Raw genomic sequence first — 90169 nt, forward strand, 5'->3', positions numbered from 1 at the left:
CGTGGCTGAGCCTTCTGATATCGTCGGCCCTCCCCTCTAAATCGGAGGCATCGTCCTATCGTCTCAAGCATCTGTTCTACGGATGCTGGACCCGTAAGGCGACGCATCCCGAACGCTCGCGCTGGCAGACCTCATTCTCGACGTGGTGCTTCGAACACGGTCGAATGCTCGGCGGCTTGACGTTCGATGCAGGCGACGGCTGGGACTACTGCGAACGCTGGCATCTGCACGGACAGCGGCTCGCGGTTTCTGGTACCCATGACGACGACAGGGCTTGCCTCTACGCCTTCTCGGAGGACCGACAGACGCTGATCCTGCGCGATTGTGCGGCGGCCGGGGATTGGCGGCGGGACGACCCGGCGACCGAGGCCCGTAGGGGCGATCGGACATGCCGGACGCAGGGGCGTCCTGAGCCCGAAAAACAACCGTAGAGCTTGATCGGTTTCGCGTCCGCTTCGGGCGACACCGGGCCGTCCGCGTCAAAGCGAGAGGTCGGGGCCCGCTTCCCTCCCACACCGGCCACGGGCCGAACGGGCGCACATCGTCGTCTGCCCGCCAGGCGCCATCGCTCGCGCCACCGGAGCGCCACCGGCCCGGCCTCGGCCGCGCTCGGGCACGGGCGTCGCGCCCCGAGGCCCCGCCCCGGAGGGCCGCCGCGGAGCCGGGCGGTCAGGCGGCGCGGACCGTCGCCAGGAAGCGGGCGACCTCCGCGGTCAGGTGCTCGGACTGGCGCGACAGCTCGGAGGCGGAGGCGAGCACCTGGCTGGCGGCCGCCCCGGTATCCTCGGACGCGCGGGCCACGCCCGCGATGTTGCTCGTCACCTCGTTCGTCCCGCTGGACGCCTGCCCGACGTTGCGCACGATCTCCTGCGTGGCCGCGCCCTGCTGCTCGACGGCGGCCGCGATCGTCGTCGCCACCAGGTCGATCTCGCGGATGCGCGCCGCGATCGAGCCGATCGCGTGCACGGCCTGCCCGGTGGCGCCCTGGATCTGGCCGATCTGGTCCGAGATCTCCTGCGTGGCCCGCGCGGTCTGCGCGGCGAGCTCCTTCACCTCGACGGCGACCACCGCGAAGCCGCGGCCGGCCTCCCCGGCCCGCGCCGCCTCGATCGTCGCGTTGAGCGCCAGCAGGTTGGTCTGGCTCGCGATGTTGGAGATCAGGCCGATCACGTCGCCGATCTTCCCGGCCGCGGCGCTGAGGTCCTGCACCAGGGCGGCGGTGTCGTCGGCCTCGGCGACGGCGCGCTGCGCCAGGTCGGCCGATCCCGAGACCTGCCGGCCGATCTCCTGGACCGAGGCGCCGAGCTCCTCGGCGGCGGCGGCCACGGTGTTGACGTTGACGGCCGCCTCCTCGGCGGCGGCGGCCACCGTCGTCGACTGGCTGGCGGTCCCGGCCGCCGTGGCCGTCATGGTCCGGGCGGTGGCCTGCAGCGCGCCGGCCGAGGACGACACCCGCCCGACGATGCCGCCGACCGCCTGCTCGAACCCGTCGGCCATCTGGCGCATGCCGGCCTTGCGCTGCTCCTCGGCCGAGGCGCGGGCGAGCGCCGTCTCGGCCTCCAGCGCCTGCGTGCGGATCAGGGTGTCCTTGAAGACCTGGACGGCGCCCGCGATCGCCCCGACCTCGTCGCGGCGGTCCCGGAACGGGATTTCGGTGCCGGTGTCGCCGCGCGCGAGGCGGCCCATCAGGTCGGTGATCGCCCGGATCGGGCGCGAGACCGCCCAGTTCACCAGGAGCGCGCCCATGGCGGCGGCGGCGAGCATGGCGAGGAGCCCGACGAGGACGGCCTGACGCGAGCCGGCGCCGGCGGCCTCGGCGATCCGCGCCCGGTCGTCCAGCAGGCTCCGCTCGATCGTCGCGATCTCGGCGGCCTTCAGGCGCAGCCGGTCCATCGCCGCCTTGCCGGCGCCGGAGATCGCGAGCTGCCGCGCCTGGCCGCGCGTCGGCTCGTCGCGCATCAGCGCGATCTCGCGCTCGGCGATTCCGTCGTGCCAGGCCTGGGCGTCCTGGTCGAGCGCGCCCAGGCGCTGCAGCTGCGCCGGGTTGTCGGAGACCAGCGCGCGGATCCGGGCGAGGGCATCGGCGTAGGCCTTGGTGCCGGCCCGGTAGGGCTCGAGGAAGCTCGGCTCGGCGCTCAGCAGGTACCCGCGCAGGCCGGTCTCCTGGTTGACCATGGCGGTGGTCAGCGCCTCGACCTGCTCCAGGACCCGGTAGGTGTGATCGCGCCACCGTTGCGCCTCCTCGACGGAGCCGAGGCCGCGCCAGCTCACCAGCGCGGCGAGGCCGGCTGCGCCGATGATGACGGCGAAGACCAGCAAGAGCTTGGTCATCAGGCGTAGATCGACGACGGCACGCATTCGAAAGCCCCGGGATGACGGCGCAAGACCGAGTTTTTCCTCTCGGGCGCGGTGTTCATCCTCTACGCGGCAAGCGGTTAAGCCCGCGCTACCGACGAAGTGTTGCGCGCACGCCGAAGCGGCCGCGCGAATACGGATGCCGTCACCTGCTACAACCTACCGGTTGCATCGGTGGAAGCGCATGCCGGCGACCCCGACCTGCCGTCCCGCGGCTCGTCGGCGGGCCCGTGCGAGGCCCGGCGTTCGGGCCCCCTCCCCCGGCATCGCACGCCGGAACGCCGAGAGAATTTTTCGGAGCCGGCCGGGAACCGGATCGCGGTGTTCGCATTTTCTGCGCGCGAGGCCGTTCGAAGGCTCGCCCACGGGCGCCGGAAGGCATCCGGCGACCCTTGTCATCACGTTGCTCCCAGGAGGATGTGGTCATGAGGACCCTTGATTTCGCACCGCTCTACCGATCCACCGTCGGCTTCGACCGCCTGTTCGCGATGCTGGACCGAGCCGCGCAGGCCGAGGCGTCGTCGACCTGGCCGCCCTACGACATCGAGCGGGTGGCCGACGACGCCTATCGCATCACCATGGCCGTCGCCGGCTTCGCGCCCGGCGAGATCGAGCTGACGCAGCACGGCGCCAGCCTTCTGGTCGCCGGCCGGCGGAAGGCGCCCGAGGACGAGCGCCGGATCCTGCATCGCGGCATCGCCACCCGCACGTTCCGCCAGACCTTCGAGCTGGCCGACCACGTGACGGTCGTCGGCGCGAGCCTCGAGCACGGCCTGCTCACCGTGACCCTCAAGCGCGAGGTGCCCGAGGCCCTCAAGCCGCGGCGCATCCCGATCGGCGGGACGGTGCCCGCCGTGAGCCGGGACGCGGTCAGCCAGGACGACGCGCCGAGCCGGATCGAGACCGGGCGCAAGGCGGCCTGAGCCCCTGGCGCGCGCCTCGATTTCGACGGCCGTGAACCTTGTGCCGCGCGGGCCTGCGGACCCGCGCGGGGGCTCCGGCCCGTGTGTCCATCCCATCGCGCAGCAGGAAGGAGGATCATCGATGAGGGAGACGCAGCTTTTCCGTTCCGGCGCCATGAACCCCGGTTCCGGCGCCATCAACCCCGATGGCGCGCATGATTCCGGCGGCGCCCATCCGGCCTCGTTCGAGGCCTGGCAGGCGCTCGTCGCCCCCGGCGACGTGTTCCGCCACCCGCGGGAGGTCCTGGCCCACCCCGCGCTCTCGCGGGCGGACAAGCGCGCGATCCTGGCGTCCTGGGCGTCGGATGCCTGCGTGCTCGCGGATTCGCCCGGCATGCGGTGCCTCGTCGGCAGCCGGGCCGAGCCGGTCTCGGTCGACGCCGTCCTCGCGGCGCTGGGCGAGCTCGACCGGGCGGTCCGCCGGGCAGGCCCGGCTCGGACGAGGCGCGCCGCGCCACGCCGCTTGCGCCGCCTCGCGGACCTGCACACGTATGTCCGCCCGAAGCGGCGCGACGACGACGACGATCCGCCGCCCTGCCCGGCGAGCGTCATGCCGCGCCCGAAGACGCCCCCGAGCACGGCGCTGGCCGCCGCCATCCCGGCCTGAGGGGCGGGCCGCGCGGAGGATGCGCCGGGGCGCGCCGGCCCGGGCCCTAGCCGTCCATCGCCCGCCGGAACGCCTCGGAATGATCCGGGTGCCAGCGCGAGAGCGCCGGGCGGTTCTCGATGATGTCGCCGGCCGCCCACGCGATCCGGCGCTCGTCCTGGGCGCGGGTGGTCTCGTTGTCGGGGCAGAGGATGTAGAAGTCGCCCTGCGCCATCCGCTCCAGCAGGAAGGCCACCGTCTCGTCGGGCGTCCAGGCGCCGGGCGGCTTCTCGGCGACGCCGCGGGCCCTGGCCAGCCCGGTATAGACGAAGCCCGGGATCAGCAGGTGCGCCGAGATGCGGCAGCCGTCGCGGCCGCGCAGGTCGTGCGCGAGCGCCTCGGTCGCCGCCTTCACGCCCGCCTTCGAGACGTTGTAGGGCGTGTTGCCCGGCGGCGTGGTGATGCCCTGCTTCGAGCCGGTGACGATCACGGCGCCGGGTTTCTGGCCCGCGATCATCGCCGGCGCGAAGGCGTGGATGCCGTTGATCACTCCCCACAGGTTGGTGTCGAGGATCCTGCGCCAGGTCGCCTCCTCGGAGAACAGCGTGCCGCCCGCCTCGATGCCGGCGTTGAGCATCACCAGGGCGGGCGGCCCCCCGGCGGCGACGGCCTGCGCGAACGCCTCCATCGCCGGGCGCGGCCCGACGTCGAGGGCGAAGGCGCGCACCTCCACGGCGGCGAGCCTCGCCACCGCGGCGCGGGCGGATTCGAGCGCCTCGCCCGGCAGGTCGGCGAGCCACACGTTCATGCCGGCCCGCGCGAAGGCCTGCGCCGCCGCGAGCCCGATGCCGCTGGCCGCCCCGGTGACGACGGCCGTCCGGCCGGGTTCGATCGCTGGGTGGGTCATCGGCGCCTCTCGCTGCTTTCGCGTCGCGGTGAGGGTGGGGCGGCGGCCGGGATTGTCGAGGGCGCGGCGCCCCGCCCTGGCCTTCGGCCGCCGCCTCTGCCACCGTCCGGCACGCTCACGCTTCCGGGAATCGCCCGCATGCCCGCCCGCGCCACAGGCCGACCGCGCGTCCCCCCGCTCCGCGACCGGGCTCCCGCCCCCGCGCGCGGGCCGGCCTCCGCCTGCGATCCGGCCCGCGGCGTAATCCTCGCCCTCGCCCTGACGCTGGCCGCCGCCTCCGCCGCCGCGCAGGCGCCGAAACCGCAGCCGCCGCGCCCGCCCGCCGCCGCGCCGGACCCGGCCTTCGAGGCGATGCGGGCCGGGTTCGAGGCCCTGCCGGAGGCCGAGCGCAAGGCGCTGCAGGACGCGCTGGTCTGGACCGGCGACTACAACAGCGTCGTCAACGGCGCCTTCGGCCGGCGGACCTTCGAGGCGCTGAGCGCCGCCCGCGCCCGCACCGACGCCGGCGACCCCCTCGATCCACGCAGCCGCGCCGCGATCCTGGCGGCGGGCGAGGCGGCGCGGAAGGCCGTGCGCTTCACCGTGCAGGCCGATCCCGCCAGCGGCGCGGTGCTCGGCGTGCCCGAGCGGATGCTGCCCAAGCGCAGCGCGGTCCCCGGCGGAACCCGCTGGCAGAGCGCCGACGGGCGCCTGACCCTGGAGAGCCGGTCGTTTCCCGCCGGCGGCACCGACCTCGACGCGCTGTTCACCCGCGCGACCGCGCCGCTCGCCGACCGCAAGGTGACGTACAAGCTCAAGCGGCCGGACTTCATCGTCGTCACCGGCGAGACCGCCTCGGGGCGCTCGTACGTGCGCTACGCCGCCGGGCCGGAGGGCATCCGCGGCTTCGCCATCGGCTACGAGGCGACGCAGGCGGGCGAGATCGACCGCCTCGTCATCGCCATCGCCAACAGCTTCGTGCCGTTTCCCGGGACGCGGGGCGAGGCGCCCCGGATCGCGACCGCGCCGGCCGCCGCGCCACCGGCGTCGGGCGCTCCGCAGAGCTCGGGTGGTCCGCAGGTCGCCTCGGCCCCGAACGTCGTCGGCACCGGCCTCGTCGTGGCGCCGGGGCGGGTGCTGACCGCGTCGGCGGTGCTGGAGGCATGCCCGGCCCCGCGGATCGGGAGCGCCCCGGCCAGGGTGTTGCGCAGCGAGCGCGGCCTGGCGCTGCTGGAGGCCGCCGGGCTGCCGGCGCCGCGCCTGCCGGGCATCGTCGGAGCGTCGGCGTCCGAGGATCGCGTCGTGGTCGCGGCGCAGGAGGCGCGCGAGGGAGCGGGCGGGGATGCGGGCGTGTCGGTCGCGCCGGGCGCGATGGTGGGCGCGGCGCGGGTGACGGCGCCGTTGCAGCCCGGGTCGGCCGGCGCGCCGGTGCTCGACCGGGCGGGCGGCCTCGCGGGGCTCGTGGCGTCCTATCCGGCGGCGCCGCGGCTGATCGCGGGCGTGATGCCGCCGGCGAGCTTCCCGGTGATCCCGGGGACGGTCGTGGCCGCCGTCCTGGGCGAGGCCGGCATCGCGACGCGGCCGTCGACCGCCGGTGCCGGCAGCGTCGGCGCCGCCGCCTCTGCGGTCGGCGGCGCCGTGATTGGGATCGTCTGCGCCCGCTAGAGCGGTTTCGAGCGCGGTGGATCCCGGCTCGCGTGAAGAAGATCAGACCTCACGGAAAACAGAGCCCCCTCCGCGATCCGCAGATCGCGAAGGGGGCGTCGGGAGCCGGTCCCCGATCGCGGATCGCGGAACCGCCCCCCCGCGTCCGGCGTCAGAGCCGGCCGGTGACCAGCAGCACGATCAGGACGATGATCAGGATGCCGCCGAGGCCGAAGCCCGGGCCGCGATAGGCGCCGCCGCCGAGGAAGCCGCCACCACCGAAGGCGAGAATGATCAGGATGATGAGCAGAATGGTGACGAGCGACATGGAAGAAAGTCTCCGCGGGAGCGCACGGGTCGTGAGCTTGACCGTTCAAACGCCGCGACAATCCGTTCCGTTCAAATAATTCGCACGCAAACGTGACGGACGGTTTTGCCGGCTCAAGCGTGCCAGTCCGGCAGCGGCGCGCCGGCTTCGTCCAGCCAGTCCGGCGTCGGCAGGCCGCGCTCGCGCAGGAAGGCGGGGTTGAACAGTTTCGAGGCATAGCGCGCCGCCCCGTCGCAGAGGATCGTCGCGATGGTGTGGCCGGGGCCGAGCACCCGCGCCAGCCGGATCGCGCCGGCGACGTTGATGCCGGACGAGCCGCCGAGCGACAGCCCCTCCTCCCGCATCAGCCCGAACACGATGTCGAGCGCCTCCGCGTCGGGGATGCGGAAGGCGTGGTCGGGCGCGAAGCCCTCGAGGTTCCGGGTGATCCGCCCCTGGCCGATGCCCTCGGTGATCGACGAGCCCTCGGCCTTGAGCGTCCCGGCGGTGTAGTGCGCGTAGAGCGCCGAGCCCTCGGGGTCGGCGAGCGCGATCGCGACCTCGGGGTTGCGCGCCCGCAGGGCGAGCGCCGTCCCGGCGAGCGTGCCCCCGGTGCCGGCGGCGCAGACGAAGCCGTCGAGGGTGCCGCCGGTCTGGTCCCAGATCTCGGGGCCGGTGTGCCGCTCGTGCGCGCCGCGGTTGGCGACGTTGTCGAACTGGTCGGCGAAGAACGCGCCGGCGGGCTCGGTGGCCGCGAGCCGCTCGGCGAGGCGGCGCGCCACGTGGACGTAGTTGTTCGGGTTGGCGTACGGCACCGCCGGCACCTCGACGAGGCGGGCGCCGGCGAGCCGCAGGGTCTGCTTCTTCTCCTCCGACTGGGTGACCGGGATGACGATCACCGTGCGGTAGCCGCGCACGGAGGCCACCAGCGCCAGCCCGATCCCGGTGTTGCCCGCCGTGCCCTCGACGATGGTGCCGCCCGGCCGGATCAGCCCGCGCGCCTCGGCGTCCTCGACGATCGCGCGCGCCGCCCGGTCCTTCACCGAGAGGCCGGGATTGAGGAACTCGGCCTTGCCGAGGATGGTGCAGCCGGTCTCCTCCGACGCCCGGCGCAGCCGGATCAGCGGCGTGCCGCCGATCGCCGCCAGCACGTCGGGGCGGGTGCCCCGTTCCGGATCCGTCGCCACGCCCATGCCGGTGCCTCCGCATCGCGCGCCTCCCGGGGCGCCGCCCTCCGCGATAGATCAGAAGGCGGCCCATCGGAAGCCGGGGGCGGCGCCCCGGCGATCAGGCCGGGCGCGGCGCCTCGATCATCGCGCGGACGCGCTCGGCCATGGCGTCGACGGAGAACGGCTTGGTCACCACCGCCATGCCGGGGGCCATGTGGCCTTCGCCGAGCGCGGCGTTCTCGGCGTAGCCGGTGATGAACAGCACCTTCAAGTCGGGCCGGCGGGCGCGGCCGGCATCGGCCATCTGGCGCCCGTTCATCCCGCCCGGCAGGCCGACATCGGTCACCAGCAGGTCGATGCGCACGTCCGATTGCAGCAGCTTGAGGCCAGCGGCGCTGTCGCTCGCCTCGATCGCGGTGTAGCCGAGATCCTCCAGGATGTCGGCGAGCAGCATCCGCACCGTCGGCTCGTCGTCGACCACCAGCACCGTCTCGCCCTGCCCGGAGCGCGGCCGCGCCGGGCCGGCCGCCACCTTGTCCTCGACCTCGGCGTCGCCGTGGTGGCGGGGCAGGAAGAGGCTCACGCGGGTGCCGGCCCCGACCTCAGAGCGGACCCGCACCTCCCCGCCCGACTGCTTGGCGAAGCCGTAGATCATCGAGAGCCCGAGGCCGGTGCCCGCCCCCATCGGCTTCGTCGTGAAGAACGGCTCGAACACCCGGGCGACCACCTCCGGCGGCATGCCGGTGCCGGTGTCGGCCACGCACAGCGCGAGGTATTGCCCCTCCGGCATGTCGTGCTGGCGGGCGGCGCGCGCGTCGAACCGCGCGTTGGTGGTCTCGACCGTGATGCGGCCGCCGTCCGGCATCGCGTCGCGGGCGTTGATGCACAGGTTCAGCAGCGCGTTCTCGAGCTGGGACGCGTCCACCAGGGCGGTCCACAGCCGCGCGCCGGCGGCGACCTCGACCGGGATGCCCGGGCCGACGGTGCGCTGGATCAGCTCGTGCATCCCCGCCACGAGGCGGTTCACGTCGGTGGGCCGGGGATCGAGGGTCTGCCGGCGCGAGAAGGCCAGCAGCCGGTGGGTCAGGGCCGCGGCGCGGCGCGCGGCGCCCTGGGCGGCGGCCATGTAGCGCGCGACGTCCTCGACCCGGCCCTGCCGCATCCGGGTCTGCATCATCTCCAGCGACCCGGCGATGCCCGCGAGCAGGTTGTTGAAGTCGTGCGCGAGGCCGCCGGTGAGCTGGCCCACCGCCTCCATCTTCTGCGACTGGCGCAGGGCGTCGGCCTGCTCCCGCTCGAGCGTGGTGTCGCGCCCCGAGGCGTAGACGCGGCCGTCCTCGAACGCGGCGGTCCAGGCGAACGACCGGTACGAGCCGTCCTTGTGGCGGAAGCGGTACTCGTACGGAACCGTGAGCGGCCGCTCCAGGATGGCGGCGAAGGCCGCCAGGGTCGCGGCGAGGTCGTCCGGGTGGGTGTAGGCGGCAAACGACCGGCCGATCAGCTCGTCGTCGCGCCAGCCCAGCAGCTCGGCCCAGGTCGGGTTGACGCTCTCCAGGGTGCCGTCCGGCAGCGCCACGATCAGCAATTCCTGCGACAGCCGCCAGGCCCGGTCGCGCTGGGCCGTCCGCTCGGCGACCCGCGTCTCCAGGGTGAGGTTGAGGTCCCGCAGCGCGGCGGTGGCCTCGTCGGCGGCGCGCCGCGCCGCGAGCAGGTCGCGCTCGTAGCGCCGGCGCTCGGAGGCGTTGAACACGGTGATCCGGATGAAGCGGATCTCGCCCGCCTCGTCCCGGCGGACCACCGCGTTGACCAGCACCGGCAGCGTCTGGCCGTCCGCGCGCACGAGGTCGAGGGCGACCTCGTTGAAGAAGCCCTGCATCCGCAGCAGCGGCGCGAAATGGGTCTCGTAGTAGATCTTGCCGGCGATGGTCAGCAGGTCGAGGAAGCGGCGCCCGACGAGGTGGCCGGCCGGGTATCCGGTCCAGGTCGCCAGCGTCCGGTTGACCTTCGACAGGCGCCCGCTCGGCAGGGCCGAGGCGTAGCCGCAGGGCGCGTTCTCGAACAGGTCGGCGAGGTCGTCGGCCTCCTGCACCCCGGAGGTGGGCGTCGCCTCGTCCACGTCATCACCCTCGGAGGAACGCCTCGATCGCCGCGATCGTCGCCTCGGGCGCGCTGAGGTTCGGGCAATGCCCGGTCGCGTCGAGCAGGACGAGCGCGCTGCCCGGCAGGTTGCGGTGGACGTACTCGCCGACCTCCCGGGGGGCGATCACGTCCTCCGCGCACTGGATCACCAGGCAGCGGGCGGCGACGTTCTCGAGGTCGGCGCGGTTGTCGGACAGGAACGTGGTCCGGGCGAAGCGCTTGGCGATGTCCGGATCGGTGCGGCAGAAGCTGTTGGTCAATTCCGCGCCGAGCTCGGGGCGGTCGGCGTTGCCCATGATCGTCGGGGCCATCGCCTGGGACCAGCCCATGTGGTTGCTGTCGAGGAAGTTGAGCAGTTCCTCCACCTGCGCCGCGGTGAAGCCGCCGACGTAGCCGTCCTCCGCGTCGTCGACGTAGCGCGGCGAGGGGCAGACCAGGACGAGGGTGTCGAACAGCTCGGGCGCCGCCTTCGCGGCGAGGATGCCGACCATGGCGCTGACCGAGTGGCCGACGAAGACGCCGCGCCGCACGCCGAGGGCGTGGGCGAGCGCGACCACGTCGTCGGCGTAGCCGTCGAGCGTGGCGTACCGCGCCGGGTCGTAGGCCGACAGGTCCGAGCCGCCGGCGCCGACATGGTCGAACAGCACCGTCCGGTAGCGATCCTCGAAGGCGGGCGCCACGAAGCGCCACATGTTCTGATCGCAGCCGAAGCCGTGGGCGAAGACCATCGCGGTCTCGCCGGCCCCGGCGATCTTCGTGTTGTGCCGTTGTACGACCGACAAACCCGCGTTCCCCCGCCGAAAACCGGTCTAGCACGCATCGCCGTGCCGTGCGCGGGGCCCGGATACCGGTAAAACCCGGCCGGCGGGCTCACGAACTCGACAGCCCGGCCGAGGCGCCGCCGGGACGGCACGCTCCTTGCCGTGCGGGGGCGGGCCGAACGTCACCGGGGGCCGAGCGAAACCGGGGGATCAGTCGCGTCGCCGGCTGGCATCCCCGAGAGCCGCCCGACATGGTGCCGGATGCCGCCGCGCGGATCGGAGCGACCATGGCTGACACGGATCAACCCTCCGGCCTGACGGGGCGCAAGACCGTCGAAGACATCCTCGCCGGGGGCGAGAGCGACGGGCATCAGCTCTCGAAATCGCTCGGCCTGTTCTCGATCATCGCGATGGGCATCGGCGCGGTGATCGGCGCGGGTATCTTCGTGCTCACCGGCACGGCGGCCGCGCAATATGCCGGGCCGGGGATCATGCTGTCCTTCGTCGCCGGCGGCATCGCCTGCGCCTTCGTCGGCCTGTGCTACGCCGAGATGGCCGCTCTCATCCCCGTGGCGGGATCGAGCTACACCTACACCTACGCGACGCTGGGCGAGTTCTTCGCCTGGATCATCGGCTGGGACCTGATCCTCGAATACGCCATGGGCGCGGCCACCGTGGCGGTGGGCTGGTCCGGCTACGTCGTCAGCCTGCTCAAGGATGTCGGGCTCGTCATCCCGCCCCGCTTCACCGCCGCGCCCGGCACCGCGGTGAAGCTCGCGGACGGGTCGGACGCCACCGCGCTGATGAACCTGCCGGCGGTGCTGATCGTCGGGCTGCTCACGCTGATGCTGGTGCGCGGCACCAAGGAATCGGCCCGGCTCAACAACGTCATGGTGGCGGTGAAGCTCACCGTGGTGCTGGCCTTCATCGTGCTCGGCTACGGCTACATCAAGCAGGCCAACTGGACCCCGTTCATTCCCGACAACGACGGCAGCTTCGGCCATTTCGGGTGGAGCGGCGTGCTGCGCGGCGCGGGCGTGGTGTTCTTCGCCTTCATCGGCTTCGACGCGGTCTCCACCGCCGCGCAGGAGGCGAAATCGCCCCAGCGCGACATGCCGATCGGCATCCTCGGCTCGCTCGCGATCTGCACGGTGCTCTACGTGCTGGTCGCCGCGGTGCTCACCGGCGTGGTGCCCTACAAGGACCTCAACGTCCCCGACCCGATCGCCAAGGGCGTCGACGTGATCGGCATCGCCTGGTTCTCGGCGCTGATCAAGCTCGGGGCGCTCACCGGGCTCACCACCGTGATCCTGGTGCTGCTCTACGGCCAGAGCCGGATCTTCTACACCATGGCCAACGACGGGCTTCTGCCGCGCCTGTTCGCCCACGTGCACCCGACCTACCAGACGCCCTATCGCAGCCAGATCCTGATCGGCGCGGCGGTGGCGATCGTGGCGGCGCTGGTGCCGATCGGGATCCTCGGCGAGATGGTCAGCATCGGCACGCTCGCCGCCTTCATCCTGGTCTGCGGCTCGGTGATCTACCTGCGCCGCTCGGACAAGGAGATGTACCGGCCGTTCCGCGTGCCGGGCGTGCCGACGGTGCCGATCCTCGGCATCCTGTCCTGCCTGTTCCTGATGGCGGGCCTGCCCCTCGACACCTGGCTGCGGCTCGTCGTGTGGATGGCGATCGGCTTCGCGATCTACTTCTTCTACAGCCGCAAGCACTCGGTGCTCCGCCGCCGGGACGGGACCACGGCGTGAGGGGTGGCCGTGCCGCTCCGATCGCGCGATGTCGGACGCCTCGGGGCAAGCGGTTCGCTGAAATCGCATCGATCTGCCGACCGATCGCCGCCGTGCACGGATGATCGGAGGCGCAAGCGCGGGCAACGAGGCGCGAATTCGATCGCTTGTTCGCGACAGGGGCCAGGCGCCGCTTCCGACGAGCCGTCCGGTACCGTCGGTCGGAGATGCGTGAGGCTGGCACCCTCGTAGAGGAAGCTTACCCGAACACGTACCCCCCGTTGATCCGCAGGCCGACCTCGCGGCCGGCGGCGTAGCGCTCGCCGTCGGAATCCTCGACGATCAGCAGGCCGCCGTCGGGGCGGCCGACCTCGATGCGCTGGCGGCCCTGGCTGCGGTAGGACGAGCGGACGGTGCCGGTGAGGTGGGCGGTGGCGGGCTCCACCAGCTGGAGCTGCCAGGGCCGCACGAACAGCTTCACCGGGCCGATGAGGCCGGCGGGCGCGGCGACCGGGGTCGGCTTGCCGTCGACGCGGACCCGGCCGCCCTCGGCGATCGCCTCGACCTCGATGGCGTCGCCGAGGAAGCGCAGCACGGTGGCCGAGGCCGGGTTCTCCTGGACCTCGTCCGGGGTGCCGACCTGCTCGAGCCGCCCCTTGTCGAGCACGGCGACGCGGTCGGAGAGCTCCAGCGCCTCGTCCTGGTCGTGGGTGACGAAGATCGTGGTCTGGCCGGTGCGGTCGTGGATCTCGCGCAGCCAGCGGCGCAAGTCCTTGCGGACCTGCGCGTCGAGCGCCCCGAACGGCTCGTCGAGGAGCAGGACGCGCGGCTCGACGGCGAGCGCGCGAGCGAGCGCGATGCGCTGGCGCTGGCCGCCCGAGAGCTGCGAGGGATAGCGGTCGGCGAAGCCCGACAGCCGGATCAAGTCGAGCAGCTCGCCGACGCGGCGCTTGATCTCCGGCGCCGGCGGCCGCTCCGCGCGCTTTCGCGCGTTCAGCCCGTAGGCGATGTTGTCGGCCACGCTCATGTGCTTGAACAGCGCGTAGTGCTGGAACACGAACCCGACCGCGCGCTGCTGCACCGGCAGGAAGGTGGCGTCGTCGCCGCCGAACAGGATGCGGCCGCGGTCCGGCGTGTCGAGCCCGGCGATGATGCGCAGCAGCGTCGTCTTGCCCGAGCCCGAGGGGCCGAGCAGGCCGAGCAGCTCGCCCGCGCGCACGTCGAGGTTGAAGTCGTGCAGCACGGCGGCCGTGTCGAAGGTCTTCGACAGGCCCTCGACGCGGATCGCGGTCGAGTTCGCGTTAATGCCGTGCCCGCGACCCGAGCTCCGCCCCGTAGCGCCATTCGAGGAGGGATTTGAGGGCGAGGGTGACAAGGGCGAGTCCGGCAAGGAGCGAAGCGACGGCGAAGGCGGCGACGAAATTGTACTCATTGTAGAGGATCTCCACGTGGAGCGGGATGGTGTTGGTCAGGCCGCGGATATGCCCGGACACCACCGAGACCGCGCCGAACTCGCCCATGGCGCGGGCGTTGCAGAGAAGCACGCTGTAGAGCAGGCCCCAGCGGATGTTGGGGAGCGTCACCGTGCGGAAGGTGTGGAGGCCGGTGGCGCCGAGCGTCAGCGCCGCCTCCTCCTCGGCGTTGCCCTGCTCCTGCATCAGCGGGATCAGCTCGCGGGCGACGAACGGGAAGGTGACGAACACCGTCGCCAGCACGATGCCGGGCAGCGCGAACAGGATCTGGATGCCGTGGTCCTGCAGCCAGCCGCCGAACAGGCCGCGGCTCCCGAACAGCAGCACGTAGATCAGCCCCGAGACCACCGGCGAGACCGAGAACGGCAGGTCGATCAGCGTGATCAGCAGGCTCTTGCCGGGAAACTCGAACTTGGCGATGGCCCAGGCGGCCGCGACCCCGAAGACGAGGTTGAACGGCACGGCGATCGCCGCCACCGTCAGCGTCAGGCGGATCGCGGTCCAGGCGTCGGGCTCGGAGAAGGCCTCGAGATAGGCGCCCACGCCGCGGGAGAGCGCCTGGGCGAACACCGTGAACAGCGGCAGCACCAGGAACAGCGCCAGGAACACCACCGCGGTGCCGATCAGCAGCCCGCGCACGAGGCGGCCCTCGCTGGCGGCCTCCTCCTGCGCCGGCGCGGCCGTCAGGCTCAGATCAGACATAACCGAACCTCCGGCGGCTCCAGGCCTGGATCAGGTTGATCGCCAGCAGGGTCAGGAACGAGATCCCGAGCATGATCGTGGCGATGGCGGCCGCGCCCCCGTAATCGAACTCCGAGAGCTTGATGACGATCAGCAGCGGCGCGATCTCGGAGACGTAGGGCAGGTTGCCGGCGATGAAGATGATCGAGCCGTACTCGCCGACGCCGCGGGCGAAGGCCAGCGCGAAGCCGGTGAGCACCGCCGGGATCAGCGGCGGCAGCACCACCTTGATCAGCGTCGTCCACCGGGTGGCGCCCAGCGTCGCGGAGGCCTCCTCGACCTCCTTGTCGATCTCGGCGATCAGCGGCTGCACGGTGCGCACGGCGAACGGCAGGCCGATGAACACCATGGCGATGAAGATGCCGACCGGCGTGTAGGCCGCCTGGATGCCGAGCCGCGCCAGCTGCGCGCCGACGAGGCCGTTCGGGGCATAGAGCGAGGCCAGCGCGATGCCCGCCACCGCGGTCGGCAGGGCGAAGGGCAGGTCGACCACGGCGTCGACGAGCTTGCGGCCCGGGAAGCGGTAGCGGGTCAGCACCCAGGCGACGAGGAAGCCGAACACCGAGGCGGTGAGCGCGGCGAGCAGCGACACGCCGAAGCTGATCCTAAGGGCGCTGGCCACGCGCGGGTCGGTGGCGACGTACCAGATTCCCGAGAGGCCGAGGCCCGAGGCCTTGGCGACGAGGGCGGCCAGCGGCAGCAGCACCACCAGCCCGAGGCAGGTCAGCGTGTAGCCGAAGGTGAGCCCGAAGCCGGGGATCACGCTGGCTTGTCGGAAGCGCCGCTTCGGGCGGGGTGGGGCGACCATGGGAAGTCTCTCGAGAAACGTTCGGATCGGTCGACGCGGCCGGCCCGATCGCGGGTCCCTTCTCCCGGCGACCTCGGGCCTGCCCGGGATCGGCTGCGCGGATGGGGAGAGGGGGTCGGTCGGCGCTACCGCCCCTGGCGGCTCAGCTGGTCGAACAGGCCGCCGGTGTCGAAGTTCCGCTTCTGGATCTCGTCCCAGTTGCCCTGGAGATCCTCGATCTTGAACAGCTTGATGTCCGGCAGCTGCTTGAGGTCGGCCTCGGCCGCCGCGGCGGGCTTGAAGGGGCGGTAATGGTGCTTGGCGAAGATCGCCTGCGCCTTGTCGGTGTAGAGGAAGGCCAGGTAGGCCTCGGCCTGCTTGCGGGTGCCCTTGCGGTCGACGTTGGCGTCGACCAGCGCCACCGGCGGCTCGGCGTAGATCGAGGTCGGCGGCACGACGATGTCGAACTTGTCGGCGCCGAACTCCTGGAGCACGAGGTAGGCCTCGTTCTCCCAGGTCGGCAGCACGTCGCCCAGGCCCCGCTGGGCGAAGGTGACGGTGGAGCCGCGGGCGCCGGTGTCGAGCACCGGCACGTTCTTGTAGACGGTGCCGACGAAGGCGTCGGCCTTGGCCGCGTCCTTGTCCTGGTTGTAGGCGTAGCCCCAGGCGGCGAGGAAGTTCCAGCGCCCGCCGGCCGAGGTCTTGGGGTTCGGGGTGATGACCTTGATGTCGGGCTTGGCGAGGTCGCCCCAGTCCTTGACGCCCTTCGGGTTGCCCTTGCGCACGAGGAACACCACCGTCGAGGTGTAGGGCAGGCCGGCATTCGGCTGCTTGCCGCGCCAATCCTCGGGGATGCGCTTGGTGAGCTTGGCGATCGCGTCGATGTCGGAGGGGATGCCCAGCGTCACCACGTCGGCGTCGACCCCGTCGATCACCGTGCGGGCCTGCGAGCCCGAGCCGCCATGCGAGGCGCGCACCGTCACGGTCTCGCCGGTCCTGGCCTTCCAGTCCTCGGCGAAGGCCGCGTTGATGTCGCGGTAGAGCTCGCGCGTCGGATCGTACGAGACGTTGAGCAGGGCCGTCTCGGCGCGCGCGCCGACCACCGTGAGCAGGCCGCCGGCCAGGCACAGCCCCGCCAAGGCCGCCCGCCGCCCGATCCGCCCCGTCCGCCGTGTTCCGTGCCGCTCGCCCACGCCGATCCTCCGGTCATCACCGCGGGATGCGCGCCGGCCTCGGCCCGTATCCCTTACGAAGAGACCGGTTTTCGTTCTTTTTACAGAACGTTGTCAACTGGTCGAGCGGCGTTGCACGACCGGAACACGGCGCTTCGATGCGCCATCGCTTGCCGAGCCCGCTGGTATTTTACACGCGAAAAACCGGATCTTCTCCGAACCGTCCCATCCGAAGAAGATATTTGCGGTGACCAGCCCGTTTCTTAGAACGAACGTTTTACCGTCTCGGCCCGAACGGTGCCGCGCCTGCGAGGCGATGACGGACAGGCGACGGCGCAGCCGCGATCCCGTCCAGGCATGCATGGACGCGGAGGAACCGCGGGGCCGCGGACGCCCTAGCTGTCGAGGTATCCCGCCTCGGCCAGCGCTTCGGCCACGGCCTCGAACCAGGGATCGCCGGGGGCGGGGCCGTCGGCCTGCGGGGCGAAGGCGTCGTCGGCCGCCGGGCGGGCCGCGGGCGCGTCGGCGCGCAGGCGGGCGCCGAGGCCGAAGAAGCCGGACGCCGCCGTCAGGGCCCCGCCGATCGCTGTCATCGTCATGCCGCACCCCGTTCGCGAACCGATCGTTAACGATGGTGTGGTGAAAGCGTTGCACACGCAAGGCGTGCACGTTCGGACGCGCCGTCGGCGCTTGCCTGCGGCTCCGCGGTGACGTGGCCGGCCTGCATCGCCGGCGGGACTTTTCGCGCTTCGCCGGCGGCCCCGCGGACAGGGCCCGGGCGCCCGGGCTATGGACGGCGGCGCGCCGGACCGGCCGCCCCCGCCCCAACCGACAAGATGTCCATGACCGTCATCGCCCTCGTGCTCGTCGCCAACCTGCTGCTCGCCGGGCTGTTCTCCCTCGTCGCCATCGCGGTCGACTGAGGAGGGCCCGGCGCCGGGCGTCAGCGGCCGAGCGGGCGATCGAGGGGGCCGTTCAAGGGGCCGTTCAAGGGGCCGTCGAGCGGATGGAGCCGGTCGGCCGCGACCGGGCCCGCGCCCCGCAGGCGGACGGGGCGCGACAGCCGGCGGGCGAGCGCCCGGAGGTCCGGCGCCGCGGCACCGCCCGGCGCGTAGAGCGCGCGGTCGAGGCCCGCGAGGCCGGCGGCGGTATCGGGGTCGGCGCGCCAGGCCCGGGCGAGATCGGGCTCGGCCGAGAGCGTCGCGGCGCGGAAGGCGGCGGCGTCGTTCGCGGCCGCCGCGCGGCGCAGGGCCGCCCGGGCGCCGCGCGGCAGCCGCAGGCGCCCGGCGCCCGTCCCGAACCCGATCAGCGCCAGCCCGAGGCCGAAGGCGGCGAGCCCGGCGGCGGCCGCGACCCACGGCGCGGTGGCGAGCGGGGGGGCGAGGTCGCCTTCCCGGTCGGGCAGGCCGCCGCCGATCTGGCGGGCGGGGATCTCGGCCTCGCGCATCGTGCGCGACACCGTGTCGAACCACGGGATGACGATCGCGTCGAGGGGGATGATCTCGGGCACGCCGGCCTTCACGTCCCACTGGTAGGTGGCGCGCGCCACCGGGCCGGCGGGGGTGATCAGGGTCTCGCGGGTGACCGGGCCGGCGAAGGTGAGGATGCCGCGGGTGCGCATCACCGGGCGCGGCGGCAGCCCCTCGGCGACCATGCCCTGCGCCTCCACCGTCACGATGCGCCGGGTGGTGTCGCCGAGCTTCACCGTCTCCGGGTCGGGCGACCAGGAATCGGTGATCGTCACGTCCTTGGCCGGCAGCCACCACGGCTCCTTGGCGTCCGGGCCGCCGCCCTCCTTGGTCCAGGTCGCGACCGGCAGCGCGACCGGGCCGGAGCGCACGTCGATCACCCGGCGCTGGCCGTCGTCGTTGATCGTCAGGCGGTGGTCGAACGGCTCGATCGTGAAGTCGCCGGCATGGTGCGGGAACACCGCGATCACCCGGTCGAAGGCGATGGCGCTCTGGCCGTCCTTCAGCTTGGTCCTGCTCCAGCGGTCGCGGCCGAGCTGGCTCCAGCTGAAGTTGGCCAGCGTCGGCTGGATCACCTCCTCGAGCAGGATCTGCTGCTTGTAGACCCCGTGGATGCGCAGCAGCACCATCTCGCGCACGAACGGCGCGGCGTTGCCGTTCAATTCGGGCGTGACCGTGAGGGTGAGGTCGCCCGGCTCGACCTCGGCGCGGGCGGGCTGGGCCAGGAGGAGGGCGGCGAGCGCCGCGCAAGCCCAGGCGCCGGGGCGAAGGCGTGACGCCGCCGAAGCGAGCGCGGGCCCCCTCTCCCGGGCGGGAGAGGGTCGGGGTGAGGGATGAGAACGCCCCGGAGAGGTCACGCCCCTCATCCCACCCTTCTCCGCCTGGGAGAAGGAGCCGCGCAGTGCTTCCCGGGCCTCCTCCGGCGCCCGCGTCCGGCGATGACGAGATAGGCCGTCGGCATTCCAAAACCTCACCATGGGTTGCTCCCGGCGGGCATGCTGGTGCCGGCTTCGATGCGGCGGGCCTGCTCGGCCTTGAGGCGGAGCTTGAGGTAGCGGCCGGGGTCGTCCGGCAGGGTCCGGAGCCAGAGGCGGTCGGGGCGGATCTCATGCGCCTCGAAGCTCTTGGTGACGCGGCGCACCTCCTTCTCGGGGGCCTCGGCCACCATCGCCGAGCCGCCGCCGGTGCGGCCGCGCCCGGCGGCGTCGCCGGCCGAGCCCCGGGCCTCGCCGCGGCCCGATTCCACGGTCTGCTGCTCGGCCTGGCCGCGGCGCGCGACCTTGCTGTTGCCGGGGATCGAGGCCGAGGAGCTCGCCTCCTTGTTGCCCGCCAGGCCCTCGCCGCTGGAATTGGCCTGGAGGGTGTTGTCCTTCTCCTGGTTGGCGGTGTTGTTGTAGCGGGCGCCGTACTGCGCCGAGCCGTTGGCGGTGCCGCCGCCCTTGCGGTCGATCGCCTCGGCGACGAGCTGGGCGATCAGCGAGCGGTTGGCCTGCGCGTCGGCGTCGCGCGGGTTGAACTGCAGCGCCGCGTCGTAGGCCTCGATCGCGCCGGCATAGTCGCCCGTCCGGGCGAGCGCGTTGCCGAGGTTGTAGGCGTTGCGCCGGCCGCCGTTGCGGAACACGGCCGCCGCCTCGTCGTAGCGGCCGGCCTCGTACAGGGCCGGCCCGCGCCAGGCCGGATCGTCGAGCACCGCGAGCGCCGCCGAGGGCAGCCCGACCCCGATCAGCAGGCGGCCGAGGCCGGTGCGCGGCTGCGAGACCAGCATCAGCGCGAGGATGCCGGCCCCGGCCGCGGCGAGCCCGAAGGTCCGGGCCCAGCGCCGCCAGCCGCGGGAGAGCGCGGCCGAGACGGCGGGGGAGAGCGGCCGGCGGCCGAGCGCGAAGGCGGCCATCACGCGCTCCTCCGGAACAGGATCAGCGCCGGCCCGAGCGCGAGCAGCAGAAGCCAGCGCCCGAGATCGGCGAAGGCGAGCACGGCGTAGCCGCCCGCCGCCAGGTGCTGCGCGGTGCCGGCGCCGACCGCGTCGAGCACCGGGGCGGGTGCCGACAGGTCGGCCGCGACCCCGCCGCCGGCGGCGGCGAGCCGGTCGAGGGCGGCCCGGTCGGTCTTCGGCGCGCCGGGCGGCAGGGTCTTCTGCGCCGGCACGAACACCCCCTGGAGCCGCCAGCCCTTGGCCCGCATCGCCTCGGCCTCGCGCAGGGCCGCGTCGCCGATGCCGTCGCCGTCGGTGATCAGCACCACGTCGGCGGCGAGCGCGCCGGCCTCCTCCAGGGTGCGGCGGGCCAGCGCCAGCCCGCGCTCGGGGTGGCTGCCGCGGTCGGGCACCGTGTCGGCATCGAGCGCGAACAGGGTGGTGCCGAAGCTGTCGCGGTCGGTGGTCGGCCCGGTCGCGACGTAGGCGTCGCCGGCATAGACCACCAGCGCCACCGCGCGGGTGCCGGCGGCCTCGGCCACGCCCTGCGCGATCTGGCGCAGGTCCTTCAGCCCGCCGCCCTCGGCGACCGAGCGCGACAGGTCGGCGACGATCACCGTCGCGTCGAGGTTGCGGAAGGTCGTCGCGTCCTTGCGCTCGACCGCGGGGCCGGTGAGCGCCAGCGCCACGAAGCCGGCGGCGAGCGCGGCCGCGAGGTTCGCCTGCCGCCGCCCGCCGAGCACCGCCCCGCGCCGGACCATCAGCGCCATCAGCGCCGGATCGACCGCCCGCGCCCAGTCGCCGAGGGGCGCGGCGCGGGCGGCGGCGCGGAAGGCCAGCACGGCGACCAGGGGAATCGCCAGCAGCCACCACGGCCGCAGCAGCGCGTAGGCGTCGAGGACGGTCATCGCGGGATGCCCCGGCAGTGGGGAGGGCCCCCCTCTCCCCGCGTGCGGGGAGAGGCCCGGCCGCACCTCGTCGTGCGGCCGGGAAGCGGAGGCGAAGCCGAGGCGGCGGTGAGGGGACGGTGCCCTGGGAGGCTCGCCGGTCGAAGCCCCCTCACCGTCGGCTGCCGCCTCGCCGCGACGACGACGGGGTCGTCGCGGCCCTCTCCCCGCGTGCGGGGAGAGGGGATGCGCGAAACGGTCGGCGGCAAGGCGGGCACGAGCCCGCGCGCTGGCATCATCCCCGCCTCCGGGAAGCCAGGAGCAGCCCGGCGCAGGCGAAGGCGAGCGCCGCCGGCCAGGGCCAGAGGTCGCGGCGCAGGGGCACCGGGGGGGCCTTGGCGCGGCCGCCCTCCAGGGTGTCGATGGCGTCGGCCACCGCGACGAGGTCGTCGGTGGTCCTCACCCGGAACGCCTTGCCGCCGGTGATCTCGGCCATCTCGCGCAGCGTCTCGGTGTCGACCACGTCCTGCTCGCCGTCGGCGTCGGCCATGTCGCGGGGGCCGAGGGCGATGGTGTAGACCTTGATGCCGAGGTCCTTCGCCAAAGCCGCCACGTCCCGCGGCGTGGTCTGGCCGGCGTTGTTGGCGCCGTCGGAGAGCAGGATCACCGCCTTCGAGGACGCGACCGGCTGGCCGTCGATGCCGGAATCCTTCGGATCGAGCCGGCGCAGCGCCAGCCCGAGGCCGTCGCCGATGCCGGTGGAGCGGCCGACGAGGCCGATCGTCGCCTCCTCCAGGGCCCGCGCCACGCTCGCCGTGTCGAAGGTGAGCCCGGCCGCGACGAAGGCCTGGTCGGCGAAGATCACCAGGCCGATGCGGTCGCCGGCGCGGCGGCGGATGAAGTCGGCGCCGACGCGCTTGACCGCGACGAGGCGGTTCACGGTCTCGCCGTCGAGCGAGAAGTCGCGCCGCTCCATCGAGCCGGACAGGTCCATCGCCAGCATGATCTCGCGGCCCGAGGCCGGCAGGGCGGTGGCCGGCAGGACGAGGCGGGGCCCGGCCAGCGCGACGACGAGGGCCGCCCACAAGGTCCAGATCAGCCAGGTCCGGCGCCGGCCGCGGGCGGCGACGTCGGCGCCGGCCTCGGCGCGCGCCACCAGCGAGGCCGGCACGCGGAGCGCGCCGCTGCCGCCCGCGGCCTCGGCCGGGACGAAGTGCTGGACCAGCAGCGGCAGCGGCAGCAGCAGCAGCGCCAGCGGCGCCGCCCAATCGAACGCGGAACCGAGCGCCGTGACCCAGGCCGGGAGCAGGCTCATCCGCGCATCCGCCCGATCAGGCGCCCGAGCTCGGCATCGAGGACGGCCGGGTCCGGCCGGTCGCTGCGGCGATAGAGCCCCTCGGCGAGGACGCGCCCGGCGCCTTCGGTGAAGAAGGTGGTGGCGAACAGCCCGTCGAGCCTGTGCGCCCAGGCCGTCCCTTGCGCGCTCGCCGCATCCTCGCCCTGCACGGTGCGGGCGACGCGGCGCAGCAGCCGGGCCTGCGCCACGAGCCGGGCCTCCGGGTCGAGGTTTCGCGCGGCGGCGAGATCGCGCAACGCCGCGCGGCGGACCGTGGCGCGGGCGCGGACCCGGAGATAGCGCACCAGACCGACGAGCAGCGCGGCGGCGAAGCCCGCCAGGATCGCGACCACGACCTCGCCGGAGATCGCCCCCGCCGCCTGGTTCGGCAGGTGCAGCCCGCGCAGGGCCTCGAGGGTGGGAGGAGCGTCGGCGGGGGTCATCGTTTTCCGCCTGCGGGCATACGCACCCCCTCCCCCCGACGGATCTCGGGCAAGCCCGAGATCCGCACCTCGTGTGCCCAAGTCGGGCGGGCCCGACTTGGGTGCGGGGGAGGGTACCCTGCGGAGCAGGGGGGGAAGGAAACGGCGGCGGCTTCACAACACCGCATCGAGCCGCTCCATCAGCGGGGCGTAGGCCTCCGGGCCGGCCTCGACGTCGAGGCGCAGGCCCGCGATGCCGCGGCGGGCGTAGTCGGCCAGGCGCTCGTCGGCGGCGAGGCGCGCGGGCGCCGGCTCGCGGGCGGGCTGGCGTGCGGATTGGCGGGCGGACTGGACAGTGCCGCGGCGGCCGTCGGGCAGGGCGAAGGGGTAGAAGCCCGGCGGCCGGGACCGCTCGAAGGCGTCGCTCACCAAGATCAGGCGGATCGACAGGCTCTCGGCGAGCAGCGTCAGCAGGCGGTCGAAGTCGGGGCCGGGGCTGTCGAGCGCCGAGGCGAGGACGAGGTGGCCGCCGGACGGCAGCAGGCTGCGGGCCAGCGTCAGCAGCGGGTCGAGCGGCGGATCGGCGGCGGCGGGTTGCGCGAGGGCGCGGGCGTGGGCCGACGCGAGCGCGCCGGTGACGGCCGTCATCGCGCGCTCGCCGCCGGCCGGGCGCAAAGCCGTCGGCTCGTCCGCGCCCGCGACCACGAGGCCGACGCGGCCGCCGTCGCCGACGACGCGCCAGCCGAGCAGCGCCAGCGCCTCGGCCGCCGCCACCGAGCGCAGCGCCCGGCGGGTGCCGAACAGCATCGAGGGGCGGAAATCGGCGAGCAGCACCACGGCGCGGTCGCGCTCGTCGTGGTGGGTGCGCACGTGCAGGATGCCGGTGCGCGCGGTGGCGTTGCGGTCGATGTGGCGCCGGTCGTCGCCCTCCGACCACAGCCGCACGTCGTCGGGCTCCGAGCCGCGCCCGCGGCGCTTGGTGACGATGCCGCCGGGCAGGCCCGCCAGCGTCCGCGTCGCCGGCGTGACGCCGCGGCGCGCGAGGTGGCGCAGGCCCATCAGCGCCTCGCCGGAAAGGTGGAAGGCCGGGTTCGTCTCGGGGGCGGCGGTGGCGGTCATGCCGGAATCCGGCCAGCGCGACGCGGCCCCCTCTCCCAATGGGAGCGCGGACCCGCGCAGGGCGTGGTCGCGCGGGGCCTTCTCGCGGTTGCCGAGAACACCCTCAGAGCGCCCGCACCCGCTGGACCAATCCGCCGACGATGCCGCGGGTGGTGAGCCCTTCCGCGGCCGCGCGCCAGGTCAGGCCGATGCGGTGGGAGAGCGCGTCGGCGGCGAGGTCCGCCACGTCCTCGGGGACGACGTGGTCGCGGCCGTGGAGGTAGGCCCGCGCCTTGCCGGCGACCATCAGCGCCAGCGTGCCGCGCGGCGAGGCCGGATGCTCGATCGCGGCGCGCAGGTCCGGTGCCGCGGAATCGGTGCGGGTCGCGGCGACGATGCGCACGAGATAATCCTTCAGCGCCGGCGAGACGTAGGTCTTCAGGGCGGCCTCGCGCGCGGCCAGCACCTCGGCGACCGAGAGCTTCACCGGCATCGCCTCGCCGTGATGGTTGAGCTCGCCCTCGACGAGGTCGAGGATCTTCCGCTCGGAGGCCTCGTCCGGCATCCCGACCACGACGTGGAGCAGGAAGCGGTCGAGCTGCGCCTCGGGCAGCGGGAAGGTGCCGGCATGCTCGATCGGGTTCTGGGTCGCCACCACCATGAACGGGTCGGCGAGCGGATGGGTCGCGCCGGAGACGGTGATCTGGCCTTCCGCCATCGCCTCGAGCAGGGCCGACTGCACCTTCGGCGGCGCGCGGTTGACCTCGTCGACGAGGATCAGCGAGTGGAACAGCGGGCCGGGCAGGAACTCGAAGGTGCCGGCATCCTGGCGCCACACGGTGGTGCCGGTGAGGTCGGCGGGCATCAGGTCGGGCGTGCACTGGATGCGGGCGAAGGAGCCGTCGAGCCCGTCGGCGAGGCGCTTGACGGCGCGGGTCTTGGCCAGCCCCGGCGCCCCCTCGATCAGCAGGTGGCCGCCGGTGAGCAGCCCGATCATCAGGCGCTCGACCAGGCCCTCGCAGCCGATCAGCCCGTGCTCCAGGCCGGCGCGGAGCTCGAGGATGCGGGCCCGCAACGGATCGGCGGCGGCAGCCGGACGCTCGGCAAGCGCAGCGCCGCTCATGCGCGCGCGCGCCCTGCGCGACACGGCCGGGCCGGCTGGAAGGAAGCCTTCATCCTGCACGTCTCCTCGTCGAAACCGGCGGGCTGAACCCGCCGCACTTGGATTCTTGATCGATCCATAGTCGAGCCGGTGTGCCCGCTGCCCGGGGCACCCGTCAATCCCGCTGCGACCTCGGGTTGGGACCGGCTCCCGTCACGGAACCGTCATGCGCGCCCGTCTAGGAGACCGGATGGTCCTTCTGCCCACGCCCCTCCCCGAGCCGGTCAATTCGGCGATCAGCCTGATCGTGGCCTTCGTGCTCGGCACCCTGATCGGCGCCGAGCGGCAGTACCGCCAGCGCACCGCCGGCCTGCGCACGGCGGTGCTGGTGGCGGTGGGGGCCGCCGCCTTCGTCGATCTCGGCATGCGGCTGACCGGGGCCGAGGGCGCGACCCGCACCGTCGCCTACGTGATCTCGGGCATCGGCTTCCTCGGCGCCGGCGTGATCATGAAGGAGGGCATGAACGTGCGCGGCCTCAACACGGCCGCGACCCTGTGGTGCTCGGCCGCAGTCGGCGCCTTCGCCGGCGCCGACCTGCCGCTGGAGGCTTTGTTCGTGGCGGTCGCGGTCCTGGCCTGCAACACCCTGCTGCGCCCGCTCGTCAACGCGATCAACCGCGCGCCGATCGACGAGAGCGCGACGGAGGCGACCTACGAGGTCCAGGTCACCACCGCCCCCGGCACCGCGGGCCCCGCCCAGGACATGCTGGTCGAGCGGCTGGAGGCGGCGGGCTACCCGGTCGGCGGCGTCGAGGTCGAGGAGCGCGGCGACGCGGCGGTGGACGTGGTCGCGACCCTCATCGCCAGCGCGGTGGCGGCCAAGGAGCTCGACGCGGTGGTCGCCGCCCTGCAGGCGCAACCGGGCATCCGCCACGCCACCTGGGCGGTGCAGACGGGGGATTGAGGGAACGGGGCAAGGCGCCGAACCCGTACGTTTCGCGCGCAAGGCGCCCACGTCGCCGTCCCCTCCCCCGCACCCAAGTCGGGCCTGCCCGACTCGGGCACACAGGGTGCGGATCGCGGGCGAGCCCGAGATCGTCGGGGGGGAAGGGGGACGTGTCGAAGCTGCGTCCGAGGGTGGAGGTACCGAACGTGCGGCGGCACACCGGGCGATCCCCAACGGCGCTTTCCGCATCGCGCGATGAAGCCACCTTCCTCCCAAGAAATCCCGAACCCGGCCTCGCAGGAGACATCCCATGGCAGAACTCGAACATCCGTCGGCCAGGAACGCGCTGATCGTCGGGGCCTCGCGCGGCCTTGGGCTTGGGCTCGTCGAGACCTTCCTGGGGCGCGGCTGGCGCGTCACCGCGACCCAGCGCAAGGCCTCGCCGGGCCTGGCCGCCCTCGAATCCGAGGCGCTGACGATCGAGACCGCCGACATCGACGACGACCAAGCGGTCTCGGTCCTGCACGACCGGCTGGCGTCCCGAACATTCGACCTGGTGTTCGTGGTGGCCGGCGTGGCGACGCAGGCGCACGATCCGCTGCACGCGGTGCCGCGGCCGGTCGCGGCGCAGGTCTACCTCACCAACGCGATCAGCCCGGTCCGCTTCGCCGAAGCCTTCCGCGATCGGCTCGCGCCCGGCGGCAGCCTGGTGTTCATGAGCTCGATCCTCGGCAGCGTCGGGCTCAACACCTCCGGCGGCTGGGAAAACTACCGCGCCAGCAAGGCGGCGCTGAACACCCTGGTCCGCAGCTTCGCGATCCGCCACGCGGCGGAGAACCTGAGCGTGGTGCTGATGCATCCGGGCTGGGTGCGGACCGAGATGGGCGGCGACGGGGCCGACATCGACGTGGCGACCAGCGTCGCCGGCATGGCCGACGTGATCGAGGCCCGGCTCGGCCGGCCCGGCACGGCCTATCTCGACTACCGCGGCGAGACGCTCGCCTGGTAGCGCGGGCCCCGAAGGCGGTCCGCGGGCGCCGTCAGCGCCGCGGATCGAGCGGGCGGCCGCGGCGCTCGACGATCACCGGCGGGCGGGTGCGGCGCTCGACGATGACGGTGCGCGGCGCCCGGCTCGGGCCGGCCTGGGCGATGATCCGCTCCGGCACGCGCTCGGGCTTGGCCCGCAGCGCCGCGACGACGTGCGGGCGGACCTCCTCGGCGGGCAGGCCGATCAGCCCGGCGGCGATCTCGATCTGCTGCTCGAGGTCGTCGGACAGGTCCTGCGCGGCGGTCACCGCCTCGACGATCGTCGGCGGCTCGCGGCGGACCCGGATCGGCGGCAGGTCGGCAAAGCTCTTCTTCGACTTCTTCACGGCAGGGCTCGCGCTCGTCATGGCCCACCGTACCCGATTCGCACCGATTGTGCACCGCATCAAAACGAGGCCGTCGCCGTCCTGCCATGCATGCCCCGGCGTGCCGAAGAGGCAGGCAGAGGTGCGCCGCGATCCTGCGGGCGCGCTGGCGCATTCATGATGCAGTTGCCGTCTCAAGCGGCACGACGATGCGTCGAAATGGCGCGGGGGGAGACGCGTCCCGGGGCGTGGTTCGGTCACCGCGGCCCGCGATCATCACTTCGAGACGCCCGCAGATTCCGAGACAGCCGCAGCCCCGAGCCGTGATGACGAGCCCGCCGACCGCCAACCACGATCCGCGCACCACGCCGGCCCGGCCGGACCTCGCCGACATCCGACTGCGCGGCGCGGTCGAGGCGGCGCGCTTCGTCGCCGGCGAGCCGCGCCGGGTCGTGGTTCCGGCCGCCCCGCTTCGCCGGACGCCGCGACCGGAGGCCGGGCTCGAGACCGAGGCGGTGATGGGCGACGCGGTCGCCGTGTACGAGGTCGGCGACGGGTTCGCCTGGGTCCAGCTCGTGCGCGACGGCTATGTCGGCTACCTGCCGGCGGCGAGCCTCGGCCCGGCCGACCCGGCCCCGACCCACCGGGTGACGGCCCTGCGCAGCTTCCTCTACCCCGCCCCCGACATGAAGCGCCCGGCGCTCGGCCATCTCGGGCTCGGGGCGCGGATCGCGGTCGCAGACACGGCCGGCGACTTCGTCCGGGTCGGCGACGCCTTCGTCTTCGCGGCCCACTGCGCGCCCCTCGACCGCACGGTGCCGGACTACGCGGCCACCGCCGAGCGGCTGGTCGGGACGCCCTACCTGTGGGGCGGGCGCACCAGCCTCGGGCTCGACTGCTCGGGCCTGGTCCAGCTCTGCCTCGATCTCGCCGGCCTGCCCTGCCCGCGCGACGCCGACCAGCAGGCCGGCGCCGTCGGCCGCGCCCTGCCGATCGGCTTCGACGGCCTGCGCCGCGGCGACTTCGTCGACTGGCGCGGCCATACCGGCCTGATGCTCGACGCCGACACCCTGATCCACGCCAACGGCCATCACATGGCGGTGGCGGTCGAGCCCCTGCGCCGGGCGGCGGAGCGGATCGCCGCCAACAGCTACGGCGCGATCACCGGGATGCGCCGGCTGGAGGCGTGAGGGCGCGACTTCCCCGCCGCAACCGATCGTGTCGACCACCTCGCGCCGAACCGGCCCCCTCTCCCGAACGCGACAGGGGGCCCGAGATTTGCCGGCAAAACAGGTGAGCGCGGCAGACCTTCGCGCGGGATGCGCCGCGATCGGTTCGCGCGGCGGGGAAGCGCAGGATCGACCGCGGAGCCTCCCGCGCCGCGTCCCCTACCCCTTCAGCCGCATCTTGATCCGGTAGGTCAGCCCGTCGCGGACGTCGCGGTAGGCGTCCATGCGCTGCTCGCGGGAGGCGTCCTGGAGGATGGTCGGGTCCGCCGTCTGCCAGTACTCGACGTCGGCCGCCAGGGTGTGGGTCATCGCCAGCGCCTTGTGGTGCGCCTCGGGGGCCAGCGTCACGATCAGGTCGAAGTTCAGCCCCTCCCACTCGTCGAGCTCCTCGATGGTGCGGGGCCGGTGCTTCCTGGCGTCGATGCCGATCTCGTCCAGCGCCGCGACCATGAACGGGTCGACCGGCTCGCCCGAGCGCACCCCGGCCGACTGCACGTAGACCGACTTGCCGAAGTAGTGGCGCGCGATCACCTCCGCCGCGGGCGAGCGCACGGCGTTGAAGTTGCACATGAACAGCACCGACTGGACCCGGCGCTTGCGCGGCACGACGAGGTCGCCGGGCGGAGGCGGGACGAGGACGTCCATCGCGCGGGGGCTCTCAGCGTCTGTGCCGGTGCGGGCGTCGGCGGCGCAGGCCCACCTCAGCCCTTCCAGTGCAAGGCGAAGACCAGGGTGAACAGCCGCCGGGCGGTGTCGTGGTCGAGGTCGACCTTGCCGGCCAGGCGCTCCCTCAGGGTCTCGGACGCCTCGTTGTGCAGGCCGCGCCGGCCCATGTCGATCGCCTCGATCTGCGTCGGGGAGGCGGTGCGGATGGCGTTGTAGTAGCTCTCGCAGATCATCTCGTAGTCGCGGATCACCCGGCGGAACGGGGTCAGCGACAGCAGGTGGGTCATCACCGGGTCGCCCGTCGGGGACAGGATCGCGAAGGAGAGCTTGTTCTCGACGAGCCCGAGGTTGAGCGCGTAGGGGCCGGTGCGGCCCGGGATCGCGAAGTGGTTGTCCTCGAGGATGTCGAAGATCGCGATCGCGCGCTCGTGCTCCTGGTCGGGGTTGCCGCGGCCGATCGAGTCCTCGTCGAGCGTGACCGCGATCAGGCGATCCTTCGACGACGATGCCCCGTCCTTGGCCTGTTTGGTCTCGGCAGTCATCACCCCCGCCTTCCGTAGCCAGAGCGGGAGGCTTGCAACCTGCGGCGATGCGGGATGAGGTGGAGGACAGAGATCATGGCCGCGCTTCCTTGAAAACCGATTCCGTCATCCCAGAATTGTACAGCCAGTCGCCGCCGTAAGCGCAGTGATCCATCACCAGCGTCTGGCTCGCCTCAACCATGCGAAAGTCACAGGCCTCATTACGCAGACCTTTGGCAAAGACGAAATCTCTGATCACCAAGCGCCTGCGCCGCTTCTTCCAATGCGCCGTTAGATCGCCGCCATCCCCGGCATCGAACCAGAAACCATCGACCTCGCCATTGGCTCTGAAGCAATAGGTCGAGCTGCTGACAGGCCAATTCTCGAGAGGGCGAAATCTCGACTTTGTCCAACAGCGATTTTCGATCCCTATTTGCTCCGAAGCAATGCCCTGGCTGGAGAAGACGGCCGTCGCCAAAACGTTGCAACACAAGATCGCGCAGCATGAATATCGTCCGACGCTGCGCATCTTGGAACGTGCCATCCCGCTGGGCTCAAAGGTTCAGCCGGATCGCGACGGAGCGGGCGTGCCCCTCGAGGCCCTCCGACCGGCCCAGCGTTATCGCCGCGGGGCCGAGCGCCCGCAAGCTCTCCGGCGTGCAGGCCAGGATCGTGGTGCGCTTCATGAAGTCGAGCACCCCGAGGCCGGACGAGAACCGCGCCGAGCGCGCGGTCGGCAGGACGTGGTTGGGGCCGCCGACGTAGTCGCCGATCGCCTCGGGCGTGTGCGAGCCGAGGAAGATCGCCCCGGCGTTGCGGATTTTTCGCGAGAGCGCCTCGGCGTCCTGCGTCTCGATCTCCAGGTGCTCCGGCGCCAGGCGGTCGACCAGCGGCACCGCCTCGTCGAAGCTGCGGACCCGGACGATCGCGCCGTAGTCGCGCCAGCTCGCCCGCGCGATCTCCTGGCGCGGCAGGGTGGCGAGCGCGCGCTCGACGGCGGATTCCGCGGCCTCGGCCAGCGCGGCGCTGTCGGTGATCAGGATCGACTGGGCGGCGACGTCGTGCTCGGCCTGGGCCAGCAGGTCGGCGGCGATCCAGTCCGGGTTGGCGTGGCCGTCGGCCAGGATCAGCACCTCGGAGGGGCCGGCGATCATGTCGATGCCGACCTGGCCGAACACCCGGCGCTTGGCCGCCGCGACGTAGGCGTTGCCGGGCCCGACGATCTTGGCCACCGGCGCGATCGTCTCGGTGCCGTAGGCCAGCGCCGCCACCGCCTGCGCCCCGCCGACGCGATAGACCTCGTGAACGCCCGACAGATGCGCGGCGGCGAGCACCAGCGGGTTCGACTGCCCGTCGGGCATCGGCACCACCATGACGATCCGCGGCACCCCGGCGACGCGGGCGGGAATCGCGTTCATCAGCACCGAGGACGGGTAGCTCGCCGTGCCGCCGGGCACGTAGAGCCCGACCGATTCGAGCGCGGTCCAGCGCCAGCCCGAGGTGACGCCGAGGGCGTCGGTGGTCCGGCGGTCGCCCGGGACCTGCTCGGCGTGGAACGCCTCGATCCGGGCGGCGGCGAAGCGCAGCGCCTCCAGCGCCTCGGCCGGGCAGGCTTCGAGCGCCGCCGCGATCTCGTCCGCGGTGACGCGCAGGGCGGACGCGCCGAAGCCGTCGCCGAGCCGGTCGAATGTTCGGGTGTAGTCGACCAGCGCCGCGTCGCCGCCCTTCACCACGCCGGCGATGATGGCGCGCACGGTCTCGTCGACGTCCTCCGAGATCTCGCGCTTGACCGTGAGCAGCCGGGCGAAGTCGTCCGCGAAGGTCGGGTCGCTGCTATCGAGGCGGATCATCGGGCACTTCTTCTGGTGAGGGCGTGGGACGCGACGGCTCAGGCCGACGGGCCGGAGGCGGGCGCCGCGTGGCCCGGGCGGCTGTCGGCCTCCCAGACCGGCCCGAGATCCTTCATCCGCGCCTCGATGCACTCGACGTCGAGGCGGATCGCGGCCTGGCCGGAGAACAGCAGCGTGACGATGCCGGACGGCGCCTCGGTCTCCTCGAAGGTGATCGCGAGCAGGCTCAAGCTGGTATCCCCCGGCGTCAGGCCGCGGGTGCGGACCCCGAGCACGCGCTCGAAATGCAGGCCGGCGAGCCGCCGCCGCGGCGTCTCCGGCGCCTGCCAGTCGAACCGGCGCAGCGCCAGCACGAAGCGGTGCTCGGCGGCGAGGAAGGTGAGGTCGGCCACGTTCAGCACCGCATCCTGAAGGTGGGCGGAGATGACGGTGAGGTCCTCGGCGTCGAGGGCCGCGAGCTTGAGGAGCTCCATGTCGGGGGGCCGCTCCGGGGGAGGTTTCACGGGAAACATTTTCGCCCGCGTCAGTAGCGAGGCCGGCCGGTTCCGGCAACCGGAGGCCGTCGTCGCAGGCCGAGGGCGGACGGGGCGGCGGCCGTGCACCATGCCAGACGATTGTGGCGGCCGATGCGCAGTCTGCCGCGTTGAGCGTCGGGGCCGCCGGGCGGACAGCCGTTGCGCCGGCCTCAGCCGACGTTCAGGCAGCCCCGCGTAGACACCCGGTCGACCCCACGTCGACCTCGGACCGGAGACGGACACACTCGATGACCATAAAGCGCCTCACCCTCGCGGCCATCGCCGCCCTGACCCTTGGGACGACCCTCGGCGCGACCGTGGCGAGCGCCCAGTACTACGATTACGGCGGCCCGCGCCGGTTCGACCGCGGCTACGACGACGATCGCCCGCGCCGCCGCGACTACGACGAGGATCGCTACGACCGTCGCCGCGACGACTTCCGCGGCGGCCGCGGCGGCAGCATCTGCGTCACCGCCCGCGGCAACTGCGTCACCCGCCCGGCGCCGTTCAACTCGTCCTGCGGCTGCGAAGTCCCGGGCTTCGGGTTCAAGCGCGGCGCCATCGGCCGCTGATCGGAAGGCTTCCCATCGGCGAGGGGCCGTCCAGCCATCCGGGCCGGGCGGCCCTTCTCGTTTCGGACGCCCGTCGATCGGGATTCCACCCGCGACTTCGTCCCGAGGCGCGCCCACCAGGCTGACGCCGCGACGGATGCGGGTGCGGGCGGGCGACGGAGCGTCCCCTCCCCCGGCCGCCGATCGGCGCGCCCCGGCGAGGGGGAGCCGGCCCGAGTCCTGAAAGGCGGCCCGCTTCGCTCAGGCGGCGCGGACGCCCGCCAGGAAGGTGCCGATCTCGGCGCGCAGCCGTGCCGACTGGTCGGCGAGCTCGTCGGAGGCCAGCAGCACCGCCGCGACCTCGGTGCCGGCGGCGTCCGCCGCGCGGGCGACGGCGGCGATGTCCGCCGTCATGGCGCCGGTGCCGGCCGAGGCCTGGCCCATGTTGCGCACGATCTCCTGGGTCGTCACGCCCTGCTCCTCCACCGCGGCGGCGATGCTGGTCGCCACCTGGTTCATCGCGTCGATTCGCCCGGTGATCGCGTGGATCGCCCCCGAGGCCTCCCCCGCGGCGGCCTGGATCGAGGCGATCTGCTGGCCGATCTCCTCCGTCGCCCGCGCGGTCTGCGCGGCGAGGTCCTTGACCTCGGCCGCCACCACCGCGAAGCCGCGGCCGGCCTCGCCCGCCCGCGCCGCCTCGATCGTGGCGTTCAGGGCCAGCAGGTTGGTCTGCCCGGCGATGGTCGAGACCAGGCCGACGACGTCGCCGATCCGGGTCGCGGCCGCGGCCAGCGCATCCATGGCGGCCTGCGTGCGGGCCGCCTCGCGCACCGCGCCGTCCGACATCTCCGCCGCCTGCTCGACCTGCCGCCCGATCTCCTGGACCGTGGCCCCGAGCTCCTCGGCCGCCGCGGCGACGGTGTTGACGTTGCGGGCGGTCTCGTGGGCGGTGCTCGCGACGCTGCTCGACCGCTGCGAGGTGCCCGCGACCGCGTCGCGCATGCCGCCCGAGGCGACCTGCAGGCCGGCCACCGAGCCGGCGACCCGCGCGACGATGCCGCCGACCGACCGCTCGAAGCGCTCGGCGAGGTCGCCGAGGAGGGCGCGGCGCGCCTGCGCCTCGGTGGTCTTCAATTGCTGCGCGGCTTCCTCGAGGGAGACGTCGCGGATCGTCACCACCGCCCGGGCGATGTCGCCGATCTCGTCGCGCCGGCCGCTGCCGGGCACCTGCTCCAGCGCCTGCCGGGCGGCCAGGGCCTTGAGCGCGGCGGTGAGCGCGCCGAGGGGCCGCGCGATCGACCGGGCCAGCAGCAGGCCGAGGATGGCGGTGCCGGCCAGCACCCCGAGCCCGACCAGCGCCAGCGTCCGCGACAGGGTCGAGACGGCGCCGATCGCCTCGTCGAGGCTCTGCTCGGCGATCACCGTCCAGGGCGCGCCGAGCACCGACACGACCGAGGACGCCGCCAGGTGTCGGCCGTCCGCGCCCGAAAAGTCGAACGGCCGCCCCTCCGCGAGGCGGGCCGGGGCGATCCCGAGCGCATCGAGGGGGCTGCCGGCCTTGGCGTCCGGGTTCAGCGGCGGCCGGGTGCGCAGCAGGCCGTCGGCGCCGGTCGAGAGCGTCTGCCCGGTCTCGCCGAGGCCGGTGCGCTTCGACAGGGTGGGGTCGAACAGGGCCGGCCCGACCCGCATCACGACGTAGCCGATGCGCTCGGCCGCCTGCGCCGTGCCCATGGCGACGTTGGCGCGCTTCGTCACCGCGCGGCCGATGAAGGCGGAGGGCCCGGCATCGACCGGATAGGCCGCGAAATCCTCGAACAGGGCGGCCTCGGGGTCGGCGGCCTTCAGGCGCTCGAACAGCCGCGCCAGCCCGGTTCCCCGCAGCGCCGGATCGGAGACCGGCCGCGCGAAATCCTCGCCCTTGGTGGTGGTGTAGACGATGCGCCCGCCCTCATCGAGCACCATCAGGTCGGCGTAGCCCGCCTGCGCCAGCAGCTTGCGGGCGACCTCCTGCACCTTCGCGTGCCGGCGCCCATACATCGTGTTGGTCGCCGTGCCGTCGAGCGCGATGCGCGCCGCCGCCGTCTCCGGCGCCCGGAAGGCGGCGAGGAGGCCGGCATAGTCGGGCTTGGACGGGTCGAGGGTCTCGATCAGGTCGGCGACGTTCGACACCACCTGCGGGTGCGCCGCCACCGTGAGGAAGTCGGCCTGCATCCGGTCGGCGACCAGCTCGACCCCGTCGCGCCGCGCGTCGGCGGCAAGTTGCAGCCGCTCGCGCGCCGCCTCCATCAGCCCGGCGCGGGCCTGGTGCCAGCTGAAGCCGCCCATCGCCGTGGCGCTGAGGAGCGCGAGCCCGATGGTCATGGCGGGCAGGCGCGCCTCGAGACGTGAGAATGCCGACATCGATCCGTCTCGAAAATGCTCGGAGAGCTTGAGCCGGTCCTTAGGCGGGCGCGCGTTAAGATTCCCTGCTCGCGCGAGCCGCACGAGACAAGACGACGATCCTATAAAACCGTATCGATTGGGATTATCGGCGGTCTTCGCAGCCGCATCCGCCCGCGCTCGACTGCCCGGGCCCGGCCCGCGCCGCGCGAATGCAGGCGGGCGGGCGCTCGATACGGCGGGCGATTCAGACCCGCACGCGCTCGATCCGCGCGCCGCAGCGGGCGAGCTTGGCCTCCAGCGCCTCGAAGCCGCGGTCGAGGTGGTAGACCCGGTTGATCTGGGTCTCGCCCTCGGCCGCCAGCCCCGCGATCACCAGCGACACCGAGGCGCGCAGGTCGGTCGCCATCACGGGCGCGCCCTTGAGGCGGTCGACGCCCTCGACGATGGCGAGGTCGCCCTCGAGGCGGATCCGGGCGCCCAGGCGCGCCAGCTCCTGCACGTGCATGAAGCGGTTCTCGAAGATGGTCTCGCGGATCTGCGACTGGCCGTTGGCCAGGGTCATCAGCGCCATGAACTGCGCCTGCAGGTCGGTGGGGAAGCCCGGGAACGGGTCGGTGGTCACGTCGACCGCCGCGATTCCCGCCCCGTTGCGCCGCACCCGGATGCCGCCGGGAACCTGGGTGATCTCGGCGCCGGTGGTGGAGAGGATGTCGAGGGCCGAATGCAGCAGGTCGGCGCGGGTGTTCTCCAAGACCACGTCGCCCCCGGTCATCGCCACCGCCATGGCGTAGGTGCCGGTCTCGATCCGGTCGGGCAGCACCTCGTGGCGGGCGCCGTTCATGCGGGCGACGCCCTCGATCACGATGCGCGGGGTGCCGGCGCCCTGGATGCGGGCGCCCATCTTGGTGAGGCAGTCGGCGAGATCCACCACCTCCGGCTCGCGGGCGGCGTTGGAGATCACCGTGGTGCCGTAGGCGAGGGAGGCCGCCATCAGCGCCACGTGGGTGCCGCCGACGGTGACCTTCGGGAAGTCGATCTCGGCGCCGCGCAGGCCGTTCTTGGTCTTGGCGACGACGTAGCCGGCATCGATCTCGATCTGCGCGCCGAGCCTCTCCAGCGCCATGATCAGGAGGTCGACCGGCCGGGTGCCGATGGCGCAGCCGCCGGGGAGCGAGACCTTGGCCTCGCCGAAGCGCGCCAGCAGCGGCGCGACCACCCAGAAGCTCGCCCGCATGGTCGAGACCAGCTCGTAGGGCGCCGTGGTGTCGATGACGTTGGAGGCGGTGAGCCGGATGGTCTGGCCGGTCTCGGTGGTCTGCCCCGGGCGCTTGCCGACCACCATGTGGTCGACGCCGTGGTTGCCGAGGATCCGCGTCAGCGCGGCGATGTCGGCGAGCCGCGGCACGTTGGCGAGCTCCAGCGTGTCGCCGGTGAGCAGGCTCGCGATCATCAGCGGCAGGGCGGCGTTCTTCGCCCCCGAGATCGGGATCGTGCCGTTGAGCGGCACGCCGCCGGTGATGTGGATGCGGTCCATGGTCTCGTGATCCTCACGCGCCGCGCTTCGTCCCGCGCGCCGCCGGCCCTGCCCCTCGGGCGCTCGCCGCCCATGCTCGAGCGCAGCCTATAGGCGAGTTTTGTCCGAAAGGGGACCGCGCCGGCGCGCCGGGTCTTTGCTCGGTTCGCAGGCCGGCCTCGGAGGCGGGAGCATCGCGGCGCCGATCCGCGCCGCCCCTTCCGCTTCGCCCCGGACGATCCGGGAAGGACCCGGCCCGGCGACGGGACGCAGGCCCCTGCCGAGCCCGGCGAAACGCGTCCCGCGTCGTCCAAGTGACGTCGCGGAGGAGCCGGCTCGACGGGCTCGGGCTGCGGACGCAGCGCCGATGCCTCGCGCGCCGCCTACGACGACGGCGCGTCCGACGGGGCCGGGTCGCGGTCGTCCGGCGGCTCGGCGGCGTCCTTCGCCGCGGCCTGCCCCTCCTCTTGCGCCGCCTCTTGCCCCGCCGCCGGCTCGCCCCGGCCGCGGACCTGGCGCTTGCGCCGCCGTAGGTTCTCGCGCAGGGCCGCCTTGAGGCGGGCGGCCCGGGCCTCGTCGTTCTTCGTCGTCATGCGTCACGCGACCCATCGTCGCCTTCGACTCCTAGATCGTCCGCCGGCACCTCACAATCCATCCGTCGGGGCGATGGCCCCGGCGGCGTTCAAAGGGTCGCTCGAATGCCGGCGGCGGCCCCCCGTCGGCCTGCAAGGCAGGGATGACGCCCCGTCACCTTGAACCGATTCCAGATCCGGCTGTATCTTCCGGTCCGACGGCGCCACGCGACGCCGCCGGATTCCTCTCCACCCGATGCGCGATCGGGCGCGCCGGACCGTACCGGTCCTCGGCCGCGCCTTCCCGCATCCCGAACAGGCCCGGCCGACGACGATCCCGCGCCTCGGCGCATCCGACGCCCGGCCAGCCCCCAAGGACATCCATGCCCGAGACCCGGCCCGCCTCCACACCGGCCCCCACGCACGCGCACGGTTCCGAACGCGGCTCGGGCTCCGTGCAGGGCCAGATCGCGGCGCGGCGGGTGGATTACGAGGCGCATTTCCGCGGCGCGCTGGAGCGCCTGCACGGCGAGCGCCGCTACCGGGTGTTCGCCGACATCGAGCGCATCGCGGGCCGCTTCCCGATCGCGAACTGGCGCCGGCCGGACGGGGCGACCTCGGAGATCACCGTGTGGTGCTCGAACGACTACCTCGGCATGGGCCAGCACCCGGAGGTGGTCTCCGCGCTCACCGACACGGCCAAGCGCTGCGGCGTCGGCGCCGGCGGCACCCGCAACATCGCCGGCAACAACTCGCCGCTGGTCGACCTCGAGCGCGAGCTCGCCGACCTGCACGGCAAGGAGGCGGGCCTGGTCTTCACCTCGGGCTACGTCTCGAACCAGGCCGGCATCTCCACCATCGCCAAGCTGATCCCGGACTGCCTGATCCTGTCGGACGCGTTCAACCACAACTCGATGATCGAGGGCGTGCGCCACGCGGGCTGCGAGAAGCGGATCTTCCGCCACAACGACCTCGCGCACCTGGAAGCGTTGCTGGTCGAGGCGGCCGGCCGCAACGTGCTGATCGCCTTCGAGAGCGTCTACTCGATGGACGGCGACGTGGCGCCGATCGGCGCGATCTGCGACCTCGCCGAGCGGTACGGCGCGATGACCTACCTCGACGAGGTCCACGCGGTCGGCCTCTACGGGCCGCGCGGCGGCGGCATGGCCGAGCGCGAGGGCGTGATGCACCGGGTCGACGTGATCGAGGGCACGCTGGCCAAGGGGTTCGGCTGCGTCGGCGGCTACATCACCGGCTCGGCCGCGCTCTGCGACGCGGTGCGGAGCTTCGCCCCCGGCTTCATCTTCACCACGGCGATCCCGCCGGCGATCGCCGCCGCCGCGCGCGCCTCGGTGCGCTACCTCAAGCGCTCGACGGCCGAGCGCGAGGCGCACCAGCGCCAGGCCGCCGCGACCAAGCGCGCGCTGGAGGAGGCCGGCCTGCCGGTGCTCGCCACCGAGACGCACATCGTGCCGGTGATGGTGGGCGACGCCGAGCTGTGCAAGGCGGCCGCCGACCACCTGCTCGAGCGCCACGCGATCTACATCCAGCCGATCAACTACCCGACGGTGCCGCGCGGCACCGAGCGCCTGCGCATCACCCCCTCGCCGTTCCACGACGCCGCCCGCATCGCCACCCTGACGGCGGCGCTGGTCGAGACCTGGGACACCCTCGACCTGCCGCGCGCCGGCACGGTGTTCGCGCAGGCGGCGGAGTAGGCGGGCGCCGCCGGAAGAGCCGGAGGCTCAGTTCGGCTTCGGCTTGTTCCCGCCCGGCACCCAGCCGTGCGCCTCGGCGGTCGCGGCGAGCTTCGCCTGCATCTCGCCGGCCAGGCTGCCGATCCAGTGCTGCATGCCCGTCAGCTGCGCCTGGGCCAGCTGCGGCTGCGCCTTGGCCATGTTGCGGCCGGCCGGCGTGTCGTAGAACGCGGCGATGGCCTCCAGGTCCGCCTTCGACAACACGGCCGCGAACGAGATCGCCTGCAGGTTGAGCAGCTCGTCGTAATGCTCGGAGAGGATCGGCATGATCACCTCCTGCACCATGACCTTGGCCCGATCGGGCTGCTTGAGCCCCATCTGCTGGACCATCGCCGTCATCGGCGCGGTCATCGCCTGGAGCGTGGTGTCGCGATCGCCCTGGGCGCGGGCGACCACCGCCTTTGCCGCCGCCAGGCGGGCCGGATCGAGGGTGACTTGAGGCGTGACCTGGGAAGGGACTTGGGAAGGGACTTGGGGAGCGACTTGGGGAGCGACTTGGGGAACCGCCTTCTGCGGCGCCTGGGCGCGGGCGGGTCCCGCCAGCCCGAGGGCGAGGGCCATGAAGGTGAGGCTGGCGATGCGCATCACGCGTCCTCCGGAGACGAAAACCGCGGGCCGCGAATCGGGCCGCGCCGAAGCATAGGCGGTGCCGGCGGATCGGCCTAAAAGCTCGGCCGCGTTGCATCCGCGCGCCGGATGCGCTGTGACTGCGCTCGCACGAATCGAACGGGGAGCGTTGAGCGGATGTCGGGTGGTCACGGAGCGGGCGGGACGTCGAACAAGCGCGTCGCGCTGCTGATCTCGGTGCTGGCGCTGTTCCTCGCCTTCAGCGAGACGCTGGGCAAGGCGGCGCAGACCGACGCGATCGGCGCCAACGTCGAGGCGGCCAACCAGTGGGCGTTCTTCCAGGCGCGCACCATCCGCGCCACGGTGCTCAAGACCGCCGACGAGGCGGTGGCCCTGGTGCCGCCGGGGCCGAACCAGGACGCGATCGCGGCCAAGCGCGCCGAGTGGGCGAAGACGATGGCACGCTGGGATTCCGAGCCCGCCACCGGCGAGGGGCGCAAGGAACTCGCCGAGAAGGCGAAGACCGCGCAGAACAACCGCGACCTCTCGCTGCTGCGCTACCACCATTACGAGCTGGCCTCGGCCGCCTTCCAGATCGGCATCGTGCTGGCCTCGGCCGAGGTGATCACCGGCATCGTCGCCCTGGTCTTCGCCGGCGGCCTGCTCGGCGCGGCCGGCGCGGTGCTGCTCGGCTTCGGCTACCTCGCGCCGCACGCCCTGCCGTTCCTCCACTGAGGGGACGGCCTCACCGGTCGCCGAACCAGTCGTCGAACCCCGGCTCGATGCACCGGTAGCCGACGAAGCAGCTCGGGTCGGTGCGTGTCGGCGCGTAGGCGGATCGCGTCACCTCCGTCGCCGCGCAGAAGCTGCGGTCGCGGACGAAGCGGTCGTAGGTCGGGCCGCCGGTGCCGAGCACGATGCCGCCGGCGCGGGCGACGGCGCCGCGGGCCTGCGCGCAGGTGAGCGTCGTGGTGTCGACGCGCTGCGCCTGAGCCGGGCCGGCGGCGGCCAGCAGGCCTGCGGCGAGCAGCAGGGGGACGGCGAGAAGCAGGGGAGCGGCGATCGGCGGGCGGGTTGCGATCGGGCGGCGCACGGGCGGTCTCCTTCGGTGTGCCGGAGGAACGCCGCGGGCCGCCGCGCGGTTCAGGCCGCCCGGCGCGCGGGGTCGGCGAGGCTCGGCTCCGGCGGCCGGCCGGACGGGGCGAGCAGGCGCCGGCGCAGCCGGGCGCAGGGGCGCTCCACCGCGACCTGCATCAGCGCGCAAAGGGCGAGCGTCGGCACCAGGCCGGCGGCGATCAGCACGAGCGGGCCCGAGCCCGGCCGCAGGTGCAGCAGCAGCGCGATCACCGTCGGGTGCACCAGGTAGAAGCTGTAGGAGTACAGCCCGAGCCGGCGCATCGGCGCGGAGCCCAGGGCCCGCACGACCCATCCGCGGCCCTGAAGCGCCGCCGAGAACGGCACGAGCAGCGCCGCGCTCTGCAGGGTGTAGCGCAGGGTCTCGCGGAAGGCGGGGTCGCGCACCGCGAGGGTGGCGAGGATCACGGCGCCCGCCGCCGCCACGTGCCAGGGTTTCGGCCGCCAGGCGCGGTCGGCCGGGATCACCGGGTTGTTCCACAGGCCGAGGCAGCAGCCGAACAGGATCGCGTCGATGCGGGTGTGGGTCCAGGAGTAGTTCAGGCTGTAGTCGGCGAGCCGCCACACGTTGAGGCCGCGGATCGCCAGCACCGCGCCGCACAGCGCCAGGCACGCCACGGCCGCCCGCCGCGGCGACAGGCGCCCGAGCCACGCGAGGTAGGCCAGCGGGAACAGCAGGTAGAAGTGCTCCTCGATGGCGAGGCTCCACAGCGGCACCGGCAGCACCCGCTCGGTGCCAAGAAGGTCGGGATAGTTCGTCAGGAACGTCGCCTGCCCGAGCACCGCCGCCGCCTCGACCGGCATCCAGTCGAGCAGCCCGAGCCCGTGGAGCAGGCCGGACAACGCCAGCGCCAGGTACATCGGCGGCAGGATGCGCAAGCTTCGGCGCAGGTAGAACGCCGGCAGCGAGACCGTCCCGGTCCGCCCCCGCTCGATCCGCAGCAGCGTGGTGATCAGGTAGCCCGACAGGAAGAAGAACACCGTGACGCCGAAGCCGCCGGGCACGACGTGGCTCAGCCCGCAATGGGCGACGTAGACGATGGCGATCGCCAGCGCCCGCACCCCGTCGAGCTGCGGCAGGTAGGGCATCGCGGGCGGGACCGGGGCGGTGGGGCTCGGGATGGCAGGCTCCTCGCGGATCTTTCGACGATCGCCGGACAGGACAAGCAGGAAACCGGAAATTTTCCGTCCGCGCCATCCGCGCCGGCGCCGGAGGCGGGCGCCGCATCGTCCCTCCCCTTTCGTGGGGGAAGGGTGGGCCTCGGCTCACGCCAGGGTCGGGAAAGGAGGGACGAGGCGCGCGAATCTCCGCGAGGCTATCGCACCGTCCGCACGGGGATCGGGCCAATACATCGGCCGGCTCGTGCGCCGCCGCCGCATGCGACACTCGCGCGGTTGCCGTCCCGGTCGGGATGTATACGATTCTGCCATCGCGGCCCCAGTATTCGGCGCTCCGCGCCTGAGAGACGGATGCGCTCCCGCCTTCCACGCGTGGACAGCCTGTGCCCCGCTACTTCTTCGACATCCACGACGGCTTCCACCAGCGCGACGACGTGGGCACCTTGTGCGAGGACGTGCAGGCCGCCGCGCTCCAGGCCAAGCGCCTGCTGCCCGCCATCGCCGTCGACGAGAGCCCGGCCGAGGGCGAGCGCCAGACCATCACCGTGGTCGTGACGGACGAGGACGGATACGCCGTCTACTCGGCCGCCCTCGCCTTCGTCGGCACCTGGCTCCTGCGCTGACCTCGGCGCCTGCGCCGACCAAAGGCCTGCGCGCGCAGCTTGACCCTGTGAAAGGCCGCGAAGGGCGATGAACGGAAGTCGGCTTGGCGCTTGAAAGCCGACATTCGATTTCGTCGCTCGCTCGGCTCGCGCCGGCGGGCGCGGGGCAGGTCGCTCACGGCCCGAACCCTCTCGGATGCCCTGCGCCTCGGCCTCGACGAGGGGCATTCGCCCACTTTGAATTTAGAATATTTTCAGATTTGAACCGTTTTAAGTGTGTGATCTATAACACGTTTTTGGCTTGCTCGCGGATCCGTGAAGGACGATCACACGGGTACTGCGCTCGTCCGAGCGCGCGCAAGCGTGATCCATGTCCCACCGCTCCTCGCTCCTCCCCGTCCTTCTCACCACCACAATCCTCGCCGGTCCCGTGGTGGCACAAGATGGCACCGTTCAGCTCAACGAGATCTCGGTCGAGGCGGTGGGACCCGGCAACGCCGCGCCGGCATCGGCCGGCTCCGGCGGTCTCAACGTCAGCGCCGGCGACGGCGGCACGGCCGCCACCAGCGGCGGCGGTGGCGGCCCCTCCGGGATCACCGGCTACACCGCGCGCGTCGCCACGGCCGCCACCAAAACCAACACCCCGCTGATCGAGGCCCCGCAATCGGTCTCGGTGGTCACCCGAGAGCAGCTGAACGACCGCAACGTCCAGACGTTCACCGACGCGGTCAACTACGTCCCGGGCGCCATTTCCGCCCGGTCGGGCTTCGACCCGCGCTTCGATCAGATCTTCATCCGCGGCTTCGACGTGCTCACCAACCAGGGCATCTATCGTGACGGCCTGCGCGTGATCGGCAGCGGCTTCGCCTTTCCCAAAAGCGAACCCTACGGCGCCGAGGCGCTGACCATCCTCCGCGGCCCGGCCTCCGGCCTCTACGGCCTCGGATCGCCCGGCGGCATCCTCGATATCACGAGCAAGCGCCCCGTCTTCGTGCCGTTCGGCGAGGTGCAGTTCCAAGCCGGCAGCTTCGGACGCTTCCAGGGCAATTTCGACGTCGGCGGCCCGGTCGAGGGTTCGGACGGCACCATGGCCTACCGCCTCACCGGCGTACGCCGCGAGGCCGGCACCTTCATCGGCCTCGGCACGAACGACGACCAGCTCAACATCGCGCCCGCCTTCACCTGGAAGCCGTCGGCCGACACGACGTTCACGTTCCTGAGCGAGTTCCAGGTCACCAACACGCCGGCGGCGACGTTCTTCTACAATGACCCGGGCTTCCGGGTATCCAACTTCTACCAGGGCGATCCGCGCTTCATCGGCCTCGACCAGACTCAGTATCGGGTCGGTTACGCCTTCGAGCATTTCTTCACGCCGGACCTGGTTTTCCGCCAGAACTTCCGGCATTACGGGCTGTTCCTCAGCGCGAAGTACGTCGACATCAACAACGTCAACGACGCGCGCACGATCGGCACCCGCGACACCGGCTATATCCGCGAGGGCCTGGTGCAGCAGACGCTGGACAACCAGCTGGAGGCGCGCTTCGCCACCGGCCCGGTCGCCCACACCGTGGTCGGCGGCGTCGACTACGCCCGGTACAGCCTGAGCGCGCGCTTCGGCTTCGGCCTCGCCCCGGACCTGAACCTCACCACCCGGAACTACGGCCAGCAGTTCATCGCGACGCCGCCTCTTGGGTCCGCCTCGCGCCAGACCCAGGATCAGGTCGGCGTCTACCTGCAGGATCAGGCCAAGTTCGGCGACTTCATCCTGACCGTGAACGGGCGCCACGATTGGGTCTTCCAGGACAACTACGCCACGCCCGACAGCGCGGTCTCGCGCCAGGACAACAGCGCCTTCACCGGCCGGGTCGGCCTGGGCTACGTTCTGGCGCCAGGGCTGGTTCCGTACGCGAGCTATGCCACGACCTTCACCCCGCAGGTCGGCCAGGACCGAAACGGACAGGCGTTCAAGCCGGCCACGGGCGACCAGATCGAGGCGGGGGTGAAGTACCTGATTCCCGGGACCAACATCCAGACGGCGTTTGCCGGCTTCGACATCAACCAGTCGAGCATCCTGATCCCCGACGCGAGCAACATCGCGTTCCAGACCGCTGGCGGTGCCGTACGCTCGAAGGGCTTCGAGGCCGAGGCGACCGCCAACCTCGCGCCGGGCACGAACCTGACCATCGCCTACACGCATGTCGACATCCGGTTCGTGAACTCGACTTCGTTTGCCGGCGAGTCCCTCAACGGGAACCGCGTCTCCGGCATCCCCAGCGACACCTACGCGTCGTTCCTGACTTATGCCTTCCCGCCCGCCTCGGCCTTGCGCGGGCTGCAGATCGGCGGCGGCATCCGCTACATCGGCTCAAGCTACGCAGATGATCAGAACACCGTGCGCAATACCGCCGTGACGCTCTACGACGCCCTCGTTGCCTACGACTTCGCCGCGCTCGACCCGAAGTACAAAGGCTTCCGCGCGCAGATCAACGGCTACAACATCTTCAACCGAAACTACACGACCTGTTCGTTCGGTTTCTGCAACTTCAACCAGCCGGCAACGGTCATCGGCAGCCTGATCTATCGGTGGTGAGAAGGCTCGCCTCCAGCGGTCGGGGATCGAGACGCCGCGCGCAGCGCCGACACGACGACCGAAGTCCGCATGGTGGCCTGCACTCGAAACGACGTGTGGGCGAGGCCGTGACGCGCCCGAGATCGGCCTGCCCCCGAGCCACCACGCCCCCTTTGCCTCGCTCGACTCCCGAAGCGCGCAGCGTCTCGGCCTGAAACCGTCGCGGTCGCGTCGGCATCGGCCGTATGTCCGCAACCGTGGCGGCCTGATCCTTCCCGGTCGCCAGGACCTCGGTCGCCAGGACCTCGTTCGCCAGGACCTCGGTCGCTAGGACGAAGTGCTCGCTTGGGACGGCGACAGCCTCGATCTCGCTCCTGTCGAGAGACTTCAGCCCGTCATGGCCGATCGGCACGCTTCGATGCCGCGAACGATGGAACGTATGAGCGGTGGAGAGAGGGTCGCATCGGGCGCCGACCATACGGGCGGTCGGCAGATCTTCCGCGGATCTGAAACGCATCGAACGTGACCCTCGCGCAGCCAAGCCGATGGGGGCCGAACCCTCGGGCGGCCACAAGGGATCGGTAACCATCGGGCCGGCATGATCCGGCTCGGAACCGCCCGGTCGCGGGGCCGAGATCGGGGTTGCGTGATGTTCTCTGCCGCCTTCCTGCGCGCGGGCCTGTCGCCGCTGGCGCTCGCCGCCGCGCTGAGCGCCGCGGCCGCGCAAGGCGCGCCGCCGCCCGCCGCGATGCCCGCCCCGGCGCAGCCCGCGCCCGCCCTGCCCGCCGTGCCGCCATCCGCGCCGCAGGGCGTGCCGGCGTCGGCACCGCTCGCGGCCGCCGCCCCGGAGGCGGCGCCCCGCGAGGCGGGGAAGCGCAAGCCCGAGCCGGAGCTGGTCTACGCCACCGTCTCGGCCGACCCGCGCCCGACGCTGACGCAGAAGACCTTCACCGACACCCTGCGCGCGGCCGACCTGTACCAGGCCTTCGCCGATGCCGGCGGCTGGGCGCCGGTGCCCGAGAGCACGGTGTTCAAGCCGGGCGCGTCGAACCCGGCGATCCCGGCGCTGCGCCACCACCTCACGCTCACCGGCGACCTGCCCGCTGACGCGCCCCCGAGCGACCGGCTCGATCCGCCGCTGGTCGCGGCGGTGACGGCGTTCCAGGCCCGCCACGGCCTGCCGGAATCCGGGCTGATCGGCCGGCTGACGATCGCCGCGCTCAACGTGCCGGCCTCCGTCCGCCAGCGCCAGCTCGCGGCCTCGGCGGCGCGGCTGATGGGCTCGAAGTTCCCGTTCGGCGAGCGCTACGTCGTCGTCAACATCCCGGCGGCCACCGTCGAGGCGGTGGAGAACGGCCAGGTCGCGCGCCGCTACGTCGCCGTGGTCGGCAAGCCCGACAAGGCGACCCCCAGCGTCGAGACCCGGATCACCGACATCAACTTCAACCCGACCTGGACGGTGCCGGTCTCGGTGGTGAAGAACGAGATCATCCCGCGGATGCGCAAGGAGCCGGGCTATCTCGCCAAGAACCACATCCGCATCCTCGGCCCCGGCGGCGTCGAGGTCGACCCGACGGCGGTGAACTGGAACACCGAGAAGGCGGTCGCCTACACGCTGCGCCAGGATTCCGGCTTCGACAACTCGCTCGGCCAGGTGCGGATCGACATGCCGAACCGCTTCGCGGTCTACATGCACGACACGCCCTCGAAATCGCTGTTTTCGCGCAACGTCCGCTTCCACAGCCACGGCTGCGTCCGCGTCGGCGGGGTCAAGGAGCTGGTCGGCTGGCTGCTCCAGGGCGTCGAGGGGCCGAACGGGCCGGGCTCGGCCTGGGGCCCGATCGAGATCGAGACCGGCATCGCCGACGGCGAGCGCCGCGACCTCAAGCTGGTCAAGCCCGTCCCCGTCACCTTCGTCTACCTCACCGGCTACGCCACGCCGGACGGCCGCGTCCATTTCCGCGACGACATCTACGGGTTGGATACGCCGGGCGGGCCGGTGCCCTCGGCGGCGACCGAGCCGGCCGCCACCGGCGCGATCGCGCCGCGCGCCACGATCCGCCCGGCCAAGCCCGACCAGCGCCCGCCCGTGGCCGCCGACCTCAAGCCGGCGGTCGCGCCCCGGGCTGCCGTGCCCGCGCCCGCGCGGCCGGCGCCGCGGCCGCAGGCGACGCAGCTCGGCGACGGGCCGGCCCCGCGGCCGCCGGGCGCGATCCCGAACTGAGCGGACCCGTGCCGCCGCCTGGAATGGTTCCAGCCTGTGCACCGGCGGCACCCCTGCCCCGCGCCGCGGACCGGCCCTGGAACAATCGCCGCCACAGCTCATTCTGCCGGGTGAGGGATGCCGGGGCCGTCGCGGCGGCCGCCCGGCGTTCGCCCCCGACAGACCCAAACGGAGCGACCACCATGGCGAAGGCCAAGCCCATCACCCGCATCGAGAGCGATCGCCTCAACACCCCGACCGACCTCGACCCGGCCGACACCAAGAAGATCGCCGAGGGCCTCGCGGTCCTGACCTCGGACCTGTTCGCGCTCTACATCAAGACCAAGAACTTCCACTGGCACATGAGCGGCCCGAACTTCCGCGACTACCACCTGCTGCTCGACGAGCAGGGCGAGCAGATCTTCGCGATCATCGACGACGTGGCCGAGCGCGCCCGCAAGATCGGCGGCACCGCGCTGAAGTCGCTGGGCCAGGCGAAGTCGCTGACCCGCGTCGCCGACAACGACGCGGAGTACGTCTCGCCGCTCGACATGCTGCGCGAACTGCGCGACGACAACAAGACGCTCACCGCCAACATGCGCGAGCTGCACGAGGTCACCGACGAGGCCAACGACGTCTCGACCACCTCGCTGCTCGAGGAGTGGATCGACCAGTCCGAGGAGCGCACCTGGTTCCTCTACGAGTCGACCCGCAACGCCACCGAGGGCGGCCACTGAGCCGTATCGCGTGACGCGAGACGCGGCCCCGCTTCCGATGAGGAGGCGGGGCTTTTTTCATGGCGCCCGCGGCGTCCCGAGCACCCGCAGCGCATGGGCGGGATCTGCGGCCACCAGGGTCAGCCGCGTGCGCGCCGCGGGATCAGGCGGCGTGCGGCCCTGTTCCCAGTTCCGCACCGTCCCGATCGGAACCCGGAGCAGGGCGGCGAAAGCGGCCTGCGTCAGGCCCAGGGTCCGCCGCAGGTCGTGGGGAGGCGGAACCACCGGTAGCCCTCGGCCTCCGCATCGGGGTCGTCGCCGTCGGCGACGGCCTGCGCGCGGATCTCCGCTTCCGTCGTCGCCAGGATGCGCGCGCGGTCGATGTCCGGCGGCGACGCGAGGAGGTCCGTCAGCGATGTCCGAGCCGATGTGCGAGTCATGGCCGTCTCCCCTCACCCCCGCAACCCCAGCCGCACCTTCACCACGCCGACGTCGTCCGGGTCGCGGCTCTGCGAGAAGCCGAGGCGGCGGCACACGGCGAGCATCGCGCGGTTCTCGGCGAGCACCGTGCCCTCGACGGTGCCGATGCCCTCCGAGCGCGCCCAGTCGAGCATGAGCCGCATCAGGGCGAGCGCGAGGCCGGTGCCGCGGGCCTCGGAGCGGACGAGGATCGCATACTCGCCGCTGGTGCCGTCGGCGTTGGCGTGCAGGCGCACCGCCCCGAGCATGCGCTTCGCCCCCTCGCCGGCGCCCGCCTCGGTCTCGTCGAGGGCGACGAAGGCGATGGCGCGGGCGTAGTCGAGCTGGGTCAGGCGGGCGAGGAAGGCGTGGCTGAAGTCGCGCACCGGGGCGAAGAAGCGCAGCCGCACGTCCTCCGGGTCGATCGTGGCGAAGAAGGCCCGGAACAGCGGCTCGTCCTCGGGCCGCACCGGGCGCACGGCGATCGCCCGGCCCTTCAGCGTCAGCGCCCGCACCCATTCGGCGGGATAGGGCCGGATCGCGAAGCGCGGATGGCCGCCGGCCCGGCGCGGGCTGGCGCGCAGGCGCACCCGGGCGTCGAGGGCGACGACGCCGTCGGCGTCGGCGAGCAGCGGGTTGATGTCGAGCTCGCGCACGTCCGGCAGGTCGGCGGCGAGCTGGGCGAGCTTCACCAGCGTCAGCGCGATCGCGCCGCGGTCGACCGCCGGCACGTCGCGATAGGCGGCGAGCCGCCGGGCGACGCGGGTGCGGCCGATGAGGTCGTCGGCGAGCGCGAGGTCGAGGGGCGGCAGGCCGAGGGCCCGGTCGTCGATCACCTCCACCGCCGTGCCGCCGCGGCCGAACACCACCACGGGCCCGAAGACCGGATCCTCGGCGAGCCCCGCGATCAGCTCGCGGCGCTGGCCCTTGCGCACCATCGGCTGCACGGCGAACCCCGTGACCCGGGCATCGGGCCGCTCGCGCCGGGCGCGCACCAGGATCTTCCGCGCGGCGTCGCGGACGTCCTGCTCGCTGGTGAGGTCGAGGTGGACGCCGCCGATGTCGGACTTGTGCACCACGTCGGGCGAGACGACCTTCAGCGCCACCGTGCCGCCGGCGGCGATGATCGTCCAGGCGGCCGCCGCCGCCGCGTCGATGTCGGGGGCGAGCGTAAGCGGCACGGTCTCGATGCCGTAGGCCGCGAGCAGGCCGGCGACCGCGACCGGATCGAGCCACGCCGCCCCCTGCCGCAGGGCGGCGGCGACGATCGCCTCGGCGGCCGCGGTGTCGGGCGAGAAGTCGCGCGGCAGCGAATCCGGCGTGCGCATCAGGTCGTCCTGCGCCTCGCGGTAGCGCACCAGGTGCAGGAATCCCTCGATCGCCTCGGAATCGGTGGCGAAGTGCGGGATGCCGGCGCCGGCCAGGATCGCCGCGGCCGCCTCGCCGTGGGACACCGCGAAGACCGGCTTCTTGCGCGCCTGCCCGCGCCGCGCCCGCGTCACCGTGTCGGCGACGGCCTGCGCCACCGCGGCCGCGTCCGAGCGGGCGGTGGGGACGTGGACCGTCAGCACCGCGTCGCCGGCATGGTCGGCCAGCATCGGCGCGAGGGCGGCGGCGTAGGCCGGCCCGTCGGCGGTGATGCCGAGATCGACCACCGGCCCGTCCGCCGGGACGCCGCCGCGGTCGGCGAGCCGGTCGGCGGCGAGCAGGCCGATGCCGCGGCCGTTGGTGAGGATCGCGAGGCGCTTGCCCGCGAACGGGCGCTGGTGCGACAGGGTCTCGGCGGCCGAGAACATCGCGTCGAGATCCTCGACCGCGAGCAGGCCCGCCCGGCGGAACGCGGCGGCGTAGACCGCGTCGGGCCGGGCCAGGGCGCCGGTATGGGTCTCGGGGTTCCGCCCGTCGCGGGCATGGCGGCCGGCGCGCAGGATCACCACCGGCTTGGTGCGCGCGGCGGCGCGGGCGGCGGACATGAAGCGGCGGGCGTCCGACACCCCGTCGAGGCACAGCAGGATCGCCCGGGTGCGCAGGCAGTTGGCGAAGTGGTCGAGGCAGTCGGCGATGTCGACGTCGCAGGCGCTGCCGAGCGCCATCACCGCCGAGAACCCGGCCCCGTGCCGGGCGCCCCACTCGACGATCGCCCCGGCGACCGTGCCCGATTGCGAGACCAGGGCGAGGTCGCCCGCCCGCGGCGCGCGGGCGAGCAGGCTGGCGTCGAGCCGGTGGCCCGGCACCGCGAGGCCGGCGCTGTCGGGCCCGAGCAGGCGCAGGCCGTGCTCCCGCGCGATCCGCGCCGCGCGCGGGCCGGGATCGTCCGGCTCGGTGCCGAGGCCGGCGGTGAGCAGGATCGCGGCGCGCACGCCCGCCCGCCCGGCCTCCGCGACGATCCCGGGGATGCTCTCGGGCGGGCTCGCCACCACGGCGAGGTCGGGCACCGCCGGCAGGTCGGCGATCCGCGCCACGCAGGGCACGCCGTCGGCCTCGGCATCCTGCGGGTGGACCGGGTGGACCGGCCCGGGAAAGCCGCCCGCGCGGATCTTGTCGAACACCGCGCGCCCGAGCGAGCCGGCGCGGGCGCCGGCGCCGACCACGGCGACCGAGCGCGGGGTGAGCAGGGCCTCGAAGCGGTAGGTGCTCACGCGGGGCCTCCGAGCGGGGGGCCGGCCGCCCGGCGGAAGGCGGTCACGGCTGGTCCATCGGCATCATGCGATCCTTCTCGTCTGCCCGCCCGGTCGCGAATCGACGGGGGCGGGCCGATCGTCCGGTGCGCCCGCCTCTTCAACAGAGCAACCCGCGCCAGGGCAAGTCCTCATGTCGGCGCGCGCGGCGGCACGACCGGTCGCGCGGGTGCGGCCGCGCGGACCGGCGGCTCGGGAGCACCGGCAGGCCCTGGCCGCTCCGCCGCCGCCCGCGCAGGATCGCTCGCGATCTCGTTGCGGACACAACGAAGTTTTCAAGCCCGAGGCCGGAATCGAAAGAGGGTATTGGCGCGCCGGGACGGAAAAGCAGGCGACTAATACCGAATCCGCGAAGGCTCCGGCCGTCTCGACGACCGGCTCCGCCATTGGACACCAGCGCCGCAGGGGGTCGGACTGGACTCCGAGTGCGGCGCTACACTCGTTTTTTTGTGTTGGAAGCCTTTCCATCAAGTTTAATCGAACGGAAACAGACCTTGCGCATTGCGTTGAGATGTTAGACATCATAGCCGCCTTGCCTGAACAAGCTGGCGTCAGCTGAAAATTTCCCAACCCTTGGGCTGCGTTGACGTCGGACGTGTCGAGGGAAGTCGGACCGGGGAACGATCGATGATGAACGACAACGGCATGGAACCGGATTACATCGCTCTGGCGGCAGAGATCGTGTCGGCCTTCGTGAGCAAGAATTCCGTTCCGGTCCCGGAATTGAACGGGCTCATCGTCTCGGTGCACACGACGCTGGCCCAGCTGGGGAACGGCGCCGCCGCCGAGAAGGTCGAGCCGCCGACGCCCGCGGTCTCGATCAAGCGCTCGGTCACGCCGGACTTCATCATCTGCCTGGAGGACGGGAAGAAGTTCAAGTCGCTGAAGCGCCACCTGCGCACGCGCTACGACATGACCCCCGACGCGTATCGCACCAAGTGGAACTTGGCGGCCGACTACCCGATGGTCGCGCCGAACTACGCCGCCGCCCGCTCCGAGCTCGCCAAGACGATGGGCCTCGGCCAGCAGCGTCGCAAGACCCGCGGCAAGGCCGCGCCCGAGGCGGCCGTCGCTCCGGCCCCGCGCCGCAGCCGAGGCCGCAGCGCCGCCGAGGGCTGATCGCCGGGTCCTTCCGATCGCCCGGTCGGGCCCGGCAGAACCCGCGTCCCGTCCCCCATGGGAGACGGGCGGGTTGCGGGGCACGACCCGTCCGGGTGGGTCATGCCCCTCGCCCCGGCCCTCTCCTCCGGGAGGGGGAGCCGGACAGCGCGACGCGATCCACTCGCGGGCGCCCGCCCTCGGGAAATCCACAGCTTTCCGCGGCGCTCGCCGGGCCGATTCAGGGATCGGGCATCGCCGGGTGCGATGGCTGTCGGCGAGGAGCCGGCCGGTGGGGCCGGCCGCGTGAGGCGTCGTTCATGCCCGGCCAGCCCAGCCTCGTCGCCCGCCTGTTCTGGATCGCGGTGGTCGGCGGCGGCCTGTCGCTCCGGTACGGGCGCGGCGGCCTCCTGCTCTCGGGCGCGGCGCTCGGCCTCGTCCTGCTGCGCCATCTCGGGCGGCCCCGGCGCTTCCGCGCCCGGGTGCGCAAGCTCGCCCGCCGCCACGCCCGGACGCTCGCCCTGCGCCGCCGGCAGGAAAGCTTCGTCGACGCCTACGGCAACCGCATCGTCGACGGCTGGCTGCGCGAGCGCGACTACTTCGTCGCGCGCACCGTGGTGCCGGACCTGACCGCGCGCGGCTTCGCGGACCTGTGCGCGGCGCGGGCGGACACGATCCTGTCCATCGTCGAGGCGGTGGCCGAGGCGGTGGACCTGCCCGAGGACGACGCGGCGCCCGAGGAGGGCGTGCCCTACGAGCGGTTCTGCGCCGCGCGGCTCGAGCGCGCCGGCTGGCGCACGCACCCGACCCCGGCGAGCGGCGACCAGGGCGCCGACATCGTCGCCGAGCAGGGCCGCACCCGCCTCGTCGTGCAGTGCAAGCGCTACGGCCGCCCGGTCGGCAACGCCGCGGTGCAGGAGGCGGCCGCCGCCGCCCGCTACTGGTCCGGCGACATGGCCGCCGTGGTCACGAATGCCGGCTTCACCCCCGCCGCCCGCAAGCTCGCCGCCGCCACCGACGTGCTGCTGCTGCACCACGACGATCTCGACGACCTGCGCCCGATGCGGACCGTCCTGGCCGCGCGGGGCTGACGGCTCTTCTCCTCTTCCCTCCCCCGACGGATCTCGGGCTTGCCCGAAGTCCGCACCCCGTGTGCCCAAGTCGGGCAGGCCCGACTTGGGTGCGGGGGAGGGAAAGACGCGGCGCGTGCGCCCCTAGAACAGCCCGTCGATCTGGCCGTTCGCGTCGAGGCGGATCGTGTCGGCGGCCGGCACCCGCGGCAGGCCCGGCATGGTCATGATCTCTCCGCAGATCACCACGACGAAGCCGGCCCCGGCCGAGAGGCGCACGTCGCGCACCGCGACCACGTGGCCCTCGGGGGCGCCGATCAGGGTCGGGTCGGTCGAGAACGAGTATTGGGTCTTGGCCATGCAGACCGGCAGGTGGCCGTAGCCGTCCTTCTCGAAGGTGGCGAGCTTGCCCGCCGCCTTGGACTCGATCTGGATGTCGGCGGCGCCGTAGAGCTTGGTCGCGATCGCCTTGACCTTGTCCGACAGCTTGGCCTCGGCCTCGTAGGTGTAGGCGATCGGCTTCGGCGCGCCCTGGGAGAGCGCCACCACCGCATGGGCCAGGGCCTCGGCGCCGGCGCCGCCCTCCGCCCAGTGCTTGCAGGTGATCGCCTCGACGTCGAGGCGTTCGCGACAGAGGTCGCGCAGCTTGGCGTGCTCGGCATCGGTGTCGGCGTGGAAGTGGTTGACCGCCACCACCACCGGCAGGCCGAAGCCGCGCACGTTGGCGACGTGGCGCGCCAGGTTGGCGAACCCCTTCTCGAGGGCGTCGACGTTCTCGGCCCCGAGGTCCTTCTTGTTGACCCCGCCGTGCATCTTCAGCGCCCGCACCGTGGCGACGATGACCACCGCGGACGGCGACAGGCCGGCCTGCCGGCACTTGATGTCCAGGAACTTCTCCGCGCCGAGGTCGGCGCCGAAGCCGGCTTCCGTCACGGTGTAGTCGGCGAGCCTGAGGCCGGCGCGGGTGGCGATCACCGAGTTGCAGCCGTGGGCGATGTTGGCGAAGGGGCCGCCGTGGATCAGCGCCGGGTTGCCCTCCAGCGTCTGCACCAGGTTCGGCTGCAGCGCGTCCTTCAGCAGCACCGTCATCGCGCCGGTGGCCTTGATGTCCTTCAGGGTCACGAGCTTGCGGTCGCGGGTCTCGGCGACGACGATGCGGCCGAGGCGCTCCTCGAGGTCGGCGAGGTCCTTGGCGAGGCAGAACACCGCCATGACCTCGGAGGCCACGGTGATGTCGAAGCCGTCTTCCCGCGGAAACCCGTTGGCGACGCCGCCGAGCGACTGGGTGATCGCGCGCAGCGCCCGGTCGTTCATGTCGACGACCCGGCGCCAGTGGATGCGGCGCACGTCGATGTTGAGCTCGTTGGCCCAGTAGACGTGGTTGTCGATCAGCGCCGCGGCGAGCGCGTGCGCCGAGGTGATGGCGTGGAAGTCGCCGGTGAAGTGCAGGTTGATCTGCTCCATCGGCACGACCTGGGCCTTGCCGCCGCCGGCCGCGCCGCCCTTCATGCCGAAGCAGGGCCCGAGCGAGGGCTCGCGCAGGCAGATCATGGTCTTCCGGCCGATGCGGTTCAGCGCGTCGCCGAGGCCGACCGTCGTCGTGGTCTTGCCCTCGCCCGCCGGCGTCGGCGAGATCGCGGTGACGAGGATCAGCTTGCCCTCGGGCTTGCCCTCGAGCCCGCCGATGAAGCCGTGATCGAGCTTGGCGATGTGCTTGCCGTAATTGTGCAGGGCGTCGTCGGGGATGCCGAGCTTCTCGGCGACCTGCGCGATCGGCTGCAACGTCGCCGCGCGGGCGATCTCGATGTCGGAGGGCATGGTTTCCTCAACCTTTGGCACGAGGGCGTCGTGTGGCGTCCGGTTTTGTCCGCGACGTCCGTTCAAGCCGGCGTTGTGCCGTGCGACAGGCGCAAGACCAAGCGCAACGCCCGGCCGATTCCGACATTTTGCGTCAGCTCCGGTCGAAAAGCGCGTCGAAATTATTCGCTGCGCCGACAAATTCGATTTGGCGCGCCTTCAGCCGGTCATCGCGGTGGCGGTGTAGCCGGCCTTGGTCAGCGCCTCGGCCAGCACGAGGCTCTGGGCCGAGGTCCGGATCGCGACGCGCTCGTGCGCCCGGTCGACCGCGACCTCCGCCGCCGGATCGATCCGCTGGACGATGCGGCGCACCGACGCCTCGCACCCGCCGCAGGTCATGCCCTCGACCCGCATCAGAAGTTCGCCCTGCGCGTCCATGCCGTCGCTCCGTCGATCGATCGCCTGCCACCGATCTCGGGCGCCGGGCCGGGCGCGGCAAGGGCGGAGCAGGGCGAGGATTGGGCGCGCGAAGCCGCAAGCGGGCGAAAAAACTTCCGGATGTCACACTCGCGGAAAACCGCCGCGCCGGCTCACCTGCGCGCTTGCGGCTCCGCGGGCCCTCGGCGACAAAAGGGCTCCGCGGCCCCGATCAGGCAGGCCCGGGCTCCCCCCCCGAATCCAGGCAAGAAGGCACCCGTGGCGAACCGACCCACAGCCCGGAGGATCGGCCGGCATGCGGGCCTGTGGTCGATGGGTCTGCTCGGCCTCGTTGCGCTCGCGCCGCTCGCCGCCCTGATGCCCACGGTCGGCGCGCTCGCGCTCGGGGGGCTCGCCGCGTTCGGCGCGCTCGCGGCCCATGCCCGTGCGAGCGGGCTGAAGGCACGCTGCGACAAGCTCTCGGCCGAGCTCGACACCCTGTCGAAGCGCCTGCTCAAGGCCGAGGCGGCCGGCCGGGCCGATCCGGCGCAGGCCGGGCTGCCCCGCGACGTCGAGGAGCTGACCGTCGAGATCGGCCTGCTCAGCGGCATCGTGCGCGACCTCGCGGCCGTGGTCGGCACGCAGGACGGCGAGGTCGCGCGGCTGAAGCAGCAGGCCGCCGACCTGGCCGCCTCGAAGCCGGCGCCCGCCCCGGAACCGCCGCCGGCCCCAACCTTCGCATCGGCCCCCGCCTACGCGCCGGCCCCCGCCTACGCGCCGCCGCCCGCCTCGGTTCAGCCGCCGGCCTACGTGCCGCCCGCGGCGCCGGAGCCCGAGCGGGCGCCGATGCCGGTGCCGCGCCTCTTCCCGCCGCGCGCCCTGCCCCGGGCGGACGCGGCCGCCCGGGGCTCGACCGAGGACGAGGCGGTGATCGCGGCCTTCGACGGCGACGGCCTCGAGGTCCACCTCCAGCCGCTGGTGACGCTGCCGCAGCGCAAGGTCGCGTCCTACGAGGCCCTGGCCCGCCTGAGGCTCGCCGGCGCGGTGCTGACGCCGGAGGCGTTCCTGCCGGTGCTGGAGCGGCACGGCCGCTCGACCGAGCTCGACCGGCGCATGCTGCAGCGGGTCGCCACCATCGCCCGCCACCTCGTCGGCCGCGGCAGCGAGGCGGCGGTGGCCTACGGCCTGTCGCCGCTCTCGCTCTACGAGCCCGGGTTCCTGCGCGGGATCGCGCGGCTGGTCGCGGCCGAGCCGGCCCTGGCCGGCCGACTCGTCGTCGCCCTGCCGCAGGCGAGCTGGCGCAACCTCGACGCCGAGCAGGCCGGCGCCGTCGCCGCGCTCAAGGGCCGGGTCGGCTTCACCCTCGACCGGCCGGCGGACCTGCGCTTCGACGCCGCGGCGCTGGCGGGCTACGGCGTCGGCCAGGTCAAGGTCCCCGCCGGCCTGCTGCTGCGTCCCGGCCCGGCCCGGCGCAGCCTGTCGGACATCGCGATCGAGGACCTCGTCACCGCGCTCGCGCGGGCCGGCATCCGCCTGGTCGCGACCGACGTCGCGGCCGAATCCGACGTGCCCGACCTGATCGACCTCGACGTGCCGTTCGCGCAGGGGCCGGTCTTCGCCCCGCCGCGCCCGGTGCGGGCCGACGTGCTCGCCGCGCAGGCCCCGCCGGTCCCCTCCGCCCCCCCGACCCCGGACGACCCGCCCGAGCCGACGCCGGAGCGCCGCCCGTTCCGGGCCTTCCTGCGCCGGGCGAGCTAGAGGGGTCGTACCCGATCCGGAGGGTCCCTTCGGGATGGCAGATCGGGGGGAAGCCGTGCCAGGGGCGAGGATGCCGGGCGAGCAGGGCCTCGAACAGCGCCGGGCGGCAGCGGAAATTGGTCGCCCGGAGCCGTGAGACGGCGTCGAGCACATCGAGGAGGCCGCGGCGCACGGCGAGGTCGACGATGCCGAGCGTGCCCGTGACGGCGACCCCCCTGGCCCGGGCGGCGGCGACGCCGGCACGGCCATCCATGAGGATCAGGTCCGCCCCGAGCGCCGTCGCCAGCCGGATGGCTTCCCATTCCCCGGCATCCAGTGGCCCGAGCGACGGGTCCGACCCGACCGGATCGGGCTCGACCGCGGGCCAGGCCGGCGGCGCCGACATCCAGCGTCGCACGGCCGCGGGAGCTTCGGGATGGCGCAACTCCCGGCATACCGTGTCGGGGATCGCGACCCCGGCCAGCAGCGTCGGCAGCACCGCGATAAGGTCGATCAGCACGAGATAATGGATCGGCCCGGCATCGGCGACGGCACGCAACGGATCACAGGCCGAGGCGGTCGAGATCGCGGCGGTCGTCGTCCAGGTCGGTGAGGTCGTAGTCGACGAAGACGTTGCGGGCCTTGAGGAAGGCGTCGAGCGCCGCACGGGTGCCGAACCCGAGCAGCGTGCGCAACTCGGGGGGCGTCAGCCGCCCGGCGCGAAACTCCTCGACCGCGAAGGCCTCCAGCGCGCGGCGCGCGAGGTCGCCGCCATCCGCGGCGAGGCGGCGGGCGAGGTCGTCGGGAATCGGGACCGTCACGTTCCCGCCGCGAGGCTACGCCGGGTCGCCCGATCCCGCAAAGCCCCGCGCGATTGCCAACCCCGGCCGGCGCGCCTAACCCGGCCGGCGCCTTCCCCGACAGATCCGCCCGAGACCGCCGATGCCCGATCCGATCCCGACGCTGCCCGGCCTGTCCGGCATCGCGGATGCCTACGACCTGATCCTGTGCGACGTCTGGGGCGTGCTGCACGACGGCACCCGCGCCCACACCGCCGCCGGCGCGGCGCTGATCGCCTTCCGCGAGCGGCCCGGCCCGCGCCCGCGCCGGGTGGTGCTGGTCTCGAACGCGCCCCGCCCCTGGGCCGGCGTGCAGCGCATCCTCGACGGCTACGGCGTGCCGCGCGCCGCCTACGACGCGATCCTGACCTCGGGCGACCTCACCCGCGGGCTGATCGCCCGGCGGCCGGGCGCGCGGATCCACCATCTCGGCCCGGAGCGTGACGGCCCGATCTTCGAGGGGCTCGACCTCACGCTGGTGCCGGCCGACGCCTGCGATCTCGTGGTCAACACCGGCCTGTTCGACGACGCCACCGAGACGGCCGAGGATTACCGGGCGACGCTGGCCGCGCTGAGGGCCCGCGACGTGCCGATGATCTGCGCCAACCCCGACCTCGTGGTCGAGCGCGACGGCCTGCTCATCCCCTGCGCCGGCCTGCTGGCCGAGGCCTATGCCGCGATCGGCGGCGCGGTGACCTATGCCGGCAAGCCGCACCGGCCGGTCTACGAGGCCGCGCTCGCGCTCGCCGCCGGCCTCGACGCGGGCGCCGCGCCCGATCCCGCCCGCGTCCTGGCGGTGGGCGACGCGATCCGCACCGACATCGCCGGCGCGCGCGGGTTCGGCATCGCCAGCCTGCTCGTCGCCCGCGGCATCCACGCCGAGGAGCTCGGCGTCTCGGCCGCCCACCACACCCTCGGCGACGTCGCCGCCTGGCTCGCGCGCCAGCCGGTGCAGCCCGACGCGGTGATCGAGCGGCTCGCCTGGTAGCCCGCCGGCCGCGGCACGGCCCGCGCACGGCGGCGCGCGGTTTCGGGGCGGTCGATCGCCCCGGCGGCACAGCCGATCCCCACTTCGAGTTGCCCGACGATGCGCCGCCCCGCTTCCACGCCGCCCCGATCGGTCAGGCCCCTCGGATGAGCGGTCTCGCCCAGCGCGATCCGGCGGCCTGGCGCTCCCAGGACCGCATCGTCGCGCGCATCGGCTCGCTGCGGCAGCTCCAGCTGTTCAACGATCGCGGCGGCATCGCCGTCAACTTCGACATCCTGCGCTCGGCGGCGCCCGACATCCGCATCGCCGGCAGCCAGAGCGAGACCTTCAGCCTGTGGGAGACCGCCTCGGCGAGCGGATTCGTCACCAAGCCGAAATTCGACGCCGACCTCGTGACCATCCGCTTCGTCACGAGCGGCAGCATCGCCTACCGCTACCGGGCCGGCGAGGCCATCGGCCTGCCCTCCCACGCCACGCTGGTCGGCTTCGAGGACCTGCGCGAGGTCCAGGCCTCGAGCGGGTTCGGCGCCATCAGCGGGACGATCCCGGTCGCGGCCCTGACGGCCGCCAATGCGGCGCTGACGGGCGGCGGCGACCGCGGCTTCGCGCCGCTCGCGCCGATCGCCGCGATGACGACCCCCGGCGTGCAGATGTTGTTCTGCACCCTGCGGCAGATCCATGCGCACAGCCACGGACCGAGCCGGCGCGGGAACCTAATCGTCCCGTTGATCCAGGAGATCCTGAGCTACCAGCTGCTCTCGGTCTGGCCGAAGCGGGACATGCCGGCGCCGCAGGAGAGCCAGGACGTGCCGCTCCGGCGCGTCCGCGCCGCCCTCGACTACATCGAGGCGCACCTGTCCGACCCGCTGACGCTGGCCGACATCGCGGCCGCGGCCGGGATCAGCGTCCGCTCGCTGCAGGACAGGTTCCGGCAGGCGATCGGGCAGACGCCGGTGCAGTTCATCATCGATCGCCGCCTGCGGAAGGTCCACCACGACCTGACCGCGCGCGGCGGCGCGACGCTCTCGATCTCCGAGGTCGCGGCGCGGTGAGGGTTCGTCCACATGAGCGATTTCGGGCAGCGCTACCGGCGGCTGTACGGCTGCGCGCCGTCCGAGACGCGGCGCGACGCCGGCCGGCCGCGCTGAATGCGCCCCGGGCGGTGAGGGGCCCGCGGCGCTTCGGCCGCGGGCCCGGATGCGGATGCGGATGCGGATGCGGATGCCTGCCGGCCGAGCGCCGGGGCCCTATCCGGGCTGGCTATCAATATAGCGCAAGACAGTATAAATATCGCGCGAATTTGACACTTCTAGTTTAAAATCGGATACCAACGTATGTGAGTGCAACTTCGATCCCATTTTGGATTCGATATCCGGTCTCTCATCGATCGGCGGTCTCGAGGGCAGGTCCAAATCCTGCATCGTCGCCGGATCGGAGCTGCCGAATATATAGCGAACGGTCTTTGTAAGGTATTTATTCAAAATACACTGTAACTCATAGATCGATTATCCTACGCACCTCGAGCGCGTCGCACGGGAACCCGCATGCTGGATCTTGCGAACAACGATGCCTGCACCCGCAAGACGATCCCGGCTCGTCCGCCGGCGGATCGCGATGCGGCCGTGACGACGCCCGGTCCGACCGCAGGCGCCGCCATGGCCCCCCGCGGCCGGCGCACGATGCAACCCGCGCACCGGCCGGGTCGCCCGGGCGCGGGCCAGCGCCCGACCCGGCCTGCCGCATGCCGGCCTTCCGCGCCGTCCCGCGCACGCCGGGCCGCGTGATGCCGATGCCCCATCGAGATCGACGCATGACAGAACTCCTGCCGTCGGAGCGCACCGCTCAGACGCTGAAGCGCATCGCCACGGCCCTGGGCTGCACCGTCGAGGAGCTGGTGAGCACCCGGGAGGGCGGCTGCCCGGCCCAGGAAACCCGGGAGCTGCTGACGCTGTGGGACGCGATCCGCAGCGACGCGGACCGCCGGATCGTGCTCGACACCGCCCGCGAGGTCGTGCGGGCGCAGGAGGCCTCCGCCGCGCCCTGAGGCCGGCGGCGGCTCCCGCGGCCAAGCCGCCACCTTATGATCGAGCGGCCGACTCGGGGCCAAGCGGCCAGGTTACGGCCAAGCTGCCATCTTGCGGCCCAGCCCGCCCCGGATGCTGTCGCCGACGGTCGCCGTCCGGACGAGGGCGGGACCACGAGGGGGCATCCCGATGACCGAATCCGTGCCGGCCCGCGCCGTGAAGGCCCACGACGAGCAGCGCCTGGAGCGCTCCGTCGCCGCGACGCTGCGGGTGATCGCCGCCGCCCATGCCGAGCGCGAGGCGCCTCCCGTCCACGCCGCCCGCCGGCGCCTCGGCGAGGTCTACGGCGCGACCCGCCTCGCCCGCCGGCTGGAGCGGGCGCAGCGCGCCTGACGGGAGGTTGCCGGGTCGGCGCCGCGGCGCTAACCCGATCCGCGATGCGGTATTATCTCGGCCTCGCCACCACCTTCCACGACCCGGCGCTCGCGCTGATCGGGCCCGACGGCACGGTCCTGTTCGCCGAGGGCGCCGAGCGCTTCCTGCAATACAAGCGCGCCCCGAACTGCGAGCCGGACCCGGCCACCCGCATGGTCGGGCTGCTCGCCGAGCTCGTGCCGGAAGGCTCCGAGCTCGTCGTCGCCTCGACCTGGGGCCAGCAATTCACCGAGTTCCTCGAGGGGCAGGGGCGCACCGGCGCCTTCACCCTCGAAGCCCTGGGCCGGCACGCGCCGGTGCTCAACCGCTCGTTCGTGCCCGAGCGCGCCGAGCGCATCTTCGTGGCCGAGATGGCGATCGCCCAGGCGCGCGCCGGCTATGGCACGCTGCTGGCCCTCGACCAGGAGACGCGGGGCCGCGGCGGCGCGGCGCGCGCGCGGATCGTGCGGCAGGACCGCTTCCCCCACCACCTCACCCACGCCGCCTACGCCCTGTGGGGCAGCCCGTTCTCGGACGCGACCGCGGTGATCGTCGACGGCATGGGCGAGACCGGCGCGGCCGCGCTCTACCGGATGGAGGCGGGCCGCATCGCCGAGGTGCGGCGCCACCGCGGCCGCGGCTCGGTCGGCTTCCTCTACGGGCTCGTCACGGACCTCGCCGGCTTCGACCAGCTCAAGGGCGAGGAATGGAAGATCATGGGGCTCGCGCCCTACGGCCGCTCCGATCCCGCGCTCGTCGCGCAGCTGCGCCGCCTGTACACGGCGGAGGGCGGCCGCCTGAAGTTCACCGACGACGCCACCGTGCGCGACGTGGTCGCGACGATCCTGAGCCGCCGCCCGGCCGATCTCGGCGAGGCCGGCTGGGCCGATCTCGCCAGGAGCGGCCAAGAGGTGTTTTCGGAGTTGATGGACATCCTCGTCGCCGAGGCCTGGGCGCTCAGCCCGCACGAGAACCTGGTGATCGCCGGCGGCTGCGGCCTCAACTCCTCCTACAACGGGCGGGTGCTCGAGCGCTCGAGCTTTTCCCGCCTGCACGTGCCGTCCGCGCCGGGCGACGACGGCAACGCCGTCGGCGCGGCCTGGCTCGCCTACGCCGCCGACAACCCGGGCTGGACCGGGCCGGCGCCGGAGGCGCGCCCGCTCACCCCCTATCTCGGCTCGCGCGTCTCGACCGCGCCGATGGAGCGGCTGGCCGAGTGGGAGCCGCGCGCGCGCAAGGTCGGCCATGCGGCGGCGACCCGGGAGGCGGCGCGGATCCTCGCGGCCGGCGGCCTCGTCGGCTGGGTCCAGGGCCGGGCCGAGTTCGGCCCGCGCTCGCTCGGCAACCGCTCGATCCTCGCCGACCCGCGGCCGGCGGGCGCGAAGGACGCGCTCAACGCCAAGGTGAAGTACCGCGAGGCCTTCCGGCCCTTCGCCCCCTCGATCCTGGCCGAGGCCGGCCCCGACTGGTTCGAGGCCTACGCCGACAGCCCGTACATGGAGCGCACCCTGGTCTGGCGCGAATCCAAGCGCGACCAGGTCCCGGCGGTGGTGCACGCCGACGGCACCGGCCGGCTCCAGAGCGTGACGCCGGCGCGCAACCCGGCCTACGCCGCGCTGATCGCCGCCTTCGCCGAGATCACCGGCGTGCCGATCCTGCTCAACACCAGCTTCAACGTGATGGGCAAGCCGATCCTCCACACGGCGGAGGACGCGATCCTGATGTTCACCACCACCGGCCTCGACGCCCTGGTGGTGGAGGACTGGATCGTGGTGAAGTGAGGGGTCGGGAGGCGCGCGGGAGCCTTACAGGACCATGGCGGTGCGCCCCGCGCGCATCCCCTCGCCCCGCACGCGGGGAGAGGGCCGCGACGACCCCGTCGTCGGCGCGGCGAGGCGGCAGCCGACGGTGAGGGGGCTTCGACGGCGGAGCCTCGTCCGGTGCCTTCCCCTCACCATCGCTCTGGCTTCGCCTGTGCTTCCCGGCTGCACGACGAGGTGCGGCCGGGCCTCTTCCCGCGTGCGGGGAGAGGGGAACCCGCACCCCATGCGATCCAGGTGAGATGGGGGAGCCGACGCCCCGCCTCAGAACAAGCCCGCGAGATCCGACAGCACCGCCACCGGCGCGAGGTCGGCGTACTCGTCCGGCTTCCCCATGCGGTTGATCCAGGCGCAGGCGAAGCCGAAGGCGGTGGCGCCGGCGATGTCCCAGCGGTTCGAGGAGCAGAACAGCACCGCCTCGGCGGGCACGCCGAGGGCGTCGAGCGCCACGGCGTAGGCGCGCGGATGGGTCTTGAAGACGCCGGCCGCGTCGGCCGAGAGCACTGCGTCGAGGCCGGACGCGAGGCCGGCCGAGGCGACCGAGCGGCCGAGCATGGCGTCGTCGCCGTTGGAGAGGATGGCGGTGGACAGGCCGCGCGCGCGCAGGCGCTCCAGCACGCCCGGCACCTCCCCGTAGGCGTCGAGGTCGCGATAGGCGTCGAGCAGCCGGTCGCGCAGGCCCGCGTCGACGTCCGGGTGGCTCGCCAGGGCGAAGTCCAGGGCCCGCTCGGTGAGCTGCCAGAACGGGGCGGTGCGGCCGATCAGCGACAGGGTCCAGCTGTATTCGAGCTGCTTCACCCGCCACAGCTCCGACAGCCGCGCCGCCGCCGGCCCGACGGCGTCGGCATGGCGCTGCACCGCCGAATGCACGTCGAACAGGGTGCCGTAGGCGTCGAACACCACGGCGCGGCGGCCGGCGAGAAGCGGTCTTTCCGACATCGCGGGCGCTACTTCTTCTCGAGCACCTCGATCGGGTTGGTGCGCTGGCTCGCGGCCGGCTCGCGCGTGAGGTTCTGGCTTCCCGCTTCCTGCGGGGCCGCCTTGCCGCCCGGCGCGCCGGGACCGCCGGTGGCGGTGCCGCCGGAATTCGGCTGGGTCGGCACCGTGCCGCTGGCGAGCTCGAGGCAGGTCACCATCTCGACGTAGGACGGGTAGCCGCCGGCCTTGTACTGGTCCTCGCACTGGCGCTTGGCCGAGGGCGTGTAGTCGCCCCAGCGGCGCTCGGCCTCCTTCTTCGCGTCCCGCTCGGAGCGCAGGCAGCCCTCGATGTTGGCGTTGTCGCTGACGCTGACGTTGGCCCGGCTCGCCGACTGGCAGGTCTTCTTGATGTCGAGGTTCGGGACCGTGTCGGCCCGCGCGGCGGTGGAGGCCGCCGGTGCGGCGAGGAGGGCGAGCGCCAGGGCCCCGGTGAGCGCGGCGCCGGCAAGGATGCGTGTCGTCATGGTCCGCTCGTCGTCTCTCGGCGTGGGATGCTCGGAAGCTGTGAGGCACAACGCGCGGCACGCCGGAGGGTCCCGCCCGCGGGACAGGAATCCGAGGCCGCCGCGCTCAGGGGCCCGCGTGGGCGGCCCGGAGCGCCGCGTCGAGGTCGGCGAACAGGTCGTCGGCGTCCTCGAGCCCGGTCGAGAGGCGCAGCAGGTCGGGCGGGCACGGCGTGCCCGGTCCCTCGACCGAGGCGCGGTGCTCGATCAGGCTCTCGACGCCGCCGAGCGAGGTCGCGCGCTTCCACAGGCGCACGCGCGCGGCGGTGGCGATCGCCGCGGCCTCGCCCCCGGCCACCCGGATCGACAGCATCGCCCCGAACCCCTGGTCCATCTGCCGCGCAGCGACCGCGTGGCCCGGATCCTCGGGGAGCCCCGGATAGAGCACCCGGGCGACGTGGGCGTGCCGGGCGAGGCGGCCCGCGAGGTCGAGGGCGCCGGCCGATTGCGCGGCGGCGCGCAGGGGGAAGGTGCGCAGGCTCCGCATCAAGAGGTAGGCCTCGAACGGCCCGAGGATCGCGCCGCCGCTCGCGCGGATCGCGCCGATCCGGGTCCAGGCGGCGTCGCGGGCGGCGGTGGCGAGCACGCCGGCGATCACGTCGGAATGGCCGTTCAGGATCTTGGTGCCGGAATGCATGACGAGGTCGGCGCCGAGCCGCAGCGGCCGGGTGTGGAACGGCGAGGCGACGGTGGAGTCGACCGCCAGCCGCGCCCCGGCCCCATGCGCGATCTCGGCCGCGGCGGCGATGTCGGTGACCGTCCAGAGCGGGTTGCCGGGGGTCTCGATCCAGACGAGCTTGGTCCGGCCCGGCCGCATCGCGGCGCGCAGGGCGTCGAGGTCGTCCATCGCCACGAAATCGAGGTCGAGCCGGCGCCGCGGCGCCTCCTCGCGCAGCCAGCGCTTGAGGGCCCAGTACATCACCGCCGGCGCGACCACGTGGTCGCCGGGCTCCAGCGCGCCGAACACCGCCGTCGCCGCCGCCATGCCGGAGCCGAACAGCATCGCGGCCGGCGCCTCCTCCAGCATCGCCAGCACGGCTTCCGCCTCGCGCACCGTCGCGTTGTCGGGCCGCGCGTAGGAGAAGCCGGAGGAATAGCCGTTGTCGGGGTCGCGGATGAAGGTGGTCGAGACGTGCAGCGGCGCCACCACCGCGCGGGTCACCGGCTCGACATGCCCCATCGCCTGGGCGGCGAGCGTCCGCTTCGACCATCCGGCGGCGCGAGGGTCGGCGTCGTCCGTCGGGTTGCGTGAGGTCATGGCCGCGTCCGATGTTGCGTGGCGGGAGATCGTTCGGCGGTCCGGATTCGGCTCGCGCCGCGTCCCTTCCCTTCATCGTCCCTTCCCCGCACGAGGGGAGGAAGACGCGCGGGTTTCCTATAGCCTCCGAACGCCGCGGCTGCCACGATCCGGGCCGGGGCCGCCTCCGAGGCCCCGTCGGGTTTCGTCCATGCAGACCGCCAGCCGCGCCGCGTCCACGCAAGCCTCTTCCACGCAAGCCTCGCCGACGCGGGTTCCGATCCGCCCGGCCCTTCCCTGGTGGCTGCGCCTGCCCGCCGCGATCCTGCCGGTGGGGGCGACCTCGCTCATCGGCGGGCTGTCGACGGCCCCCGAGATCGACGGGTGGTACGCCGGCCTCGCCAAGCCCGCCTTCAACCCGCCGAACGCGGCCTTCCCGATCGCCTGGACGATCCTCGACGTGCTGATGGTCGTCTCAGCTTGGCGCCTGCTCGGCGCCCGCCCGGCCACCGGCCCGTCGCGCCGGGGCTGGTGGCTGGCGATCGCCGCCTTCGGCGTGCAGCTCGCGCTCAACGCCGCCTGGACGCCGGTGTTCTTCGCCCGCCACGCGCTGGGTGCCGGCCTGGTGGTGGTGGTGGCCCTCCTCGTGATGATCCTGTGGACGATCCGCCTGAGCTGGCGGATCGACCGGATCGCGGCGGCCCTGCTGCTGCCCTACGCCGCCTGGGTCGCCTTCGCGTCCCTGCTCAACGCGGCGATCTGGCGGCTGAACTGACGCGGCGCGCCGGCACCCCACGCCCCGGACCGTGGGGCCAAAAAATCCTCGCCGTCCGGCGTGGCGCCCGGGCCCGGCCCGATGCTGCCGCGCGCCCATGCCCGCCGGTGACCGGCCCCGGTTCGTCGCCGTCGGCGCCTCCGGGGCCGAGGGCCTTCGCGACATCCGGGCGCTCCTCGTCGCCCTCCCGGCACCGCTCCGGGCCGTCCTCCTCGTGCTGCTCCGCCCCTGGGACCGGCCGAGCCACCTCCGCGCGATCCTGGCGCAGGCCTGCCCGCACCCGGTCCTGATCGCGGACGCGGGCGAACGCTTCGGGCCGGGCCGCATCGACATCGGCGAGCCGGCCCGGCACCCGATCCTGGCCGACCGCAGCTTCGGCGAGATCGTCGCCGACCCGATGCGGCTGCACGGCAACCGCACGGTCGACCTGCTCTTCCATTCCGTGGCCCGGCACGGCCGCGGGCGGATGATCGGCGTGGTGCTGTCCGGCTCCCTCGACGGCGGCGCCCGCGGGCTCGCCGCGATCCATCGCGCCGGCGGGCTCACCATGGTGCTCACGCCCGAGCCGCCGCCCCGCCACGGCATGCCCGAGAGCGCGATCGCTCGCGACGGCCCGATCGCCACGATCGGCAGCCCGAGGACGATCGCTGCGGACGATCCTCCGGGGATCGCGGGGGAGGCGGCGCCGCAGGCGGAGCCGGCCCGCGCGCCGGCCCCGCCCGCTCTGGCCCCCCTCCCCCATCCGGGTTAGACACCGCGCCCCACGCCATCTGCAGGACGCGACCGGATGATCGGCATCACGCAGCGCATCGCCACCGAGCTCGGCGTCGCCGAGGCGCAGGTGAGGGCGGCGGTCGACCTCCTCGACGGCGGCGCGACGGTGCCGTTCGTCGCCCGCTACCGCAAGGAGGCGACCGGGGCGCTGGACGACGCGCAGCTGCGCACCCTGGAGGAGCGCCTCGGCTACCTGCGCGACCTCGAGGAGCGCCGCGCCGCCGTGCAGGACGCGATCCGGTCCCTCGGCAAGCTCGATGCGGACCTCGCCCGGAAGATCGCGGCGGCCGAGACCAAGGCGCGGCTCGAGGACCTCTACGCGCCGTTCAAGGTCAAGCGCCGCACCAAGGCGCAGATCGCCCGCGAGGCCGGGCTCGGGCCGCTCGCCGAGGTGCTGCTGGCGCGGCCGGACCAGGCCCCCGAGCAAGCGGCGAAGAGCTTCTCGGGCAAGGACGGCTTCCCCGACGTCGAGGCGACCCTGGAGGGCGCCCGCGCGATCCTGATCGAGCGCTTCGGCGAGGATGCCGAGCTGGTCGGCGGCCTGCGCGAGGAGACCTGGCGGCGCGGGCAGATGCGCGCCTCGGTGCGCAAGGGCAAGGCCGAGGGCGGGCAGAAGTTTGCCGACTACTTTTCGTTCGAGGAGCCGCTCACCCGCCTGCCCTCGCACCGGATCCTGGCGCTGTTCCGCGGCGAGAAGGAGGAGGTGCTCGACCTCGACCTCACCGACGCCGAGACGCCGCCGCCCGGCCGGCCGGCCTGGCAGGAGGCGCGGATCGCCCAGACCTTCGGCATCGCCGAGGCCTTCGGGATCGCCGAGCGCGGACGGCCGGGCGACCGCTTCCTCGCCGAGACGGTGCGCAAGACCTGGCGGACCAAGCTGAAGCCGGCGATCGACACGGACCTGCGGGCCCGGCTCTGGGCGGTGGCGGAGGCCGGCGCGATCTCGGTCTTCGCCGGCAACCTGCGCGACCTGCTGCTGGCCGCGCCCGCCGGCGCGCGGCCGACGCTCGGGCTCGATCCGGGCTTCCGCAGCGGCGTGAAGGTCGCGGTGGTCGACGCCACCGGCAAGGTCGTGGCCACCGACGCGATCTTCCCGCACGAGCCGCGGCGCGACTGGAACGGCGCCCTGGCGACGCTGGCCAAGCTGTGCCGCGCGCATCGGGTCGAGCTGATCGCCATCGGCAACGGCACCGCCTCGCGCGAGACCGACAGGCTGGCCGCCGAGCTGCTGGGCAAGCACCCGGAGCTGACGCTGACCAAGGTGATGGTCTCGGAGGCCGGCGCCTCGGTTTACTCGGCCTCGGCCTACGCCTCGGCCGAGCTGCCGGGCCTCGACGTGACCCTGCGCGGCGCGGTCTCGATCGCGCGGCGGCTGCAGGACCCGCTGGCCGAGCTCGTGAAGATCGAGCCGCGGGCGATCGGCGTCGGGCAGTACCAGCACGATCTTGCCGAGGGGAAGCTGTCGCGCTCGCTCGACGCGGTGGTGGAGGATTGCGTCAACGGCGTCGGCGTCGACGTCAACGTGGCCTCCGCGCCGCTGCTCGCCCGCGTCTCGGGGCTGAGCGAGCGGGTGGCGGCCAACATCGTCGTGCACCGCGACGCCAACGGCCCGTTCCGCTCGCGCGCCGCGCTGAGGAAGGTCGCCGGCCTCGGGCCGAAGGCCTACGAGCTCGCCGCCGGCTTCCTGCGGATTCGCGGCGGCAGCGATCCGCTCGACGCCTCCGGCGTGCACCCGGAGGCCTATCCGGTGGTGAAGAAGATCCTGGCCGCCACCGGCCAGCCGATCGGCGCCCTGATCGGCAACGGGGGCGTGCTCAGGGCGCTGAACCCGCGGGCATTCGTCGACGCCACCTTCGGCCTGCCGACGATCGGCGACATCATCGCCGAGCTCGAGAAGCCCGGCCGCGACCCGCGCCCGGCCTTCCGCACCGCGACCTTCCAGGACGGCGTCGAGACGATCGCGGACCTGAAGCCCGGCATGCGGCTCGAGGGCGTCGTCACCAACGTGGCCGCGTTCGGCGCCTTCGTCGACGTCGGGGTGCATCAGGACGGGCTGGTGCACATCTCGGTGCTCGCCGACCGCTTCGTGAAGGACCCGCGCGAGGTGGTGAAGCCCGGCGACGTGGTGCAGGTCCGCGTCGTCGAGGTCGACCCGGCGCGGAAGCGCATCGCCCTGAGCATGCGCGCGGAAGACGGCGAGCGGCCGGCGCGCCGCGAGCAGGGGCGCCAAGACCAGGCACGCCAGGAGCGTGCGGCGTCGACGCGCGGGCCCGCGCCGCGATCCGCCGCCGCGCCGGCGCCGGAATCGGGGGGGGCCCTCGCCGACGCGTTGCGCCGGGCGGCGACCGCGCAGGGACGCGGACGTTCCTGAGATGGGAGGCCCGCACGGGATGGGAGGCCCGCGGGACGCCGGCCCCGCGAAACCGTTGCCGCGGCAACGGAATTCTCGTAGAGCGGATCGGAGAACGGCCGAGCTTGGCCGGCGGTGCGATCGCGGCGGCATCCATGCAGGCGGATACCGCTGGAGAGCCAACGGGTTATGAGGGTGACAAGCCGTGCGCCGGCAGCTAAGCTTGCGCAGGGCGAGGTCGCGGATGGTCGACGATTCCGCGTCCTTGGGGGCGCGCACGCGAGACGAGTGATGGCAGGCCAGAAGACGGATCAACGGGACGTTTATGTCGGGCAACGCATCGCGGAACAACGGCGCAAGGCGTCGTTGACCCAGCGCCGCGTCGCCCAGAGCTTCGGCATGTCCGCGGCGCAGCTGCAGAAGTACGAGAAGGGCACCAACCGCATCAGCGCGATCCATCTCGACATCTTCTCGCGCATGACCGGCGTGCCGCTGGACCACTTCTTCAACGGGATGCCCCGGGACGAGGACCACGCCGTCGAGGGTTTCGGCGACACGCCGCAGCGCCCGCTTGACGCCGGCTGGCAGGGCGTGGCCGAGATGGTGGCCCGCCACGTCTCCGAGAACTGCTCGGCCGACACGCGGCGCGACCTCGCCGCCGCGGTCCAGGCCCTCGAGCGCAAGTTGAGCGGCTGAGGCCGCCACGTCCCTGTGGTAGCACCTTCGGACCGATTGGCCGTCCGCTTCGTACGGTATAACGGATCCGTTCGGCATTCCACCTTGACCCTGCCGGGAGCCGGTGCCAGAACTCCGGCCCTCACAACCGGGTCAAGCGCCGCGATCAGGAAGGCGCACCCGTCAACCGGGGTGCTCTCACGATGCCGCGTTCGGACTTCCTGTTCACGAGCGAATCCGTCTCCGAGGGCCACCCCGACAAGGTGAGCGACCGGATCTCCGACACCGTGGTCGATGCCTACATCGCCGCGATGCCGGAAGCCCGCCTCGGCGTCGAGACGCTGACCACGACCAACCGCGTCGTGATCGCCGGCGAGGTCCGCGGCCCCGATTCGGTGACCTTCAAGGACCTCGAGGCGCTGTCTCGCGAGGCGGTGAAGGATATCGGCTACGAGCAGTCCGGGTTCCACTGGAAGAACAACGACGTGCAGATCTACCTGCACGCCCAGTCGGCCGACATCGCCCAGGGCGTGGACGCGGCCGGCAACAAGGACGAGGGCGCGGGCGACCAGGGCATCATGTTCGGCTACGCCGCCGACGAGACCCCGGAGCTGATGCCGGCCCCGATCTTCTACGCCCACAAGATCCTCAAGGACCTCGCCGACGCCCGCAAGGCCAAGCAGGGCGACGCGGCCAAGCTCGGCCCCGACGCCAAGAGCCAGGTCACGGTGCGCTACGCCAACGGCCGCCCGGTCGAGGCAACGCAGATCGTGCTCTCGACCCAGCATCTGGACGAGTCGCTCGATTCGGCCGACGTGCGCGCCATCGTCGAGCCCTACATCCGCGCGGCCTTGCCCGAGGGCTGGATCAACGAGGGCACGGTCTGGCACGTGAACCCGACCGGCAAGTTCGTCATCGGCGGCCCCGACGGCGATGCCGGCCTCACCGGCCGCAAGATCATCGTCGACACCTACGGCGGCGCGGCGCCCCACGGCGGCGGCGCCTTCTCGGGCAAGGACCCGACCAAGGTCGACCGCTCGGCGGCCTATGCCGCGCGCTACCTCGCCAAGAACGTCGTCGCCGCCGGCCTCGCCTCGCGCGCCACGATCCAGCTCGCCTACGCCATCGGCGTGGCCAAGCCGCTGTCGATCTACGTCGACCTGCACGGCACCGGCAAGGTCGACGAGGCCAAGCTGGAGGGCGTGCTGATGGACGCCCTCGACCTCTCGCCCCGCGGCATCCGCCTGGCGCTCGGCCTCAACAAGCCGATCTACGCCCGCACCTCGGCCTACGGCCATTTCGGCCGCGCCCCGGACGCCGACGGCGGCTTCTCCTGGGAGCGCACCGACCTCGCCGACAAGCTGAGGTCGGCCCTGGCGTAAGGGTTTCGACCCCGCGCCGGCGGCCCCCTCTCCCGAACGGGAGAGGGGGCCTGCGCCCGATCCGGTCGCCGATCGAGGCGTGAGCCTCCCAACGAGTTTCCCCGTGACCGACACCAGCCCCCCGGCCGACGCCTCCGAGCGGGCCTTCTTCGGCCGACGCAAGGGCAAGCGCCTGCGCGGGCTGCAGGAGCAGCGCCTGTCGGACTTGCTGCCGCGCCTGCGCGTCGACCCGCCCGCCGACGGCCGCCCCCTCGACCCGGCGACGCTGTTTCCCGGCCTCGCCCGAGGCCCGTCGGAGGTCTGGCTCGAGATCGGCTTCGGCGGCGGCGAGCACCTGGCGGCGCAGGCGGCGGCCCATCCCGAGATCGGCATCATCGGCGCCGAGCCCTTCGTCAACGGCGTCGCCAAGCTGCTGCGCGCCGTCGACGAGCGGGCCTTGCGCAACGTCCGCATCCGCGACGAGGACGTGTCACCGCTGCTCGCCGCCCTGCCGGATGCCAGCCTCGCGCGGGTCTACCTGCTCTACCCCGATCCCTGGCCGAAGCGGCGCCAGCGCAAGCGCCGCTTCGTCTCGGACGAGTCGCTCGCCGAGATCGCCCGGGTGCTGCGGCCCGGCGGCCTGTTCCGCTTCGCCAGCGACATCGACGACTACGTCGGCTGGACCCTGGTCCGCACCGCCCGCTGCCCGCACCTGCGCTGGACGGCGCGCACGGCCGCCGACTGGACGCAGCCCTATCCCGGCTGGCCCGGCACCCGCTACGAGGCGAAGGCGATCGCGGCCGGGCGCCGCCCGACCTACCTCGAGTTCGCGCGCGTCGCGCCGGGCTGAGGCCCCGTCCGCAGGCGACGATGCGTGAGGTCGCGGGGCCGGCCACCGGGTGCCGGAGGAAAGCGCCGGTGGCCCGGCGCAGGCGACCCGCACGATCCTCGCGGCGGCCTCGGGCGGCGTTCGGCGGCTTTCTTCGAGGATCGGCCGGGGCGACGGGGTCAACTAAGCTGTTGTCGAAGCCGCAGGCGCCGCCGGGCGACTTGCCCCGCTTCGGCCCCGGCCCCATCTTGGGCGCGCTCCTGTCGGGCGCCCGCTCGGTGCCTCCGTCGGGGCGACGCTTTTCGAGACGGCGCGACCGCGCGTTCGAGGGGACGGTGTGACCGACAGGGACGATCACGGCCCGGTGGACGACCCGCGGCGCGCGGCCTTCGAGGAGGCCGCCATCGGGCTGGCCGTGCTGTCGCAGGACGGCGCGCGCCTGCGCGACGCCAACCCCGCGCTCTGCGCCCTGCTCGGCCACCCACCCGGCGCGCTCGCGGGGCGGCCGGCCGCCGACCTCGTCGGCGGCGGCCGGATCGCCGACGGCATCCATCCCTGGCTCCATGCCGACGGCGGCTCGGTCGAGGTGCGGGTGCGCCGCTCCGGCGCCGGCGGGACCGTCCTCGTCGTCGAGGCGGTGGATGCCGACGAGGCGGCCCGCTCCGAGGAGAACCGCCAGGACCTCGCCGCGGCGGGCCTCGGCGAGTGGCGCTGGGAGCGGAGCACCGGCCGCCTCGTGCTGTCGCGCCGCGCCGCGCAGATCCTCGGCCATCCCCCCGGCTCCTCCGCGACCTGGGACATCCTACGCGCCGGCCTCTCCGCGGGCGAGCCCGACCGGATCCAGGCCGTGGTCCGGGACGCGATGGCGCGCGACGGCGCCTACCGCTTCGAGACCCGCCTGACGCGGGAGGCGGACGGGCGCGAGATCATCGTCGACGTGCGCGGCCGCCCGGTCCACGCCGAAGACGGGCGCCGCACCGGCATGGTCGGTGTGGTGCAGGACGTGACCACGCGGGTCGAGGCCCGCGACGGGCTCGCCGCCCGCGACCAGCGCCTGCGGGTCGCGACCACGGTCGCCCGGCTCGGGATCTTCGAGTGGCACATGCTCGAGGACCACGCGATCTGGGAGAACGAGCGGATGTTCGAGATCTTCGGGCACGCGCCCGAGGACGGCACCATCGGCAAGACCGAGTTCCTTCGCGATACGCTGCACCCGGACGATCGCGCCGCGGTGCGGCTGGCGATCTCGCAGGCGCTGCGCGACGACGCGATCCTGCACACCACGGGCCGCATCCGCCGCCGCAGCGACGGCGCGTGGCGCACCATCGACCTCGCCGGCCGCTTCGAGCGCGACGCCCCGAACCGGCTGCCGCGGCGGCTGATCGGCCTCGTCGCCGACGTCACCGACCAGCGCCTGGCCGAGGAGCGGCAGGCGCTGCTGATCCGCGAGCTGCACCACCGGGTGAAGAACACCCTGGCGACGGTGCAGGCGATCGTCGGCTCGACCGCGCGGACGGCGTCCAGCATCGAGAGCTTCTACGAAGCCTTCGTCGGCCGCATCAAGTCGCTCGCCCACACCCATTCGGTGCTCACCGAGGCGACCTGGCAGACGGCGGACCTGCGCACGCTGCTGCTGAGCGAGCTGCGCCCCTACGCCGAGGCGCAGGCGGGCGAGGGCGAGGCCGCCGATGCGGACGGGGCCCTCGACGGCCGCATCGTGCTCGACGGGCCGGACACGGCGCTGCCCTCCGAGATCGCGGTGCCGATCGGCATGGCGATCCACGAGCTCACCACCAACGCCGCCAAGTACGGCGCGCTCTCCAACCGGCGCGGGCGGATCTCGGTCGCCTGGGCGGTCCTGCCTGGCGGGCCGGCCGGGATGCTGCGCTTTGCCTGGCGCGAGAGCGGCGGCCCGGCGGTGGAGCCGCCCCGCCGCCAGGGCTTCGGCTCGCGCCTGCTGCAGCGGGTGCTGACGACGCAGGTGCAGGCCGAGGTCGAGACCCTCTACGCCCCCGGCGGCTTCGCCCTCACGATGCTGGCCCCGCTTCCGGTGCGGAACGCCAGCCTCGACCCGCCGGGCTGACGCACGGGCACGTGCCCCTTCCCCCTCTGCGGGGGAAGGAGCGCGCGCGAAACGCCTTCAGGCGGCGCCGCGGCTGCCGGCTTCGCCGCCGCCCTCGACGAAGGCCTTCAGCTCGTCGAGGGAGGCGAAGGTGAAGCGGCCCTGCGGCGTGTCCGCCTCGATCGCGCCGTCGGCGTACATCACGTAGGTGTTGCCGCCCGAGGCGTAGCGGCCGACGACCTCGCGGGTGTCCGGCTCGGGCTCGGGGGCCTCCCGCGCGGGCTCGGCATCGAGGCTCCGGCGCAGGGCCGGCGGCTCGGTCGGGGCGAACAGGTCGTCCTCCGGCTCGGGGGCGGGCGGAGGCGGGGGCGGCGGGACGTGCGCGGCCGGCTCCGGCTCCGGCGGCGTGAGGCCGGGGAGCGGCAGCTCCGGCTCGGCCTGCGCCTCGGCCGGCATCGGGGCGGCGGGCTCCGGCTCGTGCGCCGCGTGATGCGGGACCGCCGGTTCGGGGTGCGGGACCGCCGGCTCGGCATGGGCCTCGGCCGGCTCCGGCATCGAAGGCTCGGGGATCGACGGCTCGGCGTAGCCCTCCGTGAAGACCGGATCGGTCCGGCTCTGGCCGCCGAGCAGGCCGGCGCCGGCGGCCGGCACCAGCACGTTGGGCAGCATCGGGCGGGCCGGCGCCGGGTCGGTCGGCGCGGGCGCGGCCGGGACCGCGAGGGACGCCGGCGCGGGGGCCGCCGGGGGCAGGCGGACCCCGTCCTGCATCGTGCTGACGGCGTCGACGATGCGGCGGGCGTCGAAGGCGTGCGCGACCCGGCGCAGGCCCATCGCCACCACCGCGAGGCCGGAGAGCACCGCCCCGGCCGAGGCGACGGTCGCGCCCGCGATCACCATGGAGAGCCCGCTCTCCAGGCGGACGAAGGGGAACCCCTGGATCACGGCGACGACGCCGCCGATCACCATCGCGGCACTGAGCGCGAACAGCGCAATGATCATGGAACTCTCGAAGTCGGGGCCGGATACGCCAGGATCGTAGTAAGACCTTGCCGGCGTTTTGCAAAACGCCGGCGACCCGGAGTCGGCCCCGCGGCGTGGCGGTTTCCACGGGCTTCGTGCCGGTTCCGGCGTTGCCGCGGCGGGGGCACCGACTTACCTTCCGGTCGTTACCCCGTCGAGCGCGGCGCGCGGCGCGATTCCGCACGCCCGTCCAGAAGACCTCGACAAGACGGAGAATCTGATGACCTTCACCCTGCCGGAACTGCCCTACGCCTACGACGCGCTGGCCCCGTACATGTCGAAGGAAACCCTCGAGTTCCACCACGACAAGCACCACAAGGCCTACGTCGACACCGGCAACAAGCTGCTCGAGGGCACCGGTCTCGAGGGCAAGAGCGTCGAGGAGATCGTCACGGCGAGCTACGGCAACAACCAGCCGCTGTTCAACAATGCCGGCCAGCACTTCAACCACCTGCACTTCTGGCAGTGGATGAAGCCCAACGGCGGCGGCGCGATCCCGGGCAGCCTCGCCAAGAAGATCGACGAGGATCTCGGCGGCGCGGAGAAGTTCAAGGCGGACTTCATCCAGGCCGGCATCGGCCAGTTCGGCTCGGGCTGGGCCTGGCTCGCGGTCAAGGACGGCAAGCTCGCCATCATGAAGACCCCGAACGGTGAGAACCCGCTGGTGCACGGCGCCAAGCCGATCCTCGGCGTCGACGTGTGGGAGCACTCCTACTACATCGACTACCGCAACCGCCGCCCCGACTACCTCAAGGCGTTCCTGGAGAACCTCGTGAACTGGGAACACGTCGAGACGCTGTACGGCGAAGCCACCGCCTGAGGCGGCGTGGCGGAGGTCGCCGCTTGGCGGGCCGGGCGTCGCACCTCGCGGCGCCACGTCCCGGATCGGCGACGGCCTTCACCCATCTCTTGGACGATCACGCCACCGCCTCTTCCCTCCCCCCGACGGATCTCGGGCTTGCCCGAGATCCGCAACCCCGTGTGCCCAAGTCGGGCAGGCCCGACTTGGGTGCGGGGGGAGGGAAGCCACCCCTGACAGGCGTCGTCCCGCCCCGAGGCGTCCAGCACCGGCCGTTTTCGTCGCGTTCGATCGCACGGCCGGTGCAGGTCGACCAACGGGCCGCGTCCAAGCTTGGCGACGGCGGCGTCCATCCGCCTACGACGCACATTGTCCCGCCGGTCGGGAGCGCCCGTTTCCCGGCGCAGGTCTCCGAGGGGGAAATCGATGCCCGGCGACCTCGCAGGTCTTCTCGACGGCTCGGCCAACTGGATCGCCGACCGAACCGGAACCAGGCTGGCCCTTCCCCTCCTCGGCGCCCTGGCCGGTTTTGCGGCCGCGGCTCTGCGACTGTACTTCTCGCATCGGCGGAGGCGGATCGAACTCGAGCCCGATCTCAGGAAGCTCGAGGCCAAGCGTTGGAATGAGCACATCAAGCTCTATGGCAGCTTCTCGAACACGCTGGGGATCGCTATCGTAGGTGCCGCCTTCATCGTACCCTACGTCAAGGATCACAACCGGCCGCAGGGCGAAGCCATCTGGTGGATGCTCCTCGGCGCCGCGCTGCCCGCCTCCGGGCAGTTCGTCATTCGGTTCATCCAGAGCGAGAGTTGAGCGATGCCCGACACGAATCTCCTCCTTCTGCTGGTCGGCGTCGTCATCGGCGGGGCCGTGGGTTTCTTCGCTCTCGGCAGCCGGGCGTTCCGCCCGCGCGGCGCGGAACAGGGCTCGGCCAGCAAACCCGTCTCTGCGCATCGCTGATCCGCCCCCCCGGCTCAGACGGGCAACAGCCTTCATCCATCCAGGCGACGGTGAATCCACCCCAACTTCCCTCCCCCCCTCTGCGGGGGAGGGTGAGCCTCGCGTCAGCGAGGGTCGGGTGAGGGGAGCGCCATATCCGGACAGCGCGCTCCCCTCACCCGACCCGCTTCGCGGGCCACCCTCCCCCGCACCCAAGTCGGGCCCGCCCGATTTGGGCACACACGGTGTGGATCTCGGGCAGGCCCGAGATCCGTCGGGGGGAGGGAGAGGCGCTTCCGCTTCGGTCGCGGCGCATGACGTCGGCTTGCTGAGCCGCCGGCTCGCATCCGATCCGGCGAAAACCGCGCCCTGTGCGCCACCTCACACCGGCCCCGATCACCGCGCTTGACGCAGACCATGATGGTCATCATGTCCGCTTATACATGATGAACATCATGTTAGAGCAGGAGAGATCGGCCATGTCCACCAAGCCCGCAGTTCTCGTCACCGGCGCCTCGTCCGGGATCGGTGCCACCTATGCCGACCGCTTCGCGCGGCGCGGCCACGACCTCGTGCTGGTCGCCCGCGACGGGCAGCGCCTCGAAGCCCTCGCAGACCGGCTGCGGCGCGAGGCCGGCATCGCCGTGGACGTGGTCCAGGCCGACCTGACCGTGGAGGCCGACCTCGCCCGCGTCGAGGCGCGCCTGCGTGAGGACGCGCGCATCGGCGTGCTCGTCAACAATGCCGGCGCGGCGGTACTGGGGCCCTTCGTCGATCAGAATCCCGGTCCGCTCGCCGCCCTCATCGCCCTCAACGTCACCGCGCTGACGCGGCTCGCCAACGCCGCGGCGCCGCGCTTCGTCCGGGCCGGCACCGGCGCGATCATCAACATCGGCTCGGTCGTCGGCCTCGCCCCGGAACTCGGCATGTCGGTGTACGGGGCGACCAAGGCCTTCGTGCTCTATCTCAGCCAGGGGCTGCATCTCGAGCTCGGGCCCAAGGGGGTGCACGTCCAGGCGGTGCTGCCGGCCGCCACCCGCACCGAGATCTGGGAGCGCTCCGGCGCCGACGTGAACACCCTCGACAACGTCATGGAGGTCGGCGAGCTGGTGGACGCCGCCCTCGTCGGCTTCGACCGGCGCGAGACCGTGACGATCCCGCCGCTGCCCGATGCCGGGCAGTGGAGCGCCTACGAGGCCGGGCGCCAGGCGATGCTGCCCAATCTCGGGCGGCCGCATGCGGCGGAGCGCTACCGCGCGGCCTGAGCCGCCGGCGGCTCAGGCCAGCGCGGCGGCGGCGAGCCCGGCCTCGGTCAGGTAGGGCCGGAACAGGCTCGCCACCTGGGCCGCGCCCCAATCCAGGTGCTCGCGCCGGACCTCGCCGAGGCCGCGGCGCGAGCGCAGGTAGTCGATCCAGTAGGTCGAGACGATCCAGGCGTTGACGATCAGGTGCTCGGTCTCCGCCGGGCCGGCCCTGAGCAGGCCCGCCGCCTTCATCCCGGCGAGCGCCTGCCGGACGTGGTCCTGGCCGGAATCGCTGACCGTCTTCAGCCGCGGCCGCAGGGCCGGCGCGAGCCGGAAGATCGTGCCGCCGTCGCGGTAGAAGAAGCGCCACTCCCACATCAGCGTGAACCAGCCGGCGAGGTAGGGGGCGTAGCGCGCCTCGCCCGCCTGCGTCGCATAGGCCGTCGCCACCGCCTCGAGCCGTTGCTCGAAGGCCGAGAACAGCGCCTCCAGGATCTGCTCCTTGCGCTGGAAGTGATAGTAGAGATTGCCCTCGTTGATGCCGACCGCGGCGGCGATCTCGGCGGTGGTGACGGCGGCCGGCCCGCGCTCGTTGAACAGGTCGCGGCAGGCCGCGAGCACGCGGTCGCGCGTGCCGGGCTTCGCGACGCGCGTCGCGCCGCTCCTGCCCGCGGCCCCGGCAACGCCCTTCGGCAGATCCTTCGCGCGCGCCGCAGGGCCCGTCCTCATCGCCCCGTCCTCATCGCCTCAGGCCCGCCGTCCGACTTGGCCGCCCCATCGATCCACCCGCACCCTGATCCGGCCTGCGATCCGCCGAGCGCGGGGCGCGTCCGGCACCATCACGTTTCGCGCCAGATGCATTTTACGGTGGTAGCCCGTTGACGTCTATAAGGTGTCCACCTTAAATCGGGGCGACGCGCGAAACCGCCGGAGCCCGACGCCATGAACGACGCCTCGCCCCCCACGAGTCCGCTTCGGGCACCCGCCTCCGCCGCGGACGCCGCCCGGCATTTCGACGTGCTGGTCGTCGGCGCCGGGCTGTCCGGCATCGTCATGGGGCACTACCTGCAGACCGAATGCCCGCGGAAGACCTACGCCATCCTGGAAAGCCGCGACGCGATCGGCGGCACCTGGGACCTGTTCCGCTATCCCGGCCTGCGCTCGGATTCCGACCTCTACACCTTCGGCTTCAGCTTCCGCCCCTGGCGCAGCGACCGGGCGATCGCCGACGGCGCCTCGATCCTGAGCTACGTCCGCGAGACCGCGCAGGCCGAGGGCATCGACCAAAAGATCCGCTTCGGCACCCGGGTGGTGCGGGCGGCCTGGGATTCGGCCGCCGCCCTGTGGACCCTCGACGCCGAGGTCGGCGAAGCCGCCGAGCCGGTGCGCTACACCTGCGCGGTCCTGTCGGTGTGCAGCGGCTACTACGCCTACGACCACGGCTACAGCCCGGACTTTCCCGGGCGCGAGCGCTTCGCCGGGCCGGTGGTGCACCCGCAGGCCTGGCCCGAGCACCTGTCCTGGGACGGCAAGCGCGTGGTGGTGATCGGCTCGGGCGCCACCGCGGTGACGCTGGTGCCGGCGATGGCCAAGACCGCGCAGCACGTCACGATGCTGCAGCGCTCGCCGACCTACATCGTCGCCCTGCCGAGCCGGGACAGGATCGCGCATTGGCTGCGCGAAAAGCTGCCGGCCGGCCTCGCCCACCGGCTGACGCGGGCGAAGAACGTCGCGCTCGGCATCTTCTTCTACCAGTTCGCGCGCAAGAAGCCGGCGGCGATGACCAAGCGCATCCTCGACGGCGTGCGCGCGCAGCTCGGCCCCGACTACGACGTCGCCAAGCACTTCACCCCGAGCTACAAGCCGTGGGACCAGCGCCTCTGCCTCGTGCCGGACGGCGACCTGTTCAAGGCGATCCGCTCCGGCACCGCCTCGGTCGAGACCGACACGATCGCCAGCTTCACCGAGGACGGCGTCCGGCTCGCCTCCGGCAAGACGCTGCCGGCCGACATCGTCGTCACCGCCACGGGCCTCCGGATGAAGATGATCGGCGGGATGACGCTTTCCGTCGACGGCCGCGCGGTCGAGCCGGAGAACACGTTCCTGTACAAGGGCATGATGCTGTCGGGCGTGCCGAACTTCGCGGTGACGATCGGCTACACCAACGCCTCGTGGACCCTGAAGAGCGAGCTGACGGCACGCTACCTTTGCCGGCTCATCAACCACATGGACGCCAACGGCTTCGCGCGCTGCGAGCCCCTGGCGGATACCGGCCGGCTCAACACCGAGCCGACCCTGCCGCTGACCTCCGGCTACGTCACCCGCGCCGCGCACCTGCTGCCGAAGCAGGCCGACACCAAGCCGTGGAAGCTGCACCAGAACTACATCCTCGACACCGCCGCCCTGAAGTTCGGCCGCCTCGACGACGGCACGATGCGGTTCTCGCGCCGCGAGACGGCCAAGCGCGCGGCGTGAGCCTCCCTTCCCTCCCCCCGACGGATCTCGGGCTTGCCCGAGATCCGCACCCTGTGTGCCCAAGTCGGGCAGGCCCGACTTGGGTGCGGGGGAGGGTGGGCCTCGGCTGACGCGAGGGTCGGGAGAGGGGAGCGACAGTGCCGGATGCGGCGCTCCCCTCTCCCGACCCGCTTCGCGGGCCACCCTCCCCCGCAGAGGGGGGAGGGGAAGTGGACCGCGCGGTTTCATCCACCAAACATGCAGCGAGCCCCCATGCCGAACTGGAACCTCGAGAACCGCACGGCCCTGATCACCGGCGCGGCGAGCGGCATCGGCCGTGCGCTGGCGGTGGGGCTGGCCGCGCGCGGCTGCAACCTGGCGCTGGCCGACCGCAACGTCGCCGGGCTGGAGGAGACCGAGCGGCTGATCGCGACGAACCGGGTCCGCATCAGCTGCCACCCCCTCGACGTCGCCGACCGCGACGCCATCGCCGCGCTGCCGGCCGCGGTCGAGGCGGCCCATGGCGGCCTCGACGTGCTGATCAACAATGCCGGCGTGGCGCTCGGCGGCACCTTCGAGGACGTGACGGAGACCGATTTCGAATGGCTGTTCGAGATCAACTTCTGGGGCGTGGTGCGGATGACCCGCGCCTTCCTGCCGCTGCTGCGGGCGCAGCCCGAAGCGCGGATCGTCAACCTGTCGAGCCTCTACGGGCTGATCGCGCCGCCGGGCCAGACCGCCTATTCCGCGAGCAAGTTCGCGGTGCGCGGCTTCTCGCAGGCGCTGCGGCACGAGCTCGCCGGCACCGCGATCGGCGTCACCGTGGTGCATCCGGGCGGCGTCGCCACCTCGGTCGCCGACAGCGCCCGCCTGCCCGCGCACATGACCGCCGAGGAGGCCGCCCGCGGCCGGGCCGCCGCCAACAGGATGCTGAAGCTCGCCCCGGAGCGGGCGGCCGAGATCATCCTGGCGGCGGTGGAGCGCCGGCAGGGCCGGGTGCTCGTCGGCTCGGACGCCAAGCTGATCGCGCTGATCGAGCGCCTCGTGCCGGTCTCGTACTGGAACGTCATCCAGAAGCTGCTGCCGCGCGACCGCGCCGCGACCTGAGCGCGGATCGCCGCGGGCCACGGCGAAAGCCTTGCCGCGCGGAGAGCGAGGCACACCTCTTCCCGAACGGTCCCGGACCGAAGCGAAGTGGAGCGCGCCGATGGACCACCCGATCGCCGACCCGGCCCAGGCCGGTGCCGAGGAAGGCCTGCTCGGGCGCCCGCAGGTGCGGGTCGACGGGCCGGCCAAGGTGACGGGCCGGGCGCGGTTCTCCTCCGACGTCGCCCTGCCGGGGCGCGCCCACGCCGCGCTCGTCACCAGCACGATCGTGCGCGGGCGCATCCGCGGCTTCGACCTGGCCGCCGCCGCGGCGACGCCGGGCTGCCTGCGGATCTTCACCCATCGCGACCTCGCCGGGCGGATCGCGCCGGTGAAGCACCTGATGGCCGGCGGCTACGCCAACAGCGCGCACCTGCCGCTCGGCTCGGACGAGGTCGCCTATGCCGGCCAGATCGTCGCCCTCGTCGTCGCCGAGACGCAGGGCGCGGCCGAGGAGGCCGCCGCCCGCGTCCGCGTCGCCTACGCGGAGGCGCCGTTCGCGGCCACCTTCGACGAGGCCGGCGCCGAGACCATGCGGCTCGCCGACCTGAAGCCCGAGCACGCGGATCCGCGCCGGGGCGATGCCGACGCCGCGCTCGCCCGGGCCGATATGCGGATCGCGGCGCGCTACGAGACGCCGGTGCAGCACCACAACCCGATGGAGCTGTTCACCACCGCCTGCGCCTGGGACGGCGGCCGGCTCACCGTGCACGAGCCCTCGCGCTACGTCGGCGCGCTCCAGCACGGGCTCGCCGCACAGCTCGGCATGGACCCGGCCGACATCCGCGTCGTGTCGGGGCCGATCGGCGGCCATTTCGGCTCGAAGCTCGCGCTGTCGCAGCACACGGCGCTGGTCGCCCTCGCCGCCCGCGACCTCGGCCGCCCGGTCGCGCTGGTGCCGACCCGGCGGCAGGGCTTCACCATCGCGAACCACCGCCCGGAGACGCGCCACGACCTCCGCCTGGGCGCCGACCGCACCGGGCGCTTCACCGCCCTGGTGCACGAGGCGGCGATGACGACCTCGCGCTTCGACGCCTTCGCGATGGAGGGCACGGACGTGACCGCGAGCCTCTACGCCTGCCCGGACATCCGCACCGACGAGCGCGCCGTGCGGGTCGACCGCAACACGCCGGGCCCGATGCGGGCGCCGCCCGAGGTGCCCTACCTGTTCGCCCTCGAGAGCGCGGTCGACGAGATGGCCTGGGCGCTCGGCCTCGACCCGATCGCGCTGCGCCGGCGCAACGACACGGTGACCGACCCGGTCTCGGGCAAGCCGTTCTCGTCGCGTCCGCTGATGGCCTGCTTCGATGCCGGCGCCGAGGCCTTCGGCTGGTCGCGCCGCATCCCCCGCCCCGGCGCGATGCGGGACGGGGCCTGGCGGGTCGGGCTCGGCTGCGCCACCTCGGTGCGGCCGGTGAAGATCGCCCCCGCGACGATGCGCGTCGCGCTTCGACCCGACGGCCGCGTCGCCGTCGAGACCGCGCACCACGAGATCGGCAACGGCATCACCACGCTGCTGGCGATGGCCGCGGCCGACGGGCTCGGCGTGCCGATCGCGGCGGTGACGGTGCGGCTCGGCGACACCGCGCTGCCCCCGGCCGGCATCTCGGGCGGCTCCTCGACCACGACGAGCCTGCTCAGCACCCTGGCGCTCGCCTGCGAGCAGCTGCGCGCGCGGCTGGCCGCCGCCTGCACCGCCGCCGGCGCGCCGCTGGCCGGCGCCGACCCCGCGCGCCTGCGCCTCGTCGGCCGACGGCTGGCGCGGGCCGACGGCGGCGGCATGGCGCTCGACGAGGCGGTCGCCCGGCTCGACCCCGCCGGGATCGAGACCCTGGCCGAGTTCGTCCCCGAGGGCGGCGGCGCGAAGAGCCTCGACGCGCTGCGGGCCGGCCACATCACCCTCAGCAGCGGCGGCGAGCACCTGTCCTGGGCGTTCGGCGCGCAGTTCGCCGAGGTCCGCGTCCACGCCGAGACCGGGGAAATCCGGGTTTCGCGCCTGCTCGGGGCGTTCGCGGCCGGGCGCATCCTCAACCCGCTGACCGCCCGCAGCCAGCTCGCCGGCGGCATGATCTGGGGCCTCGGCTCGGCGCTGCTGGAGGAGACCGTGCTCGACCGCGGCCACTACCGCAACGCGGATCTCGCCGAATACCTCGTCGCCACCGCGGCCGACACGCCCGAGATCGAGGTCCTGTTCGTCCCCGACGAGGACCGGAAGGTGAACCCGCTCGGCCTGAAAGGCTTGGGCGAGCTCGGCATCATCGGCGTCAACGCGGCGATCGCCAACGCGGTCTACCACGCCACCGGCCAGCGCCACCGCCGCCTGCCGATCCGCGGCGAGACCATGGCGTGACGGGGCCCTAGCGGCCGCACGCTTGCGTTGCCGGCGGCCGCGACCGTAAGCCTCCGCCGGGCTTCAGCAACGGTGGGCGGCGTGACGGCACTCGCATTCGGGACGAACCGGTGATCCGCGCGATCCTCTCCGTCGGGGGCTGGACGCTGGTGTCGCGGGTCACGGGCTTCGGCCGCGACGTGGTGATGGCGGCGGTGATGGGGGCCGGGCCGATGGCCGACGCCTTCGTCGTCGCCTTCCGCCTGCCGAACCATTTCCGCGCGATCTTCGGCGAGGGCGCGTTCAACACCGCCTTCGTGCCGGCCTATGCCGGGCTGTCGGAGGCCGGCGCGGACGGCGCGGCGCAGCGCTTCGCCGACCGGATCTTCACGCTGATGCTGGCGGTGCAGATCGCGCTGCTGGCGCTCGCGCTGCCGCTGATGCCGTGGGTGGTGCGGGCGCTGGCGCCGGGCTTCTCGCAGGATCCGCAGCGCTTCGACCTCGCGGTGGCGCTCACCCGCATCACCTTCCCCTACCTGCTGTTCATGACGCTGGTGACGCTGCTCTCCGGCGTGCTCAACGCGCAGCGCCGCTTCGCCGTGGCGGCGGGCGCGCCGGTGCTGCTGAACCTCGCGATGCTGGCGGCGTTCGCGCTGGCCTTCCTGTTCCCCGACGCGGCGCACGCCGCCGCCTGGGGCGTCGCGGTCTCGGGCGTGCTGCAGTTCGGGCTGCTGTGGTGGGCCTGCCGGCGGGCCGGCGTCGCGCCGCGGCTCACCGCGCCGGCCGTCCGCGATCCGGCGATGCGCCGGTTCTTCACCGTGCTCGGGCCGGCGGTGATCGGCGCGGCCGGGTTCCAGATCGCGACGTTTGCCGACACCATCATCGCGAGCTGGCTGCCGACCGGCGCGGTCTCGGCCCTGTGGTACGCCGACCGGCTCTACCAGCTGCCCTTCGGCGTCATCGCCATCGCCGCCGGCACGGTGCTGCTGCCGGAGATGAGCCGGCGGATCGCGGCCGGCGACGTCGCCGGGGCGCACGCCGCCCAGAACCGCGCCGCCGGGTTCTCGCTCGCGCTCTCGGCCCCGTTCACGGTGGCCTTCCTGACGCTGCCCGGCCTGACCATGGCCGCCCTGTTCCAGCGCGGCGCCTTCTCGGCCGAGGATGCCGCGCGGGCCGCCTCGGTGCTGGCCGCCTACGGGCTGGCGCTGCCGGCGGTGGTGCTGGTGCGCTCGGCGGTGGCGAGCTTCTACAGCCGGCAGGACACGCGGACGCCGCTCTGGGCCTCGCTCACCGCCATCGCCGTCAACGTCGCGCTCAAGCTCTGGCTCACCGGCCCCTACGGCGTCGCCGGGCTCGCGCTCGCCACCGCGATCAGCCAGTGGGTCAACCTCGCGCTGCTCGTCGCCCTCGCCTGGCGCCGCGGCTGGACCGCACCGGGGCGCACGCTCGGCCTCACGGTGCTCGGCGTCGCGCTCGCCTGCGCCGGCCTGGCGCTGGTGGCGGTCTACGGCCTGCCGCTGGCGGAATCCGTCGTGCCCGCCCTGCCGCGCGGCCGCGAGATCGCGGTGCTGGCGCTCCTCGGGATCGTCGGCGCGGCGATCTACGGCGGCCTGCTCGCGGGCCTGCTCCACCTGTTCGGGCTGCGCCTGCGACGCGCCTGAGATGGGCGGCGGCCGCGATCGCGGCGGTCGCGATCGCGGCAGTCTTGCAGCCCGGAAGATTGCACACCAGCAGTTGAGCTATCGTCCTCTATTTCACTCCTGAATTTAGATCTTCCAGGGAGCGAGGACAAACACCTGCGCGTGCTCGAATTCAGCGTCATTTAAGTCCTTCGCATTAGGATGACCTGAGTCGCACAATCCGAGGACCGTCCCATCATGCGGTTGACGATCAAGGCCGCGCTGATCGGCGTCATCGGCATCCTCACCGTCGGCATCGCCGGGCAGGGCCTGTTCGCCGCCTCCAAGCTGCGCGCCGTCAACGCCAGCGCGACCGAGATCGCGACGAACTGGCTGCCGAGCGTGCGCTGGATCGGCGAATTGAAATACGCCACCGCCCGCCTCCACCTCGTCGACGCGCGCTACGTTCTGGCGGCCGAGCCGCCGGCGGAGCTCGACGCGGTCGGCGCCACCCGCCTCGCGGCGATCGCGAAGGCCGTGACGTCCTACGAGCCGCTGATCTCGAGCCCGGAGGAGGCCGCCCTGTGGGACGGCTTCAAGGGGCAGTGGGCCGCCTATCTCGACCTGCGCAGCCAGCTCGTCGCCGCCGCGCGGGACGGCGACAGGGCACGCATGGTCGCCGCCTTCGACCGCTCGCGGATGCCGTTGGACGCGGCCTTGAAGGTGCTCGACGCGGATTCCGCCCTGAACGACCGGGGCGGCGACGCCGCCTCCGCCGACGCCGCCCTCAGCTACGACTCCGCCCTGCGGCTCACGGTGGCGGTCTGCGCCGGCGCCCTGCTCTGCGCGCTCTGCGGCATCGCCTTCGTGATGCGCGGCATCGCCCGGCCGCTCGACCGCATCATCGCCGCGATGGGGCGGATCGCCGGGGGCGACGCCACCGTGGCGGTGCCCGGCCGGGGGCGCCGCGACGAGGTCGGCGCGATCGCCGCCGCGATCCAGGTGTTCAAGGACAACCTGATCCACGCCCGCACCCTCGAAGCGGAGAGCGAGGCGGCGCGGGCCGGCGCCGCGGTGCAGCGCGCCGCCGCGATGCGCACCGTGGCCGACGGCTTCGAGCAAGCGGTCGGCGGGATCGTCGGCACGCTCGCCGCCTCCGCGACCGAGCTGCAGGCCACCGCCCGGACGATGACGGCGACCGCGACGGAGACCGCCGACCGATCCGCCACCGTGGCGGCGGCGGCCGAGGAGGCGGCCTCGAACGTCAACACCGTCGCGGCGGCCGCCGAGGAGCTCGGCGCGTCGGTGGCCGAGATCGGGCGCCAGGTCAGCGGCTCGGCCGACCTCGCCCAGGCCGCCGTGGCGCAGGCGGACGACACCGTCCGGCTCGTCGACGCCCTCAGCCGGGCGGCCGGGCGGATCGGCGACGTCGTCGGCCTGATCACCGACATCGCCGGCCAGACCAACCTGCTCGCGCTCAACGCCACCATCGAGGCGGCGCGCGCCGGCGAGGCCGGCCGCGGCTTCGCGGTGGTGGCCTCCGAGGTCAAGGCGCTCGCCGCCCAGACCGGCCGGGCGACGGAGGAGATCGCGGGCCAGGTCACGCAGATCCAGGGCGCGACCGGCCAGGCGGTGGAGGCGATCGCCGCGATCACCCGCCGCATCCGCGACATCGACGCGATGGCGACGACGATCGCGGCGGCGGTGGAGGAGCAGGGCGCGGCGACCCGGGAGATCGTGCGCAACGTCGGCCAGGCGGCGACGGGGACCGGCGCGGTGACGAGCACCATCGCCGGCGTGGCGAGCGCGGCCGAGGAGACCGGCGCCGCCGCCGCCCAGGTCCTGACCTCGGCCGGCGCGCTGTCGCGCCAATCCGGGCACCTGGGCGCGGAGGTCGACCGCTTCCTCGCCACGGTGCGCGCCGCCTGACGGCGTCAGGCCTTGCGCGACGGGCCGGCTACTCGTCCGGGTGCACCGCCGGCGACAGGTCGATCGGCAGGCGCGGGCCCTTCAGCTCGGCATCGCTCGGCAGCGCGCGCGCGTCCCAGCCGCCGCCGAGCGCCCGGATCAGGCCGACGGCGGTGGTGAAGCGGGCGAGCCGCACCTGCAGCGCCGCGACCTCGTTGTTGAGCTGCAGCGCCTGGGCGGTGACGACGGTGGTGAAGTTCTGGGTGCCGGCGCGGTACTCGTTCAGGGTGATCTCGACGGCGCGGCGGGCCAGCGTCACGGCCTCGTCCTGCGCCACCTGCTGGCGGGCGAGGATGCGCACGCCGACGAGGCCGTTCTCCACGTCGGCGAAGGCGGCGAGCACGGTCTGGCGGTAGTTCGCCACCGCCGCGTCGTAGGCCGCCCGCGCGGCGGTGATCGCGGCCGAGCGCGCGCCGCCGTCGAACAGCACCTCGCTGCCGGCCGCCGACACCGCCCAGACCTGGTTGGCCGCCGAGAGCAGGCCGTTGCTGGTGAGCCCCGAGATCCCGCCCGAGGCCGAGAGCGTCACGGTCGGATAGAGCGCGGCCACCGCGACGCCGATCTGCTCGCTCTGCGCCTGGACGGTGCGCTCGGCCTGGGCCACGTCCGGGCGGCGCTCGAGCAGGGCGGCGGGGATGCCGACCGGCACCGCGGGCGGCACCAGCGCCAGCGGCGCCACCGGCAGCGACAGCTCCGAGGGCGGGCGGCCGACGAGCGTGGCGATCGCGTTCTCGAACTGGGCGCGGGTGAGGGTCGCGGCGATCGCCGAGGCCTGGGTGGTCTGCACCTGCGTCTGCGCGGTGATCACGTCCGAGCGCGCGGCGACGCCGGCATTGTACTGGTTCTCGGTGATCGCCACCGTGCGCTTGAAGTTCTCGACGTTGGCGTTGAGCACCCGCACCAGCGAATCGGCGTAGCGCAGCGACAGGTAGTTGTTGGCCACCTCGGCCTGGATGGTCAGGCGCGTCAGCGCCAGCGTCGCGGCGTCGGCCTGGGCCAGGGCCGCCTCGGTCTCGATGGTCCGGCGGATGCGGCCGAACAGGTCGAGCTCCCAGCTCGCCTGCCCCTGGATCGACACGGAGGTGCGCTCGGAGCCCAGCGTGCGCGAGCGGGTGATGCTCGGGGCGCCGATGACCGTCGGGTAGAGCGCGGCCTGGGCCGACTCGACGATCGCCCGCGCCTGCCGGTAGTTCGCCACGGATTGGCGCAGGCTCTGGTTGTCGACGTCGACGAGGCGGATCAGCCGGTCGAGCGCCGGGTCCTTGAACACCCGCCACCAGTCGCCGCGCTCGGCCGCGTCGTTGGGGAGGCCGGGGCGCCAGTTCTTCCGCGACGCGACGAAGGCGACCGAATCCTCGCGGGCGCCGCCCCGCTTGAACGCCAGCGGCGTCTCGACGGACGGGCGCGCGTAGTCTGGGCCGACGACGCAGGCCGACAGGGCGGTGGTGAGGGCGACGAGACCGCCCGTCCTCAGGACATGGCGCCAAGCTGGGTGCGCATCCCCTCTCCCCGCACGCGGGGAGAGGGCCGCATGCACCGCGTCGTGCATGCGGCGAGCGGAAGCGAAGGTGAGGGGGCCGGGCAGGACGAGGCGCATCCGGATACGCCCCCTCACCGTCGGCTGCCGCCTCGCCGCGCCGACGACGAGGTCGTCGCGGCCCTCTCCCCGCGCGCGCGGAGAGGGGGGTGCGCCGACCCCGTCCTGCCTCCATCGGAACCGCATCATTCCCCCGCCGGCACCGCCGCCGCGCCGCCGCGGCGGCGGCCCCTCACCCGGTCCCGCACGCGGCCGGGGCAGCCGCACACGCCCGGCGCGGCCGATCCGGGTCTCGGTGAAGCGGAACGCGCCCGCCAGCAGCGGGCTCAGGCCGAGCTCGGCCTTGACGAAGCGCCCAGAGCCGCGACCTTTCGGACCCGAAGACCATCGAGAAGTTCGCCGCCGTGGTGCAGACGCTGGAGCGCTTTCGCCTGCTGACGATCCGCACCGTCGCCGAACTCACCGCCTTCGGCCCCCGGGTCTGGACGGGGGGGAAGGGGACGGCGATACGCACCC

81 protein-coding genes and 1 pseudogene are annotated in these 90169 nt (G+C 73.2%); 39 read left to right on the plus strand and 43 right to left on the minus strand.

Going from position 1 to position 90169, the window contains the following annotated elements; translation table 11 throughout:
- Nucleotides 1–669: 669 nt before the first annotated feature.
- Nucleotides 670–2358 carry a methyl-accepting chemotaxis protein gene (locus tag MKK55_RS27195; RefSeq protein WP_243938739.1) on the minus strand — a complete coding sequence of 563 codons (1689 nt, stop codon included), beginning with the start codon at nt 2356–2358 and terminating at the stop codon, nt 670–672.
- 422 nt (nt 2359–2780) lie between these two features.
- On the opposite strand from MKK55_RS27195, the gene MKK55_RS27200 reads away from it, so the two are divergent.
- Nucleotides 2781–3278: an Hsp20 family protein gene (locus MKK55_RS27200; RefSeq protein WP_147844493.1), complete on the plus strand. Its 498-nt coding sequence runs from the start codon at nt 2781–2783 to the stop codon at nt 3276–3278.
- 121 nt (nt 3279–3399) lie between these two features.
- On the plus strand, nt 3400–3924 hold the full coding sequence (locus MKK55_RS27205) for a hypothetical protein (RefSeq protein ID WP_243938742.1): 525 nt from the start codon (nt 3400–3402) through the stop codon (nt 3922–3924).
- Between the two features lie 46 nt (nt 3925–3970).
- Here MKK55_RS27205 and MKK55_RS27210 read toward each other — a convergent pair whose 3' ends face one another.
- A complete protein-coding gene (locus MKK55_RS27210; protein WP_243938744.1) occupies nt 3971–4810 on the minus strand; it encodes an SDR family NAD(P)-dependent oxidoreductase in 840 nt (279 codons plus the stop codon).
- Between the two features lie 138 nt (nt 4811–4948).
- Between MKK55_RS27210 and MKK55_RS27215 the strand changes: the two genes are divergently transcribed.
- Nucleotides 4949–6454, plus strand: a complete 1506-nt coding sequence (locus tag MKK55_RS27215) for a serine protease (RefSeq protein ID WP_243938746.1) — start codon at nt 4949–4951, stop codon at nt 6452–6454.
- Nucleotides 6455–6605: 151 nt separating this feature from the next.
- On the opposite strand, the gene MKK55_RS27220 is transcribed toward MKK55_RS27215, so the two are convergent.
- From MKK55_RS27220 to MKK55_RS27235, 4 genes are all read right to left on the minus strand, one after another.
- Nucleotides 6606–6761, minus strand: coding sequence for a DUF3309 domain-containing protein (locus MKK55_RS27220; protein WP_147729453.1), 156 nt, complete (start codon nt 6759–6761; stop codon nt 6606–6608).
- A gap of 113 nt (nt 6762–6874) precedes the next feature.
- Entirely contained in the window at nt 6875–7933 is a 1059-nt protein-coding gene (locus MKK55_RS27225; protein ID WP_243938748.1) for a cysteine synthase A, read from the minus strand.
- A gap of 94 nt (nt 7934–8027) precedes the next feature.
- Complete coding sequence (locus tag MKK55_RS27230) at nt 8028–10025, minus strand: PAS domain S-box protein (protein ID WP_313898988.1); 1998 nt, start codon at nt 10023–10025, stop codon at nt 8028–8030.
- A 4-nt stretch (nt 10026–10029) separates the two neighbouring features.
- Nucleotides 10030–10830, minus strand: a complete 801-nt coding sequence (locus tag MKK55_RS27235) for an alpha/beta fold hydrolase (protein WP_243938750.1) — start codon at nt 10828–10830, stop codon at nt 10030–10032.
- Between the two features lie 266 nt (nt 10831–11096).
- On the opposite strand from MKK55_RS27235, the gene MKK55_RS27240 reads away from it, so the two are divergent.
- The gene (locus MKK55_RS27240) at nt 11097–12572 is read left to right on the plus strand and encodes an amino acid permease (protein ID WP_147727626.1); all 1476 of its coding nucleotides are present in this window, start codon (nt 11097–11099) and stop codon (nt 12570–12572) included.
- A gap of 238 nt (nt 12573–12810) precedes the next feature.
- Here MKK55_RS27240 and MKK55_RS27245 read toward each other — a convergent pair whose 3' ends face one another.
- From MKK55_RS27245 to MKK55_RS27265, 5 genes are all read right to left on the minus strand, one after another.
- Nucleotides 12811–13794, minus strand: a complete 984-nt coding sequence (locus MKK55_RS27245; protein WP_243938825.1) for a sulfate/molybdate ABC transporter ATP-binding protein — start codon at nt 13792–13794, stop codon at nt 12811–12813.
- A 58-nt stretch (nt 13795–13852) separates the two neighbouring features.
- A complete protein-coding gene (cysW, locus tag MKK55_RS27250) occupies nt 13853–14725 on the minus strand; it encodes a sulfate ABC transporter permease subunit CysW (RefSeq protein ID WP_147727627.1) in 873 nt (290 codons plus the stop codon).
- Complete coding sequence (gene cysT / locus MKK55_RS27255; RefSeq protein ID WP_147727628.1) at nt 14718–15572, minus strand: sulfate ABC transporter permease subunit CysT; 855 nt, start codon at nt 15570–15572, stop codon at nt 14718–14720. The genes cysW and cysT overlap by 8 nt, the downstream gene beginning before the upstream one ends.
- A gap of 125 nt (nt 15573–15697) precedes the next feature.
- Complete coding sequence (locus tag MKK55_RS27260) at nt 15698–16708, minus strand: sulfate ABC transporter substrate-binding protein (RefSeq protein ID WP_409566135.1); 1011 nt, start codon at nt 16706–16708, stop codon at nt 15698–15700.
- 410 nt (nt 16709–17118) lie between these two features.
- A complete protein-coding gene (locus MKK55_RS27265) occupies nt 17119–17322 on the minus strand; it encodes a hypothetical protein (RefSeq protein ID WP_243938752.1) in 204 nt (67 codons plus the stop codon).
- A gap of 108 nt (nt 17323–17430) precedes the next feature.
- Here MKK55_RS27265 and MKK55_RS27270 point away from each other — a divergent pair, with 108 nt between their 5' ends.
- Nucleotides 17431–17646: a hypothetical protein gene (locus tag MKK55_RS27270; protein WP_243938754.1), complete on the plus strand. Its 216-nt coding sequence runs from the start codon at nt 17431–17433 to the stop codon at nt 17644–17646.
- Between the two features lie 20 nt (nt 17647–17666).
- On the opposite strand, the gene MKK55_RS27275 is transcribed toward MKK55_RS27270, so the two are convergent.
- From MKK55_RS27275 to MKK55_RS27305, 7 genes are all read right to left on the minus strand, one after another.
- Complete coding sequence (locus MKK55_RS27275; RefSeq protein ID WP_243938834.1) at nt 17667–18917, minus strand: hypothetical protein; 1251 nt, start codon at nt 18915–18917, stop codon at nt 17667–17669.
- A 245-nt stretch (nt 18918–19162) separates the two neighbouring features.
- Nucleotides 19163–20083: a tetratricopeptide repeat protein gene (locus tag MKK55_RS27280; RefSeq protein ID WP_243938756.1), complete on the minus strand. Its 921-nt coding sequence runs from the start codon at nt 20081–20083 to the stop codon at nt 19163–19165.
- The gene (locus MKK55_RS27285) at nt 20083–21012 is read right to left on the minus strand and encodes a vWA domain-containing protein (protein WP_147860389.1); all 930 of its coding nucleotides are present in this window, start codon (nt 21010–21012) and stop codon (nt 20083–20085) included. Before MKK55_RS27285 ends, MKK55_RS27280 begins: the two co-directional genes overlap by 1 nt.
- 274 nt (nt 21013–21286) lie before the next feature.
- Nucleotides 21287–22306 carry a VWA domain-containing protein gene (locus tag MKK55_RS27290; RefSeq protein ID WP_243938758.1) on the minus strand — a complete coding sequence of 340 codons (1020 nt, stop codon included), beginning with the start codon at nt 22304–22306 and terminating at the stop codon, nt 21287–21289.
- A complete protein-coding gene (locus MKK55_RS27295) occupies nt 22303–22770 on the minus strand; it encodes a DUF4381 family protein (RefSeq protein ID WP_147844791.1) in 468 nt (155 codons plus the stop codon). The genes MKK55_RS27290 and MKK55_RS27295 overlap by 4 nt, the downstream gene beginning before the upstream one ends.
- Nucleotides 22771–22923: 153 nt before the next feature.
- A complete protein-coding gene (locus MKK55_RS27300) occupies nt 22924–23868 on the minus strand; it encodes a DUF58 domain-containing protein (protein ID WP_243938760.1) in 945 nt (314 codons plus the stop codon).
- Nucleotides 23869–23971: 103 nt separating this feature from the next.
- Nucleotides 23972–24970 (minus strand): AAA family ATPase, encoded by a 999-nt coding sequence (locus tag MKK55_RS27305; RefSeq protein WP_243938762.1) that lies wholly within the window; start codon nt 24968–24970, stop codon nt 23972–23974.
- Nucleotides 24971–25199: 229 nt separating this feature from the next.
- Here MKK55_RS27305 and MKK55_RS27310 point away from each other — a divergent pair, with 229 nt between their 5' ends.
- Together MKK55_RS27310 and MKK55_RS27315 are read left to right on the plus strand one after the other, a co-directional pair.
- Nucleotides 25200–25913 carry an MgtC/SapB family protein gene (locus MKK55_RS27310; protein WP_147727387.1) on the plus strand — a complete coding sequence of 238 codons (714 nt, stop codon included), beginning with the start codon at nt 25200–25202 and terminating at the stop codon, nt 25911–25913.
- Between the two features lie 292 nt (nt 25914–26205).
- Complete coding sequence (locus MKK55_RS27315; RefSeq protein WP_243938764.1) at nt 26206–26904, plus strand: SDR family oxidoreductase; 699 nt, start codon at nt 26206–26208, stop codon at nt 26902–26904.
- Nucleotides 26905–26935: 31 nt separating this feature from the next.
- Here the strand turns inward: MKK55_RS27315 and MKK55_RS27320 are convergent, their stop codons facing one another.
- The gene (locus MKK55_RS27320) at nt 26936–27289 is read right to left on the minus strand and encodes a hypothetical protein (RefSeq protein ID WP_147727385.1); all 354 of its coding nucleotides are present in this window, start codon (nt 27287–27289) and stop codon (nt 26936–26938) included.
- Between the two features lie 284 nt (nt 27290–27573).
- Between MKK55_RS27320 and MKK55_RS27325 the strand changes: the two genes are divergently transcribed.
- Nucleotides 27574–28437 (plus strand): C40 family peptidase, encoded by an 864-nt coding sequence (locus tag MKK55_RS27325; RefSeq protein WP_243938766.1) that lies wholly within the window; start codon nt 27574–27576, stop codon nt 28435–28437.
- Nucleotides 28438–28635: 198 nt separating this feature from the next.
- Here MKK55_RS27325 and MKK55_RS27330 read toward each other — a convergent pair whose 3' ends face one another.
- The 5 genes from MKK55_RS27330 to MKK55_RS27350 form a co-directional block, all read right to left on the minus strand.
- Nucleotides 28636–29121: a low molecular weight phosphatase family protein gene (locus MKK55_RS27330; RefSeq protein WP_147727383.1), complete on the minus strand. Its 486-nt coding sequence runs from the start codon at nt 29119–29121 to the stop codon at nt 28636–28638.
- Between the two features lie 56 nt (nt 29122–29177).
- On the minus strand, nt 29178–29684 hold the full coding sequence (locus MKK55_RS27335; RefSeq protein ID WP_243938768.1) for a UPF0262 family protein: 507 nt from the start codon (nt 29682–29684) through the stop codon (nt 29178–29180).
- Nucleotides 29685–29757: 73 nt separating this feature from the next.
- On the minus strand, nt 29758–30207 hold the full coding sequence (locus MKK55_RS27340; protein ID WP_243938770.1) for a hypothetical protein: 450 nt from the start codon (nt 30205–30207) through the stop codon (nt 29758–29760).
- A gap of 10 nt (nt 30208–30217) precedes the next feature.
- The gene (hisD, locus tag MKK55_RS27345; RefSeq protein ID WP_147727382.1) at nt 30218–31513 is read right to left on the minus strand and encodes a histidinol dehydrogenase; all 1296 of its coding nucleotides are present in this window, start codon (nt 31511–31513) and stop codon (nt 30218–30220) included.
- Between the two features lie 38 nt (nt 31514–31551).
- The gene (locus MKK55_RS27350; protein WP_243938836.1) at nt 31552–31986 is read right to left on the minus strand and encodes a DUF2948 family protein; all 435 of its coding nucleotides are present in this window, start codon (nt 31984–31986) and stop codon (nt 31552–31554) included.
- Between the two features lie 290 nt (nt 31987–32276).
- Here MKK55_RS27350 and MKK55_RS27355 point away from each other — a divergent pair, with 290 nt between their 5' ends.
- Nucleotides 32277–32600: a hypothetical protein gene (locus tag MKK55_RS27355; RefSeq protein WP_243938772.1), complete on the plus strand. Its 324-nt coding sequence runs from the start codon at nt 32277–32279 to the stop codon at nt 32598–32600.
- Nucleotides 32601–32840: 240 nt separating this feature from the next.
- Here MKK55_RS27355 and MKK55_RS27360 read toward each other — a convergent pair whose 3' ends face one another.
- The 3 genes from MKK55_RS27360 to MKK55_RS27370 form a co-directional block, all read right to left on the minus strand.
- Complete coding sequence (locus MKK55_RS27360; RefSeq protein WP_243938775.1) at nt 32841–34979, minus strand: methyl-accepting chemotaxis protein; 2139 nt, start codon at nt 34977–34979, stop codon at nt 32841–32843.
- A gap of 226 nt (nt 34980–35205) precedes the next feature.
- On the minus strand, nt 35206–36495 hold the full coding sequence (gene murA, locus MKK55_RS27365; RefSeq protein WP_243938777.1) for a UDP-N-acetylglucosamine 1-carboxyvinyltransferase: 1290 nt from the start codon (nt 36493–36495) through the stop codon (nt 35206–35208).
- Nucleotides 36496–36857: 362 nt separating this feature from the next.
- A complete protein-coding gene (locus MKK55_RS27370) occupies nt 36858–37067 on the minus strand; it encodes a hypothetical protein (RefSeq protein WP_243938779.1) in 210 nt (69 codons plus the stop codon).
- A gap of 362 nt (nt 37068–37429) precedes the next feature.
- Here MKK55_RS27370 and hemA point away from each other — a divergent pair, with 362 nt between their 5' ends.
- Nucleotides 37430–38764, plus strand: a complete 1335-nt coding sequence (hemA, locus tag MKK55_RS27375; protein WP_243938781.1) for a 5-aminolevulinate synthase — start codon at nt 37430–37432, stop codon at nt 38762–38764.
- A gap of 27 nt (nt 38765–38791) precedes the next feature.
- Here the strand turns inward: hemA and MKK55_RS27380 are convergent, their stop codons facing one another.
- A complete protein-coding gene (locus MKK55_RS27380) occupies nt 38792–39388 on the minus strand; it encodes a DUF2059 domain-containing protein (protein ID WP_243938783.1) in 597 nt (198 codons plus the stop codon).
- 159 nt (nt 39389–39547) lie between these two features.
- Between MKK55_RS27380 and MKK55_RS27385 the strand changes: the two genes are divergently transcribed.
- Nucleotides 39548–40105, plus strand: a complete 558-nt coding sequence (locus MKK55_RS27385) for a DUF4337 domain-containing protein (RefSeq protein ID WP_147729230.1) — start codon at nt 39548–39550, stop codon at nt 40103–40105.
- Between the two features lie 10 nt (nt 40106–40115).
- Here MKK55_RS27385 and MKK55_RS27390 read toward each other — a convergent pair whose 3' ends face one another.
- Nucleotides 40116–40421, minus strand: coding sequence for a hypothetical protein (locus MKK55_RS27390; protein WP_187275586.1), 306 nt, complete (start codon nt 40419–40421; stop codon nt 40116–40118).
- A gap of 92 nt (nt 40422–40513) precedes the next feature.
- Nucleotides 40514–41593 (minus strand): acyltransferase family protein, encoded by a 1080-nt coding sequence (locus MKK55_RS27395; protein ID WP_243938785.1) that lies wholly within the window; start codon nt 41591–41593, stop codon nt 40514–40516.
- Nucleotides 41594–42006: 413 nt separating this feature from the next.
- On the opposite strand from MKK55_RS27395, the gene MKK55_RS27400 reads away from it, so the two are divergent.
- The 4 genes from MKK55_RS27400 to MKK55_RS27415 all read left to right on the plus strand — a co-directional run bounded on the left by MKK55_RS27400 (nt 42007) and on the right by MKK55_RS27415 (nt 47734).
- Nucleotides 42007–42246: a DUF6894 family protein gene (locus MKK55_RS27400; protein ID WP_147728815.1), complete on the plus strand. Its 240-nt coding sequence runs from the start codon at nt 42007–42009 to the stop codon at nt 42244–42246.
- 349 nt (nt 42247–42595) lie between these two features.
- Nucleotides 42596–44815: a TonB-dependent siderophore receptor gene (locus MKK55_RS27405; RefSeq protein ID WP_147728816.1), complete on the plus strand. Its 2220-nt coding sequence runs from the start codon at nt 42596–42598 to the stop codon at nt 44813–44815.
- 628 nt (nt 44816–45443) lie between these two features.
- Complete coding sequence (locus MKK55_RS27410) at nt 45444–47018, plus strand: murein L,D-transpeptidase (protein WP_243938838.1); 1575 nt, start codon at nt 45444–45446, stop codon at nt 47016–47018.
- A 182-nt stretch (nt 47019–47200) separates the two neighbouring features.
- On the plus strand, nt 47201–47734 hold the full coding sequence (locus MKK55_RS27415; RefSeq protein WP_147729700.1) for a Dps family protein: 534 nt from the start codon (nt 47201–47203) through the stop codon (nt 47732–47734).
- A 57-nt stretch (nt 47735–47791) separates the two neighbouring features.
- On the opposite strand, the gene MKK55_RS27420 is transcribed toward MKK55_RS27415, so the two are convergent.
- From MKK55_RS27420 to MKK55_RS27430, 3 genes are read right to left on the minus strand one after another with little or no spacing between them, the layout of a single operon-like run.
- Nucleotides 47792–47998 carry a helix-turn-helix domain-containing protein gene (locus tag MKK55_RS27420; RefSeq protein WP_243938787.1) on the minus strand — a complete coding sequence of 69 codons (207 nt, stop codon included), beginning with the start codon at nt 47996–47998 and terminating at the stop codon, nt 47792–47794.
- Nucleotides 47956–48153: a hypothetical protein gene (locus MKK55_RS27425; RefSeq protein ID WP_243938789.1), complete on the minus strand. Its 198-nt coding sequence runs from the start codon at nt 48151–48153 to the stop codon at nt 47956–47958. Before MKK55_RS27425 ends, MKK55_RS27420 begins: the two co-directional genes overlap by 43 nt.
- A gap of 12 nt (nt 48154–48165) precedes the next feature.
- Complete coding sequence (locus tag MKK55_RS27430) at nt 48166–50811, minus strand: bifunctional acetate--CoA ligase family protein/GNAT family N-acetyltransferase (RefSeq protein WP_243938791.1); 2646 nt, start codon at nt 50809–50811, stop codon at nt 48166–48168.
- A 666-nt stretch (nt 50812–51477) separates the two neighbouring features.
- On the opposite strand from MKK55_RS27430, the gene MKK55_RS27435 reads away from it, so the two are divergent.
- The gene (locus MKK55_RS27435; RefSeq protein ID WP_279596385.1) at nt 51478–51969 is read left to right on the plus strand and encodes a MucR family transcriptional regulator; all 492 of its coding nucleotides are present in this window, start codon (nt 51478–51480) and stop codon (nt 51967–51969) included.
- Between the two features lie 299 nt (nt 51970–52268).
- Nucleotides 52269–53039, plus strand: coding sequence for a restriction endonuclease (locus MKK55_RS27440; RefSeq protein WP_147860280.1), 771 nt, complete (start codon nt 52269–52271; stop codon nt 53037–53039).
- 123 nt (nt 53040–53162) lie between these two features.
- Here MKK55_RS27440 and MKK55_RS27445 read toward each other — a convergent pair whose 3' ends face one another.
- The gene (locus MKK55_RS27445) at nt 53163–54836 is read right to left on the minus strand and encodes a formate--tetrahydrofolate ligase (RefSeq protein ID WP_243938792.1); all 1674 of its coding nucleotides are present in this window, start codon (nt 54834–54836) and stop codon (nt 53163–53165) included.
- Between the two features lie 198 nt (nt 54837–55034).
- Nucleotides 55035–55253, minus strand: a complete 219-nt coding sequence (locus MKK55_RS27450; RefSeq protein ID WP_147729049.1) for a heavy-metal-associated domain-containing protein — start codon at nt 55251–55253, stop codon at nt 55035–55037.
- A 312-nt stretch (nt 55254–55565) separates the two neighbouring features.
- On the opposite strand from MKK55_RS27450, the gene MKK55_RS27455 reads away from it, so the two are divergent.
- On the plus strand, nt 55566–56990 hold the full coding sequence (locus MKK55_RS27455) for an EAL domain-containing protein (RefSeq protein WP_243938842.1): 1425 nt from the start codon (nt 55566–55568) through the stop codon (nt 56988–56990).
- Nucleotides 56991–57078: 88 nt separating this feature from the next.
- On the opposite strand, the pseudogene MKK55_RS29265 reads toward MKK55_RS27455, so the two are convergent.
- Both MKK55_RS29265 and MKK55_RS27465 read right to left on the minus strand, forming a co-directional pair.
- Nucleotides 57079–57375, minus strand: a pseudogene (locus MKK55_RS29265) (DUF3368 domain-containing protein); the annotation flags it as partial.
- A gap of 157 nt (nt 57376–57532) precedes the next feature.
- Nucleotides 57533–57790 (minus strand): UPF0175 family protein, encoded by a 258-nt coding sequence (locus MKK55_RS27465; protein ID WP_147729952.1) that lies wholly within the window; start codon nt 57788–57790, stop codon nt 57533–57535.
- 121 nt (nt 57791–57911) lie between these two features.
- Between MKK55_RS27465 and MKK55_RS27470 the strand changes: the two genes are divergently transcribed.
- The 5 genes from MKK55_RS27470 (at nt 57912) to MKK55_RS27490 (ending at nt 63015) form a co-directional block, all read left to right on the plus strand.
- On the plus strand, nt 57912–58796 hold the full coding sequence (locus tag MKK55_RS27470) for a TIGR01459 family HAD-type hydrolase (protein WP_243938794.1): 885 nt from the start codon (nt 57912–57914) through the stop codon (nt 58794–58796).
- Between the two features lie 146 nt (nt 58797–58942).
- On the plus strand, nt 58943–59848 hold the full coding sequence (locus tag MKK55_RS27475; RefSeq protein ID WP_243938796.1) for a helix-turn-helix domain-containing protein: 906 nt from the start codon (nt 58943–58945) through the stop codon (nt 59846–59848).
- Nucleotides 59849–60606: 758 nt separating this feature from the next.
- Nucleotides 60607–60840 carry a hypothetical protein gene (locus tag MKK55_RS27480; RefSeq protein ID WP_147730013.1) on the plus strand — a complete coding sequence of 78 codons (234 nt, stop codon included), beginning with the start codon at nt 60607–60609 and terminating at the stop codon, nt 60838–60840.
- Nucleotides 60841–61009: 169 nt separating this feature from the next.
- Entirely contained in the window at nt 61010–61213 is a 204-nt protein-coding gene (locus MKK55_RS27485) for a hypothetical protein (RefSeq protein WP_147844666.1), read from the plus strand.
- A gap of 44 nt (nt 61214–61257) precedes the next feature.
- The gene (locus MKK55_RS27490) at nt 61258–63015 is read left to right on the plus strand and encodes a carbamoyltransferase (RefSeq protein ID WP_147860266.1); all 1758 of its coding nucleotides are present in this window, start codon (nt 61258–61260) and stop codon (nt 63013–63015) included.
- A gap of 303 nt (nt 63016–63318) precedes the next feature.
- Here MKK55_RS27490 and MKK55_RS27495 read toward each other — a convergent pair whose 3' ends face one another.
- The 3 genes from MKK55_RS27495 to MKK55_RS27505 form a co-directional block, all read right to left on the minus strand.
- Nucleotides 63319–63993 (minus strand): haloacid dehalogenase type II, encoded by a 675-nt coding sequence (locus MKK55_RS27495; RefSeq protein ID WP_243938798.1) that lies wholly within the window; start codon nt 63991–63993, stop codon nt 63319–63321.
- An 8-nt stretch (nt 63994–64001) separates the two neighbouring features.
- Nucleotides 64002–64496 (minus strand): hypothetical protein, encoded by a 495-nt coding sequence (locus MKK55_RS27500; protein ID WP_147844330.1) that lies wholly within the window; start codon nt 64494–64496, stop codon nt 64002–64004.
- 106 nt (nt 64497–64602) lie between these two features.
- Nucleotides 64603–65793, minus strand: coding sequence for a trans-sulfuration enzyme family protein (locus MKK55_RS27505; protein WP_243938800.1), 1191 nt, complete (start codon nt 65791–65793; stop codon nt 64603–64605).
- Between the two features lie 190 nt (nt 65794–65983).
- Here MKK55_RS27505 and MKK55_RS27510 point away from each other — a divergent pair, with 190 nt between their 5' ends.
- From MKK55_RS27510 to MKK55_RS27540, 7 genes are all read left to right on the plus strand, one after another.
- Complete coding sequence (locus tag MKK55_RS27510) at nt 65984–66547, plus strand: TspO/MBR family protein (protein ID WP_243938802.1); 564 nt, start codon at nt 65984–65986, stop codon at nt 66545–66547.
- Between the two features lie 97 nt (nt 66548–66644).
- Nucleotides 66645–67298 (plus strand): chemotaxis protein CheB, encoded by a 654-nt coding sequence (locus MKK55_RS27515; RefSeq protein ID WP_243938804.1) that lies wholly within the window; start codon nt 66645–66647, stop codon nt 67296–67298.
- 36 nt (nt 67299–67334) lie between these two features.
- A complete protein-coding gene (locus MKK55_RS27520; RefSeq protein ID WP_243938806.1) occupies nt 67335–69692 on the plus strand; it encodes a Tex family protein in 2358 nt (785 codons plus the stop codon).
- 270 nt (nt 69693–69962) lie between these two features.
- On the plus strand, nt 69963–70367 hold the full coding sequence (locus MKK55_RS27525) for a helix-turn-helix domain-containing protein (protein WP_147729573.1): 405 nt from the start codon (nt 69963–69965) through the stop codon (nt 70365–70367).
- Between the two features lie 182 nt (nt 70368–70549).
- A complete protein-coding gene (metK, locus tag MKK55_RS27530) occupies nt 70550–71728 on the plus strand; it encodes a methionine adenosyltransferase (RefSeq protein WP_147844288.1) in 1179 nt (392 codons plus the stop codon).
- A 103-nt stretch (nt 71729–71831) separates the two neighbouring features.
- A complete protein-coding gene (locus MKK55_RS27535) occupies nt 71832–72557 on the plus strand; it encodes a tRNA (guanine(46)-N(7))-methyltransferase TrmB (RefSeq protein ID WP_243938807.1) in 726 nt (241 codons plus the stop codon).
- A gap of 316 nt (nt 72558–72873) precedes the next feature.
- On the plus strand, nt 72874–74619 hold the full coding sequence (locus tag MKK55_RS27540) for an HWE histidine kinase domain-containing protein (RefSeq protein ID WP_243938810.1): 1746 nt from the start codon (nt 72874–72876) through the stop codon (nt 74617–74619).
- 57 nt (nt 74620–74676) lie between these two features.
- Here MKK55_RS27540 and MKK55_RS27545 read toward each other — a convergent pair whose 3' ends face one another.
- Nucleotides 74677–75597 carry a hypothetical protein gene (locus tag MKK55_RS27545; RefSeq protein WP_243938812.1) on the minus strand — a complete coding sequence of 307 codons (921 nt, stop codon included), beginning with the start codon at nt 75595–75597 and terminating at the stop codon, nt 74677–74679.
- 241 nt (nt 75598–75838) lie between these two features.
- Between MKK55_RS27545 and MKK55_RS27550 the strand changes: the two genes are divergently transcribed.
- From MKK55_RS27550 to MKK55_RS27565, 4 genes are all read left to right on the plus strand, one after another.
- The gene (locus tag MKK55_RS27550) at nt 75839–76438 is read left to right on the plus strand and encodes a superoxide dismutase (RefSeq protein ID WP_147729591.1); all 600 of its coding nucleotides are present in this window, start codon (nt 75839–75841) and stop codon (nt 76436–76438) included.
- A 405-nt stretch (nt 76439–76843) separates the two neighbouring features.
- Complete coding sequence (locus tag MKK55_RS27555; protein ID WP_243938814.1) at nt 76844–77230, plus strand: hypothetical protein; 387 nt, start codon at nt 76844–76846, stop codon at nt 77228–77230.
- 3 nt (nt 77231–77233) lie between these two features.
- Nucleotides 77234–77377, plus strand: coding sequence for a hypothetical protein (locus MKK55_RS27560; RefSeq protein ID WP_187274983.1), 144 nt, complete (start codon nt 77234–77236; stop codon nt 77375–77377).
- Nucleotides 77378–77835: 458 nt separating this feature from the next.
- The gene (locus tag MKK55_RS27565) at nt 77836–78621 is read left to right on the plus strand and encodes an SDR family NAD(P)-dependent oxidoreductase (protein ID WP_243938816.1); all 786 of its coding nucleotides are present in this window, start codon (nt 77836–77838) and stop codon (nt 78619–78621) included.
- Nucleotides 78622–78633: 12 nt separating this feature from the next.
- Here the strand turns inward: MKK55_RS27565 and MKK55_RS27570 are convergent, their stop codons facing one another.
- The gene (locus MKK55_RS27570; RefSeq protein WP_147844384.1) at nt 78634–79329 is read right to left on the minus strand and encodes a TetR/AcrR family transcriptional regulator; all 696 of its coding nucleotides are present in this window, start codon (nt 79327–79329) and stop codon (nt 78634–78636) included.
- A gap of 213 nt (nt 79330–79542) precedes the next feature.
- On the opposite strand from MKK55_RS27570, the gene MKK55_RS27575 reads away from it, so the two are divergent.
- From MKK55_RS27575 to MKK55_RS27595, 5 genes are all read left to right on the plus strand, one after another.
- Complete coding sequence (locus MKK55_RS27575) at nt 79543–81075, plus strand: flavin-containing monooxygenase (protein ID WP_279596386.1); 1533 nt, start codon at nt 79543–79545, stop codon at nt 81073–81075.
- A gap of 252 nt (nt 81076–81327) precedes the next feature.
- On the plus strand, nt 81328–82161 hold the full coding sequence (locus MKK55_RS27580) for an SDR family NAD(P)-dependent oxidoreductase (protein ID WP_243938818.1): 834 nt from the start codon (nt 81328–81330) through the stop codon (nt 82159–82161).
- Nucleotides 82162–82261: 100 nt separating this feature from the next.
- On the plus strand, nt 82262–84550 hold the full coding sequence (locus MKK55_RS27585) for a xanthine dehydrogenase family protein molybdopterin-binding subunit (RefSeq protein ID WP_243938820.1): 2289 nt from the start codon (nt 82262–82264) through the stop codon (nt 84548–84550).
- 110 nt (nt 84551–84660) lie between these two features.
- Nucleotides 84661–86190, plus strand: a complete 1530-nt coding sequence (gene murJ, locus MKK55_RS27590; RefSeq protein WP_243938822.1) for a murein biosynthesis integral membrane protein MurJ — start codon at nt 84661–84663, stop codon at nt 86188–86190.
- A 216-nt stretch (nt 86191–86406) separates the two neighbouring features.
- Complete coding sequence (locus MKK55_RS27595; RefSeq protein ID WP_243938824.1) at nt 86407–88077, plus strand: methyl-accepting chemotaxis protein; 1671 nt, start codon at nt 86407–86409, stop codon at nt 88075–88077.
- Nucleotides 88078–88105: 28 nt separating this feature from the next.
- On the opposite strand, the gene MKK55_RS27600 is transcribed toward MKK55_RS27595, so the two are convergent.
- Entirely contained in the window at nt 88106–89713 is a 1608-nt protein-coding gene (locus tag MKK55_RS27600; RefSeq protein ID WP_243938826.1) for an efflux transporter outer membrane subunit, read from the minus strand.
- Between the last annotated feature and the right edge of the window lie 456 nt (nt 89714–90169).

The sequence above is a fragment of the Methylobacterium sp. J-059 genome (genome assembly GCF_022829485.1).
Taxonomy (GTDB): Bacteria; Pseudomonadota; Alphaproteobacteria; order Rhizobiales; family Beijerinckiaceae; genus Methylobacterium.

Coding starts and splice junctions, on each gene's coding strand:
- MKK55_RS27195 (WP_243938739.1), bottom strand. CDS start 2,358: ATGCGTGCCGTCGTCGATCTACGCCTGATGACCAAGCTCTTGCTGGTC.
- MKK55_RS27200 (WP_147844493.1), top strand. CDS start 2,781: ATGAGGACCCTTGATTTCGCACCGCTCTACCGATCCACCGTCGGCTTC.
- MKK55_RS27205 (WP_243938742.1), top strand. CDS start 3,400: ATGAGGGAGACGCAGCTTTTCCGTTCCGGCGCCATGAACCCCGGTTCC.
- MKK55_RS27210 (WP_243938744.1), bottom strand. CDS start 4,810: ATGACCCACCCAGCGATCGAACCCGGCCGGACGGCCGTCGTCACCGGG.
- MKK55_RS27215 (WP_243938746.1), top strand. CDS start 4,949: ATGCCCGCCCGCGCCACAGGCCGACCGCGCGTCCCCCCGCTCCGCGAC.
- MKK55_RS27220 (WP_147729453.1), bottom strand. CDS start 6,761: ATGTCGCTCGTCACCATTCTGCTCATCATCCTGATCATTCTCGCCTTC.
- MKK55_RS27225 (WP_243938748.1), bottom strand. CDS start 7,933: ATGGGCGTGGCGACGGATCCGGAACGGGGCACCCGCCCCGACGTGCTG.
- MKK55_RS27240 (WP_147727626.1), top strand. CDS start 11,097: ATGGCTGACACGGATCAACCCTCCGGCCTGACGGGGCGCAAGACCGTC.
- cysW (WP_147727627.1), bottom strand. CDS start 14,725: ATGTCTGATCTGAGCCTGACGGCCGCGCCGGCGCAGGAGGAGGCCGCC.
- cysT (WP_147727628.1), bottom strand. CDS start 15,572: ATGGTCGCCCCACCCCGCCCGAAGCGGCGCTTCCGACAAGCCAGCGTG.
- MKK55_RS27265 (WP_243938752.1), bottom strand. CDS start 17,322: ATGACGATGACAGCGATCGGCGGGGCCCTGACGGCGGCGTCCGGCTTC.
- MKK55_RS27280 (WP_243938756.1), bottom strand. CDS start 20,083: ATGGCCGCCTTCGCGCTCGGCCGCCGGCCGCTCTCCCCCGCCGTCTCG.
- MKK55_RS27285 (WP_147860389.1), bottom strand. CDS start 21,012: ATGACCGTCCTCGACGCCTACGCGCTGCTGCGGCCGTGGTGGCTGCTG.
- MKK55_RS27290 (WP_243938758.1), bottom strand. CDS start 22,306: ATGAGCCTGCTCCCGGCCTGGGTCACGGCGCTCGGTTCCGCGTTCGAT.
- MKK55_RS27295 (WP_147844791.1), bottom strand. CDS start 22,770: ATGACCCCCGCCGACGCTCCTCCCACCCTCGAGGCCCTGCGCGGGCTG.
- MKK55_RS27300 (WP_243938760.1), bottom strand. CDS start 23,868: ATGACCGCCACCGCCGCCCCCGAGACGAACCCGGCCTTCCACCTTTCC.
- MKK55_RS27305 (WP_243938762.1), bottom strand. CDS start 24,970: ATGAGCGGCGCTGCGCTTGCCGAGCGTCCGGCTGCCGCCGCCGATCCG.
- MKK55_RS27310 (WP_147727387.1), top strand. CDS start 25,200: ATGGTCCTTCTGCCCACGCCCCTCCCCGAGCCGGTCAATTCGGCGATC.
- MKK55_RS27315 (WP_243938764.1), top strand. CDS start 26,206: ATGGCAGAACTCGAACATCCGTCGGCCAGGAACGCGCTGATCGTCGGG.
- MKK55_RS27320 (WP_147727385.1), bottom strand. CDS start 27,289: ATGACGAGCGCGAGCCCTGCCGTGAAGAAGTCGAAGAAGAGCTTTGCC.
- MKK55_RS27325 (WP_243938766.1), top strand. CDS start 27,574: ATGACGAGCCCGCCGACCGCCAACCACGATCCGCGCACCACGCCGGCC.
- MKK55_RS27330 (WP_147727383.1), bottom strand. CDS start 29,121: ATGGACGTCCTCGTCCCGCCTCCGCCCGGCGACCTCGTCGTGCCGCGC.
- MKK55_RS27335 (WP_243938768.1), bottom strand. CDS start 29,684: ATGACTGCCGAGACCAAACAGGCCAAGGACGGGGCATCGTCGTCGAAG.
- MKK55_RS27340 (WP_243938770.1), bottom strand. CDS start 30,207: ATGGCACGTTCCAAGATGCGCAGCGTCGGACGATATTCATGCTGCGCG.
- hisD (WP_147727382.1), bottom strand. CDS start 31,513: ATGATCCGCCTCGATAGCAGCGACCCGACCTTCGCGGACGACTTCGCC.
- MKK55_RS27350 (WP_243938836.1), bottom strand. CDS start 31,986: ATGGAGCTCCTCAAGCTCGCGGCCCTCGACGCCGAGGACCTCACCGTC.
- MKK55_RS27355 (WP_243938772.1), top strand. CDS start 32,277: ATGACCATAAAGCGCCTCACCCTCGCGGCCATCGCCGCCCTGACCCTT.
- MKK55_RS27360 (WP_243938775.1), bottom strand. CDS start 34,979: ATGTCGGCATTCTCACGTCTCGAGGCGCGCCTGCCCGCCATGACCATC.
- murA (WP_243938777.1), bottom strand. CDS start 36,495: ATGGACCGCATCCACATCACCGGCGGCGTGCCGCTCAACGGCACGATC.
- MKK55_RS27370 (WP_243938779.1), bottom strand. CDS start 37,067: ATGACGACGAAGAACGACGAGGCCCGGGCCGCCCGCCTCAAGGCGGCC.
- hemA (WP_243938781.1), top strand. CDS start 37,430: ATGCCCGAGACCCGGCCCGCCTCCACACCGGCCCCCACGCACGCGCAC.
- MKK55_RS27380 (WP_243938783.1), bottom strand. CDS start 39,388: ATGCGCATCGCCAGCCTCACCTTCATGGCCCTCGCCCTCGGGCTGGCG.
- MKK55_RS27385 (WP_147729230.1), top strand. CDS start 39,548: ATGTCGGGTGGTCACGGAGCGGGCGGGACGTCGAACAAGCGCGTCGCG.
- MKK55_RS27395 (WP_243938785.1), bottom strand. CDS start 41,593: ATGCCCTACCTGCCGCAGCTCGACGGGGTGCGGGCGCTGGCGATCGCC.
- MKK55_RS27405 (WP_147728816.1), top strand. CDS start 42,596: ATGTCCCACCGCTCCTCGCTCCTCCCCGTCCTTCTCACCACCACAATC.
- MKK55_RS27410 (WP_243938838.1), top strand. CDS start 45,444: ATGTTCTCTGCCGCCTTCCTGCGCGCGGGCCTGTCGCCGCTGGCGCTC.
- MKK55_RS27415 (WP_147729700.1), top strand. CDS start 47,201: ATGGCGAAGGCCAAGCCCATCACCCGCATCGAGAGCGATCGCCTCAAC.
- MKK55_RS27425 (WP_243938789.1), bottom strand. CDS start 48,153: ATGACTCGCACATCGGCTCGGACATCGCTGACGGACCTCCTCGCGTCG.
- MKK55_RS27435 (WP_279596385.1), top strand. CDS start 51,478: ATGATGAACGACAACGGCATGGAACCGGATTACATCGCTCTGGCGGCA.
- MKK55_RS27440 (WP_147860280.1), top strand. CDS start 52,269: ATGCCCGGCCAGCCCAGCCTCGTCGCCCGCCTGTTCTGGATCGCGGTG.
- MKK55_RS27445 (WP_243938792.1), bottom strand. CDS start 54,836: ATGCCCTCCGACATCGAGATCGCCCGCGCGGCGACGTTGCAGCCGATC.
- MKK55_RS27450 (WP_147729049.1), bottom strand. CDS start 55,253: ATGGACGCGCAGGGCGAACTTCTGATGCGGGTCGAGGGCATGACCTGC.
- MKK55_RS27455 (WP_243938842.1), top strand. CDS start 55,566: ATGGGTCTGCTCGGCCTCGTTGCGCTCGCGCCGCTCGCCGCCCTGATG.
- MKK55_RS27470 (WP_243938794.1), top strand. CDS start 57,912: ATGCCCGATCCGATCCCGACGCTGCCCGGCCTGTCCGGCATCGCGGAT.
- MKK55_RS27475 (WP_243938796.1), top strand. CDS start 58,943: ATGAGCGGTCTCGCCCAGCGCGATCCGGCGGCCTGGCGCTCCCAGGAC.
- MKK55_RS27480 (WP_147730013.1), top strand. CDS start 60,607: ATGACAGAACTCCTGCCGTCGGAGCGCACCGCTCAGACGCTGAAGCGC.
- MKK55_RS27485 (WP_147844666.1), top strand. CDS start 61,010: ATGACCGAATCCGTGCCGGCCCGCGCCGTGAAGGCCCACGACGAGCAG.
- MKK55_RS27490 (WP_147860266.1), top strand. CDS start 61,258: ATGCGGTATTATCTCGGCCTCGCCACCACCTTCCACGACCCGGCGCTC.
- MKK55_RS27495 (WP_243938798.1), bottom strand. CDS start 63,993: ATGTCGGAAAGACCGCTTCTCGCCGGCCGCCGCGCCGTGGTGTTCGAC.
- MKK55_RS27500 (WP_147844330.1), bottom strand. CDS start 64,496: ATGACGACACGCATCCTTGCCGGCGCCGCGCTCACCGGGGCCCTGGCG.
- MKK55_RS27505 (WP_243938800.1), bottom strand. CDS start 65,793: ATGACCTCACGCAACCCGACGGACGACGCCGACCCTCGCGCCGCCGGA.
- MKK55_RS27510 (WP_243938802.1), top strand. CDS start 65,984: ATGCAGACCGCCAGCCGCGCCGCGTCCACGCAAGCCTCTTCCACGCAA.
- MKK55_RS27515 (WP_243938804.1), top strand. CDS start 66,645: ATGCCCGCCGGTGACCGGCCCCGGTTCGTCGCCGTCGGCGCCTCCGGG.
- MKK55_RS27520 (WP_243938806.1), top strand. CDS start 67,335: ATGATCGGCATCACGCAGCGCATCGCCACCGAGCTCGGCGTCGCCGAG.
- MKK55_RS27525 (WP_147729573.1), top strand. CDS start 69,963: ATGGCAGGCCAGAAGACGGATCAACGGGACGTTTATGTCGGGCAACGC.
- metK (WP_147844288.1), top strand. CDS start 70,550: ATGCCGCGTTCGGACTTCCTGTTCACGAGCGAATCCGTCTCCGAGGGC.
- MKK55_RS27545 (WP_243938812.1), bottom strand. CDS start 75,597: ATGATCATTGCGCTGTTCGCGCTCAGTGCCGCGATGGTGATCGGCGGC.
- MKK55_RS27550 (WP_147729591.1), top strand. CDS start 75,839: ATGACCTTCACCCTGCCGGAACTGCCCTACGCCTACGACGCGCTGGCC.
- MKK55_RS27555 (WP_243938814.1), top strand. CDS start 76,844: ATGCCCGGCGACCTCGCAGGTCTTCTCGACGGCTCGGCCAACTGGATC.
- MKK55_RS27560 (WP_187274983.1), top strand. CDS start 77,234: ATGCCCGACACGAATCTCCTCCTTCTGCTGGTCGGCGTCGTCATCGGC.
- MKK55_RS27565 (WP_243938816.1), top strand. CDS start 77,836: ATGTCCACCAAGCCCGCAGTTCTCGTCACCGGCGCCTCGTCCGGGATC.
- MKK55_RS27570 (WP_147844384.1), bottom strand. CDS start 79,329: ATGAGGACGGGCCCTGCGGCGCGCGCGAAGGATCTGCCGAAGGGCGTT.
- MKK55_RS27575 (WP_279596386.1), top strand. CDS start 79,543: ATGAACGACGCCTCGCCCCCCACGAGTCCGCTTCGGGCACCCGCCTCC.
- MKK55_RS27580 (WP_243938818.1), top strand. CDS start 81,328: ATGCCGAACTGGAACCTCGAGAACCGCACGGCCCTGATCACCGGCGCG.
- MKK55_RS27585 (WP_243938820.1), top strand. CDS start 82,262: ATGGACCACCCGATCGCCGACCCGGCCCAGGCCGGTGCCGAGGAAGGC.
- MKK55_RS27595 (WP_243938824.1), top strand. CDS start 86,407: ATGCGGTTGACGATCAAGGCCGCGCTGATCGGCGTCATCGGCATCCTC.
- MKK55_RS27600 (WP_243938826.1), bottom strand. CDS start 89,713: ATGCGCCTCGTCCTGCCCGGCCCCCTCACCTTCGCTTCCGCTCGCCGC.